Genomic DNA, 97784 nt, shown 5'->3' with positions numbered 1-97784 from the left:
TCTCTTCACCCGAAAGGCAATCCACAACAAACCGTAGCCGCTCGTCCATGATCCCAGTTTCTCGCCAAACCATCGCCGGTCCTCCCGGCGGACAAGAAAACTGTCACCCATGCTATCGGTCCATTCTGTTACCTATCTATCCGGTTCGGACACCGGGCACTTCTCCCCGTATAGCGACGGGGAGAAGGAGGCTGGCCGCAACGTTGGCGCCTTTCTTGTAACGATGGAGATTAGCGAAGCGGTCGATAACAGCTCCCTCTCCCCGTCACTATACGGGGAGAGGATGCCGGCAGGCAGGTGAGGGGCGGCGCAGACGTCCCCTCGTTATCCCTTACTGCTGACCTTCCACGGATCCTTCACCCTCGGCCACACCGGCCGTGTCAGCTTCCTGTAATCGGTCACCGCAGGATTGCTCGGATACGAACTCGGCGCCGAGACATAGATGATCTCGGCGCCGATCGGTTCGAAGCCGGCATAAAAGTGGTTGGTCGACTTGATCAGCAGCATGTCCTTGGCCAGCGGATCGACGCCGATGTTGGAGAAAATGTCCGGCTCGAAAGTCTGCGTGCGATTGGTGTTGAGGATCACGTCGACCTCGGTGCCTTCGATGCGCACCACCGCTGACGGTCCCAATGTCACGCGGCTCGGCCCGAAACTCTGCCAGCTTTCGCTGACAGCCTTCAGCACCTTGACGCGCGCGTCGATCGGCTCACCCGCTTGAGGCCCGGCCTTGCCGCCGAAACGCAGGTCTATGACAGCGCCCTCGCCGGCCGCCAGGCAGAAGGTCACCGCTATCGGATCCCAGATCGTCGCCACGCCAAGCTTGTCCAGGCCGCGCGCCAGCATCTGGCGCAGCACGAAGGTGCCGTCGCCGGGAACGCCGCCGCCGGGATTGTCCCAGACGTCGGCGATGACCACGGGCTTGCCGGGATTCCCGGCACGTACGGCCAGCGCCCGGTCGATGCCGTCGGCGGCATCAAGCATCGTCATCGCTGTCTTTTCGCGCATGGAATAGAGCTCGCGTCCGAGTTGTTCCGCCAGCGCGTCGCCCCTGGCCTTGTCATTGTCGGTGACGACGAGGATGCGCGTGCCCATTTCCGGCACGTCGGCGGCCATGAAGCCGTGGATGACGGAGACCGACAGAACGCCGTCCTTGCCGTGCAGCGCCTTGATGCGGTCGACGAAGGAGCGCATCGGCTCGCGGCTGGTCGGCAGCACCTGGATCATGCGGCAGTCGAAGGTCGAGATGACAGGCTTGATCTCGCCACGCGCCGCGGCAAGCCCGAGTTCGACGACGTGTTCGCCGCGCTCGTAGAAATCGGTGTGCGGGAATTCGAGGAAATAGGCCATGATGTCGGACGCCGCCACGCGCTTGGGCGTCAGATGGCTGTGCGGATCGAACTCGCAGGCGATCACCACGCCAGGCCCGACGATGCCGCGCACGCGCTCCAGCAGGTCGCCCTCGCAGTCGTCATAGCCTTGCGCCACCATGGCGCCATGCAGGCCCAGCATGACGGCATCGACCGGCAAGGCGGCCTTGAGCTGGCCAAGTATTTCGTCGCGCAGCGCCTCATAGGTCTGCCGCTGCACGAGACCGCCGGGCTCGGCCCAGGTCGCGGTGCCTTCGATCACGGTGAGACCTTCCGCGGCCGCGCGGCGGCGCAGCGCCACGATCGGCGAAGAGCACAGCGTCGGCGTTTCCGGATGCTTGCCTGGACCGGCATAGAAAGCCATCTCGAACGAGGCCCGGTCTGTCGGCACCGGCGAGAAGGTGTTGGTTTCCGTCGCCAGCGAGGCGGTGAAGATACGCATGAAAGCTCCGTGGACTTCTTGTTTTTTCGCAATTCCGCGCGGAAAACCGCTGGGAACTTTTCCTGAATTGCTGGAATGCTATTTGACCGCCCCGAGCGCCAGCCCCCGGACGAGATAACGCTGCAGCCAGATGAACAGAATCGCCACCGGCAAGGTGGCCAACAGCGTCGCCGCCATGACGTGATGCCATTCGATCGTGTAGCGGCCAGCGACCAGCGAGAACACCTGGATCGGCAGCGTGTAGCTCTCCTGGCTGCGCAGCATGGTCAGCGCCACGACGAACTCGTTCCAGGCGTTGATGAAGGTGAAGATCGCCGTCACCGCGATCGCCGGCAGGCAAAGCGGCAGGAACACTTTTCGCAAGGTCAGCCAGCGCCCGGCCCCTTCCATCCAGGCCGCCTCCTCGAGGTCACGCGGAATGGTGTCGAAATAGCTCTGCAGCATCCACACGGTGAAGGCGACGTTGAAGGCCATGTAGATGAAGCCGAGCGCTGTGGTCGATTCGACGAGCCCCCAGGCGGCCATCAGCCGGAACAGGCCGAGCACCAGCACGATCGGTGAAATCATCTGCGAGATCAGCAGGAACTGGCGGAAGGCGCCGTAGCCGGCGAAGCGGAAGCGCGACATCGCGTAAGCCGCGGGCACCGAGATCAAGATGGCGCCGACGGTAGCGATCACCGAGACGTAGAGCGAATTGGCCAGCGCCTGGCCGAAGCCGGTCGCCACCCACATGTCGGAAAAATTCGACCAGCGGAACTCGCTCGGCCACCAGGTGGGTGTCAGCACTTCGGTCCGAGGCTTCACCGCTGTCAGGAACATCACCGCGAAGGGAAAGATCGTCACCACGATCAAAGGCGCCAGCAGCAGCCACGCGATGGCGGTACGCTTCAGTTTGCTGCTCATGCGCGCTGCTCCCGCATGGCGAGGCGCACATAGATCATGGTGAAGACCAGCAATATGGCGAACATCACCAGCGACACCGCCGACGCCTCGCCCAGCTTGCCGATGCGGAAGGCGAGCTTGTAGAGGTGGGTCACCAGGATGTCGGTCGAATTGGCCGGCCCGCCCTGCGTCATCACCCAGATGATTGGGAACGAATTGAAGACGTAGATCGTGTTGAGCACGATGGCGATGTTGATGAACGGTTTCAGCAGCGGAAAGGTGATCTCGCGGAACTGCTGCAGCGGCGTTGCCCCCTCCAAGGCGGCCGCCTCGTAGAGATCATCCGGGATCGACGACAGGCCGCCGAGGAAGATCGTCGTGGTGAACGGCACCGTCACCAATATGCCGATCAGCACCTGCATCGGAAAGGCCGTGCCGGCCTGTGCCAGCCATTGGATGTTGTGGTCGATCAGGCCGAGCCCGATCAGCGCCGAATTCAGCATGCCGCTTTCGCCGCTCAGCGCCCAGCGCCAGACCACCGCCGTCATGGTCAACGACACCGCCCAGGGCAGCATGATGATGACGCGCGCAAGGCCACGGCCATAGAAATCGGTGTTGAGGATCATCGCCACCGGGATCGAGACCAGCAGCGCGCCGCCGACCACCAGCACCGTCCACAGCCCGGTACGCCAGAGGGCCGCGATGAAATCGGGATCGGCGGTGAGCGCGGCGAAATTGGTCAGGCCGCTGAACTCCCGCAACTGGCCAAACCGATTGACGTCGTGCGTCGCGATCTGGATCAGGTCCCAGACCGGCCAGAAAATGACCACCGCAGCCAGGAACAGGCTGGGCAGGGTCAGGAGATAGGGCAGGAAGCGATTTTGCATCGGCTGGTTTGTACCGCTTTGCGAGGCATCAGTAGCGCTGGTTGGCCAACAGACCTGTTCTTCCCAGGCGCCCGGTTTCGAACTCTTTCCCGCCGTCGGCGCCGCCCCTCACCTGCCTGCCGGCATCCTCTCCCCGTATAGTGACGGGGAGAGGGGGTGCTTTCGTCACCGCTTTCGCCAGTCACCAGCGTCCAAGAAGGGCGCCGAGATTGCGACCAGCCCTTTCTCCCCGTCACTATACGGGGAGAAATGCCCGGCAGGGCAATGAGGGGCGGCGCTGACATTGGAGAGCAGCCGAACACTTCTAGAAGTGTGGCGCGCCCCGCCTGAGTCGGGGGCGCGCCACGGGCGCAGGGAGATACGCCCTATTTCTTGAACACGGCCCTATTTCTTCAGCACCGCATTGGCCTTGACTGCCGCCTCCTTCAAGCCTGCCTCGGGGTCGCCGCCGAGATAGATCTTCTGCATGGCGTCCGAGGTGATCTGGGCGACTTCTTCCCAGCCCGGGATGATCGGCGCGAAACGGGCATCCGGCAGCAGCGCGGTAAAGGCGGCGAGATCGGCGTTGTTGACGTAATAGTCCATCTTGGCCTCTTCCTTGTTCACCGGGAGGAAGCCTTCGCCTTGCGTGAACTTGGCGCGCTGCTCCGTGGTGAACAGGAAGTCCATCAGCTTCCAGGCCTCATCCTTGTTCTCGGAGTTCTTGAACATGATCATGGAATCGGTGACGCCATAGGTGCCGCGCGCGCCGGTCGGCCCGGCCGGAATGGCGGCCACGCCGTATTTGAGGCTCGGCGCCTCATCCTTGATCTGGTTGGACAGGAAGGGCGCGGTGATCATCATGCCGACCTTGCCCTGCTTGAACAGGTTCTGCACGTCCTCACGGTTGTTGGAGGTGACGCCGGGCTCCGTCAGCCCCTCGTCGATCATCGACTTGTAGAGCTTGGCGGCTTCGAGCGCGCCCGGCGTGCCGAGGCCCGACGTGCCGTCCTTGTTGAGGATCTCGGTGCCCTGCGACCACATGGCGTAGTAGTAGTAGACGTCGGTCTCGATCTCCTTGCCCTGCAGGCCGAAACCGAAGGCACCCTGCGCCTTGATCTTGCGGGCATCCTCCTGCAGTTCGGTCCAGGTTGCCGGCGGCTTGGCGATGCCGGCCTTCTCGAACAGCTCCTTGTTGTAATACATGGCGCGCGCCGAAGCGGCGATCGGCAACCCATAGGTCTTGCCGCCCATGATCGAGGGCGACAGGAAGGTGTCGATGAAGCGGCCCTTGAATTCGGGCGTGATATAGCTGTCGAGCGGCTCGGCGACATCCTGCTGGACGAAGTCGATCAGCCAGCGCGTGCCGATGATGGAGAGATCAGCATTGGTGCCGGCGGTGATGTCGGTGGTCAGCTTCTGCAGGAGCACATCCCAGGGCACCACCTCGAACTTGACGGTGATCCCGGGATTCTTCGCCTCGAACTCTTTCTTGACCTCTTCGAAGTAGGGGCCGGTCTTGGCGCTGTATTCGGCGACGGTAACCCGCACTTCGCCAGCTTCTGCCTGCGCCGCGAAGGCCAGAATGCCCATTCCGGCCATCAGGCCGGCAGTCCATTTCGCAAGGTTCATCTGATCTCTCCCATTTGGTCCACGCTTTTGCGCTCCCTGTGCCGGTGCTGACACAAGATTTATGTGACTTTCCTACATTATCGATGAATTTGCCGCATGCAAGCGGATTATGATGTTGCTTAATTACATTCCATTCTTTAGCCTGCCGGCATCTGCCTGACCTGCCGGAGGAGCAAGCGCCGTGGTTTCGAGAGCCGAATTCGAAGGCAGGACGGTCGTCATCACCGGCGCCGGTGGCGGCCTTGGCTCCGCGATCGCCGCACTGCTGGCCGGCAGGGGCGCACGGGTGGTCGGCTGCGACCAGTCCGAGGAGGCGCTGGCGAGCCCGCACCTTGCCTCGCGTCATGTCTTCGATCTTCTCGACCGGGCCTCGGTCGAAGCCGCGGTCGCCGCAGTGCTCGAAAAGGACGGCGTCCCCGACATTGTGATCAACAATGCCGGCTGGACGCGCGCCGAGACGCTCGATGCGCTGACGGCGGACAGGATCGAGCATGAACTCGACCTCAACCTGACCGGCGTGATGATTTTCGCCGATCCCATTGCCAAGGCGATGGCCGCGCGCGGTTCGGGCAGCGTCGTCTTCATTTCGTCCGTCAACGCCATCGCGCATTTCGGCAACCCCGCCTATGCCGCTGCCAAGGCCGGCATCAACGCCTATGCCAAATCGATCGCCGTCGAGCTCGGCCGCAGCGGCGTGCGCGCCAATGTGGTCTGCCCCGGATCGATCCGCACCGCCGCCTGGGACCATCGCCTCGCCAAGAACCCCGACATAATCGGCAAGCTGCAGCGGCTCTATCCGCTCGGCCGCATCGTCAACGCCCCGGAAGTGGCCGAAGCGGTGGCTTTCCTTGCCTCCGACCGGGCCTCGGGCGTAACAGGCGTGGTGATGCCCGTGGACGCGGGATTGACCGCCGGCTGCCTGCCGTTCATCGACGACATATTGGGAGCGTGACCATGACCGACGTCGAGTTTCGCAACCTGTCGAAATCCTTCGGCCAGCACAAGATACTCGAGAACATCAGCCTCGACATCACGAGCGGCGAATTCGTGGTGCTGGTCGGTCCGTCCGGCTGCGGCAAGTCGACCTTGCTGCGCATGCTGGCGGGCCTGGAGACCATCAGTTCCGGCGACCTCTTGATCGGCGGCACACGCGCCAACGACCTGCCGCCACAGCAGCGCAACATCGCCATGGTGTTCCAGTCCTATGCGCTATTTCCTCACCTCAAGGCCTCGGACAATATCGGCTTCGGTCCGAAGATCCGGGGCGAGGACCGCACCGCCATCGACCAGAATGTCAAGAAGGCGTCCGGCGTCCTCAACCTGTTCTCCTACCTCGACCGTTATCCCCGCCAGCTCTCCGGCGGCCAGCGCCAGCGCGTCGCCATGGGCCGCGCCATCGTGCGTGAACCCTCCGTCTTCCTGTTCGATGAGCCGCTCAGCAATCTCGACGCGCAGCTGCGCGTGCAGATGCGCACCGAGATCAAGGCACTGCACCAGCGGCTGAAATCGACCATCGTCTACGTCACCCACGACCAGATCGAGGCCATGACCATGGCCGACCGCATCGTGGTGATGGATCGCGGCAGGATCCAGCAGGTCGGAGCGCCGCTGGAGCTCTATGACAGGCCGTCCAACAAGTTCGTCGCCGGCTTCCTCGGCTCGCCGTCGATGAGCTTTGTTTCCGGGGCGCTCAAGACGACGCCCGAGAGAACCTGGTTCGAGTCGACCGGCGGCGGACGGCTTGCGCTCGCCGGCAAACCGGTGCCGGCAGGCAGTGCCGTGGAGGCCGGCATCCGGCCCGAACATTTCATCGTCGGCGAGGCCACTGATGCCATGGCGCTCAAGGTTGATGTCGTCGAGCCGACCGGTTCCGAAACCCATGTCTACGGCACCATTGGCGCCGACACTGTGCGCGCCGTGTTCCGCGACCGGGTGCCGGTCCGGCCTGGCGACCTGCTGCCGGTCTCGGTCGCCCCCGGCAACATCCATCTGTTCGACACGGCGACGGGCCTGCCGCTGAGATGACGACGGAAACTCGAATATGAAGACGCCGGCCGACATCATCACGCGGCTGCAACTGATGTCGCAGGACGGCACCAAGTCGGATCGCCGGCTGGCAAGCCTCGTTCTGTCCGATCTCGACTTCGCCTCCAAGGCAGCAATCTCGGAAATTGCCGCGCGCGTCGGCGTCAGTGAGCCGACAGTCACCCGTTTCTGCCGCAACCTCGGCTGCGAGGGCCTGCGCGACTTCAAGTTCTATCTGGCGCAGGCCATTGCCATCGGCGGCCAGTATCTGTCGCCGGAGCCGCTGAGCCGCGATGCCCGCGAACAGCGCATCGCATCGGCCATCACCGAAGCCGCGATCGCCTCCATCCAGCGCGTCAGCGAAAACCTCGACATGACGACACTGGTCGACGTCGCCGCGCGCCTCGCGGCGTCAGGCAATGTTCTGTGCATCGGTTCGGGTGGCATTTCCTCGATGATGGCGACCGAGATGCAGAACCGGCTGTTCAGGCTGGGTCTGCCGGTCCTGGCGCAGATCGACGGCCAGTTGCAGCGCATGTACGCCGCCGTTGCCACGCCGGACACCACCGTCGTCGCCTTCTCGGTCTCCGGCTATGCGCGCTCGGTCATCGAGGCGGTGCAGGTCGCCCAGCAATATGGCGCCGCCACGGTGGCCGTCACTGCGCCCGACTCCGCGCTGGCCAAGGTCGCCGACACGGTCATCCACCTGCAGCCGCTCGAGGACGGCAACATCTACAAGCCGACATCGTCGCGCTACGCGCTGCTGGCGATCGTCGACATGATCGTCACATCGGTCGCCGAGACCCGCGGCCCGAAGGTGCTGGAGAACCTGCGCCGCATCAAGCAGAGCGTGAACACGCTGAAGGTCGACGATCCGCGTTTGCCGCTGGGGGATTGAACTTCAGGTAGAGGATAGACGGCAGAGCGCATCGACACTTCTTGCCAGCGCCGCCGGTTCGCCTGAAATGCGCAGCGTCTTGAGACGGGCCGTGCCGCCGGCAACGACCGAAACCGAAGATGCCGGCACGCCCAGCGCCTTGGCGACCAGCCTCTCCAGCGCTTGATTGGCGGCGCCATTTTCCGGCACGGCGCGGACCCGCGCCTCCAAATGGCTTCGTCCGTCCGCCGATGTTTCGACGCCTTCCAGCCGGTCCACGGAAGACTTCGGCGTCAGCCGGACGAACAGATCAACGCCGTTCTCGCGAATGCGGTACGGCGCGCTCATGCGATCGTCAGGCCAGCAACAGCGGCGCCACCGTGGTGAGAATGAACTGCCTGAGGAAGAACAGGATCAAAAGCAGGATGATCGGCGAGATGTCGATGCCGCCAAGGTCGGGCATGAAGCGGCGGATCGGCCGCAGCGCCGGCTCGGTCAACCTGTAGAGCATGTTGCCGATGCTGCCGACGAACTGATTGCGCGAGTTGACGACGTTGAAGGCATAGAGCCAGGAAAAGATCGCCGAAGCGATGATGACCCACCAATAGAGGTCGAGCGCCATGACGATGGTTTGAATGAGGGCGAGCATGCCGGTCTCCAATTGTTGCCGACATGTAGCCACTACGCGCCGAACCGGCAAGGGCAGGGTTCAGCCACGCGACCGGCGGGCGGGTTTTTGGTGAAGCGCCGCCTTGACAGGAAACCGCGTCGCCCGATAAATGCGCCATCCGCTGGACGGGGCTGTAGCTCAGCTGGGAGAGCGCGTCGTTCGCAATGACGAGGTCAGGAGTTCGATCCTCCTCAGCTCCACCAGCGGAATAATCGATTGTCCGCCTTTCCGGCGCGGTAACGCCCAAGCATCATCCTATACATCGCGATGCATCACCCGGCGTCAATGCCCCCAAAAATGGCCAGAAGCGACTTCGCCTTTCCAAGGTGAAATGGTTGTCAATTGGACTTATGGCGATGGCCGGTTTCCGATCGGCGCTATTTTTTTTGGAAGCCGCCCCATTAGACTGGCGTTCTCAAATCAGTTTTTCTGTGTGTTGTGACAAGGCGTTTCGGCGGGGGCGACCGAAGGCGCTATACGGATTCCGAGTCGAAATGAAGAAGCCGCCCGCGGAAGCAAAAAAGTGTCCATTCGCGACAATCTCGCTGCAAATCTCAGGCGGCTCTGCAAGGACCATGCTTCCGTCAGCGCGGTGTGCCGCGAACTGGGCATCAACCGCACGCAGTTCGAGCGTTACCTGCAGGGGCAGACCGTCCCCAACAAGGCCACCGCCAAGCTGATCTGCGACTACTTCCGAATCGACGAGGCCGAACTGTACCGGGACCCCGGCACCCCCGAGCCCACGGCTCCCGGCCTGCCGCCGATCTCCGAAAGCCTGTTCACCCAGATGATCCGCCCGCCCGCCCCGTCGATCGCGGGCGGCACCTATTTCACCTATTTTTCGATCCCGACCCGCGCCGACCTCCTGATGCGGTCGGTGACCTTCGTGCGTCGCGAGGCTGAACTGGTCACATTCCGCTGGGTCACCGGATGGTCGGAGCGCCGCGGCTCGACATGGGCGCGGGCGCGCGGCAACCATTATGGCGTGGCGATCTCGCGCCTCAACTGGATCTATTTCAGCGGCGTCAACCGCCGCCAGACAGGCGAGCCATCGCTGATCTCGGTGCAATGGGCGCCTATCTCCGAACCGGTGCTGAGAGGCAAGGCCATGCTTCTGACCGAAACCGGGCCGGCATTCGTGTCGGTCATCATGCGGCAGGACATGTCCAATATCCCGCCCAGGCATGCGATCCGCATGGCGCATGTCGTCAGGCTCGATGATCCCGGCGTCGATCAGCTCGTCGTCAGCCTTGCCCGGGACGGGCTGGATTAGCAACTTGCTTACGCTAAATAAGAACAAGAATATCCCGAAAAAGCGTATGCTAGCGATTGCCTACTCCATATCTGAGTAAAATCGATTTTTTTAGACTTTACAGCCAGGAAAGATATTTTAGATCATATTTGATTTACTACAATTTTAACAAATCATTAACTCTCCGGACCTTACCTTTCTACTCGCGGGTACGAACTTGGCCCGCATTCGGCGGGCTCGACCATCAATTGGCCGACTCGACATGTCCAGTGTAGCCCATACGCATTCCTAGAGTTCCATCCGATGACAGGAGCAGCAGGTGTCAAATCAGTCACTACGTCAGTCAGAGCTCGATAGTCTGCAATATATCGCGACGATGACCAACGAACTGGTGCAGATGGCCGAAGCAAGCCGTTTTCCCATGATCTCCTATCTGCTCGGCATGGCCTATGCCGAGGCCTTCGATGTCTTGCGCGGCGCACGCCCGGCCAGACATGCGCAGCTCAGCGGCAACCCGATGCATCCCAAGGCACACGCGAAAGACAACCACGCTCAACCAAGAACAGCGTAGCGCGACGGGGCGGCGCTAGTCCTGTAGACTGAACACGAATGGCGCCGTACGGATGACGCGCGAGCCGAGTTCCGGCGGCGGCGCCGGCACGGTGGCGCCCTGCAGCACCGCGAGCGCTGCGCGGTCGAGCTCGGCATCACCGGACGAACGCACGACCCGCGCCGACAGCACCCGGCCGGACGGGTCCATGGTGAAAGTCACATTCACATTGCCTTGCGCGCGACGGGATTTCGCGGCACTCGGGTAGCGCTTATGGCGATTGATCCACGCCGTCAGCCGCGATTCCCATTTGGCCGGGCTGACACCCGAAAACCCGGCCGCCGAACTCGGCGCCGCTGCCTTGGCGGCGGGCCTGGCTTCGGCGCTCGCGGCACTTGCCGTCTTCAGTGGTTCGGCCTTTTCCTTCTTCGGCCTTGGCTTGAGCTTGTCGGCAGGCCTTTTGACCTTGGCTTCGGCAGGCTTCTTGTCCTTGCGTCTTTCGGCCGGCTTTGACCGCGGCATCGGGACGACAACCTCCGGCGCGACCGCCTCGACAATATCGGGGACGACCTCGTCCAAGGGCGGCTGGACGACCGGTTCGACCTCTATCATCTCCATGGGTTCGTCCGGCGGCACCGTCTCCAGCTCGGCAGCAGGTTCGGCTTGCTCGACTACCTTGTCGGGCTCGGCGGTCTTCTCCGTCTCCTCGACCGGCTCGGTCTGGTCGGGAATCGCTACATCGAGCATCGCCGCCTGTTCGGGTGCCGCCGGCGTCATCATCATCGGCGCCATTTCGATCACCGGCGCCGGCGGCGGCCCGCTATCCGACGGTTCGACTGGACTGAAATTCTGCACAGCATAAGCGACGGCGACATGCGCCCCAAGCATCAGCACGGCCGCACATGCCCATAGGGCAAGGTCGCGCCAGCCGAAGCGCGACAGCCCCATCGTGGGCGAGGCGGCCGATCGTGTCATGGGGCAGCCGTTCCGCCTGGCACCGGTGCGGCGGCATCACCGGCGGGCGCCGCCTCCAGGCCGACCAGGGCGACCTTCAGATAGCCGGCGGCACGCAGCAGGTTCATCGTCTCCATCAGGTCGCCATAGGCCACCGCCTTGTCGGCGCGCAGGAAGATTCGCGTCTGCTTGTCGCCCTTGGTGCGGCTGTCGAGCGTGGCGGCAAAAGCCGGGCGCGGCACGGTGTCGTTGCCGATCGCGAGCGTGAGATCATCCTTCAATGTCAGGAAAATCGGCGTTTCTGGCCGCGGCGCCGGCATCGCGGTCGAGCCGGGCAGGTCGACATTGACATCCACCGTCGCCAGCGGCGCTGCGACCATGAAGATGATCAACAGCACCAGGATGACATCGATGAACGGCGTGACATTGATCTCGTGGCTCTCCTCGAGATCGTCGTCCATGGTCTGTCGAAGCCTGCTTCCCACGGCACCGCCCCCTCTACTCTGCCGCCAGCACCGCCGCGGGTGCTATCGCGCGGAAATCGAGGTCGCGGCTGACCAGCCGTTCGACGCCCGCCGAGGCGTCGGCCAGTGTCTGCCGGTAGCCGGCTATCGAGCGGGCAAAGACGTTGTAAATCACAACCGCCGGAATTGCCGCGACCAGCCCCATCGCGGTGGCCAGCAACGCCTCGGCGATGCTCGGCGCCACCACGGCGAGATTGGTGGTCTGCGCGTGCGAAATGCCGATGAAGGCGTTCATGATGCCCCAGACTGTGCCGAACAGGCCGACGAAAGGCGCCGTGGACCCGATCGTCGCCAGCAGGCCGGCGCCGCGCGACATGCGCCGCGACGCTGCCGCCTCGATGCGCGACAGGCGCGAGGCGACCCGTTCCTTCAGTCCCTCCCCGCCGACATGGTCGAGCGCGCCGGCCGAAAGCGCGGTCTCTTCCTCGGCGGCCCGCACCAGGAGCGCGCCGGGACCGCCACTGCGGTCGAGCGCCCGGCTCGCCTGCTTCAACGTCGCGGCATCGCCGATCGCGCGGACGGCATGGCGGACACGCAGCTTGCCGGCGAAAATTTCCAGCGACTTGGCCAGCCATATCGTCCAGGTGACGAGCGACGCGAACGCCAATCCGATCATCACCGCCTTCACGATGATGTCGGCGGCCATGAACATGCCCCATGGCGACAGGTCGTGCGGCAGGTTCAGCTCCATCGTCCCCGCAAGGCCCGTCCCCGCCGGCTGCGGCTGCGCAGGCATCGCTGGTACTTCAGCCGCCGGTGGGGCGGGTGCCGGTACAGCTGGAGCAGCTTGTGCCGCTTCTGCCGGCGCGGCAGGGGCCCCGACTACTGCTGCAGCGACGGCCGGTTGCTCCTGGGCCACCGCGCCGGTCGCCGCCAGGATCACCGATGCGACCAACGCCGCCAACAAACCATGTCTCGACACGAGCTTCTTCCTTGCTCTCACGGCGGCCAGAATGCGGTCTGGGTATCGGCTTCGGCCCCGGCCATGGCATTTCTCCAGCGCGGCCGCCGTTTTCCAATCCTGGTTACGGCAGGCAGGTGCCCGGGTTGACTATAAAACATGAACTTACTAGTCAACATTGAAGATGACAACGGCACTCAACAACTCTTGGGAATGTGCCGGTCAAAACCCTGAAGCGCCGTGACGGCTTGTTACCGATTATGGGCGATCCGCGCCGGCGATATCCACCGCACGATACCGGACTTCCGGTGTCGCGGCATCGATGCGAAGTCGCTAGAATGATCCGGCGGCAAGGAGCTCGGGATGATCAAGGCAATACCCTTCGACTACCCTTATGATGGCAGGCTGGTGGCCCAAAACACTGCGTTGATCGTCATCGACCTGCAACAGGATTTCCTGTCGACAACGGGCTATTTCGCCAGGAAGGGATATGACCCCTCGCCGCTGCGGGCGATCCTGCCCACGGTGAACCGCCTGATCGCGGCCGCGCGCAGGGCCGGGCTCACCATCGTCCACACCAGGCAGGGTTACCGCGCCGACATGGCCGACATGACGCCCTATGAGAAATGGCGCCGCAAGCGCGCCGGTCTCGACGGCACCGACGTCCTGCTGCGCTCGGGCGCGGGGTTCCAGATCGTTCCGGAGATCGATGTCGCACCGCACGACATCATCGTAGACAAGACCTGCAACAGCGCCTTCACCTATACGGATTTCGAGCTCGTGCTGCGCGCGCGAGGCATCACGCATCTGATGTTTTCCGGATGCACGACGGATGTCTGCGTTCACACCACGCTGCGCGAGGCCTGTGACCGCAATTTGCAGTGCCTGACCATTTCGGACGCCTGCGCCAGCGGTGATCAAAAGGCGCATGAAGCGGCGTTGCACATGGTGACGGTCGAGGACGGCGTCTTCGGCGTGCTGGCCGATTCGGACGCCGTCATCGATGGCCTGTCGCGGCTTGCCGGCAGACATCATGCAACAGAAGATTGACGGGCCTCAGCCCACTGCTCGCGTCTCCAGCCCAGCGCCAGGCGCATAAGCTCCGTGGTGGAATTCGTTAGCCTCCCGGCGCGCCAGGGAGTTGCGCAGCAACGCAATGGTTTCCCGGCCAGCCGTCGCGATCTCGTGTGGCGTGTCGACGCCGATGACCATGAACTCATCGATGCCGAGAGCCGCATAGGCAAGCAGCGACAGCGCGACCTGGGCCGGAGGCCCGGAGAGGTCGACCGTCTTTTGGCCGGCGACGGAAACACCTTGGTGGATCCTGACCGGAAGCGCGAAGCGCAGTTTGCCGGCGCGGCCATGTTCGGCCGCGGCGCGACGCGCCCGCTCCATCAATTGCCTGATATCGTCGATCGGACCCGGCGCCAGTTCGAAGACATCGGCATGCCGGCCTGCCACCTTCAGCGCAGTTCCGGATTGCCCGCCCATACGGATCACGAGGTCGGCGCCATGCGGACCCTTGCGCTCGATATAACCACCCTTGATGCTGTAGAACGCACCTTCGTGGTCGAAGGGCCGGTCGTTCGACCACAGCCGCTTCAACAGCACCAGATATTCGTCGATCCGCTGCCAGACGACGCCATGTCCGACCGGCCGTGTCTCGGCATCGTCGTCGTTCAACGGCTCGCTGATCATCCTGAGGGCCAGCCGTCCGCCGCTGCCCCTGTCGATGGACGCCAACTGGCGGGCAGCCACCGTCGGTTCGATCACGCCGGCCCAATGGGTGAGCACCACTTCCAGCGAAGCAGTGCGGTTGAGCACCTGGGCGGCAAGATCCATGTTGGTCAGCAGTCCGGCCGAATCGTCGACGACGATCTTCTGGAAACCGCCGTCCTCGATCAGCCCGAGTTTGGTCGCGGTCTCTGCGAAGTCATAGAAAAAGGGAACCGTCGCGTCGGCGGTCTTGCCGGGAACATGCGTGAATTCGATCGGCATTGTCATCTCCTCCATCACTGGAATCACTGATGCTGTGAAATGCGAATCCACAGGCGCGAAAGCGCTCCGGGATCCGGTTCATTCAACTCCGATTGCCTGACAACTGTGGGCAGCTACCCCTGCCGATCTGGTGCCTTAGGGAATAAGGCCCAGCACGACTGCCCCGGTGAACACGAACGCAAGGGCAAAGACGAGATAGGCGAAAGCGCCGGCATAGGCCGGGCGAAAGCCCTGGGCATTGGCCAGCCTCTGGCCGCTGCTGTCCGTCTGGGCGTTCTGGATATAGGACATATCGACCTCCGTCTCGCCGGTTAATCTATAAAACTTGTAGACTTTGTCGATTGCTATTTTCCGGTCATTGGCAGAATTATTTTCTCAGTGATCGCCAAAAATTGGTGTGAAATTGCTGTGGGGATCGATCTGAGCGATCGACTGACGCAGCATGGCGGCATCCCTAGCGATGCAGGAAGGTTCTTGCCTACCGCTCCTCTCGTCGAAACGGCTTCAGCAGCGCCGAGGGTGCCACCGCGTTGCGCGACATCACCGCCATGGCGACAATCGTAAAGATGAAGGGCAGCATCAGGAACGCCTCGTAAGGGATGTGCCCGAGCCCGCTCGCTTGCATGCGCAGCTGGAGCGCATCGACGAAGGCAAACAGCAGCGCCGCACCCGCCGAGCGCCACGGATCCCAGCGGCCGAACACGACCAGCGCGATTGCCACCCAGCCGCGTCCGGACACCACGCCGAAGGTGAAGGCGTTGAACTGCGCCATCGACAGGAAGGCGCCGGCGAGCCCCATCAGTGCACCGCCAAGGATGACGGCCTGGAAGCGCGTGGCAATGACGCTGACGCCGGCGGAATCGGCGGCACGCGGGTTCTCGCCGACCATGCGCACCGACAGGCCCCATGGCGTGCGGTAGAGCACGAAGGCAGCGAGCGGGATGGCCAGGATCGCCATGTAGACCAGCGCGAACTGGTTGAACACCGCCGGCCCGAGCACCGGAATATCGGACAGAACCGGGATCGGCAGCGTCTGAAAACCCTTGATGCTTGGCGGCACCGATTGCTGGCCGAAGATCAGCCGGTAGAGGAAATAGGCAAGCCCCGATGAGAACAGCGTCACGCCGATGCCGCAGACATGCTGGCTGAGGCCGAGCGCCACCGTGAACAGCGCATGCAGCGCGCCCATCAGCATGCCGGTCAGCACCGCCACCAGCACGCCAAGCCACAGGCTGCCACTGAGGCTGGTGGCGGTGAAGCCGGTCATGGCGCATAGCAGCATGATGCCTTCGATGCCGAGATTGAGCACGCCGGCCCGTTCGGAGAACATTTCGCCGAGCGTGGCAAAGGCCAGCGGCGTGGCGATGCGGATGATGGCGGCGAGAAAGCCGACCTGAAAAATCTGTTCCAGCACGGCGCTCATCGGGCGACCCCGACGCGGCGGATGCGATAGGCGGTGAACAGCAGCGCGACCAGCATGGCGAGCAGAGCCGTGCCCTGGATGACGTCGCTGAGGAACGCCGGCACGCCGGTCGCGCGCGACATGGCTTCCGCACCGGTCATCACGGCGGCAAGGAAGATCGCCGCCGGCACCACGCCGAGCGGGTTGAGCCGCGCCAGCATGGCGACGACGATGCCGGAATAGCCGTAGCCCGGCGAAATATCGCTCATCACCTGGAAATGCACGCCGCCGACCTCGCCGACACCGGCAAGGCCGGCCAGCGCGCCGGAAAGCAATGCCGTCGAGATCAGCACCCGCTCAACATGGATGCCGCCATATCTGGCGGCTTCCGGGTTTTCACCGGTGACGCGGATGCGGAAGCCAAGGGTCGTGCGCACGATCAGGAACCAGATCAAGGGTGCCGCGACCAGCGCCACGATGACGCCGAGATGCAGCCGCGTGCCTTCGATCAGCACCGGAAAGTTTGCCGAATCCTCGATCGGCGGCGAGATCGGGTAGCCGCTGAAGCTATCCTTCCACGGCCCTTCGATCAGCGCCATCAGCGCGTAGTAGATGACCGAGTTGAGGAGCAGCGAACTGACGACGTCATCGACCTTGAATTTGACCCGTAGCGCCGCGGGGACAAGCGCCACCGCCGCACCGGCAGCAGCACCGGCGATTGCCATGAGCAGCATGGCGAGTGGCCCCGGCATCGGGATCGCGCCGACGAAGCAACTGGCCACCGCGCCGGCCAGCAATTGCCCCTCGGCGCCGATGTTCCAGAACTTGGCCCGGAAGGCGACGGCGACCGCCAACCCGGTAAAGATCATCGGTGCCGCGCGCACCAGCGTTTCGGTGATGGCATAGCTGTCGCCGAGCGAAGCGGTGAACATGACGCCGTAGGATTCGAACACACCAGCCCCGGCCAGCGCGATCAGGCCGCTGCACAAGACAAGCGTCGCGACGATCGCCAGCAGCGGCAGTGCCAGGTTGAACCAGGCGGGTGTGAAGGTGCGGACTTCGAGGCGGAACATCAGCCGTGGCCCTCCGCGCCGGTCATCAGCAGGCCGAGCCGCGCAACACTCGCATCGGCGCTGTCGAGCGTGCCGGCGATGCGGCCCTCATACATCACCGCGATGCGGTCGCAGAGCACCATCAGTTCCTCCAGATCCTCGCCGATGACGACGATGCCGCAGCCCTTGGCGCGCATGTCGAGGAATTTCTCGTGGATGAAACGGGCCGCGCCAATGTCGAGGCCGCGCGTCGGCTGTGAGACGATCAGAACCTTTGGGTCAAAGGCAAGCTCGCGCGCCAGCAGCGCCTTCTGCAGATTGCCGCCGGACAGCGCGCCGGCCCGCGTCATCGGCCCGGGACATCTGATATCATAGGCCTTGATCTGCGCCTCGGCGAAAGCGCGGATCGCATCCGGCTTGAGCAGCCCCCTGGCGGAGAAAGCTGATGTGCCGATGCGCGGCAGCACCATCGAATCGGCGAGTGGCAGATTGGTGACCAGCCCCGTCGTCATGCGGTCTTCCGGGATGCGGCCAAGGCCCAGCGCCTGCACCTCGCGCGGCGAGAAGTGCACGACCTGTTTGCCGGCTATCGTCATTTGGCCGTTGTCGGGCGCGCGCACGCCCGAGATCACCTCCGCCAGCGCTCGCTGGCCATTGCCCGAGACTCCGGCAATGCCGAGAATCTCGCCAGCACGCACCACAAGCGACACATCGCGCAACGCGGTGCCCGAATGCCGTGAGGTCGAAATGCGGTCGAGGATCAGCACATCGGCGCCCGGTGTCGATGGCCCACGCGCCGGCGGCACGATTTCATGGCCGCACATCAATTGCGCCATTGCAGCCGACGTCGTGTTTGCCGGATCATCGACACGGCCGGCGACGCGGCCATGCCGCAGCACGGTGCAGCGATGCGTCAGCGCCCGCACCTCGTTGAGCTTGTGCGAGATGAAGATGATGCCGAGCCCCTGCGCCGCCATCGACCGCAACGCCGAAAACAGCCCGCCGACCTCGCTCGGCGCCAGCACCGCGGTCGGCTCGTCGAGGATCAGGAGCCTGGCGCCGCGAAACAGCGCCTTGACGATTTCGAGCCGTTGCTGCTCGCCCACCGACAGCGCGGAGACCGGCAGGTTGGGGTCGAGTGTCAGCCCATGCTGGCTGCTGATTTCGGCGAGCCGCACCAGCCCGCCGGCGCGATCGATCCGCCCCGCCTTGCCCGGAATGCCGATGAGCAGGTTTTCCAGCACGGTCAGCCGTGGCGCCAGATGAAAATGTTGATGCACCATGCCGATGCCGGCGGCCAGCGCATCCGCCGAACTGGTGATCCGCGCCGGCCGGCCCTGGATCAGGATCTCGCCGGCATCCGGCGCATAGGCGCCGAACAGCACGTTCATCAATGTGGTCTTGCCGGCGCCGTTCTCGCCGAGCAAACCGAGGATTTCTCCTGGCGCCACGCTGAGATCGACAGCCTCGTTCGCCTTGACGGCGCCGAAGCTCTTGGTGATGCCGCGCATTTCGATGAGTGGGGCGGGCAAGGGTGCTCCTGAATTTGCATTCCGAGGGCAGCGCGAGGCCCCCCTCTCTGCCCTGCCGGGCATCTCCCCCTCAAGGGGGGAGATTGATGGCACATCGGCCTTCGCCAATCTCCAGCGCTGTTAAGAAGGCGCTACCCGTGACACTGCCGATCTCCCCCCTTGAGGGGGAGATGCCCGGCAGGGCAGAGAGGGGCGCCTGGCGCCGACCTCTCTCAAGCAACAAAACCTAATCCGAAACCGGCGTATTCTCGTCGACATCCACCCGGAAATTGCCTTCCAGGATCTCGGCCTTCTTCTTCTCGACCAGATCCTTGACCTCGGCGGGCAAGGTCTTGTCGAACTTGTGGAAGGGCGCGAGATAGGAGCCGCCCTTGGCCATGCGCGAGAAATCGCCGTAGTCCTGCGCCGTGTAGACGCCGGCCTTGACCAGCTTGATCGCTTGCTCGACCGTCGGGTACATGTCCCAGACAGGGCCGGTGATGACCGTATCGGGGCCGAGGCTCGACTGGTCGGACATGTTGGAGATGGCGAGGATCTTCTTCTCGACCGCCGCCTCGATGACGCCGAAGCGTTCCGCATAGATGACGTCGACGCCGGCGTCGATCTGCGCCACCGCCGCTTCCTTGGCCTTGGGCGGATCGAAGAAGGAACCGATGAAGGCGACCTTCTTCTTGACGTTCGGATTGACCTCCTTGGCGCCGGCGAAGAAGGCATTGACCAGCCGGTTCACTTCCGGAATGCCCATCGCCGCCACCGCGCCGACCGTACCCGACTTCGACATCTTGCCGGCGATCATGCCGGAGAGATAAGCAGGCTCGTGGATCCAGTTGTCGAAGACGCCGAAATTGGGTTCGGCCGGCCCCGCGCCTGAGCCGAACAGAAATGCGGTCTTGGGGAACTGCTTGGCCGTGCGGCGCGATTCACGCTCGGCGGCGAAGGCGTCGCCCAGCACCAGCTGGTACCCGCCCTGCGCATATTCGCGCATGACGCGGCTGAAGTCGGCGGTCTGCACCTTCTCGGACCATTTGTATTCGATGCCGAGTTCCTTTTCGGCCTTCTGCAGCGCGACGTGGATCTGGTTGTCCCAGGGTTCCTCGATCGGCGTGGCGAAGATAGCGGCCACTTTCAGTTTCTTGCCCGCCGCGAAGGCCGCGCCAGGCAGCATCGCCGCGGCCAGGCCAAGCGCGCCCAGCTCCAGCACGTTGCGTCGCGACAGCCCTTCGCGCATCGAATGGGATTTGTTCTTCCGGTTTTCCATTGAAGTGCCCCTCTGTTCGACAGCCGTGTCGAGCCGGCCGTTCCAAAAATCAGACGGGGAACTATGGAACGGGTCTAGACTTTTGTCCACATGGTCAAATTTGAGAGCGGCCAATCGCTTCAGGTTGGCGCCGCCCCTCACCTGCCTGCCGGCATCCTCTCCCCGTATAGTGACGGGGAGAGGGGCCTGTCATTGCCGGTTTCGCCAATCACCGGCGTTCAAAGGAGGGCGCCGGCATTGCCGCCAGCTTCCTTCTCCCCGTCACTATACGGGGAGAAGTGCCCGGCAGGGCGATGAGGGGCGGCGCCAACCCTGGCAATTTGCAGTCTCCGATCAGGCCCGTTCGAGCGCGATGGCGATGCCCTGGCCGACGCCGATGCACATGGTGGCCAGCGCATAGCGGCCGCCGCGTTCCCGCAGCTCCAGCGCAGCCGTGCCGGAGATGCGGGCGCCCGACATGCCCAGGGGATGGCCGAGCGCGATGGCGCCGCCATTCGGATTGACGTGTTCGGCATCTTCCGCGATGCCGAGCTGGCGCAGCACGGCGATGCCTTGCGAGGCAAAGGCTTCGTTGAGTTCGATGACATCGAATTGTTTCGGCGTCAGGCCGAGCCGCGCGCAGAGCTTTTGCGTTGCCGGCGCCGGACCGATGCCCATGATGCGCGGCGCGACCCCGGCGGCGGCACCGCCAAGGATGCGCGCGATCGGCGTCAGCCCGTATTTCCTCACCGCTGCCTCGGAAGCAACGACCAGCGCCGCCGCGCCGTCATTGACGCCGGAGGCATTGCCCGCCGTCACCGTGCCGCCTTGCCGGAACGGCGTCGGCAGTTTGGCCAGCGCTTCGACCGTGGTGCCGGCGCGGGGATGCTCGTCCTTCGACACGACGACCGCATCGCCCTTGCGCTGCGGGATCGCCACCGGAGTGATCTCCTTCGCCAGCCGGCCATTGGCTTGTGCCGCGACCGCCTTGTCCTGGCTGCGAGCCGCGAAAGCGTCCTGGTCGGTGCGTGACACGGCGAAATCCTCGGCGACGTTCTCGCCGGTCTCCGGCATGGAATCGACGCCATACTGCTTCTTCATCAGCGGGTTGACGAAGCGCCAGCCGATGGTGGTGTCGTAGATCTCGGCATTGCGCGAAAAAGCAGCGTCGGCTTTCGGCATGACGAAGGGCGCCCGGCTCATCGATTCCACGCCGCCTGCAATCAGCAGTTCCGCCTCGCCGGCCTTGATGGCGCGCGCGGCGATGGTCAGCGCGTCCATGCCCGAGCCGCACAGCCGGTTGACGGTGGAGCCCGGAATCTCCTGCGGCAGGCCGGCCAGCAGCAGCGCCATGCGCGCCACGTTGCGGTTGTCCTCGCCGGCCTGGTTGGCGCAGCCATAGACGACGTCGTCCACCGCCTGCCAGTCGATCCCGGGATTGCGCTCAAGCAAAGCCTTCACCGGGATGGCGCCAAGGTCATCGGTACGTACCGAGGACAGCGAACCGCCGAAGCGGCCGATCGGCGTGCGGATATAGTCGCAAATATAGGCCTCGGCCATGTCAGGCAGCTTTCCCTTTTCCGGTCCCCTCATGCGCCGCCTTGGTGCGGGCCTGCAGGTCGCGCAATGTCTTGAGTTCGAGTTCGCTTGGCGCCGGCGTTTCGTCAAGCGCCTCGGCGAACTTAACCACCCAGCCACAGCTCTCCTGCACCTGCAGGCGGGTAACGCCGGGATGTAGGGACACGACCGTGAATTCCTTGCTCACCGGGTCCGGCTTCCAGATGGCCAGGTCGGTGATCAGCAAGGTCGGGCCAGCGGTATCGATGCCCAGCCGCCTGCGATGATCGCCGCCCTCGCCATGGCCGAATGAGGTGAAGAAGTCGATCTTTTCGACCATGCCGCGCTTGGTCTGCGCCATGGTGATGTAGATTTCCTTCGACGACGTCGCGATCTCCGGCGCGCCGCCGCCACCCGGCAGCCTGGTCTTGGGATGAAAATAGTCGCCGATGACCGTGGTGTTGATGTTGCCGAACTTGTCGAGTTGCGCCGCGCCGAGAAAGCCGATCGAAATGCGGCCGCCCTGCAACCAGTAGCGGAACATCTCCGGCACCGCGACGGTGGTGACCGCTGTCTCGCACAATTCGCCATCGCCGATCGACAGCGGCAGCACGTCGGGCGCCGTGCCGATCGTGCCGCTCTCATAGATCAGCGTGATGTCGGGCGCATGCGTCAGCCGCGCCACATTGCAGGCAGCGGACGGCGCGCCGATGCCGACGAAGCAGACGTCGTCGTTCCCCAGGGCCCGGCTGGCCGCGATCGTCATCATCTCGTTTGATGTAAAGCCCAAGGGGTTCTGGTTGTCGCTCATCCCGCTTTCCTCAGATGTTCGACGCGGCCCGCGAAATCGTCGGCGGTTCTTTCGATGACGTTGGCCTGCATCCACGCTTCGAATCTTTCCCGGTCGGCGGCGATCTCGTCCCATTCGAGATAGGCGGCATTGTCGCGCGCATAATAGCCGTGCGCATAGGACGGATGCGAACCGCCGGGCACGATCGAAATCGCCGCGATCGTCCAGCGCGGCAGCACGGTCAGGTTCGGATGCAAATCGTCGAAATTGTCGACCACCTCCTCGACCGTCACCACGGCGCGCCTGGCCGCCAGCACCGCCTCCTTCTGGATGCCGATAATGCCCTCGACCAGCACATTGCCTTTCTTGTCGGCCTTCTGCGCATGGATGAAAGTGACATCGGGCCGGATCGACGGCACCGCCGCCAGCACCTCGCCGGTGAACGGACAGGTGACCGATTTGATGTTCGGATTGACCGCGGCCAGCCCGGCGCCGCGATAGCCGCGGAACACCGCGCAAGGCAGGCCGGCCGCGCCCGCCTCATAGGCGTTGGCCATGCCGGCATGGCTGTGCTCCTCGACCTCGATCGACCGGGGAAAACCGTTCTCGATCGCATCGCGGGCGCGCCGCAGCAGGCCGACACCGGGATTGCCGACATAGGAGAAGACGATTTTCTTCGCCATGCCCATGCCGATCATCTGGTCGTAGATCAGATCGGGTGTCATGCGGATCAGGGTCAGGTCGCGAAACCCCTGGCGGATCGCCTCATGCGCGGCAGCTGTCGGGATCAGATGGGTGAAGCCTTCGAAGGCGACCGTGTCGCCATTTTTCAGGTTTTCCGCGACGGCCTGTCTGAGCGGCAGGAACTTCACCATCGCGGCGCCCTCACAATTAGCAAAAGTTCGCATTGCGAACAAAAGTATTATATGCGATACTTTCTAGCGCCTGCTCCGAGGCGGAGTCAATACTGGCTAAATCGCTTTTGTCAGAGGATGAGATGGACGAAGAGACCGTTTCCCGTGATCACGTTGGCTCGCTCGGGCGCGGACTTGCCGTCATGGAAATCCTGGCCCGGCATCCCGCGGGCATGACCCTGACCGAAATGGCCGAGGAAGCCGGCCTGACCCGCGCCGGCGCCCGTCGCTTCCTGCTGACCTTGGTCGCCACCGGCTACGCGACTCAATCCGGCCGTGTGTTCTCCCTGTCGCCGCGCCTGCTGACCGTCGCTCGCACCTGGCTCGGAGGCGCCTCGCTGTGGAGCTTCGCCGCGCCGATCATGCGTGCGGTGGCGGCGCAGTTGAACGAAGCTTGCTCGGCGGCGATCTTGTCGGGCGAGGATGTCGTCTATGTCGCCCGTATTCCTGGCCGCCGTATCCTGAGCGTCTCGCTCGACGTCGGCACCAGATTGCCCGCCTACTGCACCTCGATGGGCCGGATGCTGCTCGCCGGGCTGACGCCAGAGGAACTCGACGCATTTCTTAGCCACGCAGCCATCGAACGCCGGACGCCGAAGACGATTACCGACAGGTCATTGCTGGCGAACACCATCGGCAAGGCTGGAGCGGATGGCTTCGCCATCGTCGACGAGGAGTTGGAACTCGGCCTGCGCTCCATCGCCGTGCCGATCCGCGACAGGTCTGGACGCACGGTCGCGGCAATCAACGTCTCGACCCAGACGGCACGGTTTTCGGTCGCGGATATGGAACGGGAGATCCTGCCGGCGCTGCTGGATGCCAGGCAGCGTATCGAGGATTTTTTTGTGGTGTAAGAGGCCTTGCTAGCCTTCCGACGTCGGCGGGCCAGCGCCCCCCTCTGCCCTGCCGGGCATCTCCCCCACTTGGGGGGAGATCGGATGCTACGCCGGCTTTCGCCAAATTTAACATTTGCAAGGAAAAGGCGGGGCGCCAAAGCTGCCAATCTCCCCCCTCGTGGGGGAGATGTCCGGCAGGACAGAGGGGGGCGCGGTCCCGCCAGCCTCTGATCGTTAGCCCCTCAATGCTTCATCCGATCCCGCATCGCGTACCACAACATCCCCAGCACATAGAGTGGCCCGCGCAGCGCCGTGCCGCCCGGGAACGGCATCGGGGTCAGCGTCGAGAACAGGTCGAGCCGCGACGCATCGCCGGTGATCGCTTCGGCGAGCAGCTTGCCCGACAGTGTCGACAGGATGACGCCCTTGCCGGAATAGCCATGCGCGAAATAGACCTCGCCATAGTGCCCGACATGCGGCAGCCGCGACGTCGTCACCGACACCAGCCCGCCCCAGGCATGATCGATGCGGCATCCCTTGAGCTGCGGGAAGGTGCCTTCCATGTGCGGCCGCACGAAGCCGGCTATATCGGCCGGCGGTGACGGCGTGTAGCGCTCGCCGCCGCCGAACAACAGCCGCCCGTCCGCGGACATCCTGTAATAGTTGACGACGAAGCGCGTGTCGGACACCGCGACATTGGCGGGGATGACGTTGCGTTTGCCCTCCAGCGGCTCGGTGGCGACGATGTAGTTGCCGACCGGCATGATGCGGCTGTTGACGCGTGGCTCCAGCCCGTTGAGCAGCGCGTCTCCCGCCAGCACGACGTGTCTGGCCCGCACCGATCCCTTTGCCGTCGAAACCCGGATCGACGGCTTCCGCTCCAGTTTCACCGCCACCGAATTCTCGTGGATGGTGACGCCGGCCGCGACAGCCGCGCGGGCAAGCCCGAGCGTATAGTTGAGTGGGTGCATGTGGCCGCCGAGCGGCTCATACATCGCGCCGTGATATGGCGTGTCGACCTTGGCCCGCGCGTCCGCCGCCGAGAGTATCTCGACGTCGGGGAACTTCATCACGCTCTCGAGGCATTTGGCCTCTTCCTCCAAATCCCTGAGGTCGGAGCCATTGACCGCGCCGACCAGATGGCCGGTCAGCCTGAGGTCGCAGTCGATGGCATGGCGCTCGATGATGCCGAGCACCAGCCCGCGTGCTTCGAAGGCGAGGTCGAACAGCACTTTCGCCCGCTCGGGTCCGTAGAGCTTGACCAGACCCTTGGCGCCCTTGCGCAGGCCGGGGATCATCTGGCCGCCATTGCGGCCCGAGGCGCCCCAGCCGATCTTGCCGCCTTCGAGCAGCACCACTTTGAGGCCGCGCTCGGCGGCGTGAAGCGCGGCCGACAGGCCGGTGCAGCCACCGCCGACAACCACCAGGTCGGCTTCGACATCGCCCGCAAGCGCCGGATGGTCCGGCGCCGGATTGGCGGTCGCGACATAGTAGGATTTGCCGATACCGAGACCGGAATTGAAACCCGTTGAAGATGCCATGATCACACCTTCAGCAAAAGGTGGTCGCGTTCCCAGCTCGTCACCACGCTCTGGAACAGGTCGAGCTCGACGCTCTTGACGCGCAGATAGGTCTGGAAGAAGTCCTCGCCCAGCAATGCCCGCACCGGGTCGCACGCGGTGAAGCGGTCGAGCGCCTCCTCCATGGTCTTCGGCAGCGTGCTCTTGATCTTGTAGGCATTGCCCGACGCCTCGGCCGAGCGCGCCTGCTTCTGCTCGACACCGAGATAGCCGGCAAGCAGCGAACCGGCGATCGCCAGATAGGGATTGGAATCGGCACCCGGCAGCCGGTTCTCCACCCGCCGCGCCATGCGCCCGCCGGCCGGCACGCGCAGGCCGCAGGAGCGGTTGTCATGCGACCACTCGATGTTGGCCGGCGCGCTGTGGTTCGGCCTTATGCGGCGGAACGAGTTCACGTTCGGCGCGAACAGCGGCATGATTTCGGGAATGTACTTCTGCAGGCCGCCGATGAAATGGCCGAACATCCCGGTGTCGGCATCGTCGCTGCCGGCGAAAAGCGCGTTGCCGGCCTCGTCGACGACGGACATGTGCAGATGCATGGAACTGCCCGCCTGGGCCGCGATCGGCTTGGCCATGAAGGTCGCATGCATGCCGCATTGCTGCGCGGCCTGGCGCGTAAACCGCTTGAACAAAAGCACCTGGTCGGCCAGCGGCAGGGCGTCGCCATGCAGCAGATTGATTTCGAGCTGCGCCGTGCCCGATTCATGGATCAGCGTATCGAGCGGCAGTCCGGCTGCCGCTGAATAGTCATAGATACGCCGGATCACTGGCTCGAATTCTTCCAGCGCCGCCATGTCATAGGGATGCTGCACGCCCTCGGCGCGGCCATTGGCTCCGACCGGCGCGGTCAGCGGCTTGTCCGGATCGGGATTGGGCGCGGTAAGGTAGAATTCGAGCTCGGGTGCGACCACCGCGCGCCAGCCGCGCTGGCGATAGAGATCGAGCACGGCGCGCAGCACATGACGCGGCGAAGCCATCCACGGCCTGCCATCCATATGAAAGGCATCGGCAAAAACATAGGCCTTCCCCGTCCCGGCGCCCGGCGCCAGGCACAGCGTCGAGACATCGGGCACCATGCGCATGTCGGGGTCCGAATAGGCAAAACCCTCGTCGATCGAGCCGGAATAACGGCCGTCGATGCTGACCAGGAAGGCGCTGCTCGGCAGGTAGAGCGCGCGGTCTTCCAGCGCCTTGAGGAATTTGGCGGTCGGCAGCGCCTTGCCGCGCAGGACGCCGTTCATGTCGGGCACCAGGCACTCGATCTCGGTGATGCCGTGCTGCGTAAGCCAGGCCTTGGGGTCGTTGCCATTGAAGAGGTTTGCGGTATTCGTGTTCTTATCGAGCATTTCGTTCAAGTCCGTATCAGGGAGAGAATGGCTTGCGCGGCCACGTCCGTTCCGGGTTTCAGCGCCATCTCGGCTGCATTGTCCCTGAGGCGGGCGCGCATGGCGTCATCGGTCAGCAGGCCGAGAATGGCTCTCTCCAATCCCCCTTCGGTCCAGCCGTCACGGCCGATATGGTCGCCGACGCCGGTTTCGCCGGCGCGTTGCGCATTGTCGTGTCCGTCCCAGCAATAGGGCATGATCAGCGACGGCACGCCGAAGCGCAGCGCTTCGCAAAAGCTGTTGTTGCCGCCGTGGTGGATGAACAAGTCCGACTTCGCCACCACGGAGGGCTGCGGAAACCAGGCGTCGAGGTAGACATTGTCGGGCACCGCGCGGTAGGCATCGCGCAGGCCACCGACATTGACGATGAAGCGGGCCGGCAGCCGGTCGAATACGGCAAGCATGCGCTCGATCAGGCCGACATCCATTGCGCCGAGACTGCCGAAGCTGACATAGACCAGCGGCCCGCCATTGCGCGGGAAAACCGGCACCTCGAATGGCCCTTCCGACCGCACGCAGCCCTCGAGATAAACGAAGCGCTCGGGGTCGAGCGGCTCGGCGCGTTCGCGGCGCACGATCGCCGGCGTCAAGAGCAGATTGAGATCGGGTGAGGTTTCAAGAAACAGGCCCTTCGGCAGCGGTGCCAGGCCGCAATCGGCGCGAAAACGGTTGAAGCGGTCATGCGCCGGCGCAGAGGCTGCGAGATATCGCGCCTCGAACGCCGCGCGTTGCGGATCGTCGGCGGCAAGCCCCGACAGATAGGGCGGCACGGCGTTGTCCGGAAGTTCCGTCTCGGCGCAGGAAACGACGCGCACCCACGGGCAGCCGGCTGCCGCTATCGCCGGGAACATGATGACATTGTCGAGCACCACCGCGTCGGGCTTCAGCCGCGCCAGCAATTGGCGCAGCGGCGCCTCGGCATTGACCGCCGTGTCGACTATCGCCTGCCAGGTCGGCGCGACATAGGTTTCGAGCTGGTCGATCGGGCTCAGCCTGAAATGCGGCAGATGCCGGCGCACGAACGCCTGCCAGTAGCTCTGGCGCTCGCTGTCGCTCAGCGGCTCCTCGGTCGGCAGCTGGTATTCCTGGAAACCATAGTCGGCAAAGACGCCGGAGAAGCCGGCATGGCAGATGAACACCGGCCGCGCGCCCTTCGCGCGCAGCGCCTGCGCGATGCCGACGCAATTCAACGCCGCCCCGAAACTGGCCTCGGGAAACAGCGCGATGGTCGGGCTCGCTCTACGCGTCAATTAAATCCTCTTCATTCCGGCCGGCTGATCATGCCGAACAGCGCGGGAGCGCCGCGGCTGGCCGCCTGCGGCCGCTGGCTGCGGGAGAGCCGCAGGTGAATGCGCAGCAGATCGGCAGCAACCTCATACTGCCGGCTTTCAAGATGGTCGAGTATGTTCAGGTGTTCGCGCAACGATTGCTTCAGCCTGAAGACGTTGACGCCGGCATAGATGCCCGGAAGCCGCCGCAGCCTGAGGTGATCGGCCAGCGCGTCGGCGACGAAGCGGTTGGCGCTGCCTTCGGCGATCATGCCGTGGAAATCGATGTCGAGCCGCTGGAACTCGCGTGTATCGAACGCGGCGTCGGGCAGTGCCGATAGCGCCTCCATGCCCTGGCGCAACATCGCGGCGCGCGCGCCGTCGAGCCGGAAGCCGGGCGTCAGGATGGCGGCGGGCTCCAAAAGCAGCCGGAACTCGTAGCTCTCGCCTTGCGCCTCCGGGTCATCAGGGGCGCGCCGGAACAACCAGGACTGACCTGGTGCGCGATCGAGAAGATTCTCCTCCGTCAGTCTGTTCAGAGATTTTAGTACCGTCTTTCGCTCAGCGCTGTACCGCCGCATCAGCCCGGCGACGGTCACTGTCTGGTCCAGGCGCCGCGCCGAACGGTCGCGCAGGATGGCCTCGGCAAGCTCGTCTTCCTCGGCGGCGGGCAATTCGGCTGATATCGCCGGCTGCGCGGCGAGGTCGATCGCCAAGTGATATCCGGTGTCCGCCTCCCAGCGCACGACACCCTGCTCCGCGAGCAGGCTGAGCGCCGCCCGGACCGGAGTGCGCGAGACATTGCACAGCGAGGCGATCTGTTGCTCGGGCAGGCGTGCGCCGGGCGCGAAGCCACGCTGCCGCGCCACATCCAGGATGCGCTGGGCCAGATCGAGATGGTTGGTGCGAGGTCGTCGGGTTGCGGCTTGCATGACATTCTCGTGGAACGGACGTGACCTCGTTGATTTGACCCATCACCGGCGTGGACGCAATCGGCCAGATTCCGAGGCCGGTTGTCAAATTATGGATTGACGTACTTTTTTCTGCAATAGTACTGTCAGTGCAATCGGCGACAAAAGACCGAGGGAACAGGATCGATGCAGCGGCGCATGTCGCGCGGGTCCAGCACGAATTCGACGAACCAACCGGAATGGGAGCCTGCCATGACTGCTACCAGCCTGCGGCGCCGTGCGCTGAGAATGCCTTCGATCGCCCTCGGGCTTGCCGTGGCGCTGTCCGCGCCGGCGATGGCCGCCGACCTCGTCATTTCCAATTGGGACGGCTACATGGCGCCCGACGCCATGGCCGCCTTCAAGACCGCGACGGGCGTTTCCGGCGAAGTCGTGGTGCACGCCACCAATGAAGAGATCATGGGCAAGCTGATTGCCGCCGGCGGCAAGGGCTATGACGTGGTTTTCGTCTCCTCGCCCTTCGCCGAGGTTCTGAACAAGCTCGGCCTGACCGAGCCGATGGACCACGCCAAGATCCCCAATCTCGCCAACCTCTATCCCGAAGCGACCAAGCTGCCGCACGATGTCGGCAACACTTTCTCCGTGCCCTACACCTGGGGCACGACCGGCCTCTGCTACCGCTCGGACCTGGTCAAGACGGCGCCCACGAGCTGGAGCGACCTGCTGGCGCCGTCGGATGAGCTGAAGGGCAAGACCACCATGCTGGCGACTGATCGCTGGCTGCTCGCCGCCGGGCAGCTCGACAAGGGTTTCTCTGTCAACGAGACAGATCCGGCCAAGATGGCCGAGGTCAAGAACCTGCTGATCTCGGCCAAGAAAACCCTGCTCGCCTATGACGACACCACCTTCTATTCGAAACTGGTCTCCGGCGAGGCGCTGATGGTCCAAGCCTGGGACGGCTGGTGCAATTACGGCATCGCCGACAAGCCGGAGATCAAATACATCATTCCCAAGGAAGGTTCGGATCTCTGGGTCGACACGATGGTGGTGATGAAGGCCTCCGAGCACAAGGATGCCGCCTTCCAGTTCATCAACTTCATGCTCGATGCCAAGAACCACGCCTGGGCGGCCCAGAATATCGACTACAAGGTTCCGAACAAGCCGGCGATGGAAAGCCTGCCGGCCGATTTCCTGGCAAAATTCCCCAACATGGCGATGCCAGTGGCCGACCTCGTCAAGTTCGAGCAGCTGCGTGACGTCGGCGAAGCCCAGCGCGACTATTCCAAGATCGTCAGCGAGATCAAGGCCGCGCAGTAAGATCGATTGCTGGAATCACGCTTGCGTTCCTTCACGCCTCCCTTTGACCTGCCGGCCATCTCCCCCTCGAGCGGGGAGACCGGCTGGCTCGCGGGCCTTCGCCAATCTCCAGCGCAGCGCCCCCTCATCCGGCCGCTTCGCGGCCACCTTCTCCCCGGCGGGGAGAAGAGGAAAGCATCGGTGGGCGCGACCTCCTCTCCCCTCGGGGAGAGGTCGGATTGCCCCGAATTGCCCTTCGCAATTCGGTTGGCAATCCGGGTGAGGGGGCAACTGCCGAGACGCCATTTCGAGACCCTCGGCGGCGCCTCGTGAGATACGTCCCCTCCCGCTCCTCCCTGCTGATGGCGCCTGCGTTGGCCTGGCTCGCGGCCTTGATGGTTGTGCCGTGCGCGCTGGTGCTGGCACTCGCCTTCTTCCGGCGCGGCATCTATGGCGGCATCGACTACACCTTCACGCTGGAGAATTTCGGGCAGGTCTTCGACCCGCTCTATGCCGGCATTTTCCTGAACTCGGCGCGCATTGCCGGCACCGCCACGCTGATCGCGGTGGTGATCGGCTATGCCGCAGCCTATGCGATCGCGGCCGCCCCGCGCCGCTGGCAACCGGTCTTCCTGTTCTTCGCCGTGCTGCCGTTCTGGTCGAACTACCTGATCCGCACCTATGCCTGGATCGTGCTGCTTAACCGCGAAGGCCTGATCACGCAGCTCCTGCGCTGGGCGGGCTACACCGGTGAACCGCCCTCGATGCTCTACACCGAAGGCGCGGTCATCGCCGGCCTGGTCTACAACTATCTGCCCTTCGTCATCCTCGCCTGCTACGCGCCTTTGTCGCGGCTCAACCCGGAACTGGCCGAAGCCTCGCGCGATCTCGGCGCTTCGGCGATGACGACGTTTCGCCGTGTCATCCTGCCGCTGACCGTGCCCGGCATCGCCGCCGGCGCCGTCTTCGTCTTCGTGCTGTCGATCGGCAATTTCGTCACCCCGGCGCTGCTCGGGGGCGGCCGTTTCCAGATGATCGGCAACCTTGTCTACGACCAGTTCCTGACCGCCAATGACTGGCCTTTCGGTGCGGCCCTGGCGATGGCGCTGATCGCCATCATGCTGCTCGTGCTGATGGCGCAAGCGCTCGCCGCGGATCGCGCCTCCGGACGGGCGGCTGAGGTGAAAGCCGATGGCTGAGCGCAGCGCGACCCTTCCCTTCTCCCCGTCTACGGGGAGAAGGTGCCCCGAAGGGGCGGATGAGGGGCGGCGCCAACGCCTGCAAGGTTGGGCGCTGCCCCTCATCTGCCTGCCGGCACCTTCTCCCCGTGAACGGGGAGAAGGACGCTGTTTTGGGGGCCGGCGATGAACCACTCCCTGACCCGCGCTTTCAGCATGCGGACGATTCTCGTGCTCGTCTATGCCTTCCTCTATATCCCGATCGCCGTGCTGGTCGCGCTCTCCTTCAACGAGGGCGGACTGCCGACGGCGTGGTCCGGGTTTTCCCTGAAATGGTACGCCTCGCTGGCCGGCAATTCCGCCATCCTGTCCGCCGCCTTGAACACGCTGATCGTCGCACTGGTCTCCACCGCAATCGCCACCTTGCTCGGCACGCTGCTGGCGATCGGCGTCGAGATGCGCCGGCAATATGGCAAGGGGCTCGAGGCGCTGATCTTCGCGCCGATGATCATTCCCGACATCGTGCTGGCAATCGCGCTCCTGTCGTTCTTTTCGACGCTCAACCTCACCATGGGCCTGCACACCATCATTCTCGCCCATGTCGTGTTCAACCTCGCCTTCGTCTGCTCGGTGGTGCGTGCCCGGCTGAAGAGTTTCGACTGGTCGATCGTCGAGGCTTCCACCGATCTCGGCGCCTCCGCCATCACCACCTTCCGGCGGATCACCTTGCCGGTCATCGCGCCGGCCGTGATTGCCGGCGCACTGCTCGCCTTCACGCTCTCGGTCGACGAGTTCATCATCGCCTTCTTCACCGCAGGCGCGGGCCGCGCCTCGACCACGCTGCCGATGCAGATCTACGCCATGATCCGCTTCGGCATCACACCCGAGATCAACGCCCTGGCCACCATCGTCATGGCGGTCTCGGTCACCGCGCTGACCCTGTCGCAGCGGCTCAACCGGGGAATAACAGGCCAATGAGCGAACCGCGCACGCTGCTGGCCATCGATCGTGTGTCGAAGAATTTCGGCCGCGTCACCGCCGTCGATGGCATCTCGCTGGATATCCGCGAGAACGAGTTCTTCGCGCTGCTCGGTCCCTCGGGCTGCGGCAAGACTACGCTCCTGCGCATGCTGGCCGGCTTCGAGACGCCGAGCGACGGGCGCATCCTGCTCGACGGCAAGGACATCGCCAGGACGCCGCCCAACAAGCGGCCGGTCAATCTGATGTTCCAGTCCTACGCGCTGTTCCCGCATATGAGCGTGCGGGCCAATGTCTCCTATGGGCTGGAGATGGAGCGCTTGCCGGCTAAAGAAATCCGCGCGCGCGTCGACGCCATCCTGGCGACCACCGAACTCGTGCCCTTCGCCGACCGCAAGCCGGAGCAACTATCGGGCGGTCAGAAGCAGCGCGTGGCGCTCGCCCGCGCCCTGGTCAAGCGCCCGCGCTTGCTGCTGCTCGACGAGCCGCTCGGCGCGCTCGACAAGAAGCTGCGCGGCGCCATGCAGCTGGAATTGAAGCGCCTGCAGCACGAGGTCGGCATCACCTTCGTCATCGTCACCCATGATCAGGAGGAATCGCTGGTCATGGCCGACCGCATGGCGGTGCTGAAAGACGGCAAGCTGCTGCAATGCGACACGCCGCATGCGGTCTATGAGCATCCGGCTGAGCGTTTCGTCGCCGACTTCATCGGCGTGATGAATTTTATCCCGGGCAAGGTGTCAGCCGATGGCGTCGTGGCCGCGAATGGCGCGCGCATCGCCGGCAAGGTCCCCGCAGCGCTTTCGTCCGGGGCGGCTGCCGTCGCGTCGGTGCGGCCCGAACGCGTCCGGCTGTTCCCGTCAGCGGATACCGCGAACCGGACGACCGGAACGGTCGAGGTGCTGGCCTATCAGGGGCTCGACCTGCAGCTGCATGTCCGCACGCCGCTGTCGCCAAAACCGTTCCTAGTGCGTGTAACCGCCGACGCAGCCGACCGGCGGCCGGTCGCATCGGGCGACCAGGTCGAACTCGGCTGGGATGCCGCCGACGTCAGAATTTTCGCAGAGTGAAGGAGAAGCCTGATGGCGCAGAAGACGATCGCGTTTTTTCCCGAAGCCGCCTACGGCCCGGCGCTCAATTCCGTCGGCATCGCGCAAGCCGTGGAGGCGCGCGGACACAAAGCGGTGTTCCTGTCCGATCCGGGATTCGTCGATGTCTACAAGGGCTATGGCTTCGAGGCGCATCCGGTGAACCTTTCCGAACCGATGCCGCCCGAGCAGATGGCCAAGTTCTGGGAGGACTTCATCAACGGCCACATCCCCAACTTCCGCAAGTCGCCCTACGACCAGGTCGACAATTACGTCAAGGATTGCTGGACGGCGATCGTCGACAGCGCCAAGTGGGCGCAGAAGGACCTGCCGCGCGTGCTTTCCGCCATCAAGCCTGATGTGATCTGCGTCGACAACGTCATCCTGTTCCCGGCGATCAAGCAGTTCGGCAAGCCGTGGGTGCGCGTCATCTCCTGTTCCGAAAACGAGATCGAGGACGAGGGCATCCCACCGCATCTCTCCGGCTGCGGCGAAAACGACCATGCCGGACACCAGCGCTACCGCGATCACTTCAATGCCGTGATCAAGCCGATCCATGATGACTTCAACGCGTTCCTCGGCGCCAATGATGAGGCGCCCTATCCGATCGGCCAGTTCTTCGAGGCTTCGCCCTATTTGAACCTGCTGCTTTATCCCGAAGCCGCGAAATTCAAGCGCCGCCATCCGCTCGACCCGGCAAAATTCCAGTATTTGGAAGGCTGCGTGCGGCAGGAAAAGTCCTATCCCGTCCCGGCCTTCGCCAAAAACAACGACGGGCCGCTGCTCTACGTCTCCTTCGGCAGCCTGGGGGCCGGCGATGTCGACTTGCTGAAGCGGATCATCGCGACGCTGGGCAAGACCCGCTACCGCGCGCTGGTCAATGTCGGCGGCTACAGGGATCAGTACACCGACGTGCCCGGCAACGTCATCGTCGACAGCTGGTTCCCGCAGCCTTCGGTGATCCCGCAGGTCGATGCCGTGATCCACCATGGCGGCAACAACTCCTTCACCGAGTGCCTCTATTTCGGCAAGCCCGCGATCATCATGCCCTATGTCTGGGACGGCCACGACAACGCCACCCGGGTCCAGGAAACCGGCCATGGCTTCGGCATGCCGCGCTACGATTGGACGGACGCGGAGTTGATCGCGAAGATCGAAGCCTGCCTGACCGATCCGAAAATGAAGGCGAAGCTGGCGCAGACATCGGCACAGATGCATGTGCAGAATGGACCTGAGAAGGCTGCGGGTTTGCTGGAGGTGTTGCTGTGATTGCGATGTTTGACACGCCGAGCCAAGGCGCCCCCCTCTGGCCTGCCGGACATCTCCCCCACGAGGGGGGAGATTGGATGTCGCGACTGCCTTCGCCAATTTTCGACGTCGATGACGAAACGCCGAGGCCGAAGTTGCCGATCTCCCCCCTCGTGGGGGAGATGTCCGGCAGGACAGAGGGGGGCGCCGTAGAGCACGAGCTTCTCAGGCGGCGCGCAGGAGCATCAGCATGACTTCCTCCGCCCCGCACCTCCACCAGGCCTCGACCCGCACCGACCTCGTCGACTGGGGCGTCCAGCCCGATGCCCTGTCGGGCGTCTCCCACTCCACCGGCAAGCTCGTGCACAAGGGGCCGAACAACCAGCCGGAATCCGGCATCTGGGTGTGCACGCCGGGCCGCTGGCGGCTCTCGATTCCGCGCGACGAACTGTGCCACTTCGTCGCCGGCCGCGCGACCTACCGGTCGGATGTCGGCGAGGTGATAGAAATCTCCAGGGGAAGCGTGGTCATGTTTCCCGCCGGCTGGACGGGCGAATGCACCGTGCATGAGACCATGCGCAACGTCTACATGCTGGCCTGAGCAAGAATAAGCCGCAGAGGAGCAAGACATGCCGACACCGCATTGGCCTGAGGCCTCGACCGTGGAGCTGGAAGATTGGGGCGCGGGCGCCAACACGCTCGCCGGCGCGCCGCGGGCCTCAGGCACGATCCTCTCCAGGAATCCGGACGGGTCGAGTGAATGCGGCCTGTGGTCGTGCACGCCGGGCACCCGCAAGGTCAGCTTCGCCGCCGACGAGTTCTGCCATTTCCTGTCGGGGCGCGGCAGCTATGTCAGGGACGATGGCGAGGACATCCCGGTCGGAGCCGGCACGCTCGTCTTCTTTCCCGCCGGCTGGACCGGCATCTCCATCATCACGCAAACGCTGACCAAGGCCTTCATGTGCCGGTGAGCACTTACCAGGAAAATCCTATGACCACGCCGATCATGCAATCGCCGCTTGCCATCACGGACCTCGTCGACTGGGGCGTCATCCCGACAATGATCGAGGGGCAATCCCATACGTCGGGCAAGCTGCTCCACAAGGGGCCGGAAGGCCGTTCCGAATGCGGCCTCTGGGTCTGCACGCCAGGCAAGTGGCACTGCCACGTCACCCGCGACGAGTTCTGCCACTTCCTGGAGGGGCGCTGCACCTATGTGCATGAGTCCGGCGAGGTCATCGAGATCGAGCCGGACACGGCGGCCTTCTTCCCGCAGGACTGGAAAGGCGTCTGCACCGTCCATGAGACGATCAAGAAGGTCTACATGATCCGTTGAGCGGATCCGAGAGGATGTCCATGCATTTCTCCCCCGGCCGGCCGACTTTCTTCGTCAATCCGGACTACCGGCCAATGACCGGGGCGAAGAGCCCGGTGATCGATCCGGCGACGCTGGAAACCGTCGGTGCAATCGCGGCGGCCAGCGACGGCGAGATCGACACCGTCCTCACCGCCGCGACCAAGGCACAGCTTGCCTGGAAAAAGCTCGACGCCAAGAGCCGGGCAAGGCATCTGCACACCGTCGCCAACGCCATCGAGGCGGCGGACTTCACACGCTGCGCCGAACTGATGGTGCGCGAGATGGGCAAGCCCTATCCCGAAGCAATCGGCGAGATCGCCAATTGCGCGCCGATCTTCCGCTACTATGCCGAGATGGCGCGCGATGATGCCGGCAAGATCGCCGGCACGACGCAGGCCGGCTCGTTCCAGTATGCGCGCTATGAGCCCTATGGCGTCTCCGTCCACATCATGCCCTACAACTTCCCGATCCTGCTGATGTGCTGGACCGTTGCCGCCTCGCTCGCCGCCGGCAACGCCTGCGTCATCAAGCCGGCGGAAGCGACGACGCTCTCGACGCTGGACTACATGACCGTATTCCGGTCGCTGCCCGAGGGCCTCGTCTCCTGCTTGCCTGGTGGCGCGGCCACCGCGCAGGCACTGATCACTGCCGATCGCACCCATGCGGTCGCTTTCACCGGCTCGGTCGCGGCCGGCAAGGCGGTGGCCGTGGCCTGCGCGGAACGCATGAAGCCTTGCGTCATCGAGGCCGGCGGCAGCGATCCGCTGATCATCAGCCAGCACGCGCCGCTCGACGTGGCGGCGGCTGGCTCCGTCACAGCCGCCTTCCACCTCACAGGCCAGGTCTGCACGTCGGCCGAGCGATTCTTCGTCGTCGATTCGGTCCACGATCGCTTTGTCGAACTGTTTGCCGAGAAGACACGGGCGCTGCGCATCGGCAACGGCATGGACAGAACCGAGATCGGCCCGCTGGTCAGCGAGGCAGCACGGGCCAAGGTCATGCGGCTGGTCGACGATGCCATCTGCAACGGCGCCACGGCCATTACCGGCGGCCGCATCCCGCCGGAGCACAACACCGGCTGGTTCTACGAGCCGACCATCCTGACTGGCGTCACCCCAGACATGGCGATCGTGCGCGAGGAGTGTTTCGGCCCGGTCGCCGCCATCTGCCGGGTTAGGGATTTCGACGAGGCGATCCGGCTCGCCAATGACAGCCCGTTCGGGCTCGGCGCTTCGGTGTTCACGACGGATCTGGCCGAAGCGCATGAGGCGGCCGAACGGCTCGAGGCCGGCATGGTCTGGGTCAACAATCCGCTGATCGACAATGACGCCCTGCCCTTCGGCGGCTGGAAGGCTTCCGGCCTCGGCCGCGAACTCGGGCGCCAAGGGCTCGACGCCTTCCGCCGCTCGAAGATGGTCATCATCGACCACAGACCGGCCATCCAGAACTGGTGGTACCCCTATCCCGACAGCTGGTTTCGCGAGACCGGTGGCCGCAAACACGTATGAAGAATGGCGCGCGGCAACACCGCGCACCCATATTCCTAAGCCTCGATCGCTTCGACCAGGACGCGCGAGCAGGAAAAGCAATGCCGCCGGGCAAAGCCCAGCGGCATCTTCTTGGCTGGCTACCGCCTCTTCAGTGACGATTCGCTACGGCGTCGTTCCCGCTTGAAGCTTGGCCGCCATCTGGTCGATCTTGTCGGCAAGGACGCCTTGGGCCCAGGCCGTGACATCGGCGTCGACAGGCTTGTTTGCCATGTCCGCCAGCGCCGCGTCGAGCGCTGCCGGGTCGGTACCGACCGCCGCCGCGGCAGCCGCGGCCGCAGCCTGGTCGGCCGCTGCATTGTCGGCGTCGACCACCGCCTGCTGGGCGGTGATGTCAGCCTGCAGCGCCGCCGGCTGCTGTTCGGGTGGCAGGGCGTCCATCTCCGCCTGCGACAGCGACGCCAGCGCGTTCAGCTGTGCATTCAGTGCGTCCAACTGGGCCTGGGCGGCGGCGGCCGTGGCGGCGGCGGCAGCGGCCGCTGCTTGCGCATTCTTGGCCGTCGCCGATTGCGTCACGAAGGCCTGAATGCCGGCGAACTTCTTGCTCTTGGAATTCATGTAGGCGTTGATGTTGCGCTGCAGCGAGTTCAGCCGGCCGAGTTTGGCGTGAATGTTCTTGTCCTTCGGTACGGACGAGACTGTTGTGGTCGTATCGACCGTGGTGTCGGTGGTTGTGTCGGTTTCCGTCTTGGCTGCATGTCCCGGTGCCGACGACGACTTGCCATGCGAAGCACCGCTGTTGCCGTTGCTATTACCGTGGGTGCCGCCGTTGCCATTGCCACCGCCATTCCCGTTGCCGCCGCCGTTACCTCCGCCATTGCCATTGCCGCCATTGCCACCATTGCCGGCGAGCGCCGGAGACGCCAGAAGCGCCAATGCGGCCAGCGCCGCGAACAGAGTTTTCCGGTTTGTCATGTTAATCTCCTTGGGAATCGCCTACTCGCCCACCGCTGAACCATCTGGGTATGAGAAATCGCTAATTATACCCGGTAAACTTTAGACAAACTCGGTCGCAATCCGAGAGCGGACGCTGTTACCAAGCTGTAACGAGTTGAAAAGTCACAGAAATTGCCGCTCTGGTCCTGCCATGGCACTGAAGTCCCATGACAACCAGACCATAGTCCTGTGCCGTCCGACGCCACGCAAACCGCAGCAAAAAGGGGGCTGAAATGGGAAGGTCGATAGATGAAAGCGTCGGTGTCAGCCGATACTTTCGCCGCCATCGATCACCAGCGCCTGCCCGGTCATGAAGGACGAGCGGTCCGAGACGAGGAACAGGATCGCCTCGGCGATCTCTTCGGCCACGGCCCAGCGCCCCATCGGGATCTTGGTGCGGACATAGGTTTCGATCGCCTCGCGTCCGCCCATCTGGGCGATGAACGGTTCGTTGAAGGGCGTGTCGACCCAGCCCGGGCAGAGCGCGTTGACACGCACATTGTGCCGGGCATAGTCGAGCGACATCTGCCTGGTCATCGCCACCACGGCATGTTTCGATGTCGCGTAGGCGATCATCTCGCGGTCATAGAAGACACCCGAATTCGAAGCCGTGTTGAGGATGACGCCGCCGCCTTGCGCAATCATCGACGGCATGACGATCCTTGCCGCGAGAAACTGCGCCCGCACATTGACCCGCCACGAGGCGTCCATGCCGGCGGTCTCGACCTCGGTCAGCGTGCCGCCGACCTGGATGCCGGCATGATTGTGCAGGATGTCGATGCGCCCATGCTTCTCGAGCGTGCCGGTTATCAGCTGCTCGACAGCCACGTCCTCCCCGACATCGGTGGCGATGGCCTCGGCCCGGCCGCCCACTGCGCGGATGCCTGAGGCTGTTGCCTCGCCGGCGGCCGCATCCCGGTCGGCGATGACGACCACCGCACCTTCCCTGCCCATGATCATGGCGCCGGCACGCCCGATGCCGGATCCGGCGCCTGTCACCACGGCGATGCGGTCTTTGAGGATCATGGAGCAGCAGCTTTCAGTTGGATGGCTTGCGCTGGCGCAGCTGCCATTGGGCAAGCACCACGAGCAGGACGGAAGCGACGAGCACGATCGTCGCGATGGCGTTGATCTCCGGCGTCACCCCGCGCCGGATCGACGCGAACACATAGATCGGCAGCGTCGTCTGCGCGCCGGCGACGAAGAAGGCGACGATGAAATCGTCGAAGGAGAAGGTGAAGGCCAGCAGGAAGCCGGCGACCACCGCCGGCATGATCTGCGGCAGGACGATCGAGCGGAACGTCGTCAGCGGCGTCGCGTAGAGATCGCTCGAAGCCTCGACCAGATTGCGGTCGAGGCTGCCCAGACGCGTGCCGACGATCATCGTCACCAGCGCCATCGAGAACAGGCCATGCGCGGCGATGATCGAGCCGTAGCCGAGCGACAGGCGCGGTGGCTGGTCACCGGGCCAGACCGAGGCGAGGAACGGGTTGACGACGGCGAATAGCTGGACGAGCGCGACCAGCGTCGAGATGCCGATGACGACGCCGGGAACGACGATCGCCGCGCCAAGCAGCCCATCGAAGACGGCGCGGGTTCTGACGCCGACACGCGCCAGGCCAAGGGCTGCCGCGGTGCCGAACACCGCCGCCAGCAGGGCGCTGGTGGTGGCAATGAACAGGCTGTTCTTCAGCGCCTCGACCAGGAACGGGTTGGACAGCGCCTTGCCGTACCATTGCACCGAGAAGCCGGTGAACTCGCTGGCATGGTGGCCGGCGTTGAAGGAGAACAGCACGACCAGCACGATAGGCAGATAGAGGAACGCGAAGACGGCAATGACGAAGGCGCGCATCAGATGAGGTCCACCCGGCGGGCGCCCGCAACCCGGTTCGAAATGCGGTTGGCGACAATCAGCACCACCACCGAGACCAGCACCAGCGTGATTGCGATGGCCGATCCGAACGGCCAGTTGCGCGACTGCAGGAACAGGTCGACCAGCGCGTTGCCGATGAAGAACACCTTGCCGCCGCCGAGCAGCGTCGGGATCAGGTACTCGCCAAGCAGCAGGATCATGACCAGCGAAAAGCCGGTCATCACGCCCGGCAGCGACAGCTTCAGGGTCACACCAAGGAAGGTGGAGAGCGGGGTCGCGCCGAGATCGGCCGAAGCTTCCAGCAGCCTTCGGTCGAGCCGCTCGAGGCTGACATAGATCGGCAGGATCATCAGCGGCAGATAGCCGTAGACGATGCCGAGCAGGACGGCACCCGGCGTGTTGATCAGCCTGACATCCTCGATGCCTACGAAGGCGAGCAGCGCGGGGATGCCGCGTCCGCCCAGAATGTACATCCAGGCATAGGTGCGCATCAGCAGGCTCGTCCAGAACGGAATGACGACCAGCGCAAGCAGGATCAGCCGCCAGCGCTGCGGCGCCTGCAAGGCAAGATAATAGGCGACCGGATAGGCAACGAGCAGGCAGGCAAGCGCGCCCACCGGCGCCAGCACCATGGTGTTCCAGAACGCGGTCGCCCGCGCCGGAAGATTGGCGTATTGCGCCAGCGTGAAGGCCGCCTGGTATCCGCCCTCGGGGGCCCGCTCGCCGACGCTGAACACGGCTATGGCGATGAACGGCAGCACCAGGAACACCACCAGCCATACTGTCGCCGGCGCGAGCAGCAAGGCGGTCAGGAAATTATGCCGAAATCTGTTGCCGTGCATCGAAACCGTCCCGGTACCGGCGGACATGGGCCCGCCGGTCGTTTGTCTTTGTCCAGGCCAGTCTCAAGCCGATTTGAAGCGCGCCATCAGTTCGGCACGGCCCGGATCGGTCAGCGTTGCCGCCGCGCCGAATTCGAGCGGCGTCAGCAAGTCCGCCGCCGGATAGAGGATCGGATTGTCGAGCACTTCCTTGGGCAGCAGCTTGTTGACGCGCGCATCGGTGGAAGGAGCGCCGTTGGCGAGGTGCTCCTTCACCGCGACCTGCGGGTTCATCAGATAGTTGAGCAGCGCGTAGCCGGCGGGCTTGTTCGGCGCGTCCTTCGGGATGGCATAAAAATCGGTCCAGATCTCGCCGCCTTCCTTGCCAAGCACATAGGCGATCTCGGGAATGTCGCGATGCAGCTGCGCGCCGTCATTGGTCCAGCACATCGTCATCCACGCGTCGCCCGCGCGCATGCCCGGCTGGTAGTCGGACGAGACGGCGAACAGATGCGGCTTGACCTTGAGCAGCAGTTCCTCCGCCTTGGCGAGCTCGTCCTGCTTCAGCGAATTGAACGAATAGCCGTAATATTTCAGCGCGTTGCCGATGGTGGTGAGCTGGTAGTCATGCACCATGGTGCGGCCATCGCCCTCGGCCATGGCGGTGTCCCAGAACTCCTTCCAGCTCGTCATCGGCTTGGCGAGCTTCTTTGTGTTGACGGCAAAACCCGTCGTGCCCCAGTTCTTCGGCACGGCGTAAATAGTGCCATCGATGGTACCCTCGGAGGTGAAACGCGCATCTTCCTGGGTGCCATCGAAGTTCGGCAGCTTCGCCATCTCCAGCGGCTCGATGATGCCGAGCTTCTTGTAGGTCGAGATCGTATAATTGGTCGGCACGAACAGGCTCCAGCCCGAGGCGCCGGCCTGCAGCTTGGCCAGCATCTCCTCATTCGAGCCGAACACGTTGACCTCGACGGCGACGCCCGTGTCCTTCTTGAAGTTCTCGAAGGTCTGCGGGTCATGATAGTTCGGCCAGGTGGCGATCGACATGCGGTCGCCAAGGCTTTCGGCGGCGAAGGCCGGCGTCGGCATGATGCCGATCTCGCGCGCCATCACCGCCGTTGCGATGCCGAGGCCGGTGAGGCCAAGGAAGTCGCGGCGGCCGATCGAGCCGCGCTTCAAGCGCATCAGCTGGTCGACGAAATTCTCGGGGCTTATCGGCAGTCCGTCACGATATGATTTCGACATGTTTGTTTACCCTCTGGTTGGTCCCGTTGTTCTTGGTCTCCGGAAACGCGAGCGGCGTCCCGGTGGCAAAGCCGATGGCGACGGGTTCACCCGGCTTGAAGAGATTGCCTTGGCCGATCAAATGGTCGGCCTTGGCGAGTAATGTTCCGATGCCCTGGACCTCGATCGCGTATTCCGCCGTCGATCCCAGGAAAATCCGGTTGCGGACGACACCCTTGAGCGGGCCGCTTGCCGGAGCGCCGAGGCTGAGTGATTCAGGACGCAGGCTGACCGAGACGGTCTCGCCCTGTTGCAAGGCGGTGCGTTTGCGCGCCGCGATGATGGTGCCGTCCGCCAGCGCAACGTCCACCAGTTCGCCCGTATGCCCCGCGACCTTGCCGGCAAGCAGATTGGTCTTGCCGACGAAATCGGCCACGAACAGATCGGCCGGCTCGTCGTAGATCTCATTGGGCTGTCCAAGCTGGACGATGCGGCCGCCATTCATGACGCAGACGAAATCGCTCATCGACAGCGCTTCCTCCTGGTCGTGCGTCACCAGCACGAAGGTGATGCCGATCTCGCGCTGCAGGTTCTGCAGCTCGATCTGCATGTCGGTGCGCAGCTTCTTGTCGAGCGCCGCCAGTGGCTCGTCGAGCAACAGCACCGCCGGCTTGTTGACCAGCGCGCGCGCCAGCGCGACACGCTGCTGCTGGCCGCCGGACAGTTCGTGGATCTTGCGGCCGCCATAGCCGGCGAGCCGCACCATTTCGAGCGCTTCGCCGGCCCGCTGGCCGATCTCGCGCGACGACAGCCGTGGCCTTGCCTGGCGCAGGCCATAGGAAACATTGGCTTCGACGTCGAGATGCGGGAACAGCGCGTATTGCTGGAACACCATGTTGACCGGCCGCCGGTAGGGTGGCGTGCCGGCCATGTCCTGGCCGCGGATGAACACCTGGCCTTCGCTCGGCTGTTCGAAGCCGCCGATCATGCGCAGGCAGGTCGTCTTGCCGCAGCCAGACGGTCCAAGCAGCGCAACGAAGGCGGAGGGCGGCACGGCAAGGTCGATACCGCTGACCGCAGTCACCGCGCCATAGCGCTTGGCCACGCCGCGAAATTCGATGTCGGGCACTGCGGTCAAGGCTGCGGCTCCAGGACGATGCGATTTCAAGACGCTACCAGAGCCAATGGCAGCTAGTATATACCTCGCGGGTGGTATATCTGATCTATTTTCTCGTTTAAGGGGGTATTGATTGAGCACTTCCCGCAGCGACGAATACAGCCGGCTCGCCGCCCTTGTCGCGGCGACGCGGGAGACGAGCGGCGACCTGTTCGGCCACGCGATGGTCGATTGGCTGCGCCAGCATGTCGGCTTCGACCACTGCGTGATCTTCGGCTATCGTGGCGCCTCACGACCGCCATTGCTGTTCGAGACGTTCACACCGGCCGAAAGCCACGTCTTCGTCGCGCTCTACCAGGAGGGGCCTTACCTGCTCGACCCGTTCCATCACGCGGCGGTCGAGCGCAAGGAAGGGTTCTGGCGCATGCGGGAACTCGCGCCCGATCGTTTCTACGCCAGCGAATATTTTCGCTCCTACTACAGCCAGACCCGGTTGGCCGAGGAAGTCGGCTTCTTCGTGCCGCTGCCGGGCAAGGACGCGCTGGTGCTGTCGTTGATGCGGCTCAGTGCTTCCGGCCCGTTCGGCACCGCCGATGCCAGGCTGCTGCGCGACATGGCGCCCGCGGTGATCAGCTTCATCAGATCGCGCTGGCCTGCCCTCCCCGCCGACGAACCGGCCGTGACGAAGCAGGACGAGGAAATAGCCGCGGTCAACGAATTCGACCGCGCCCATATCTGGAAAAGCCTGTCACTGACGCCGCGCGAAAAGCACGTCGTCGACCTGGTGCTGCAGGGGCATTCGACGGAATCGATCGCCAGGGCCATGCGCATCGTGCCGGGAACCGTGAAGGTCCATCGCCGCAACATCTACCGCAAGCTCAAGATCAAGTCGCAGGCCGGCCTTTTCGCCCGCTTCGTCGAGATCATCGACGCGCGGATCCGATGATTCCGCTACCCGGATCAGGCTGTTGAGCCGGCTTCCCAAGAGCCGCTCTCAGCCATCCGCTTGAGCAAGGACGCCGGCTTGAAAACATCCTTGCCGGTCAGCTCCAGCCAATATTCGAGCCGCTCGATGATCTTGCCCGCGCCTACGAGACCGGCCCAGAACATCGGGCCGCCCTTGCCGATGGGAAAGCCGTAGCCATTGACCCAGACGACATCGATGTCGGAGGCGCGGGCTGCAATCCCTTCCTCCAGAATTTTCGCCCCCTCGTTGATCAGGGGATAGAGCGTGCGTTCGATGATCTCGTCGGCGGCTATCGTGCGTGGCGCGATGCCCTTCTCGGCGGCCTTGTCGCGGATCAGCGCCTCGACCTCGGGATCGGGTACCGGCGTGCGCGAACCGTTCTCGTAGAGATAGAAGCCACGGCCGGTCTTCTGGCCGAAACGGCCCTGCTCGCACAGCGTGTCGGCGATGACGGCCGTCAGCCCACGCGCCTTGCGGTTGCGCCAGCCGATGTCGAGGCCGGCCAGGTCGCCCATCTGGAACGGCCCCATCGGCCAGCCGAAATCGGTGAACGCCTTGTCGATCTGGCCGGGTGTCGCGCCCTCCAGCAGCAGCGCTTCCGATTCCGAGCCACGCGCGGCCAGCATGCGGTTGCCGACGAAGCCGTGGCAGACGCCGACGACGACGGCCACCTTGCCGATCCTGCGTGCCAGGTCGACCACGGTCGCCAGCGCATCCGACGCCGTCTTTTCGGCGCGCACGATCTCCAGCAGCTTCATGACGTTGGCCGGCGAGAAGAAATGCAGGCCGAGCACGTCCTGTGGTCGCGAGATCGAGGCGGCGATCTCGTCGATGTCGAGATAGGACGTGTTGGTGGCAAGGATGGCGCCTGGTTTCGCCACCGCGTCGAGCTTGCCGAAGATTTCCTTCTTGACCGCCATGTCCTCGAACGCCGCCTCGATGATCAGATCGCAATCGCCGAGATCGGCATGGTCGATCGAGCCTTTGAATTGACCGAGCCGCTGCTGCCTGGCGTCTTCGCTCAAGGACCCCCGCGAAACGGAGACGGCATAATTCTTCTCGATCGTCGCCAGCCCTCGCTGCAGCGCTTCCTGACTGGTTTCCAGCAAGGTGACGGGATAGCCGCCATTGGCGAAAGCCATGGCGATGCCGCCGCCCATCGTGCCGGCGCCGATGACGCCGACGCGGCTGATCCTGCGCTTGGGCGTATCCTTTCCGGGAAGCTTGGTCGCCTCGCGCTCGGCGAAGAACAGATGCCGTTGCGCGCGCGACTGGTCGCTGGCGACGAGTTTCACGAACAGCGCCCGCTCGGCCGCCAGCGCCTCGTCGAAGGGCAGCGTGACGGCATTGCGCACCGCCTGCGCACAGGCAACAGGCGCTTCGAGTCCCCGCGCTTTGCGGGCAAGATCCGCGGCCTCGGCATCGAAGGCGGCAAGGTCGGTTTCCCCCAGCCTCTCATCGCGTTCGCGCACCGGCGTGAACGGACCGCCCTTGCGGGCGATCTCGCGGGCGAAATTCACGGCATGCGTGGTCAGATCACCCTCGAAAACGGCATCGACCAGTCCGGCGCCATGCGCCTCTTGCGCGCCAATCGGGGTGCCGGAAACGATCATCCTCATCGCCTTTAAAGTGCCCACGAAACGAGGTAGCCGCACCGTGCCGCCGCCGCCGGGCAACAAGCCGAGCTTCACCTCGGGAAGGCCGAGCTTCGCGCCTTGATCGGCAACACGGAAATGGCAGCCGAGCGCCAGTTCCAGCCCGCCGCCGAGCGCGGTGCCGTGGATGGCGGCGACCGTCGGCTTGGCGATGGCTTCAAGCGTCGCCACGATGGCACGCAGGTCCGGCTGCTGCACCGGCTTGCCGAACTCGGTGATGTCGGCGCCGGCGACGAAGGTCCGACCGGCGCAGGCGATGACGATTGCCGAGACCGATGCGTCATCGCGCAGGGCGACCAGCGCCTGCAGCAGCGGCTCGCGGACGTGAAAACTCAGTGCGTTGACCGGCGGATTGTCGATGGTGACGATGGCGACCCCACCCTCGTTCGCGACACTGACAGAATTGGACAAGCGGAGGCCTCCCGAGACCGACTGAGATCGCGGACCGGTTTACTAGGCCGCGCCGCGAATGGGAACCGGATGTTGAACTGGTCCAATGGATGGCCCCACAGGCCGCGGTCGCGCCGTCGACGTTGCCGTCAGCGCACCGCCTTCTCGCCGCCCGCCGCCGTGATCACCCCTACGATGATCAGCCCGGTAAGCAGAAGCCGCACGCCGGCGCTGACGCCGAATGTGTTGAGCATGGTGAGCAGCAGCACCAGGAACAGCGCCGCGCCCCAGACGCCGGGCACATTGGCTTTGCCGCCGGCCACCGACGTGCCGCCGATGACGACGACCGCGATCGAAGCCAGCAAATATTCATTGCCGATATCGACATTGGCGCCGCGGAAATAGCCGGCGAGCAGCGCGCCGTCGATGCCGCCGAGCGCCCCCGACAGCGTGTAGGTGAGGAAGCGGATGCGGCCGACATTGACGCCGGCGAGCCAGGCGGCGCGGATGTTCTGGCCGATCGCCAGCACCGAGCGGCCATAGATCATGCGCTGCAAGGCGATGGCCGCGCCGATGGTGAACAGCACGGTGAGCATCGCCAGCACCGGAATGCCCAGCACCTGCCAGTTGGTGAAATCGGCGAAGCCCGGCGGCGGCTTGATCTGCAGCCCGCGCCCATAGCTGATGTCGACCGACTGGATGATGAAGCTCGCCGACAACGTGGCGATGATCGGCGGAATGCGCAGCGCCCAGATCAGCAGGTAGTTGATGGCGCCGATGGCGGCACCACAGGCGAGCGCCGCCAGCAATCCAACCACGATCATGGCATCGCTGCCGCCCATCACCTTCATGGCAACCGCGCTTGCCAGGCCGATATTGGCCGGCAGCGACAGGTCGACATTGCCGGGCCCGAGCGTGATGACGAACATCTGGCCGACGCCGACGATGACCGTGAACACGGCAAGCGAGAGCGCCGCCGTGACCATGCCGCCGGCGCCATAGCCGCCGGTGAAGGCGATCGTCGCCAGCCACACCAGCAGCGCACCGGCAAACGACCAGATCCAGGGTTTTGTGAGCAGCGTTTTCAGCGAAGCCATCGCTCACCTTTCCCTGCGGCTGATCAGCACCCGCGCCGCCAGCACGATGATCAGGATGGCGCCGTTGGCGGCCACCTGCCAGTCGGGCGGAATGTGCATGAAGGTGAGCAGCGGCGAGGCGGCCAGCGCCAGCGTCAGCGCGCCGATGACGGCGCCGATCGGCGAGACCCGGCCGCCGACGAACTCGCCGCCGCCGAGGATGACGCCGGCGATGGCCAGCAGCGTGTAGCCATTGCCGATATTGGCATCCGCCGAGGTGGTGATGCCGATCAGCGCCATGCCCGACAGCACGCCGAACAGGCCGGCCAGCGCAAACAGCACGATCTTGGTCTTGAGCAGCGACCAGCCGGCGCGCCGCAGTGCTGCCGGATTGCCGCCGGAGCCGCGCAGGATCACGCCGTAGGAGGTGCGCATCAGGCCGAAATGCACCACCGCCGCGATCAGCAGCGCGGCGATGATCGGGAACGGAATGAAGAGCGGCTTGAACGACATGATCGCCAGCAGCCAGTCCGGCGCCTTACCGCCGGGCTTTGGCAGGACGAGGATGGCCAGGCCCTGCCAGACGAAACTCATGCCCAGCGTCACCACGATGGAAGGCAGGTTGCGCAGATGGATCAGCGCGCCGAGCAGCGCATAGATGCCGATCGACCCGGCGAGGATGAGGACGCCGATGAGCGGCGCGTCCTTCAGCCATGTCGCCGTGACGCAGCCGACAAAACCGACAAAGGTGCCGATCGAGAGATCAAGCTCGTTGCCGGCTATCACGAACATCTGCGCGATCGTCGCCAGCGCGATCGGGATAGCCAGGTTCAGCATCAGGCTGAAGCCGAAATAGCTGATGGCGCGCGGGTTGAGCCAAGCGATCGCAAGCAACACCAACGCCAGCGACAGCGCCGGCAGCAGGCCGCGCAACAGCCGCGCCCGCGCCGCCGCGTTGCGCGCCGCCGATCCCTTGAAGCCATTGTCGATTGGCGTCGCCGTCATCTCAGGCCGCGTCGCCGAAGGAGGACTGGATGATCTTCTCTTCGGTCAGCTCGTCGCGCGTCAAATTGGCGACGATGCGGCCGTTCTTGAAGACATAGATTTGATCGCAATTGTCGAGCTCTTCGGTTTCGGTCGTGTACCAGAGGAAGGTGCGTCCGCGGCCAGCCTCCTCGCGCACGAGGTCGTAGACCTCCAGCTTGGTGCCGATGTCGACGCCGCGCATCGGATCGTCCATCAGCACGATTTCGGCATCGGAGCCCAGTGCGCGGGCAAACAGGGCCTTCTGCTGGTTGCCGCCCGACAGTGAAAAGATGTTGTTGTCCATGTCGGGCGTGCGGATGCCGATCTTCTTCTTCCAGGCATCGGCGAGTTCCGCCTCGCGTCGCGGCGAGATCAGCAAGCCGTTGCGCAGACGCGCCAGCGAGCGGATGCCGATATTCTGCGCAATCGACCATTGCGGGAAAATGCCGTCCGACTGGCGGTCGCCCGCCACCAGCGCCACCGGCGCCGTGACCTCGATGCCGGCTTTGGCGCGTGCGGTGGCACCAAAGATCCGCAGCAGCAAGTCGGTCTGTCCGTGACCGGCCAGCCCGGCAAGGCCGATGATCTCGCCGGCACGGGCGACAAGCTCCTTGCCGTCAGTCTGCCCGGCGGGCCGCGCCCGGACGCGCAGCGGGCTGGCGCCTGGCTTTGCGGCAGCGGCCTGCGCGGCGGTCTTCTGGCGCGCCTCAGCCCCGCCCATCACCGTCACCAGCCGGTCGCGGTCGAAGGCGCCAGCCGCGTCCGACGCCACCATCTTGCCGTCGCGCATCACCACGATCCGGTCGGCGTTGCGCAACACCTCGCCCAGCACGTGCGAGATCAGGATGCAGCTTTTCCCGCCGGCGACGAAGCGGCGCACGAAAGCCAGCAGCTGGCCTGCAGTGTGCGCGTCGAGCGAGGAGGTCGGCTCGTCGAGGATGACCAGGTCCAGCCGGTCCTGTGTCACCGTGAAGGCGCGCGCCACCTCGACCATCTGCCGCCGGCCGATCGAAAGATCGCCGACAATGTCCCAGGCCGAGATGCCATGGTCCGGGAATATCTCGTCGAGCTTGGCGGCGATCAGCTCGGCCGCCTTGCGCCGCCAGCCGAAGCCGGACAGCGAGGCATGGTTGATGCGGGTGTTTTCGGCGACGCTGAGATTGGGACACAGCGACAGCTCCTGGAACACGCAGCGTATGCCGAGCTGCTGCGCCCGCGAAACCGAGTAGTTCTCCTCGATGCCGCCATGCACGCCGATGGTGCCGCTGTCGGGCGTCAAGGTGCCGGCCACCATGTGCATCAGCGTCGATTTGCCGGCGCCATTATGGCCGACGAGGCCGACGCATTCGCCGGGTCCGACATGGAAATCCACCCCGCCCAGCGCTCTGACGGCGCCGAAATGCTTTTCGGCACCGTCAAGTCTGACGACGTCAAGAGTGGCGGCGCCGAACTGTTTTTCGGCGCCGCCCAGCCTGATGATGCCCGTGTTGCCTGCAGCCATGCTCAACGATATCCGTTCAGTGATGCGCTAGGCAACGCGGATGCGGCTTTCACTTGATGTTGGCTTTGATGGCCGCGATGGCATCTTCCTGGGTGTATTCGTGAGTGGCGACGCCACCCTCCTTGATCTTAGGCAGGGCCGCCTCGAAATCGTCCTGGGTGAAGGCGAGATACGGCACCAGCAAATCGTGCGGAATGTCCTTGCGGCCATCGAGCACCTGCTGCGCCACCCAGAAGGCGAGCGTCGACACGCCGGGCGCGATCGACGCCGACCAGGTCTTGTAGCCGTCCTTCTCCTTCTGTTCCTTCCACCACTTCAGCTCGTCCTGCCGGTTGCCCATGATGATGGTCGGGCGCGGCTTGTTGGCGGCGGCGAAGGCTTGCGCGGCGCCATAACCGTCGCCGCCCTGGTCGACGATGCCGACGATGTCGGGCAGCGACGGCAGGATGGTCGCGACCGCCTTCTGCGCCGTGGTCTGGTCCCAGTCGCCGGTCACCGAACCGACGATCTTGAATTCGGGATGGGCAGCGACCCCTTCCAGGATACCGGCATGGATGGCGTCGTCGATCGAGGTGCCGGCCAGCCCGCGGATTTCAAGCAGATTGCCGCCCTTGGGCTGGAACTTCGCCATCTGCTCGACTTCCTGCTTGCCCATGTCCTTGAAGTCGACGACGACGCGGTAGGCACATGGCTCGGTCACCGTGCCGTCGAAGGAAACGACGGTGATGCCGGCGTCGCAGGCCTGCTTGATGGCGCCGTTGAGCGCGTCCGGCGAAGCGGCGTTGATGACGATGGCGTCATAGCCCTGCAGGATCAGGTTCTGCACCTGGGCGGCCTGCGTCGGCACCTCCTTGTCGGCGGTGGTGAAGACATCGGCCGCGCCGACGATCTTGTCGTCGACCGCCTTCTTGGTGACGATGCCATAGCTGTCGAGCATGGCCTGGCGCCACGAATTGCCGGCGTAATTGTTGGAGAACGCGATCTTCTTGCCGCTGGTGTCGGCGAAAGCCGTACCGGCTGCGAGCACCGCCGCAAGCGTGCCGAGAACCAATAATTTCTTCATAGGATACTCCTCCCGAGAGTTGTTGATCAGTTGGCTGTCGATGAATTTTCGCGATTGCGATCCTGTTTTTTATCTATTGTCAGACAAAAGTGCAGAAGGCCGCCGAGCTGTCAACTGCAATCCGATGCGCGCCGGCGATCAACTTGCAGTGCGCTGATTGAAATGGTTTCGGTTGATGGCTAGGCATGCGGGCCAGGAGACCGAACAAGCATGGCAGTGACGCCGATTGTGCCGACGGGCGCACCGGGAATTCCCGCGCGCTGGACCTCTAGCGCCAAGAGCGGCGTCGGCGTGGCGCTTTCGCCGTCCAGTCGCGTCTGGTTCACCATCAGCCACGGCATCCTGAACGAAGTGTATTATCCGCGCGTCGACAGCGCCTGCACGCGCGACCTCGGCCTGATCGTCACCGGCAAGGATGGATATTTCTCCGAGGAGAAGCGCGATGCCGCGCACGGCATCGAGCCGTTCGGAGATGGCGTGCCCGCCTACAGGCTGGTCAACACGGCTGATGACGGCGCCTACCGGATCGAGAAGCGCATCGTGGCCGATCCGGCTCGTCCGACGTTGCTGCAGGAGATCACCTTCAGCCCGCTCAAGGGCTCCGCGGCCGACTACCGCGTCTACGCGCTTCTGGCGCCGCATCTGGTCAATGCCGGCATGGGCAACACCGCCTGGGTCGGCGAGCACCGGGGAAAGCCTGTCCTGTTTGCCTCGGGGCGCGGCACCTGCCTGGCGCTGGCCTCGTCGCTGCCCTGGCGGGACTGTTCGACCGGCTATGTCGGCTTCTCCGACGGCTGGCAGCAATTGAACCACACCGGCAAGCTTGATCCGGCTTGCCGGCGCGCCGAGGACGGCAATGTCGCGCTGACCGGCGAGATCGGCTTCACCGCCACGAAGACAAAAGCCGTGCTGGCGCTGGGTTTTGGCGCGACACCGGACGAGGCCGCCGAAAACGCCTTCGCCAGCCTGAAGCGTGGTTTTGAGCCGGCAGCGAGATCCTATGTCGAAAGATGGCACGAATGGCAGGCGGGGCTGCTGCCGCTGGACCGGACGCCCGGAGTGCCCGGGGTGAACAGCTACCGCGTCTCCACCGCGGTGCTGGCAACCCACCGGTCATTGGCCAAGCCGGGCGCGGCGGTGGCCAGCCTATCGATCCCGTGGGGATTCAACAAAGGCGATGATGATCTCGGCGGCTACCATCTGGTCTGGCCGCGCGACCTGGTCGAAACGGCGGGCGGCTTCCTCGCCGCCGGCGATGCCGCCTCGGCCCTTCGGATCCTGGAATACCTCCGCTCCATCCAGCAGCCTGACGGCCATTGGCCGCAGAATGCCTGGCTCGACGGATCGGCCTATTGGCCGGGCATCCAGATGGACGAATGCGCCTTTCCCTTGCTGCTGGCAGACGCCCTGCATCGCGCCGGCCATTTGCCGCAGGCGCGACTGAAGGCCTTCCTGCCCATGATCGAGCGCGGCGCTTCCTATGTCGTGCGCAACGGCCCTGTCACCGGCGAGGACCGCTGGGAAGAAGACGCCGGCTATAGCCCGTTCACCCTGGCCGTCGAGATCGCTGCACTGCTTGCCGGCGCGGACCTGCTCGACGCCTGCGGCCGGACGGCGGAGGCGGCCTATCTGCGCGAGACCGCGGACTGCTGGAACGATCAGGTCGAGCGCTGGACCTATGTCACCGGTACCGCCACCTGCAAGGTGGCCGGCGTCGCCGGCTACTACGTCCGCATCGCGCCGCCCGACAGCGCCGATGCCGGCTCGCCGAAGGACGGCTATGTGCCCATCAAGAACCGCCCGCCCGGCGACACGGAACGACCGGCCGAAGAAATCGTCAGCCCCGACGCCCTGGCGCTGGTGCGCTTTGGCCTGAGAGCCGCCGACGATCCGCGCATCGTCGATACAGCGAAGGTGATCGATGCGCAGTTGCGCTGCGAGCTGCCGCTAGGGCCGCTCTGGTACCGCTATAACAGTGACGGCTATGGCGAACACGAGGATGGCGCGCCCTTCGACGGCACCGGCCAGGGCCGGCCGTGGCCGTTGCTCGCCGGCGAACGGGCGCATTATGAGCTGGCGGCCGGCCGCAAGGACGAGGCGGCCAGCCTGCTCGATGCGCTGGAACGGTCGGCCGGACCCGGCGGCCTGCTGCCGGAACAGGTCTGGGATGGCGCCGATATTCCGGAGCGCGAGCTGCTGCATGGCAAACCATCGGGCAGCGCCATGCCGCTGGTCTGGGCGCACTCCGAGCATATCAAGCTGCTGCGTTCGCTGCGCGACGGCGCCGTCTTCGACATGCCGCCGCAAGGCGTGAAGCGCTACATCGAGAACAAGACCATATCGCCGTTCAGGCCATGGCGCTTCAACAACAAGATCCGCACGCTGCCGGCCGGCAAGGCGCTGCGTATTGAATTGATGGCAGCAGCCACTGTCCACTGGAGCACCGACGATTGGGCAACCGCGCATGACAGCCAGACGGTGGAAATCGCGTTCGGCATCCACCTTGTCGATCTGCCCACGGCCGGCCTCCCCGAGGGAAACACGCTCGTCTTCACTTTTTTCTGGCCCGGCACCGGCGATTGGGAGAATGTCGACTTCTCTGTCATATCTGGCGGGCAGGATAGCCAGTAGACCCTTCTCCAGGGATACCCGAGACTCTTCAGCAAACAGGGACGAAACCATGCAGATCGGAATGATGGGACTGGGCCGGATGGGCGCCAACATGGTGCGGCGTCTGATGCGCGACGACCACGAATGCGTCGTCTACGACATCAACCCGGCCAGCGTCGCGGCGCTGGTGAGCGACGGCGCGTCTGGAGCGGCCTCGATGGCGGAATTCGTCGGCAAGCTCACCAAGCCGCGCTGCGTGTGGCTGATGCTGCCGGCGGCGATCACCGGCAAGATCATCGACCAGGTCTCGGCGCTGATGGAGCCTGGCGACATCGTCATCGACGGCGGCAATTCCTATTATCACGACGCCGTCGACCAGGCCGCGAAACTCGCCACCAAGGGCATCCACCTTGTCGATGTCGGCACCAGCGGCGGTGTCTGGGGGCTGGAGCGTGGCTACTGCCTGATGATCGGCGGCCCCGACGTGGCGGTGCAGCATCTCGATTCGGTCTTTGCCACGCTGGCGCCTGGCGCCGATGCCGGCGCACCCACCCCGGACAAGACCGTCGGCACCGCACCCTTCGGTTACTTGCATTGCGGACCGAGTGGCGCCGGCCACTTCGTCAAGATGGTGCACAACGGCATCGAATATGGCGTCATGGCCGCCTATGCCGAAGGCATGAACATCCTGAAGTCGGCCAATGCGGGCAAGCGGCAACGAACGGCGGACGCCGAGACCAGCCCGTTGGAAAACCCGCAATACTACCAGTTCGACATCGATCTTCCGCAGGTGGCCGAGGTGTGGCGGCATGGCAGCGTCATCGGCTCCTGGCTGCTCGATCTCACCGCCGGCGCGTTGAAGAGCGATCCGGGCCTGGCGCAATTCGGCGGCCGGGTTTCGGATTCCGGCGAGGGCCGCTGGACGCTGAAGGCGGCGATCGACACCGGCGTGCCGGCGCCGGTCCTGTCCTCGGCCCTGTTCGACCGCTTCTCCTCGCAAGGCGAATCCGAATTCGCCGACAAGCTGTTGTCCGCCATGCGCTACGCCTTCGGCGGCCACATCGAAAAGCCGAAGGGCGGCAAGTGACGGCGACAGGGGAGACGCAGGCATGAGCCAGGAACGGTCCGACACGCTGGTGCTCTTCGGAGCGACCGGCGACCTCGCCCACAAGAAGATATTTCCAGCCCTCTACCAGATGGTCGCCAAGGGCACGCTCACCGAACCGGTGATCGGCGTCGCCTTCGACGCCTGGGATTTGAAGCAATTGCAGGACCGTGCCCGCGACGGCATCGTCAACGCGCTCGGCACGATCGACGAGAAGGTGTTCGCCAAGCTGGCGTCGCTGCTGCGCTATGTCAGCGGCGACTACCGCGATCCGGCCACTTTCGAGAAGCTGAAGACCGCACTCGGCAGCGCCCAGCGGCCGCTGCACTACATGGCGGTGCCGCCGACCATGTTCGAGACTGTCGTGCAAGGCCTGGAGCAATCCGGCACCGCGCACGGCGCCCGGCTGATGGTCGAAAAGCCCTTCGGCCACGATCTGCAGTCGGCCCGCTGGCTGAACCGTGTGCTGCATTTGGTGTTCGACGAACAGTCGATCTTCCGCATCGACCACTATCTCGGCAAGGAAGCGATCCAGAACCTGCTCTATTTCCGCTTCGCCAACGCTTTGCTCGAGCCGATCTGGAACCGCAATTACGTCGAGAGCGTCCAGATCACCATGGCCGAGGATTTCGGCGTCGAAGGGCGGGGGCGGTTCTACGACGATGTCGGCGCTATCCGCGACGTCATCGAGAACCATCTGCTCAACATCCTGCTGCTCTTGGCCATGGAGCCGCCGGTCGGCCGCTCGGCGGATGACTTGATCGACGAGAAGGTGCAGGTGCTGCGCGCCATCCGCACCCTGACCAAGAGCGATGTCGTGCGCGGCCAGTTCACCGGCTATCTCGCCGAGCCCGGCGTCGCGCCGAACTCGCCGGTCGAGACCTTCGCGGCGGTGCGTTTTTTCGTCGACACCTGGCGCTGGCAGGACGTGCCGTTCTTCATCCGCGCCGGCAAGAACATGCCCGTGCATGTCACCGAGGTGGTGGTGCGGCTGAAGCGGCCGCCGCTCGACGTCTTCGACCCGATCAAGCCCGCCGACCAGAATTATGTCCGTTTCCGCATCGACCCGCAGGTGATGATCGCCATCGGCGCCCAGCGCAAGGCGCCCGGCGACGACATGATCGGCGAGCAGGTGGAACTGACCGCGCTCGACGACTCGAAGGGCGACATGCCGCCCTATGAACGGCTGATCGGCGACGCCATGAACGGCAATGGCCAGCTCTTCACCCGTCAGGACGCGGCGGAACTGGCCTGGCGCATCGTCGGCCCGGTGCTCGGCGACACCACGCCGCCACATCTTTACGAGCCGAAGACATGGGGACCGGCGGACGCCATGGCCGGCTTCGGGCCGCCCAATGGCTGGATCGATCCGGTGGCATGAACGGAGGGGACAAGATGGCCAAGGCGGTGAAGCAGGCTGCGTCGGACACCGGGCAGGTTGTCCTTTCGGTCGACATTGGCGGCTCGCGCGTCAAGATCCTGACCAGCGACGGCGGCACCGAGCGCCGGACGGATTCCGGACCGGACCTGACGCCACGGCAAATGATCGACAAGGTGAAAAAGCTCGCCCAGGGCCTGTCCTATGACGTTATCTCCATGGGCTATCCAGGCCCGGTGCGCCACAACAAGCCGGTGCTTGACCCCATGAATCTCGGCAAGGGCTGGGCCGGCTTCGATTTCGCCGCGGAGTTCGGCAAGCCGGTCAAGGTGGTCAATGATGCGCTGATGCAGGCCATCGGCAGCTATGAGGGCGGGCGCATGCTGTTCCTCGGTCTCGGAACCGGCCTCGGCGCGGCGATGGTCTTCGACAATGTCGGTCAGCCGATGGAACTCGCCCATCTTCCCTACCGAAAAGGCCGGAGTTTCGAGGATTATGTCGGCGAACGCGGCCTGGAAAAACGCGGCAAGAAGAAGTGGCGCGGCTATGTCTTCGACGTCGTCAACCGGCTACGAGCCGCCCTGCAGCCAGACTATGTCGTCATCGGCGGCGGCAATGTCGACAAGCTCGACGAATTGCCCGCCCACTCGAGACGCGGTGACAACACACGCGCCTTCGAAGGCGGTTTTCGTCTATGGCGCGACAAGGCGCTGATCGTCTGATATTATTACAGTTTAGTATAGTCGTTCAAAATGACGTGTGATGCCGCGCCGATAGATTGCATTGCGCAGATTTGCCGACTAGGAGTTCGGCCCCACTACATCGCGTCGCGCGGGACGCACAAAGACGACTCACTTTAATTTTGCGCATCATCCTTTTTGAAAACGGCCCCATTTTCGAGGTCATGCGCCATGGATGGAGGAAATAGATTGACCGACGAAGACAGCCACGCCAGCAAGACCCTCGACCTTCTCGAACTGACCGCCCATATCGTATCGGCTTATGTCGAGAAGAATCGCCTGCCTGCGTCCGGCCTTCCCGAGCTGATCGCCAGCGTCAGCGCCTCGATCAGCGGGCTCGGTCAGCCGGTCGCTCCGGTGGCGGCACCGCTGGTCCCGGCCGTCAACCCGAAGAAGTCGGTGACGCCGGATTTCATCATCTGCCTCGAGGACGGCAAGAAATTCAAATCGCTGAAGCGTCACCTCGGCGTGCATTTCGGCCTGACGCCGGATGCCTACCGCGCCAAATGGGGCTTGCCGTCTGACTATCCGATGGTTGCTCCCAACTATGCGGCTTCGCGCTCCGAACTGGCGAAGTCGATCGGCCTCGGCCGCAAGGCCGTCGCCCCGGCGCCCGTCAAGGGCAAAGGCCGGAAGGCCAAGGTTTCGGCCTGAGCAATTCAGTCCTGAGCCAATATTTAGGACGACTGGAACGGAAGCCTGCCGGCGAAATCGCCTTGGCAGGCTTCATGTTTTTGTGGCTTGGATGAACCGGACAGGTGCTTTGAGGGGGAACTGCCATGAACTACAACAGGATGGTGATCGAGAAAGAAGCACCGGAGGAATACGGCTACGATCGTATCCGCTACAATCTTTCCGAAAGTTCGATCGCCGACCAGAAGCTCTCCGACATCGGCCTGTCGCTGCCCGACCTGACGCTTTTCTATGGCGAGCATCGTGGCGACAAGGACTTGCGCGCCCTGGTCGCGGCGCAGGATGCCGGCATCTCGCCCGATGATGTGCTGGTCACCGCCGGCGCCGCCGGCGCGCTGTTCATCATCTCGACATCGCTTCTGTCGGCCAGCGATCATCTCGTCGTCATCAGGCCCAACTACGCCACCAACATCGAAACGCCGCGGGCGATCGGCTGCGCCATCAGCTTCGTCGACCTCGCCTTCGACGAAGGCTTCGCCATTGATGTCGAGCGCGTCAGGGCGGCGATGCGGCCGAACACCAGGCTGATCAGCGTCACTTGCCCGCACAACCCGACCGGCACCATGATGAGCCGTGCCGAATTGGACGCACTGGTCGCGCTCGCCGAAGCCAGCGTCTGCCATCTGCTGGTCGATGAGACCTATCGCGACCTCTCCTATGGACGGCGCCTGCCCTCGGCGGCCTCGCTGAGCAACAAGGCGATCAGCGTCTCGTCACTGTCGAAAGCCTTCGGCATTCCCGGCATCCGCATCGGCTGGCTGGTCACCAGGGATGCTGCCCTCCAGGAAAAATTCCTCGCCGCCAAGGAGCAGATCGGCATCTGCGGCAGCGTCATCGACGAAGGCATCGCGCGCGGCATGCTGGCGCGCCGGGACGCGTTTCTGGGAAAGCTGCTGCCCGAAATGGCCGGGCGCCGCGATATCGTCCAGGCATGGATCGACCGCGAACCTTTAGTCGACTGGGTGCGCCCCGAGGGCGGAGTGGTCGGCTTCCCGCGCCTCAATGTCGAGCCCGGCTTCGACCTCGACCGGTTCTATGTCGGGCTGCTGGAAGACCACGGCACCTATGTCGGACCCGGCCATTGGTTCGAGATGGAAAAGCGCTTCTTCCGCGTCGGCTTCGGCTGGCCGACGGAGGCCGAGTTGAAAGGCGGATTGGACGCGATTTCGGCCGCGCTGCGGCAGTAACTTCCGCGTGGGCTGGACGGTGCGGACCGAAAGTCCCTTGATCCAGGTCTGAATTTGAAGCATATCCGCCCCGAACTTTTATCCAGTTCCATTGGTCGAACAGCGCCCATCCGGGAAGTGCCCCGCGAGCCGATGCCCACCGCAACGGGGCCTCTTTCCATGATACCAGAACAAACTTTGCCGGAGCAGCGTTACGCCGCGTTCCGGCACAAAGCCTTCCTCAGCTATTGGACGGCGCGCTTTCTCACCACCTTCGCGACCATGATCGTTTCCGTCGCCGTCGGCTGGCAGGTCTATGACCTGACGCGCGATCCGTTCGACCTCGGCATTGTCGGCATCGTCCAGTTCCTGCCATCGCTGCTTCTGGTGCTGGTGACAGGTGTCGTCGCCGACCGCTTCGGCCGCCGGCTGATCATGACCCTGGCGACATTGGTCGAAGGCGCCTGCGCGCTGGCTCTGCTGTTTCTGACCCTGCGCGGCCTTACGACCCCGCTGCCGATCTTCGCCGTACTGGTCATGTTCGGCATTGCCCGAGCCTTCTATGGGCCGGCTTCGTCCTCGCTGTTCGCCAATCTCGTGCCGCAGCGGGATTTCGCCAACGCCATCGCCTGGAACTCCTCCGCCTGGCAGACGGCGACGATTGTCGGCCCTGTCGCAGGCGGCTTGCTCTATGGCGTGTCGGCGGAGGTGGCCTATGCCACGGCGGCAGTCCTGATGCTCGCTGCCGCGTTGCTCATCTTCACCATCCCCAAGCCCGCGCAACAGACGGCCACGGACAAGCCGACAATGGAGACGCTGTTTGCCGGCTTCCGCTACATCTGGAGCGAGAAGATCGTGCTCGGCGCCATCTCGCTCGACCTCTTTGCCGTGCTTCTGTCCGGCGCATCGGCACTGCTGCCGGTCTATGCCCGCGATATTCTGCAACTCGGCCCCTGGGGCCTCGGCCTGCTGCGCTCGGCGCCGGGCATCGGTGCCATTTGCGTCGCCATCTGGCTTGCCGGCCATCCGATCCGCGATCACGCCGGCAAGATCATGCTGAGCTTCGTCGCGGCGTTCGGCGCCTGCACAGTGCTGTTCGGCCTGTCGACCCTTACCTGGCTGTCGATAGCGGCACTTGCCCTGCTCGGCGCCACCGACATGTTCAGCGTTTACATCAGGGAAACGCTGATCCAGCTGTGGACGCCCGACGCGGTGCGCGGCCGCGTCAACGCCGTCAACCAGGTCTTCGTCGGCGCCTCCAACGAGGTCGGCGAATTCCGCGCCGGCACCATGGCGGCACTGATCGGCACGGTTCCGGCGGTGGTGATCGGCGGCGTCGGCGCCGTCGCGGTTGCCGGCCTGTGGGCCTATCTGTTCCCGGCGCTGCGCAAGGTGAGGCACCTCAAGGGACGAAACTGAAGGCTTCATCGGTATCGGCGGGGCCGCGAATCTGTGCTAAGCCGCCGCCCAATCAACGAAAGGACGACACCTGTGAGCGAACCGACCGTGGCCGAGGCGACCGAAAATATCTATGCGTCGCTCCGGGCGGACAATGCCGACATCGACGCGCATATCGCGACGCTTAAGGCGGCGCTGACACGCGAGGGGATGAAACAGGCGATCTTCGATCCTGCCAAATTGGCGCAGAACAACCGCTCGGGCCGCAAGTTGATGCAGGCTTACTTTCGGCAGCGCGGCGTGAGCGTGAGGTTTTCGGAGTAGTTTCCACACTCCGAAAACCGATGGTCGGCCACATTGGCGGCCACTGGTCTGCCCTAACGCGCCGCCGGCCCGCCAAAAATCATCCGCAAGAACTCGTCGAGCCAGCGCTTCAGGTGCATGTCCCAGATCAGCCGGCCGCCGAGATGGTCGCGGCCGGGCTGGGCGCCGGGTAGCTCGAAACGATGGGCGCCGCGCACCACCCAGCGCTGCATCATCACCCTGGTGAGTTCGCCATGGAACTGGATGCCCCAGGCATTGTCGCGATAGCGGAAGGCCTGGTTGGGATAGGTCTCGTTCGTGGCCAGCAGCGTCGCGTCGCTCGGCAGCGAAAAGCCCTCGCGGTGGAACTGGTAGACCATTTCGGGCCAGTGCATCAGCTTCCTGCCGGCCTCGGTCCCCTTCAGCGGATACCAGCCGATCTCCACCAGCCCTTCGCCGTGGCCCTCGACCTTGCCGCCGAGATGATTGGCCAGCATTTGCGCGCCCAGGCAGATGCCGAGCAACGGCCGGTTTTCCCTGAGCGGGACTTCCAGCCAGTTGGTTTCGCGGCGGACGAACTCGTCCTCGTCATTGGCGCTCATTGGCCCGCCGAACACCACCGCGCCGGCATGGCCATCCAGCGTTTCCGGCAAGGCGTCACCGAGCGGCGGGCGGCGAATGTCGAGATCGAAGCCTTCTTCCAAGAGCATGTGGCCGACGCGTCCGGGGCTCGAATTCTCCTGATGCAGCACGATCAGGATCTTTGGCTTCGGGCTCGTTGCGCGCTGCATCGTTGGGCGAAATCCCGTCTATTCGTCGCTTGACGTCCCGCGCGCGCCTGGCGCATGCGCCGCGGCCTGGCGGCGCGCCTCGACCCGGTCGTGGCGCTCGACGCCGATCAGCTCGGCAACGCGCCACACCGTATTGTCCTCGAGCTCATGCAGCTCGCCATCGGCATAGACGATCTCCCACATCAGGCCGATGAAGGCCTTGCGCCCCTCCGCGTCGAGATGGCGCTTGAGCACGCTGGTGAAGGCATAGAGGTCGATCGCCTCGTTGTCGGCGCGCTCGCCGGCGGCGACGAGCGCTTCGAGTTCGGCACCACTGATCGAATAGCTCTGCGCCAGCAGCGCCTTGAAGCGCTCCCACTCGACATCCTGGCGCACGCCATCGGCATTCATCACATGGTAGAGCAGCGCCGAAGCCGCGACGCGCGGATCGTCCGCGCTGGTGTGGCTGGCCGAGCCGGCCGGTAAATCCCTGAGAAACGACAGAACGCGCTCGAACATCAATTCATTCCCAAACGGCCCGATGGCCAGGTCAAATCACCCGATGGCCAAAATCAAAACAGCCGGAACCGGCGTGGCGACTTTTCCGCCTCGTCGTCCGGATCGACGCCTGGATCGTCCGGCAGGCGCGCCAGTTCTTCCGCCGGCTCGACGGCCTCGGCATCGGCCGGCACCGCGGCAAAGGCGGCGGCCGTGACCGGGGTGACATGATCCTCGCGGCTTTCGGCGTCCTTGCCCGTTGCCTCGTTGCCCGGGGCGGCATGATCGATCACCTCGACCGGCTTTTCAGGCCTGCCCGTCGCCTCGATGGCTACCACCGGGGCATCCGGTTCAACATCGCGACTGTCGATCAGTTGGCCAAGGCGTTCCATCGGCGCGCGCCATTCGAAGGCGTCGAGCCGCCCGGTGACCGGCGAGACCGGCGCCCAGCGCTCGGAGACGATGCCGTCGGCGACCCAGGCCGGATCGCGCGGCGCCCGAACCGCCTTGGAGAGCAGCTGCCGTACTTTGCCCTGGTCGCCGGTCTCGGCCTCCTCAATGTCGGCCAGGAGCAGATAGGCGCCCTCGCGGCGGTCCATGCGGATCGCGGCTTCGGCCTCGCGGCGGGCGGTCGACAAATCCTGCGCGTCGAGCGCCGCACGCGCCACCGTCATCGACGATTCGGTGTGGTTCTTCTTCATCTCCTGCAGCTTCTTTGCCCGGTTGAGCCGATCAAGCACGGCGTCGCCAGGCCTAGCATGGGTGTAAAGCTCGGCAATTTCGGGATGCGGCTCGGCCTTCCATGCGGTCTCGAGGATCTTCGAGCCCTTGCGCACGTCGTTCTGTTTGAACAGCGCGGCGGCGGCGGCAACGGCGGCAGGCGCGAAGTCGGGGGCGAGTCTGTTGGCCTCGATCGCCGCTGTCCTGGCAGCCGCGGGATCGCTGTCGGCGAGCGATTGCGCCTTGGCGGTCAACAGCACGGCGCGGCGGCGGTTGGCGGCATCGCGCTCGATCTGCCGCGTCGACTTCTGCGCCTCGACCAGTTTCAGCGCACCGTCCCAATCGCCGCGCGCGGTCAGCTCCTCCAGCGTCGATTCGGCCGCCCATGCCAGTTGCGGCGCCACTGCGGCGGCGCGGCCGGCATAGTGCCGGGCGGCGTTGCGGTCGCCCAGGCGCTCGGCTTCCAGATAAAGCCCGCGCAGGCCAAGCAGCCGCATTTCCGGATCGTCGAGCATGCTCTCGAATTTTTGCCGCGCACCTTCATGGTCGCCTTCGAGCAGCGATGCCTGCGCTTCGAGCAGATGGATCAACGGCTCCTGGTCGGAGCGGATCAGCTTGGCGGCTTCCTTGGTCTTCTTGCGGGCCAGCGCCCCATCGCCGGCGCCGGCGGCGATCATGCCGGTCGACAGCGCCTGATAGCCACGGTCGCGGCGGCGCACGCGGAAATAGCGCGAAATTGTGTAGGGGCTGTTCCACAGCGACTTGATCAGCCACCAGACGATCATCACCGCCGCGACGACGGCGACGACGGCCACCGCCGCCACCATCAGGCTGACCTGGTACTGATAGCCGTTGAAGGTGACGACCATGTCGCCCGGCCGGTCGGCCAGCCAGGCAAAGCCCAGCCCGAGCGCGAAGACGACGATGAGGAAAGCGAGCAGGCGGATCATCGTGTTGCCCTCATGCCTTCATCGCGCCGGAGATCAGCGCGTCGACCTGGGTTTCGACCTCGATGCGCGCCTTCAGTTTGCCGGCAAAGTCGGCGCCCGCGGCCTTCGCGGCTTCCGGCAGCGTGTCATATTCGCTGAGCGCCTTGGCGTAGTCACCCTGAGTGACCGCAACCTCCATGCGCGCCACGGTTTCCGGCGCACCTTTACCTTCGACGGCCCCGATCGGCCGGATCTTGACCAGTGACTCGGCGCTCGACATCAAATTCTGCAGGAAGCCGGCATTCTGGTCGACCGGCGTGGCGGCGGCGACCATGGCATTGGCGGCGACGTCCATCTGCGAGGCGATCTCGGTGCGGGTCGGCACGCCCTTTTCGGCATAGGCACGCAAGGTCGCAAGCTGCGGCGCATCAGGCGAGATCGCGGCCAGCGTATCGAGTTCGGCCGAAAACGGCGCGCCACGGTCGAGCGCGGCCTTGAGCGCGGAAGCCGCGATGGCGATCGCGATCTTCGGCTGCGACGCCTGTGCGTCGACCTTCCCGGAAAGCTGCGACACCGATTGCTCGAGCGCGGCAAGCCGGCCTTCCTGCGCCTTCGCCGCCTCGCCCGTCGACTTCACCAGCGCATCGAGACCGGCCATTTTTTCGTTGAGTGGGCCGAGATCGACGGGCGCCGCGCTGCCGGCCTTGCCGAGAGCGGCGACGGCCGTTTCGATCTGCTTGACCTTGTCGCCAAGTGCGGCGAGCCCGGCATTGTCGCCGGCGCCGCCCTTTTCGACCGCCGATTTCAGCGCCGCGACATCGCTCTTGACCTGGTCGAGCGCCGACGACAGGCCGTCGACCTTGGCCGATGCACCATTGTTGTTGCCGGCTTCCCTCATGTCTGCGATTTCGCTCTTCAACGAGGCGATCTCGCCATTGACGCCGTCGAGCGAGGCACCGGGAGCGGAACCCGGCGCGCCGAGCAGGCCGGCAAATTGCAGGCCACCGGCGCCGACCAGCGCGATGACACCGCCGATGATGCCGGCGGCGATGCCGTTGAGGCCGCCCCGCTTCGGCTGCGCTGCCATCGGCTCGCTCCTTGAGTCGGTTTTTCCGGCAGCCGCATTGGCGTCGCCGGTCTTTGTGCTAGCGTCCTCGAAGCTGTAGTCGAACGCCCTGGCCTGGTTGGGAGGTGTATCCGAACCGGGGTAAGGCATTTCCGGCTCGGCGGCTTCGGCCTCGGCATGCGGCGGCGCCTCTGTGCCGGACCGCCCGGCGGCGGCGTCGCCATGCTCCCAGGGTTCGAGATCCGCCTGATCGGCATGCACCGGCTCTTCCGGGAGCGCTGGTCGCGAGGCGTTCGCGGATTCCTCGGCCCTCGCCTCGTCGGTCTGGACGGTAACCTTGGCGGCATCCTCGTCGACGATGCGTGAGACGGCGCCCGGATCGAGGTCGATGGTCACCGGCTCGCGGCGGCTTTTCGAGTGTCGCATCTTCGGCGTCTTGACCATGCATGGGCTCCGCAAATTCGCTTCGTCTCAACGCGCGGCGGCGCGTGATGGTTCTAAAAAGGGTCTAGCACATCACCAAGCGGTGAAAAGGGGCGGTGTGATGACGCGGGTCAGGGCCGTACCCGCAAAAGTGCCAGCAGCGCCTCCTCGTCGGGCCGTGCGGCGACACGGATTGCTTTGCCGGCGCTGTCGCCGAAGGCGGCGGCGATGCGCGCGGAAAGGACAAAAAAACGCGTCTTTTCAAAGGCTTTTTGCAGGGCGGGTCGTCTGGCCAGGACCTGCATCGCGGCAGCGGCGTTGGCCGAATAGAGCAGCACCACATCGACCGCTTGGCCTGATAGCAGCGGAAGGATCGCTTCGTCCGAATAGCTCACCGCAAGCGTGTCATAAGTCTCTACGGCATGGACCTGGACATACGCTGCTTCCAGCTTCTGTTCGAAGGCAGCAAACCGCACGCGCCCACAGAGATAGACGATCGTTTTGCCGGAAAAGGCGGTCGCCATGCCGTCGGCCAGCGCCTCGGCATCGCCAGGCCCCTCGCTGACCGACAGAAAACCGACTTTGCGCGCGGCCTCGGCGGTCCTCTTGCCGACAGCATGACAAGGCAGCCTGGAAAGCGCCGCTACCAGATCTCCAGAGGCATGGCGCACGGCATTGGCGCTGGTGATGGCGACGGCTGCGACATCGTCCGGAACCGCCTTGGCATCGACCGGCAGTGCCGTCGTCTCCGTCAATGGCAGGAGAAGAGGCTCAAAACCCATTTCTTTCAGCTTTCGCGCCGTGCGCGATGCACCGGGCTCCGGTCTGGTGACCAGGACGCGAAGCATTTTCAGAGCCAGCCGTCGAAGAACTTTTCGCCGGCCCTGGCGCGAACCGCCCGCGCGGCGTCAGCCCCTATTTCCGCCGCGTCCGTGGCCTCGCCTTCCAGCCGGACGTCATGCCACTCCGTGCCGTCGGGCGAGATGATCAGCCCGGCAAAGGACAGTTTCCCGCCCGACACCGTCGCATGGCCGGCGATCGGTGTGCGGCACGAGCCGTCGAGCGTGGCGAGAAACGCGCGTTCGCAGGCCAAGGCCTGGCCCGTCGGCACGTGATGGATCGCCGCAAGCATTGTCTCGATATCACGGTCGCCGACGCGCGTTTCGATGCCGATCGCGCCTTGTCCCGGCGCCGGCGGAAAATCCTCCAGCGGCATCAGGTCGGTAATCACGCCTTCGAGCCCGAGCCGCTTCAGCCCGGCATAGGCGAGAATGGTGCCCTCGGCGATGCCTTCATCCAGCTTGCGCAGCCTCGTCTGCACATTGCCGCGGAACATCACCACCTCGAAATCCGGCCGCATCCTACGGATCAGCGCCTGGCGACGGAGCGATGACGATCCGACCTTGGCGCCATGCGGCAGATCGGCGATCCGCCCGACCGCCTTGCCTATGAAAGCGTCGCGCGCGTCCTCGCGCGGCAGGAAAGTGGAAAGCTCTAATCCGCCCGGAAGCACCGTCGGCATGTCCTTCGACGAATGCACGGCGATGTCGATACGCCCGTCGAGCAGCGCTTCCTCGATTTCCTTGGTGAACAGGCCTTTGCCGCCGGCCTCCGACAGAGGCCGGTCCTGAATACGGTCGCCGCTGGTCGAGATGGGTACCACTTCAAACGCCTGCTCGGGAAGGTCATGCCCTTTCATCAGCCGCACACGCGTCTCATGCGCCTGGGCAAGCGCCAGCGGGCTGCCGCGCGTTCCGATTTTGCAGGTTCCGATTTTCAAAGTTTGCATGGCGCGCGGTCCGTGATAACCCCCGAGCGAAATCGAGGTCTTGCCGGCCTTTTCCTAATGGGGAATAGCCTCATAAACAATCTCTTGGGATAGCGACGAATTGATCCGCGTTCTGGGCATTGAGACGAGTTGCGACGAGACCGCCGCCAGCGTCGTGGCGCTGGAGGGCGATGCCGCGCCGAAAATCCTGTCCAATGTCGTGCTCTCCCAAATCGAGGAACATGCCGCCTTCGGCGGTGTCGTGCCCGAGATCGCCGCGCGCGCGCATGTCGAGGCGCTGGACGGCATCGTCGAGGCGGCGCTCGCCGATTCGGGCGTGGCGCTGGCCGATATCGACGCGATCGCCGCAACCGCCGGTCCAGGCCTCGTCGGCGGGCTGATCGTCGGCCTGATGACGGCCAAGGCGATCGCCGCCGCGGCGAACAAGCCGCTGATCGCCGTCAACCACCTCGAAGGCCACGCCTTGACGGCGCGGCTGACCGACGGGCTCGAATTCCCCTACCTGCTGCTGCTGGTCTCCGGCGGCCACACGCAGATCCTCGCCGTGCGCGGCGTCGGCGAGTATCAGCGCTGGGCCACCACCATCGACGACGCGCTCGGCGAAGCCTTCGACAAGACCGCCAAGATGCTCGGCCTGCCCTATCCCGGCGGTCCGAATGTCGAGAAGGCGGCGCTATCGGGCAACCCGTCGCGCTTTGCCTTCCCGCGGCCGATGAAGGGCTCGGCGCAGCCCGATTTTTCCTTTTCCGGCTTGAAGACCGCCGTGCGCCAGGCGGCAACCGCGATCGAGCCCCTGAGCGACCAGGATGTCGCCGACATCTGCGCGTCGTTCCAGGCGGCGGTCGCCGATGCATTGGCCGACCGCGTTTCTCGCGCCCTGGCACGCTTTCGCGAGACATTCCCTGGCACGAAAAGCCCGTCGCTGGTCGTCGCCGGCGGCGTCGCCGCCAACCGCGCCATCAAGGCGACGCTGGAACGGCTCTGCGCCGAGGCCGGCTTCACCTTCGTCGCGCCGCCGCTGAAATTGTGCACCGACAATGCCGCGATGATTGCCTGGGCCGGCATCGAGCGGCTGCGCGCAGGCATGGCGCAGGAGAACGGCTTCGATTTCGTGCCGCGCTCGCGCTGGCCCCTGGACAGCGTCTCGACGCCAATGGTCGGCTCCGGTCGGCGCGGAGCCAAGGCATGACAGATCGGGCCACGAAGAGCGCGGGCCGGGGCAAAAGTGGCTGGCGTGTCGCCGTGCTCGGCGGCGGCGCCTGGGGCACGGCGCTGGCGCTGGCCATGCTGCGCGCCGGCCATGCCGTGCGGCTGTTCGCGCGTGACCCTGAAACCGTGGCCTCGATCGGTCGAGGCGAGAACCCACGCTACCTGCCCGGCATCGCCATCGCGCCAGGCATCGAGGCAACGAGCGACATCGAGGCGGCGCTCACTGGCGCCGATTGCGTGCTGGCGGTGACGCCGGCGCAGGCGTTGCGCGCGACTCTGGCGGCCGCGAAGGATCATATGCCGGCCGGCATTCCGCTCGTGCTCTGCGCCAAGGGCATCGAGCGCGACACCGGCGCCTTGCTGTCGGCAATCGCCCTGGAAATCCTGCCGCGAAACCCGGTCGCCGCCTTGTCCGGGCCGAGCTTCGCCAGCGATGTCGCCCGCGGCCTGCCGACGGCGGTGGTGGTGGCCGCCGGCGACGAGGCGCTCGCCGCCGACCTTGCCGCCCGTTTCTCGGCGGAAAACCTGCGCTGCTATTCGAGCGACGACCTGATCGGCGTCGAGATCGGCGGCGCCTTGAAGAACGTCTTCGCCATCGCCGCCGGCGCCGTCACCGGGGCCGGGCTCGGCGCCAGCGCCCAGGCCGCCATGGTCACGCGCGGCTTCGTCGAGCTGCGCCGCATCGGTGCCGCCTTCGGCGCCAGGCCCGAGACCCTGATGGGGCTTTCCGGCCTCGGCGACCTGCTGCTCACCTGCTCGTCCACCCAATCGCGCAATTTCGCTTATGGGCTGGCGCTCGGGCAAGGCAAGGCGCTTTCCGGGCTGCCGCTGGCCGAGGGCGTGCCGACGGCGGCCATCGCCGCCCGCATCGCCGCCGAGCGCAACATCGATGCGCCGATCATCGCCGCCGTGGCCGCCATCCTGGACGGCACCATCACCATCGGCGAGGCCGTGACGGCCTTGATGACCCGGCCGCTGAAGACCGAGACCAACGATTGACGACCATCAGGAGAAAGACATGCTGTTTGCACTGATTTGCAAGGACAAGCCCGGAAGCCTGCAGGTGCGCGTTGATACGCGGCCCGCGCATGTCGCCTTTCTCGAGGCGCTGAATGGCGAGAAGAAGCTGGCCTTCGCCGGCCCGTTCCTCGATGCTGATGGCAAGCCGAACGGCACGCTCGCCGTGATCGAAGCGCCCGATATGGCCAGAGCGCAGGCGCTGTCGGCCGCCGACCCCTATGCCAAGGCAGGGCTGTTCGAGAGCGTCGAAATCCGCCCGTGGAACTGGGTCTTCAACAAGCCGGCGGCCGGCTAACCGGCAGGAGAACGAAAATGAACTACTGGCTGTTCAAATCCGAACCCTCGGTTTTCTCCTTCGAGGCGTTGAAGGCCAAGGGCAAGGCCGGCACCCAATGGGACGGCGTGCGCAACTACGCCGCCCGCAACAACATGAAGGCCATGCAGATCGGCGATCTCGGCTTCTTCTACCATTCCAACGAGGGGCTGAACGTGGTCGGCATCGCCGAGGTCTGCGCGCTGGCCCATCCCGACACCACATCGGATGATCCGCGCTGGGAGTGTGTCGACATCCGCGCCGTCAGGGACGTGCCGAACCCGCCGACGCTGGAAGACGTCAAGGCCAATCCAAAACTGGCCGAGATGGCGCTGGTGCGGCTCGGACGGCTTTCCGTGCAGCCGGTGACGCCGGCCGAATGGAAGGAAGTCTGCCGCATGGGCGGCCTGACGCCTGCGCCGTGACGGCGCTCACTCCCGACAGCGCCAGGCAGTTCATTCTCGACAACACGGCGCTGATGGCGCCGCCGCATGTACCGGAGATTCTTCTCCACCTCGCCGACGAAGCGCACGATCTTTGGCAGCGGACCGAGGACGAACTGGTCGAGATCGGCCTGCCGCCGCCCTTCTGGGCTTTTGCCTGGGCCGGCGGCCAGGGCCTCGCCCGCTATGTCATCGACCATCCCGCCATGGTGCGAGGCAAGCGCGTGCTCGACTTCGCCTCGGGTTCCGGCCTCGTCGCCATCGCCGCCGCGAAGGCCGGTGCGGCGGCCGTGACCGCCGCCGACATCGACCCGTTCTGCGCCACCGCGGTTCGTCTCAACAGCGAGGCCAATGGTGTGCCGATCGAATTCCTCGGCGCGGACTGTATCGGCACCGATGCGGGCTGGGACGTGGTCCTGGCTGGCGACGTCTTCTATGACAAACCCTTCGCCGACCGGCTGATGCCGTGGTTTTCGGCGCTCAAACGGCGTGGCGCCGACATACTGGTCGGCGATCCCGGCCGGTCCTACCTGCCGCGATCGGGGCTGGCGCCGCTTGGCGTCTATCAGGTGCCGGTGACACGGGCGCTCGAGGATGCCGAGGTCAAACGTACGACCGTGTGGCGACTGCTTGACGCCATCGCCGAACAGGCGTTTCCATAAACCGCATCTGGAGGGGGAAGCTCATGGATTTTTCAGCAGTGAACTGGATGGCGGTGGTCGCCGCCGCCGTCGTCGCATGGCTGTTCGGCGCCGCCTGGTACATGGCGTTGAGCAAGCCCTGGCTGAAGGCCGCCAAGCTCGATCCGGCGACGATGAAGAAATCGCCGCTGCCCTTCGTCATCTCCTTCATCGCGGAACTGATTATGGCGCTGGTCATGGCCCTGGTCGTCGGCGCGATGACGGGTGGTGAGCCGACCTGGCTGGCGGGGCTGATCTTCGGCTTCGTGCTTTGGCTGGGTTTCGTCGCCACGACGCTGTCGGTCAACCATCGCTACGAGAATTTCGGCTGGGACCTGACCCTCATCGATGGTGGCCATTGGCTCGGCGTGCTGCTGATCATCGGTGTGGTGATCGGCTGGTTCGGCGCCGTCGCGGCCTGAATGGAGCGCTAGTTTTGATGGCGGACGAAACCGGCTTTCCGCGCGACCTGGTGTTCAGCCGGATCTGTCATGTCAAGAATGGCTATGACGACCGGCGCCGGCATATCGTGCGCGAGTTCGAGCGGCGCGGCGTGCCGGTCACCTTCTACACCGACTGGGACCAGCCTGACATCACGCCCGATATCCGGGCCGAACTGGTCGCTCCAGACTTTACACACCCGGCGGCTGTCTCGCTGGCGCTGAAGCATGTCGGCATCTGGCGTGATTTCCTCGAAACCGACCAGCCCTATTGCCTGGTGTTCGAGGATGACGTCTTCCTCGCTCGCGACTTTGTCGCCAAGTTCCGGCAGGGGCTCGCCGAACTCGGCGATCCCAACCGCAAGGCCGTCATCTATCTCGGCAATGGAAGCAACTACTACACGCCGAGCTGGAAATTGCGCAAAGGCCAGAAGCTTTACCCGGCGCTCCATGCCCGCTGCGCCGATTCCTACCTGATCACCCGGCCGGTCGCCGAAGCCCGTTGCAACTGGATTGCGCAAAACAAGATATACACGGCCATCGACCACCAGATCGAACAGATGGACGAGAAGCTCGGTGTTGAAATGCTGTGGTTCGAGCGGCCGATCGTCGAGCAGGGCAGCGAGAACGGCGCTTTCCAAACGTCCGTCGCCGGCAAGAGACAGCCGCTTCTCTACAAGAAGCTGAAATGGAACGTGAAAAAGTACCGGCGCATGATCTTCGGCCACAACGCCCGGTCCTAAGGAAGGCCGAACCTCGCGAAGCCGCCTACAGCTTGTCCGCGCTGCGCGTCCTCGCCACCTCCTCCAGAATCCATTCGCGGAAGGCGACGATACGGGGATCCTCGGCTGTCGCCTGCGGATAGACAAGGAAATAGGCGAATTCCGGCGCAACCCTGATGCTGAGCTCGAAGGGCCGCACCAGCCGGCCCTCGGACAAGTCGTTTGCCACCATGGCGAAATCGGCGAGCGCGACGGCATTGCCGTCGAGCGCTGCCTGGACGGCATCCGTGGACGTGCCGAAGACGACGGTGCGGCTGTCGTCGAAATCGTTGATGCCGGCCGCCGCCATCCACATGCGCCAGTTCGGCCATGTCACGCCCTGGCGGGCCCATTCGATATGGGCAAGCGTGTGGTTGAACAGGTCGCGCGGCTCGCGCAGGGGCGGCCCGGATGCCAGGAGGCCCGGACTGCACACGGGAATGATGATGTTGTCGAACAGGCGATGCGCGCAGAGCCCCGGATATTTGCCGGCGCCGAAGCGGATGCCGACATCGACGTCGTCGAGATCGAAATCGCGCAAGCCATAGGCGATGTCGAACCTGAGTTCGATGCCCGGCCGCAGTTTGCGGAAATTCTCGACGCGCCGCATCAGCCATTTCGCCGCGAACTGGGCATCCAGCGTCACTTTCAGGAATTCGGTGCCGCGCGCCATCTTGCGCGCCCGCATCACCGCCCGGCCAAGCAGGTCGAGCGTGTCGGTCGCCGCCTCGTACAGCACCGCGCCCGCTTCCGTCAGTCGGATGGTGCGGCTGGTGCGGGTGAACAGCACGATGCCGAGCTGATCCTCGATTTCCTTGATCTGATGGCTGACGGCGGCGGGCGTCAGGCCGAGCTCGTCGGCGGCGCGGGTGAAATTGAGGTGCCGGGCCGCCGCCTCCAGCGTTCTTAGCGCCCGCGTTCCCGGCAACAGGGCCGCCATCAGCGCCCGGCCCGATCGAAGCGATCCATGAAGCCTCAATTCTCAAATAAAACTTGATGATGAGAAAAGAACTACTCGTTTCTCGTTTGTTTTTCAATCCGGCATGATTGCAGCATCAAAACACCATCAAACCGGATTTGATGTCCGGAGTATAGGAATCCCATCATGTCTCACATCGTTCTTCACCCTGCATACATCGCCCGGCCAAGCTGGCTGTCGGCTGCCCGTGATTGGCTGCGGCAGGCCAGGGTCGCGATCAATCTTGCCCACCAGGACGTCGAGGACCTGTCCGACCGCCAGTTGCGCGATATCGGCGCCGCCCGCAAGGACATCGCGAAGGCCATGGACCGTGAGACCGGCCGGCTGGGCCTTCTCGACATCGGCTGGCAGCGGAATAGGAAGAGGTAGGGAGTAGGGAGTAGGGAGTAGGGAGTAGGGAGTAGGGCAGATGATGGGGCCTGGGCGTGCCTGCTCCTACTGAAGACTTTCCCTATTCCCTATTCCCTATTCCCTATTCCCTATTCCTTACCTCACCACCCTCACCACCGTCCGGTCCGACAGCAGCGGCAAAAGCCGCGCCATCGTGCGCGCGGTCACCGCAACGCAACCTTCCGTCGGCGTAAAGCCGGGGCGCGCCAGGTGGAAGAAGATGGCGCTGCCGCGCCCGCGGCGGCGCGGCGCGATATTCCAGTCGAGCACCAGGCAGGCGTCATAGAGCCGGTCGTCGCGCCGCATGCGTTCGTGGCTGGCGCCATAGGGAATCCTGACCGGCCTGTTATAGTTGCGGTCGTCTGGTACCTCGCACCAGCCGAGATCCGGCCCGATCGGCGCCATAGCCAGCCGCGTCTTGCGGCCGGCGGCAAACTGATCCCCCCGAAAATAGCCCGCCAGGATGCGCATCGAAGCGAGCGGCGTGGCGCCGTCGCCTTCCCGCTTGCCGGACGAGATGCCGCCGCGCCCGAGCGCGCACGCAAACACCGTTTTGCCGGCCTGCAGCAGGCCTTGGCTTGGGTGGCCTGGCCTCGCCCGCACGGTCAGTACGGGCAGCCCTTTTGCCAAAATTGCGCCGGCTGCATTGCGATCGCGTTTTTTCTTGTATGATCGTGCCACGGAACAAATCACTGTGATCGGCTATTGTGCCGGCCAGCTTCCGCATAAATACGCAGCGGTCAACTGAATTCACTTTTCAAAACAACGGATTGATCCATGACCTCACGTACCATCCTGATCGTCGACGACGATGACGACCTGCGCGGCACATTGGTCGAGCAACTGTCCCTCTACGAGGAATTCGACGTGCTGCAGGAATCCACTGCGGCAAAAGGCGTCACCGCTGCGCGCGGCGGGCTCATCGATCTGCTCATCATGGATGTCGGCTTGCCCGACATGGATGGCAGGGAAGCGGTGAAGATCCTGCGCAAGGGCGGCTACAAGGCGCCCATCATCATGCTGACCGGCCACGACACCGATTCGGACACGATTCTGGGCCTCGAGGCCGGCGCCAACGACTATGTGACCAAGCCGTTCCGCTTCGCGGTGCTGCTTGCCCGTATCCGGGCGCAGTTGCGCCAGCACGAGCAGAGCGAGGACGCGACCTTCTCGGTCGGCCCCTACACCTTCAAGCCCAGCCAGAAACTGCTCATTGACCCGCGCGGCGGCAAGGTGCGGCTGACGGAAAAGGAGGCCTCGATCATCAAATATCTCTATCGCGCCGACCAGAAGGTGGTAACGCGTGACGTGCTGCTGGAGGAAGTGTGGGGATACAATTCCGGCGTCACCACGCACACGCTGGAAACCCATGTCTACCGTCTGCGCCAGAAGATCGAGCGTGATCCTTCCAATGCCGAAATTCTTGTGACAGAAAGCGGCGGCTACAAGCTGGTTCCTTAAACATTTCACTATCCAATGAGCGGTCTGGACGGGGCCGTTTTCGGGTACGATCCTGTTGGAGGGGGATTCAGGAAGCGTACCGCAGAGGAGGGGATTGGACTGACCGTTCGGGGACACAGCTAGATGGCGCTGGATGACGACATCCGCATCCTGTCCGCCGTGAGGCTTTTCGAGGGCTTCACGCAGGAACAGCTGCGCCTGCTCGCCTTCGGTGCCGAGACCACTTTGGTGCAGGCGGACCACAAGCTTTATCGCGAGGACGACGTGGCCGACTCGGCCTATGTCGTGGTCAGCGGGCTCATCGTGCTCTATCGCGAGCAAGACGGCGAGCGCATCCCGATTGGAAAAGTCGGCCCCGGCACGATGCTCAGCGAACTGGCGCTGATCGCCGACACCAACCGGCTGACCAGCGCCTCGGCCGAAATCGACTCGGAAGTGATAAGGCTGAGCCGCAAGATGTTCCGGCGCATCCTCGAGGAGTATCCGGAATTGGCGGTGAAACTGCACCAGCGCATCTCCGAGGAATTCCACGACATGATCCGCCGCATCGAGGAACTGGCCCCGCGCTTTTCGGGTTGAGGCACAACCAGCGGAACCACACTACATTCGTCGCGAAACCTACGTGGCACTAATCCAGATCAAACCTGGCGATGACCGGCACATGGTCCGAAGGCCGGTCCCAGCCACGTGCCTGCCGGAGGATCTCATAGCCGGCAAAATCAGGCACCAGGTTTGGCGACGACCAGACATGGTCGAGCCGTCGGCCGCGATTGGACGCCTCCCAATCCTGCGCACGATAGCTCCACCAGGTGTAGAGCTTCTGTTCCGATGGCACGTTGAGCCGCATCAGGTCGACCCAGCCGCCGGCCAGCCGCATCGCCTCGAAGTTTTGGGTCTCGACCGGCGTGTGGCTGACCACGTTGAGCAATTGCTTGTGCGACCAGACATCATGCTCCAGCGGCGCGATATTGAGGTCTCCGACCAGCACCGAGGCCGACACCTCGTCATGCTCGGCCCGGATGGCATTCATCTCGGCGACGAAATCGAGCTTGTGCCTGAACTTCCTGTTGATCTCGGGATCCGGTTCGTCGCCGCCCGCGGGAACGTAGAAATTGTGCAGCAGGATTGTCTTGCCGCCGGCCCGCACCGTCACCGACAGATGCCGGCTGTCCTCGATGTCGCAGAAGCGGCGCCTTTCGACGACCTCGATCGGCCGCCGCGCCACCGTCGCCACGCCGTGATAGCCCTTCTGGCCATGGAAGGCGATGTAGGGATAGCCGACCTTGCGAAAGGCTTTTTCGGGAAAGAGCTCGTCCGGGACCTTGGTTTCCTGCAGGCAAAGCACATCGGGCGCATACTCATCGAGCAGGCGTTCGATGATCGGCATGCGCAGGCGCACGGAGTTGATGTTCCAGGTCGCGATCGAAAAGGGCATGCGGAGGAGTCCGGCGAGAGATCGCCGAACTACTGCCAGCCGCACGCCGGAAAGACAAGCGAGGCGACGAAACCTACCTGGTTTTCGTGTTCAGCTCGCGATTGGCCGTATAGTCGATGGCGAAGGTGTCCGGCGCGAAACTGACGCCTTCCTTGGTGTTGAAGATCATCACCGTCGTGTCCTTGCCCTGCGCGTCGGTAATCGTCCACTGCCGCAGGTCGTAGGTTTTCGGGTCGAACATCATGGTGATTCGCGCATTGCCGAAAACCGACTTGTCGGAGAGCTGGATGGTGGTGAGGTCGTCCTCTTCCTTGACGCTCTTGACGCGGTCGCCGGAGAGGTCGATGCGGTCGTCGAGCAGCAGCTTCAGCGGCGTCTTTGATAGCGGATAAAGGTCCGACGTGTTCAGTTTCTTGTTGAGGATAGCAACTGATCTGCCGTCGGAAATCACCCGGAAATTCGAAGCTCCGTCATAATTGAAGCGGATCTTGCCCGGCCGTTCCAGGAAGAATTTGCCGCCGGTCTGCTCGCCTTTGGGGCCGAACTGGACGAATTCGCCGCTCATCGATTTGACCGCTGAGAAATGGTCGGCGATCTTTTGCGCCGCCGGAGGCGCGGCCGCCTGCGCCGAGGCCAGCAGCTCGAATCCGGGCACCACGTTGAGGGCGGCGGCACCGGCGAACACAAGACCGAGGCCAAGCAACTGGCGGCGTGTCGGGGCAAGATCGCTGAGCGCTGAAAGATCGTTTTTCATATCGGTCACTCTCGTTTGATTCCTGATTTGGTCGCTGTCGTGAACCCCCAGTTGGGCTGAAGTTTGGCGAGGCGATCGCTGCTCAATCGCTTGAACGCGCCAGCAGGTTCAAAGTTGCCGCGAACTCCCACCAGCTAGAATTTGTCGTCTTCGGTCGGCACCAGGATTTCGCGTTTTCCGGCATGGTTGGCCGGGCCGACAATGCCTTCCTTTTCCATCTTCTCGATGATCGAGGCGGCCCTGTTATAGCCGATGCCCAGACGCCGCTGGATGTAGCTGGTCGAGGCCTTGCCGTCGCGCAGCACCACCGAGACCGCTTGATCGTAGGGATCGTCGGAATCCTCGAAATTGCCACCGCTTCCGCCACCGGAACCGCCCTTTCCGGACGGCTCGTCGTCGTCCTCGCCGTCATCCTCGGTGATGGCGTCGAGATATTCCGGCACGCCCTGCAGCTTCAGGTGCCCGACGATCTTCTCGACCTCGTCATCGGAGACGAACGGCCCGTGCACGCGCTGGATGCGGCCGCCGCCGGCCATGTAGAGCATGTCGCCCATGCCAAGCAGCTGCTCGGCGCCCTGCTCGCCCAAAATGGTGCGACTGTCGATCTTCGACGTCACCTGGAAGGAGATGCGGGTCGGGAAATTGGCCTTGATGGTGCCGGTGATGACATCGACCGAGGGACGTTGCGTCGCCATGATGACATGGATGCCGGCGGCGCGCGCCATCTGCGCCAGGCGCTGGACGGCGCCTTCGATGTCCTTGCCGGCGACCATCATCAGGTCGGCCATTTCGTCGATGATGACAACGATATAGGGCATCGGCTCGAGATCGAGATTCTCGGTCTCGTAGATCGCCTCGCCGGTCTGGCGGTCGAAGCCGGTCTGTACGGTGCGCGAGATCTTTTCGCCCTTCTTCTCGGCCTGTTGGACGCGGGCGTTGAAACCGTCAATGTTGCGCACGCCGACCTTGGACATCTTGCGGTAGCGGTCCTCCATCTCGCGCACGGTCCATTTCAGCGCCACCACGGCCTTCTTCGGATCGGTCACGACCGGCGTCAAAAGATGCGGAATGCCGTCATAGACGGAGAGTTCGAGCATCTTCGGATCGATCATGATCAGCCGGCATTCCTGCGGCGTGAGCCGGTAGAGCAGCGACAGGATCATCGTGTTGATGGCGACCGACTTGCCCGAACCGGTGGTGCCGGCGACCAGCACGTGCGGCATCTTGGCGATGTCGACGATGACGGCCTCGCCGTTGATGGTCTTGCCCAGCGCCAACGCCAGCTTGGCCTTGGTCGTCTCGAAATCGCGGCTGGCCATGATCTCCCTGAGATAAACCGTCTCGCGCTTGGCGTTTGGCAGCTCGATGCCGATGGCGTTGCGGCCGGGTACGACGGCGACGCGGCAGGCGATCGCGCTCATCGAGCGGGCGATGTCGTCGGAGAGGCCGATGACGCGCGACGACTTGATGCCCGGCGCGGGTTCGAGCTCATAAAGGGTGACGACCGGACCCGGGCGAACGGCGATGATCTCGCCCTTGACGCCGAAATCCTCCAGCACGCCTTCGAGCAGGCGCGCGTTCTGTTCCAGCGCGTCCTTGGAAAGACTTGGGTCGCGCGCGACGTTCTTGGGTTCGGACAGGAAATGCAGCGACGGCATTTCGAACGTGTCCGAACCGATCAGCGAGGTCTGCGCCTCGCGCTGGACGCGGGCGCCAGGCACGGGTCGCGCCGCCGGCGCCTCGACCCGGGTGGCGGCATCGGAACGGAATTGCTGGACCTTGGCAGTGGGGGCACGCCGCTGGGCGACGGGCTCGTCGTCGAAATCCATGTCCTCGTCGTCGCGGCCGAAGACATCGTCGTCGGCCGGATCAACGGAGACGCCGCGGTCGTTCACCATGGCGGCGAAGAATTCCGGTTCGACACGGGCGCGACCGTCCTGGCTCATGCGGGATTCGGCGAACTCGGCCGACTCGACCCGTTCGGCGGCACGTCGCCAAGCACTGGCGCGTGGCTCCATCTCCGGCTCGAACTCATCGCGCTCCTGCCTGCGGCGCACCGCGCGGCGATGCATCCACGCGCGCAACGACAGCCACCAATGGGTGATGGCGCCGAGCGCCAATATGCCCTCGTCACCCTCGTCCTCGTCATTGTCGAAGAGAAGCTCGTCCTCGCGCGGGTCCGCCGCGGCCGGTTCTTCCATCACGGCGAAGCCGTTCTTGCGCCCGATCAGCGCCGCGCCATAGGCGAACAGCCAGAGCGCCGGTGCAGCCAGCAATATGGCGAGCACGCTGGCGACCAGTCCGGTCGGATAGCCGCCGATGAGGACGCCGGGAATCTTGAGCACCATGTCGCCGAAGACGCCGCCGAGGCCGGTAGGCAGCGGCCAGGTCTTGGGCGGAACCACGCAGCCCGCGATCGCGGCGGCGAGCAGCGCAAAACCGAACCAGAACAGCCCGCGCTTGGGCAGCCGGTCGACGCCGCGCGCCGAAAACAGCAGATAGCCCCAGACGACGGCCGGAACCAGCGCGGCAACCGCGGCAAGGCCGAAGAACTGCATCGCAAGGTCGGAGAAGACCGCGCCGGCATAGCCCATGGCGTTGGTGACGGTGTTGGCGGTGGCGTGCGAGAAGCTCGGGTCGGCGACGTTCCAGGTCGCGAGGCTTGCGACGGCGAAGGCGGTGAACGCGAACAGGCCGGCGCCGACCAGCCGGCCGACCTGGCGCCGCGCGAATGCCTGGATGCCGCCCCCGGTATCGGTCAGCGCAAGCGGTGCTGAAGCCCCTGAACGCATGCTCTTCCCCGTCTTGATTGCCTGGCCCGAGCGCATGACGCACTCCGGCAGATTCGGATGCCAGACTAGGCGTGGGAAGGTTAAGGGCGCATTAACTATAAGGCTGCGGCGATCGTCCTTTCGACATCGACACCTCCAGCGCTCGCGTCACATGAAAATGGCGGGCGCTTCGGCCCGCCATCCATTGGTCGGGTCGGCCGTGCGTTTACTTGTTGGCGCCGCCGAGCATCTTCACATTGGCGCAGAACTCGGCGTGCGGCTTGCTCATCGCCGCGTCCTGGCATTCCTTCATCATGGCGTCCTGCTTCTCCTTCGGCATGGCCATGAAAGCTGCCTTGAATTCCTCCATCGGCTTCATGGTTTTCATGCTGGAATCGGTGAAGAACGGCGCCATGTTGTCCGGCTCGTCCAGTGCGCCGGCAAATGCAAAGCCGCTGACCATGGAAAGCGCGAGTGCCCCGAGGCAGATATCCTTGAGGTTCATGAGCAAATTCCTTCCCTATGTTTCGAAACACGAGCGTCAGAACGACGGGCGCCTCCACAGTTCGGAGACAGGGCGGTCGATGTTTCCTCGAAAATCTCCTTCACGCGAACGTGATTGCGCGAAGTTGATCTCCACCAGAAAGAAGAATTGCCAAAAAAGAGGCCCGGAGCGATCCGGGCCTCAAGGCGTGAGTCCCTTTCGAGGACGTCACGACGGGATGCTTTTCAAAGCAATTCCAGGAAAAGTGCTTTTGCGGTTTTCCGTCCGGAATTGCGTAAAAACAAAGAACTCGAGCAATTCCAGGAAAAGTGCTTTCGCGGTTTTCCGTCCGGAATTGCGTAAAAACAAAGAACTCCAGCAATTCCAGGAAAAGTGCCTTTGCGATTTTCCGGAAGTGCCTGGAGGTACGGGGCCGGCGGGAGGAGGGTTCCGCCGGCCCCGTGGCAAGGATGCCTTACGGCACCACTTCGCCATGCTGGGAAATGTCGAGGCCTTCGACCTCTTCCTGGGTCGTGGGACGCAGGCCGACCAGCGCCTTGACGACGTAGAGGATGACGAAGGTGGCAACCGCCGTCCAAATAATGGTGACGGCGACACCGTAGATCTGCTTGCCGAGCGAAGCGCCCGACGAGAGGCTGTTGATCGCCGGGTCGGCGAGCACGCCGGTCAGCAAGGCGCCGATCACGCCGCCGACGCCATGCACGCCGAAGGCATCGAGCGAGTCGTCATAGCCGAACATGTGCTTCACCTTGACCGCCGAGAGGTAGCAGACGACGCCGGCGACGATGCCGACGATGAAGGCGCCGGTCGGATTGACGAAACCGGAAGCCGGCGTCACCGCGACGAGGCCGGCCACGGCGCCCGAGATGATGCCGAGCACGGAAGGCTTCTTGGCGATGATCCATTCGGCGAACATCCAGGCCAGAGCCGCGGCGGCTGTGGCGACCTGGGTGTTGAGCATGGCGGCACCGGCAAGGCCGTCGGCCGCCAGTTCCGAACCGGCGTTGAAGCCGAACCAGCCGACCCACAGCAGCGATGCGCCGATGACCGAATAGACAAGGTTGTGCGGTGCCATGTTGGTGGTGCCATAGCCTTCGCGCTTGCCGAGCACCAGCGCGCAGACGAGGCCCGCCACACCGGCATTGATGTGGACGACCGTGCCGCCGGCGAAGTCGAGAACGCCAGCCGTACCGAGGAAACCGCCACCCCAGACCCAATGCGCGATCGGCACGTAGACGACCAGCAGCCACAGCGCCATGAAGATCAGCAGTGCCGAGAACTTGAAGCGTTCGGCGAAGGCGCCGGCAATCAGCGCCGGCGTGATGATGGCGAAGGTCATCTGGAACATCGAGAAGACGAATTCAGGGATGTTGGCCACACCCGGCAGCCACAGGCTCGCGGTGGTGATGCCGTGGTGGAAGAATTTCGAGGTGCCGCCGAGATAGGCATTCATGCCGCCGCCGTCGGAGAAGGCCAGCGAATAGCCGAACATGAACCACAGCACCGTCACCAGGCAGGTGATGGCGAAGCTCTGCATGATGGTGGCAAGCACGTTCTTCTTGCGCACCATGCCGCCGTAGAACAGCGCCAGGCCCGGGATGGTCATCATCAGCACCAGCGCCGTCGAGGTCAGCATCCAGGCGGTGTTGCCGGTATCGAGCACCGGGGTCGGAGCGGCAGCCGGCGCGGCAGCCGCCGCAGCGGGTGCGGCTTCCTGCGCGAAGGCGGCGACGCTGCCCAACGCTGCGAGAGCGAGCGAGCCCAGCAGGGCCGCCCGTCCCGTCGTCTTCAAGGTGGAAGGAATATTCATTGAACTCTCCATTGGAATACGTGTTCGCCGCTCAGAGTGCGTCGGTGTCTGTTTCGCCGGTGCGGATGCGCACCGCCTGGTCGATGCCGAAAACGAAGATCTTGCCGTCGCCGATCTGACCGGTCTTGGCTGCGGCGGTGATGGCTTCGACGGCCTTGTCGACCATGTCGGCCGCGACCGCGACTTCGATCTTGATCTTCGGCAGGAAGGAGACCGCGTATTCCGCCCCGCGATAGATTTCCGTATGTCCCTTCTGACGCCCGTAGCCTTTGACTTCGGTGACGGTCAGGCCCTGGATGCCGACGGCGGTGAGCGCCTCGCGCACCTCGTCCAGCTTGAACGGCTTGATGATTGCCATCACGATTTTCATAAGGTTTCACCCTTTGCTGTTGCGGTCCCCCGCGTTTGCACACCTTCACCGATCCCGAGGAGCCGGAGAGTGCCCCCAAGGATTCAAGCTCCGTGCCAAGTGCCGAAGCAGGGTATTAACCTGTTGTAAACAAAGGGAATGGAGTGGCCGGAACCGGCAGGTGCTGGCGCCTGCGGTGCATCATATGCTCAAAAATTATGCAATTTTTCGAAATTGCCTATTTTGCCGGCTTTGGGAGTGACCCCGAAAAGGCGAGGCTGGGTTTCGGAAAAGATCATGCTCAAACAAAGACCCGCAAAGTGCTCAACGCTTGAGCCGGATCAGGCCTTCCTGTGCCATCGAGGCAATCAGCGTGCCGTCACGGGCATAGAGCGTGCCGCGGCTGAAACCGCGCGATCCCGAGCTCGAGGGACTGTCCTGTGCATAGAGCAGCCAGCCATCGAGCGAATGCGGCCGGTGGAACCACATCGAATGGTCGAGGCTGGCGGCCTGGATGTCGGGATCGAACAGGCCGCGCCCATGCGCGAAGGTCGAGGTGTCGAGCAACGTCATGTCGGAAAGATAGGCGAGCAGCACCGACTGCAGCGCGCGGTCGTCGGGGACGGGACCGGCAAGGCGGATCCAGACATTCTGCCGGGGCGGCAGCTTGTCGCGGCTTTCATAGTGCTGGAGATTGACGGGTCTCAGTTCCAGCGGCCGCTCGCGCGCCCAGAAACGGCGCACCGCTTCCGGCACCCGGTCGGCAGTTTCGAGCAGCTGGCGCTGCGTCTTCAGCCCTTCCGGCGGCGGCACGTCGTCGGGCAGCGCGAACTGATGCTCGAGCCCTTTCTCGTCGACCTGGAACGAAGCCTCCAGCGAAAAGATCGCCTGTCCGTGCTGGATCGCCAGCACGCGCCGCGTGGTGAAGGAACCGCCGTCGCGGATGCGGTCGACCTCGTAGATGATCGGCACCTTGATGTCGCCCGGGCGCATGAAATAGCCGTGCAGCGAATGCACGAAACGGTCCTGCTCCACCGTGCGCTGCGCCGCCACCAGCGCCTGGGCGATGGTCTGGCCGCCGAACACGCGCTGCCACTCCACCTGGGGGCTGCGACCACGATACAGATTGTGTTCCAGCCTCTCGAGGTCGAGAATGCGCAGAAGCTCGTCGATCGCCGCCGTCATGTTTTGTGACCTCGCCGCAAAATTGCTATGGCGGTTTCCGACAGGAAGAACGAGCCGTCAAGGGCGCGAGCCCCCGGGCGGCGCGCAAAGGGTCGCCGAGAGAAGGAGCCAGGACAATGGAAGGCAAGGCCGACGCCAAGACCAGATCCGGGCTCGATGTTCTCGTCGCCGGTGCCGGCTATGTCGGCCTGGCCGCCGCCGTCTCGCTGAAGCAGGCACGGCCGGGCCTCGCCGTGGCGCTGGTCGATGCGGCGCCCGCCGGATCCTGGCAAAGGGATGGCCGCGCCTCGGCCATCGCCGCGGCCGCGTGCCGCATGCTCGACCAGCTCGGCGTCTGGGCCGAAATCGCGCCGAGGGCGCAAGCGATCACCGAGATGATCATCACCGACTCACGCAGCGCCGATCCGGTGCGCCCGGTTTTCCTGACCTTCGGCGGCGAGGTGGCGCCGGGCGAACCCTTCGCGCACATGGTCGCCAACCGGGCGTTGAACGGCGCCTTGCGGGCCAAAGCCGAAAAGCTCGGCATCGACATCATCGAAGGCGTGGCGGTGCAAGGTTTTGAGACCAATGGCGCCGGCATCACGGTGCACCTGGCCGACGGCGCCACGTTGACGGCGCGGCTGCTGGTTGCCGCCGACGGTGTCAATTCGAAACTGCGCGACATGGCCGGCATCAAGACGGTCAAGTGGGAATACGGCCAGTCCGGCATCGTCTGCACCGTCGCTCACGAGCGGCCGCACAATGGTCGCGCCGAAGAGCATTTCCTGCCCGCCGGCCCCTTCGCCACTCTGCCGCTGAAACCCGACGAGGACGGCACCAACCGTTCGTCGATCGTCTGGGTCGAACGGGCGGAAGACGCCAAGACGCTCGTGGAAGGCGACGATCTCGTCTTCGAGCATGAACTCGAACAGCGCTTCGGCCTCAAGTTGGGAGAAATCCGCGTCGCCGACAAGCCGCGCGCCTGGCCGCTCGGCCTCACCATCGCGCGCGCCTTCGTCGCGCCGCGCATCGCACTTGCCGGCGACGCCGCGCACGGCATCCATCCGATTGCCGGCCAGGGCCTCAATCTCGGCTTCAAGGATGTAGCCGCACTTGCCGAGGTGATCGTCGAGGCCGACCGGCTCGGCCAGGACATCGGCGCGCTCGACGTGCTGGAACGCTACCAGCAATGGCGCCGTTTCGACACGGTGCAGATGGGCGTCACGACGGATGTGCTGAACCGGCTGTTTTCCAACGACATCACCCCGCTGCGCACCGTCCGCGACATCGGCCTCGGCCTCGTCGAACGCATGCCACGGCTGAAGGAGTTCTTCATCCGCCAGGCATCGGGCCTTTCCGCCGGCACGCCAAGGCTGCTGAAGGGCGAGGCGATCTGAACCTGCCCAGCTTCGTCATCAATCACCAAGGTCTGCGAACTGCCGATGGACCCAAGGGTCCTAGTTCACTTCAAAACCGAGCTTCTGGCGCAGTCGCAGCATGCGCTGGTCCGGTATCTTCAGGCTCCGCTCTCCGCCCTGAGCAACCCGGTTCAGCATCTGCAGCAGATCGTCCCGTTCGCTCGGGTCGAGGCGCTCGCGCAAGAAGGGTGCTAGCTTGTCGATGACAATGGTGGTGTCGTCTATTTGCGAGGCAGCCCACTTGGCATAGACAACCGCCTCGTCGGTCTTCTTCTGGCCGGCCGCGATCTGCGAAATCACCTCGCGAATGACGGCCTCGCGCTGCGGCAGAACCGGGCCATCCTCCGAAACCATCGCGGTGATCAGCGTCGCGGCGGCCACAACCGGATCGTCGATCGCCGTCAGCGGCGAGAGCGCGGCCTGCTTGCGCAGTTTCTTGCGCCTGATGTTGCCTTGCACGCGCCCGACGACGTCGGCGACCTCGCGCGCGGCGTCGTTCATCGCCTTCATCCGGTACCACCAGAACGCCGCCGCGCCGAGCACGCCAAGGACAGCAATCAGGAAAGGCATGTCCAAATCCCCCGAAAATCCCGGCGACGATAGGAGAACCGTCGCGTTGCTTCAACACGCAAGAGTTGCCTCTAACGAAGAAAAAACAATTCGTGGCTGGTGAAGCTTAGGCGGGTAAACAAGCCGGTTCGCGCCATCGAAGCCGGGGGCCGCCTATGACCCCGGTATGTCGTAGACGGCCCGAACCTCGATCGTGCCGATTTCGGCCAGCGGAATGCCGGCGGCAATGTCCAGCGCCTCGTCGAGATTTTCGGCCTCGACCATGACGAAGCCAAGCAACTGCTCCTTGGTTTCGGCGAAGGGCCCATCGATGATCAACCGCTTGCCCGTGCGACGGCGCACGGTCTTGGCTGTCGTCACCGACTGCAGTGCCTGCGCGACGATCAGCTTGCCTTGTTGATCCAATGACCTGTCATAGGCCAGCGAGTCGGCGTCGAGTTTGGCCGACCTTTCGGCGGTAAGTGCATAAAGGTCTTTTTCCTCGCCATAGACCAGGCAGACATATTTCATTTCAAGTTCCCTTCCTGTGACAAACCATAGGATGCGGCGACAACCATGTCAGCCTTGCTGGCGACCGCGGCCGCATGATCGAGAAGGCATGCCGCGACCACAATGATGGCAACAGCGGCCAGCAACCTGCCGAAGCCGGACGCCGGCGGGTCCAGCCAGAAGTCTTCCTCTCGCTCAGGCCTGCGGCCCGGCCTCTTCCACAGCGCGAAAAACAGATTGTCCATGTGAGCCTCCATCCGGCCACAACCTCGGTGGCCGCCCGCAGGACGGTCGGCCCGGATGGAAGCCGACATTTTTGCATGGATATTTTTCCCGGAAGAAGAAGGAGCCGTCATCGTGCCGTGGTGCAAACAGCGCAGTGGTCTTCGCGCACGCCCGCGCTATAGTTGGCCTGACACTGGCTCACCCAGGACAAGTTCACGACAACCCAGGAGGACTCCATGGACCGCACCGCAAACGCCGTCTGGAAAGGCAATCTGAAAGAAGGCAAGGGCACGCTCGACACGCAGAGCGGAACCCTGAAGGGTACGCCCTATTCGTTCAAGGCGCGCTTCGAGGACGAAAGCGGCAAGTCCGGCACCAATCCGGAAGAGTTGATCGCCGCCGCCCATGCCGGCTGCTACGCCATGCAGCTTTCGCACTTCCTGGCCGAGAATGGCACGCCGGCCGCCGAGCTCGACGCCAAGGCGGTGGTGACGCTGGTCCCCGGCACTGGCATTACCGGCAGCGCGATCACGCTGGTCGGCAAGGTGCCCGGCATCGATGCGGCGAAGTTCAAGGAACTGGCCGAGAAGGCCAAGGCCGAATGCCCGGTCTCGAAGGCGCTCGGCGCGATCAAGGTTTCGCTCGACGCCAGGCTTGGCTGAGATTGCGGCATCCCGTGTGAAATCCGGCGCGCATGGTCGCGCCGGGCACGTTAATCAGAGAAGAGGGCTAAGCGCCCAGCGCATCGAGCCGCGCGCGCAGTGCCGCGACTTCCTGCTCCAGCGCCTCCAACCGCGCTTCCAGGTCGGAGGCAGGCATCGCCGTCACACTCCGTTGCGCCGATAGCGCTGCGACGTCCACCGGGCCGGCGAGCAGATGCACATAGCGGTCCTCGCGCTGGCCCGGCCCGCGCGGAATTTCCTGCACCAACGGCGGCCGGCGGCCGATCAGCATGTCGAGTTCTCCGCGCAGATCCTCGATCGACGAAAACCGTGCCATGCGCTCGGCTCGCGCCAGCAGTTCATGCGCCGTCTGCGGTCCGCGCAGCAAGAGCAGGCCAAGCAAGGCGGTCTGCGGCGTGGTCAGCGAAAAGCGCTGCGCCATCTGGTGCTCGTAGCGCTCGACGCGCGAGCCGAACATCTGCCGCACCAGCCCTTTCTGCTCAAGCAGCTTCAGCGCCCGGTGCACCTCTGTCTGTTCCAGCGCCATGACAGGCTCGCGCGCCGTCTTCTGGTTGGCCGCGGCAAGTGCCGCATTGAGCGTCAGCGGATAGACGTCCGGCGTCAGCTCCTTCTTCTCGATCAGGCAGCCAAGCACGCGCGCTTCGACGGGAGAGAGGATGGGAAGGTCAGTCATTGGGCTGCTATCCTTTCTGACGCTCGCGGGACAGCGCCCCTCTCTGTCCTGCCGGACATCTCCCCCCATGGGGGATCGGCAGCTTCGCCGACGGCGCCCGATCTTTCAACCTTGAGATTGGCCAAAGCCAGGATGACGGCCAATCTCCCCATCCGTGGGGGAGATGTCCGGCAGGACAAAGGGGGGCGCGAAGGATCGCTGCGTTGGAGATTGCCGCAAGCGAAGGCCTAAACCCGTCTCTCCACCATCATCTTCTTGATCTCGGCGATCGCCTTGGCGGGGTTCAGCCCCTTCGGGCAGGTCTGCGCGCAGTTCATGATGGTGTGGCAGCGGTAGAGCCGGAACGGGTCTTCGAGATTGTCGAGCCGTTCGCCCTTGGCCTCGTCGCGGCTGTCGATCAGCCAGCGATAGGCCTGCAGCAGCGTCGCCGGGCCGAGATAGCGGTCGCCGTTCCACCAGTAGCTCGGGCAGGACGTCGAGCAGCAGGCACACAGGATGCACTCGTAAAGCCCGTCGAGCTTCTCGCGGTCCTTATGGCTCTGCAGCCATTCCTTGGCTGGCGTCGGCGACACCGTCTTCAGCCACGGCTCGATCGAGGCGTGCTGGGCATAGAAATTGGTGAGGTCCGGCACCAGGTCCTTGACCACCTGCATATGCGGCAGCGGGTAGACCTTGACGGCGCCGGAAATGTCGTCACAGCCCTTGGTGCAGGCGAGCGTGTTCGAGCCGTCGATGTTCATGGCGCAGGAGCCGCAAATGCCTTCGCGGCAGGAGCGGCGCAAGGCCAGCGTCGGGTCGATCTTGTTCTTGATGTAGAGCAGCGCGTCGAGCACCATCGGCCCGCAATCGTCCATGTCGACGAAATAGGTGTCCATGCGCGGGTTCTCGTCATCATCCGGCGACCAGCGGTAGATGCGGTATTCGCGCAGGTTGGTCGCGCCTTCCGGCTTCGGCCAGGTCTTGCCCTGCTGGACCTTGGAATTCTTGGGAAGCGTGAGTTCGACCATTACCTCAGGTCCTTTCGGATGACGAGCTTCAGCCCGGACCAGATTTCATTCACGGCGGCGACCTTGACGTCGACAAGGTCGAGCTTGAGCGCTTCAGCGCGGACAACGCCCTCGGTGACGTCGGTGACCACCTTCGAGGCTTTCTTTGGCCAGGACACCCAGACCATGCCATCGCGCTTGATCGCCGCTTCGACGGTGCCGAGGCGATCCTCGATCTCGGCGCGCTGTCTGGTGAAGGCGTGGACGGCATCGTATTTCAGGGTTGCGCCCGAAATGTCGGACCATTCGGCCAGCCGGTCGACCTCGGCGAAATCAACGGCCCCTGTGAGGCTCTCGAGCTCCCTCGGCAGCGCGATGAAGGCGGCAATCATGCCGTCCTTCAGGCCGAGCTTGGCCGGAAGGGGCGTACCGGAATATCCCGCCGCCGTAGCCATTGTCAGTACACGCGCGCCTTCGGCGCGATCTTGGCGAGACTGATGCCGCCGTCCTTTTCGGCCACCAGCGGCTCGGTGTGCACCGGCCGGTAGGTCAGCGTGACATTGCCGTCCTCGCTCAGATGGGCAAGCGTGTGCTTGCGCCAGTTGGCATCGTCACGGGCGGAAAAATCTTCCCGCGCATGCGCGCCGCGGCTCTCCTTGCGCGCTTCGGCGCCATAGACGGTGGTGATGGCGTTGGCCATCAGGTTTTCCAGCTCCAGCGTCTCGACCAGGTCCGAATTCCAGATCATCGAGCGGTCGGTGACCTTGATGTCCTTGAGCTCGCCCCAGATCTCGGAAACGCGCTTGCAGCCTTTTTCGAGCGATTCCTGCGTGCGGAACACCGCAGCGTCCTCCTGCATGGCGCGTTGCATCTTCTCGCGCAGCACCGCCGTCGGCGTTGAGCCGTTGGCATGACGCAGCCTGTCGAAGCGGTCCATGATCTTCTCGACCGAGGCCGCGTTGGGCGAAGGGATGGGCGAATTGCGGTCGATCACCTCGCCGGCGCGGATGGCCGCGGCACGGCCGAAGACGACCAGATCGATCAGCGAATTCGAGCCCAGCCGGTTGGCGCCGTGCACGGATGCGCAGGCGGCCTCGCCGACCGCCATCAGGCCGGGCGAGACCCGGTCTGGATTTTCGGCGGTCGGGTTGAGCACCTCGCCCCAGTAATTGGTCGGCACGCCGCCCATATTGTAATGCACCGTCGGCAGCACCGGGATCGGCTCCTTGGTCAGGTCGACGCCGGCGAAGATCTTGGCCGATTCCGAGATGCCCGGCAGCCGCTCATGCAGCACGGCCGGGTCGAGATGGTCGAGGTGCAGGAAGATGTGATCTTTCTTCGGCCCGACGCCGCGGCCTTCGCGGATCTCCATCGTCATGCAGCGTGAGACCACGTCGCGCGAGGCAAGGTCCTTGGCCGACGGCGCATAGCGCTCCATGAAGCGCTCACCCTCGGAATTGACGAGATAGCCGCCCTCGCCGCGCGCGCCTTCGGTGATCAGGCAGCCGGCGCCGTAGATGCCGGTCGGATGGAACTGCACGAACTCCATGTCCTGCAGCGCAAGCCCCGCGCGCGCCGCCATGCCGCCGCCGTCGCCGGTGCAGGTATGCGCCGAAGTGGCGGAGAAATAGGCGCGGCCATAGCCGCCGGTCGCCAGCACCACCATCTTGGCGGAGAAACGGTGGATGGTGCCGTCGTCGAGGTTCCAGGCCACCACGCCGGTGCAGGTGCCGTCCGGCTCCGTGATCAGGTCGAGCGCGAAATATTCGATGAAGAACTGCGCGTTGTTCTTCAGCGACTGGCCGTAGAGCGTGTGCAGCATGGCATGACCGGTACGGTCGGCGGCCGCGCAGGTGCGCTGCACCGGCGGCCCTTCGCCGAAATTCATCATCATGCCGCCGAAGGGCCGCTGGTAGATCTTGCCCTCTTCCGTGCGCGAGAACGGCACGCCGTAGTGCTCGAGCTCGTAGACTGCCGCAGGCGCCTCGCGCACCATGTATTCCTGCGCGTCGATGTCGCCCAGCCAGTCCGACCCCTTGACGGTGTCGAAGAGGTGCCACTGCCAGTTGTCCGGACCCATATTGGCGAGCGAGGCGGCGATGCCGCCTTGCGCGGCGACCGTATGCGAGCGCGTCGGGAACACTTTGGTGATGCAGGCCGTGCGCAGGCCCTGTTCGGCCATGCCGAGCGTGGCGCGCAGGCCAGCGCCTCCGGCGCCGACGATGACCACGTCGAACTTGTGGTCGACAAAGGTGTAGCCTGCCGTGTTGGCTGATTTCGTGTCCTGGGCCAAGACTTCAGCCTCCGAATGCCAGTTTGAGCAGGGCGAAGAGCGAAGCGACGCCGACCGCTATCGAAAAGAAGGTGTTGAGTGCGATCAGCGCGAGCTTCATGCCCTCGCCATGCAGATAGTCCTCGATGATCACCTGCATGCCGAGCCGCATATGATAGAGCCCAGAGATGAGCATCAGCGCCAGCACCAGGGCCACGAAGGGATTGGCGAGCGTCGCGCGCACTTCCGCGTAGCCATGGCCGTTGAGCGCGATGAGGAAGCCGACGAAGAACAGCGTCAGCGGGATGTTGGCGATCGCCGTGAGGCGCTGGCGCCAGAAATGCCCGGTGCCTTCGCGGGCCGAGCCCAGGCCGCGAACCTTGCCGAGCGGCGTACGCATGTCGGTCTTTCCGGTGCTCATGGTCAGGCTCCCCGCGCCATATAGCCGGCGATCCAGATCAGGAGTGTGAGCAGGACCGAGCCGGCAAGCGTCGCCCAGGCGATCTTCGAGGCCGTGGGTTTTTCCAGGCCGGCGCCGGTGTCCCAGACCAGATGGCGGACACCACCCAGCATGTGATGCATCAGCGCCCAGGTGTAGCCGAACAGGATGAGCCGGCCGAGCCAGGTGCCGAAAGCCCAGTTCACCCAGTCGAACGTGGCTTGCGAACTCGCCGCCGCCATCAGCCAGACGGCGACCAGCAGCGTGCCGAAATAGAGCGCGCCACCCGTGATGCGATGGATGATCGACATCGTCATGGTGATCGGCGGCCGGTAGACCGTCAGGTGCGGCGAAAGCGGCCTTTCGCGTCTGGCTTGGGTGGCTGGTGATTTGCTCATGGCTGCCCCAGTTCGGCGTCTCCCGCCTCAGGTGGAAATGCGGCATTGCCGCTTCCGGTTGCGACTTCGGACAGCCGGTTTCTAATGCTCTTTTTGCACCGCGTCAAAGCCAGAAAACCGTTTCGAAAACGTAATTTAGTCTGACTAAAAGGCCGGATGCGGCTTCAATCGATTAGCGGCCGGACACCCGAAGCCGGCTCGATATCGCTGCAGTGCAGCATGTCTGGCCCGGGGCGCTGCCGTGTCGGGATTTGCGTCAGCGGGTGCAGGTCTGCGGCGTCGACCCTCTCTTCATCACCAGCGCCTCGCGTCCGTCGATCACGATTGCGTCATGCGTCACCGCCTGGTAGCGGCTGCTCTGGTTGGCCGGCGACGCCGCGAACTCCTCGGTGGCGCCTTCCTGCCCCACCACACGCAGCGACGTGCCGAGATTCTGGATGGTGATCATGCCGCCATTGCCGCATCTATAGGTGGCCGCGCCGGTGGTGAAGCGTGGCGCCGTGAGGTCCGTGGTGATCTTGGTCGCCGGCGGCGCGGGCTGTTGCTGGGCGGGGGCGGCAGGCGCCACCACGGGTGTCACCGTGCTCGCTGCCTTGGGCGCGCCGTCTTGCGGCACACAGGCACCGGCCGCGAGAAGCAGCGCAATAACGAACGACTCCCGAACCGTTCGGCCAAATATCATGTGCTGCCCCTCTCATGCCCGGGCACGCTAGCCACGCGGCGCGCCAAGATCAAGTTCACCCGGGATTCCAGCGGGCCACGCCGGCCGGCTGTGGATATCGGCGGCAACTCGAACGCGACGCCTATAAATTAACCATGTTCATTAAGAAACGGCCACGGAACCGCTCCTCCCCTTAACAAAGGTTAAGAAAGGGTTAATTTCCGATTCGGACCAGATCGGGGCGCGATCTCTCTCGCGCCGACAAAGGGAGAGCGACATGCGTTCCAAATCAGTGCGGGCCAAATCAGTGCGGACAAGCCTCGCGGCCGTCACGCTGACGGCACTTGCGGTTGCGGTGGCCGCGCCGGCCGAGGCCGGCTTGCGCCACCATGACCGCGTCTACGCCGATTCGTTCGGCAATCTCGTCATCGACAGCGCCGCCGGCTACAAGCGCATCATCGTCGGCGAAGGCAAGCTGGCCAAGCAGCTGTCCGACTACACCAGCGCCGGCCAGCCCAAGGTGATCTACCAGAACGAATCCGACGACATATCGGGCGACGGCGACTGCTATCGCCCGCCGGTGTTCGTCAAGGGCCGCTCCTATATGTACGGCCTTTCCGATGGCGAGATGCCGCAGCTCAGCCCCTGCCGCTGAAACGGGCCTGGCCGATTTTTACCACGGCCAGCCCATCGGCCGGCCCGGTGGAGACACGCACGCAGTCGCGCCCGGCATTCTTTGCCAGATAGAGCGCTTCATCCGCACGCCGCATCAGGTCGGAGAAACCCTCGCCGATGTGAAGCTCGGCAATGCCGAAGCTCGACGTGCAGCGGCTGTCGGCCGGCAGCCCGCTGATGGGCAACGCGCCGAATGCGTGGCGGGTGCCTTCCGCGAACAGCCGGGCGGTTGCAAGATTGGCGCCTGACAGGATAACGGCAAACTCCTCGCCACCGATGCGGCCAACCACGTGATGGCTCTCGGCCGCTTCTCGCAGCAGGCCGGCGAAGGTCTCGATCACCCGATCGCCGGAGGCATGGCCGAAACTGTCGTTGATGGTCTTGAAATGATCGAGATCGGCAATGACCATCGCCACCGGCATGCCCAAACGCGTGGCGTCGTGCACGGCCAGCTCCGCTCGGCGCGTGAAGCCGCCACGGTTGAGCAGGCCCGACAGCGTGTCCATCTCTGACTTCGATGTCACTTCGGCGAGTATGTCGCGGACCAGGATGGCCAGAATGAGAAGCGCCAGCGCCAGCCCGAAGACCGTGCCGAGCGACTGCGACACCAGCGCGTAGCTGCTTTGCAGATAGGCCTGCGGATTGGCGCCCCAGCCGCCCAGCGCATGCGCGATGAAAGGCTTTGAGGCAAACTGCAGGCCGCTGGCGGCAAGCACCGCCATCAGGATCAGATCGAGCCGGCCACGGCTTTGCCGCGACGACCAGACGATGCCAAGGCCGACGAACTGCATGACTGCGTAGGGAAGCTGGTAGGCCATCATGCGAGTGAGCGACTGGCGCGGCAGATCCTGCACGAAATAGACCGCGAAGGTGGCGGCGGCCAGGAAGAACAGCATCGGCGTCCATGGCGGCGCCACGCCATATTTTCGCGCAAGCCCGCCATTGAAGGCAATGGTGGCGCCAAGGAAGACGGCGAAGGCGGCAGCCACCGGAAGCCGCGCGTCGCTGAAGGCGGGAATGCTGAATTCGATGGCAAAGTAGGCCATGCCCAGGACATAGCCTGACGCCAGCCAGCGCGCCGGGGCGCGGCCGGCATCATGGAACGAGACCGCCATGAAGGATGCCGCCAGCAGGCCGGCAACCGACAGGTTGATCAACAGGATGAAGTTGGCGCCGTTCATAGATCCTCAAACCCCCGCCGACAGCTAAACATCGACGGGCGAAAAAGACGTTAACGCGAAGCGCGGAGGTGGTGGTCAGCAGGCCTTGACCGGCTCCGGCACGAACACCGTCTCCGGTCGCTCGTAGGAAAGGCGCACGCTGTCGCGACCGTTTTTCTTGGCCTTGTAAAGCGCCTCGTCGGCCCGGCGCATCAAGGGTTCCAGCGTCTCGTCGCCGCTGCGGGCCGCCACGCCGAAGCTGGCGGTGACCTTGGTGCCGGCGGGAAGCCCGTCGACGCCGCCGGCCGAATAGACCGTGCGCACCGCTTCGGCGAACAGCCGCGCGGCGGCGAGATCGGTCAGCGGCAGGAGCACGGCGAACTCCTCCCCGCCGATACGGCCCGCGGCACCTCGTGCTCCCGTGGCCGAGCGCAGTTTGGCGGCGAAGTCCGCGATCACCCGGTCGCCGGCGGCGTGCCCGTGCACGTCGTTGAGGGCCTTGAAATGGTCGAGGTCGGCCAGCACCAGCGCCACCGGGAATTTGGCCACGGCGCAACGCTGCAGCAGCATGGCCGCGCGCTCCCCGAAACCTCGGCGGTTGAGCAGCCCCGAAAGCGGATCGGTATGGGTTTCCGTCTTGAGTGCCTTCATCACGTCGAGCGCGGCGGCGGTGAAGAGGCAAAGCGCAATCAGCAGCGACAGCAGCGCGTGCGACAACAGCGCCGTCGTCCAATAGGACGAGCCGTAGAAGCCGTCATAACTGGCGAAGGGCCCGTGCGCGATGACCACCACCAGGGTGCGCACGAAGAAGTTGACGCTGGACAGCAGCGACAACACGAACAGGATCATTTCTGTCGGGCCATTGTTGCGCACCGGGCGCAGTTCGGCGGCGACGAGCAGGCTGACGCCACCGAAACCGAAATTCATCGCCAGGATGCGCCAGGTGAGATCCGGCGTGACGAACAGGAACCACGCGAAGGCCGCAAGGCCGCCGCCCGCCAGAACGGCGATTCCCACTGCGGGCACCTTCCTGCCATAGCGGGCGATGATGGCGCCGGACAGGCAGCAGGCGGCGATGGAGAAGCAGATGTTCGACACCAGCTTGGTCAGCACCACGCCAATGGGCAAGGTGAAATACTGGAACAGGAATCCCGGCGCCGAGACGCAGTAGCTGAGCGCCAGCACCGCCAGGTAGGGACGATGGCGCTGATAGAACCACAGGACGAGGAACGCCGCGCCGAGCGCCAGCGCGATCGTCGGATTGAGCAGCGCTATCAATAGGCCAGTGTCCAAAGGACCGTGACTTCCCTTCGTTTGACGTCGGGGAAGACCATAGGGGGCAAGCCCAAACAAGCGGTTAAGCGAAGGCGCATATGCGGCCGCGTGAATGAAGAAAGGCCCCGGACAGCGACGCGGTCCGGGGCCTGGAATGCGCTCGGGATCGGACGGCCTACTTCCAGTCGCGGATGTCGACGAAGTGGCCGGCGATCGCCGCCGCCGCCGCCATCGCCGGCGACACCAGATGGGTGCGGCCCTTGAAGCCCTGCCGGCCCTCGAAATTGCGGTTCGAGGTCGAGGCGCAGCGTTCATGCGGCTTCAGCCGGTCGTCGTTCATGGCAAGGCACATCGAGCAGCCCGGCTCGCGCCAGTCGAACCCGGCGGCGCGGAAGATCTTGTCGAGACCCTCGGCTTCCGCCTGCTCCTTGACCAGGCCGGAGCCCGGCACGATCATGGCATCGACATGCGGGCTGACCGTCTTGCCTTCGACCACCTTGGCGACGGCGCGCAGATCCTCGATGCGGCCATTGGTGCAGGAGCCGATGAAGACGCGGTCGAGCGTGATGTCGGTGATTTTCGTCCCCGGCGTCAGGCCCATATAGTCGAGCGCGCGCAGCTTGGAGGTGCGCTTGTTCTCGTCTGGAATGTCTTCCGGGTTGGGCACGATGCCTTGCACGGAGACGACGTCCTCGGGCGAGGAACCCCAGGAGACGATCGGCGGCAGCTTGGCCGCGTCGAGCACGATCACCTTGTCGAAATGCGCGCCTTCGTCGGTCCGCAGCGTCTTCCAGTATTCGAGCGCCGCGTCCCAGGCAGCGCCCTTGGGCGCGCGCGGCTTGTCCTTGACATAGGCGAAGGTGGTCTCGTCCGCCGCGATCAGGCCGGCGCGCGCACCGCCCTCGATCGACATGTTGCAGATCGTCATGCGGCCTTCCATCGACAGCGCACGGATCGCCTCGCCGGCATATTCGATGACATAGCCGGTGCCGCCGGCGGTGCCGATCTCGCCGATGATGGCGAGGATGATGTCCTTGGCGGTGACGCCTTCGGGCAGCACGCCATCGACGCGCACCAGCATGTTCTTGGCCTTGCGCTGGATCAGCGTCTGCGTCGCCAGCACATGCTCGACCTCGGACGTGCCGATGCCATGCGCCAGCGCGCCGAAAGCACCATGGGTGGAGGTGTGGCTGTCGCCGCAGACGATGGTCATGCCGGGCAGCGTAAAGCCCTGCTCGGGGCCGATGATGTGGACGATGCCCTGGCGGATATCGTTCTCCGAATAATACTCGACGCCGAAATCCCTGGCGTTCTTGGCCAGCGCCTCGACCTGGATGCGGCTTTCCTCGTTCTTGATGCCGAACTTGCGCTCGGGCGAAGTCGAGACATTGTGATCGACCACGGCCAGCGTCTTTTCCGGATGGCGAACTTTTCGGCCGCTCATGCGCAGCCCTTCGAAGGCCTGCGGGCTGGTCACTTCATGGACGAGGTGGCGGTCGATATAGAGCAGGCAGGTGCCGTCGTCCTGGCGGTCGACGACATGGTCGTCGAAAATCTTGTCGTAGAGGGTGCGCGGTGCGCTCATGTGCGTAAATCCGTCGATATGAGAATGGGAAAGAGCTGATGCCGCAAACCCGCGGCCGGCCGTCAGGATCAGCGAAGTCGGCTGGTCAGGGCGCCGGACACGCGCGCGGAAAAGCGCGACGGCAGGCGTTTTCTGTCCTGCAGCACGAATCCCTTGTAAGCCGGATCGCCAAAAAGCTCTTCCATGGCCGGGTAGATAGCAATGTTTTGGCTTTTCGGCAATTGCGGCGTGGGTCAGCGCTTCTTCCTTCTCCCCTTGTGGGAGAAGGTGTCGCCGCAGGCGACGGATGAGGGGTGTTCCAGCGGAGTGAGACGCTGGCGTTCCCCTGGAACACCCCTTGTGTGTTTGGAATCGTGCATTGTTGAGGTGCCACGGACCAGGTGCTTGCCTGATCCGTGGCGGCGGTCGAGAGCCCGTCACCCCTCAGGTGGCTTAAACCGTGGATGAGCTGG

The 97784-nt window shown here is 64.4% G+C and carries 99 protein-coding genes and 1 tRNA gene; 39 read left to right on the top strand and 61 right to left on the bottom strand.

The features are described from left to right. Positions 1 to 324 precede the first annotated feature (324 nt). The 4 genes from EN804_RS30960 to EN804_RS30940 form a co-directional block, all read right to left on the bottom strand. Positions 325 to 1812, bottom strand: a complete 1488-nt coding sequence (locus EN804_RS30960) for a M81 family metallopeptidase (RefSeq protein ID WP_135922013.1) — start codon at positions 1810 to 1812, stop codon at positions 325 to 327. Positions 1813 to 1890: 78 nt separating this feature from the next. Further along, entirely contained in the window at positions 1891 to 2715 is an 825-nt protein-coding gene (locus EN804_RS30955) for a carbohydrate ABC transporter permease (protein WP_127277072.1), read from the bottom strand. Then, entirely contained in the window at positions 2712 to 3581 is an 870-nt protein-coding gene (locus EN804_RS30950) for a sugar ABC transporter permease (protein ID WP_127277074.1), read from the bottom strand. The genes EN804_RS30955 and EN804_RS30950 overlap by 4 nt, the downstream gene beginning before the upstream one ends. 384 nt (positions 3582 to 3965) lie before the next feature. Beyond that, complete coding sequence (locus tag EN804_RS30940) at positions 3966 to 5192, bottom strand: sugar ABC transporter substrate-binding protein (protein ID WP_135922012.1); 1227 nt, start codon at positions 5190 to 5192, stop codon at positions 3966 to 3968. Between the two features lie 181 nt (positions 5193 to 5373). On the opposite strand from EN804_RS30940, the gene EN804_RS30935 reads away from it, so the two are divergent. The 3 genes from EN804_RS30935 to EN804_RS30925 are packed head-to-tail and all read left to right on the top strand — an operon-like array spanning position 5374 to position 8115. After that, positions 5374 to 6144, top strand: a complete 771-nt coding sequence (locus EN804_RS30935) for an SDR family oxidoreductase (protein ID WP_135922011.1) — start codon at positions 5374 to 5376, stop codon at positions 6142 to 6144. 2 nt (positions 6145 to 6146) lie between these two features. Further along, positions 6147 to 7217, top strand: a complete 1071-nt coding sequence (ugpC, locus tag EN804_RS30930; protein ID WP_135922010.1) for a sn-glycerol-3-phosphate ABC transporter ATP-binding protein UgpC — start codon at positions 6147 to 6149, stop codon at positions 7215 to 7217. Between the two features lie 16 nt (positions 7218 to 7233). Next, a complete protein-coding gene (locus EN804_RS30925; protein ID WP_127277082.1) occupies positions 7234 to 8115 on the top strand; it encodes a MurR/RpiR family transcriptional regulator in 882 nt (293 codons plus the stop codon). Positions 8116 to 8118: 3 nt separating this feature from the next. Here the strand turns inward: EN804_RS30925 and EN804_RS30920 are convergent, their stop codons facing one another. Both EN804_RS30920 and EN804_RS30915 read right to left on the bottom strand, forming a co-directional pair. Next, a complete protein-coding gene (locus EN804_RS30920; RefSeq protein ID WP_135922009.1) occupies positions 8119 to 8442 on the bottom strand; it encodes a DUF167 domain-containing protein in 324 nt (107 codons plus the stop codon). A 7-nt stretch (positions 8443 to 8449) separates the two neighbouring features. Continuing rightward, positions 8450 to 8743: a YggT family protein gene (locus EN804_RS30915; RefSeq protein WP_015315112.1), complete on the bottom strand. Its 294-nt coding sequence runs from the start codon at positions 8741 to 8743 to the stop codon at positions 8450 to 8452. Positions 8744 to 8891: 148 nt separating this feature from the next. Here EN804_RS30915 and EN804_RS30910 point away from each other — a divergent pair. From EN804_RS30910 to EN804_RS30900, 3 genes are all read left to right on the top strand, one after another. Further along, positions 8892 to 8967 (top strand) — tRNA-Ala (locus EN804_RS30910). A gap of 320 nt (positions 8968 to 9287) precedes the next feature. Continuing rightward, positions 9288 to 10037 (top strand): helix-turn-helix transcriptional regulator, encoded by a 750-nt coding sequence (locus EN804_RS30905; protein WP_127277086.1) that lies wholly within the window; start codon positions 9288 to 9290, stop codon positions 10035 to 10037. Positions 10038 to 10335: 298 nt separating this feature from the next. Further along, the gene (locus tag EN804_RS30900) at positions 10336 to 10587 is read left to right on the top strand and encodes a hypothetical protein (RefSeq protein WP_127277088.1); all 252 of its coding nucleotides are present in this window, start codon (positions 10336 to 10338) and stop codon (positions 10585 to 10587) included. Between the two features lie 15 nt (positions 10588 to 10602). Here the strand turns inward: EN804_RS30900 and EN804_RS30895 are convergent, their stop codons facing one another. Genes EN804_RS30895 through exbB form a run of 3 tightly spaced genes read right to left on the bottom strand, consistent with a single transcriptional unit; the run spans position 10603 to position 12966 of the window. Further along, the gene (locus EN804_RS30895) at positions 10603 to 11541 is read right to left on the bottom strand and encodes an energy transducer TonB (RefSeq protein ID WP_127872885.1); all 939 of its coding nucleotides are present in this window, start codon (positions 11539 to 11541) and stop codon (positions 10603 to 10605) included. Beyond that, complete coding sequence (exbD, locus tag EN804_RS30890) at positions 11538 to 12005, bottom strand: TonB system transport protein ExbD (protein WP_127872884.1); 468 nt, start codon at positions 12003 to 12005, stop codon at positions 11538 to 11540. The genes EN804_RS30895 and exbD overlap by 4 nt, the downstream gene beginning before the upstream one ends. Positions 12006 to 12018: 13 nt before the next feature. Beyond that, complete coding sequence (exbB, locus tag EN804_RS30885; RefSeq protein WP_135922008.1) at positions 12019 to 12966, bottom strand: tonB-system energizer ExbB; 948 nt, start codon at positions 12964 to 12966, stop codon at positions 12019 to 12021. Between the two features lie 342 nt (positions 12967 to 13308). Here exbB and EN804_RS30880 point away from each other — a divergent pair, with 342 nt between their 5' ends. Beyond that, on the top strand, positions 13309 to 13995 hold the full coding sequence (locus tag EN804_RS30880) for an isochorismatase family cysteine hydrolase (RefSeq protein ID WP_127872882.1): 687 nt from the start codon (positions 13309 to 13311) through the stop codon (positions 13993 to 13995). A 6-nt stretch (positions 13996 to 14001) separates the two neighbouring features. On the opposite strand, the gene EN804_RS30875 is transcribed toward EN804_RS30880, so the two are convergent. The 9 genes from EN804_RS30875 to EN804_RS30825 form a co-directional block, all read right to left on the bottom strand. Further along, positions 14002 to 14943, bottom strand: a complete 942-nt coding sequence (locus EN804_RS30875; protein ID WP_127279724.1) for an LLM class flavin-dependent oxidoreductase — start codon at positions 14941 to 14943, stop codon at positions 14002 to 14004. 135 nt (positions 14944 to 15078) lie between these two features. Beyond that, entirely contained in the window at positions 15079 to 15234 is a 156-nt protein-coding gene (locus EN804_RS30870) for a hypothetical protein (RefSeq protein ID WP_127279725.1), read from the bottom strand. Between the two features lie 187 nt (positions 15235 to 15421). Beyond that, a complete protein-coding gene (locus EN804_RS30865) occupies positions 15422 to 16366 on the bottom strand; it encodes an ABC transporter permease (RefSeq protein ID WP_135863337.1) in 945 nt (314 codons plus the stop codon). Beyond that, a complete protein-coding gene (locus EN804_RS30860) occupies positions 16363 to 17418 on the bottom strand; it encodes an ABC transporter permease (RefSeq protein WP_135922007.1) in 1056 nt (351 codons plus the stop codon). Before EN804_RS30860 ends, EN804_RS30865 begins: the two co-directional genes overlap by 4 nt. Continuing rightward, complete coding sequence (locus EN804_RS30855) at positions 17418 to 18929, bottom strand: ABC transporter ATP-binding protein (RefSeq protein ID WP_135922006.1); 1512 nt, start codon at positions 18927 to 18929, stop codon at positions 17418 to 17420. Before EN804_RS30855 ends, EN804_RS30860 begins: the two co-directional genes overlap by 1 nt. A 226-nt stretch (positions 18930 to 19155) precedes the next feature. After that, on the bottom strand, positions 19156 to 20187 hold the full coding sequence (locus tag EN804_RS30845) for a BMP family protein (protein ID WP_135922005.1): 1032 nt from the start codon (positions 20185 to 20187) through the stop codon (positions 19156 to 19158). Between the two features lie 333 nt (positions 20188 to 20520). Further along, positions 20521 to 21726 carry a 3-oxoadipyl-CoA thiolase gene (gene pcaF, locus EN804_RS30835; protein ID WP_135922004.1) on the bottom strand — a complete coding sequence of 402 codons (1206 nt, stop codon included), beginning with the start codon at positions 21724 to 21726 and terminating at the stop codon, positions 20521 to 20523. A 1-nt stretch (position 21727) separates the two neighbouring features. Next, positions 21728 to 22534, bottom strand: coding sequence for a CoA-transferase subunit beta (locus tag EN804_RS30830; RefSeq protein WP_135922003.1), 807 nt, complete (start codon positions 22532 to 22534; stop codon positions 21728 to 21730). After that, entirely contained in the window at positions 22531 to 23388 is an 858-nt protein-coding gene (locus EN804_RS30825) for a CoA transferase subunit A (protein ID WP_135922002.1), read from the bottom strand. Before EN804_RS30825 ends, EN804_RS30830 begins: the two co-directional genes overlap by 4 nt. A gap of 122 nt (positions 23389 to 23510) precedes the next feature. Here EN804_RS30825 and EN804_RS30820 point away from each other — a divergent pair, with 122 nt between their 5' ends. Next, entirely contained in the window at positions 23511 to 24281 is a 771-nt protein-coding gene (locus EN804_RS30820) for an IclR family transcriptional regulator C-terminal domain-containing protein (RefSeq protein ID WP_135922001.1), read from the top strand. A 224-nt stretch (positions 24282 to 24505) separates the two neighbouring features. Here the strand turns inward: EN804_RS30820 and EN804_RS30815 are convergent, their stop codons facing one another. The 4 genes from EN804_RS30815 to EN804_RS30800 are packed head-to-tail and all read right to left on the bottom strand — an operon-like array spanning position 24506 to position 29428. After that, complete coding sequence (locus tag EN804_RS30815; protein ID WP_189524594.1) at positions 24506 to 25804, bottom strand: FAD-binding oxidoreductase; 1299 nt, start codon at positions 25802 to 25804, stop codon at positions 24506 to 24508. 2 nt (positions 25805 to 25806) lie between these two features. After that, positions 25807 to 27189, bottom strand: a complete 1383-nt coding sequence (locus EN804_RS30810; RefSeq protein ID WP_135922000.1) for a glutamine synthetase family protein — start codon at positions 27187 to 27189, stop codon at positions 25807 to 25809. A gap of 5 nt (positions 27190 to 27194) precedes the next feature. Then, the gene (locus EN804_RS30805) at positions 27195 to 28478 is read right to left on the bottom strand and encodes a glycosyltransferase (protein ID WP_135921999.1); all 1284 of its coding nucleotides are present in this window, start codon (positions 28476 to 28478) and stop codon (positions 27195 to 27197) included. A gap of 11 nt (positions 28479 to 28489) precedes the next feature. After that, entirely contained in the window at positions 28490 to 29428 is a 939-nt protein-coding gene (locus tag EN804_RS30800; protein ID WP_135883236.1) for a GntR family transcriptional regulator, read from the bottom strand. Between the two features lie 231 nt (positions 29429 to 29659). Between EN804_RS30800 and EN804_RS30795 the strand changes: the two genes are divergently transcribed. The 9 genes from EN804_RS30795 (at position 29660) to EN804_RS30750 (ending at position 38060) form a co-directional block, all read left to right on the top strand. Next, positions 29660 to 30724, top strand: a complete 1065-nt coding sequence (locus EN804_RS30795) for a spermidine/putrescine ABC transporter substrate-binding protein (RefSeq protein ID WP_135883235.1) — start codon at positions 29660 to 29662, stop codon at positions 30722 to 30724. Positions 30725 to 31065: 341 nt separating this feature from the next. Further along, positions 31066 to 31902, top strand: a complete 837-nt coding sequence (locus tag EN804_RS30790) for an ABC transporter permease (RefSeq protein WP_135922017.1) — start codon at positions 31066 to 31068, stop codon at positions 31900 to 31902. 165 nt (positions 31903 to 32067) lie between these two features. Continuing rightward, positions 32068 to 32859, top strand: coding sequence for an ABC transporter permease (locus EN804_RS30785; protein ID WP_135921998.1), 792 nt, complete (start codon positions 32068 to 32070; stop codon positions 32857 to 32859). Further along, positions 32856 to 33929, top strand: a complete 1074-nt coding sequence (locus EN804_RS30780) for an ABC transporter ATP-binding protein (protein ID WP_135921997.1) — start codon at positions 32856 to 32858, stop codon at positions 33927 to 33929. The genes EN804_RS30785 and EN804_RS30780 overlap by 4 nt, the downstream gene beginning before the upstream one ends. A gap of 12 nt (positions 33930 to 33941) precedes the next feature. Continuing rightward, the gene (locus tag EN804_RS30775) at positions 33942 to 35216 is read left to right on the top strand and encodes a glycosyltransferase (protein ID WP_135883232.1); all 1275 of its coding nucleotides are present in this window, start codon (positions 33942 to 33944) and stop codon (positions 35214 to 35216) included. Between the two features lie 229 nt (positions 35217 to 35445). Beyond that, positions 35446 to 35796 (top strand): cupin domain-containing protein, encoded by a 351-nt coding sequence (locus tag EN804_RS30765; protein WP_127872867.1) that lies wholly within the window; start codon positions 35446 to 35448, stop codon positions 35794 to 35796. Positions 35797 to 35824: 28 nt separating this feature from the next. Then, the gene (locus EN804_RS30760) at positions 35825 to 36166 is read left to right on the top strand and encodes a cupin domain-containing protein (RefSeq protein ID WP_135883231.1); all 342 of its coding nucleotides are present in this window, start codon (positions 35825 to 35827) and stop codon (positions 36164 to 36166) included. Between the two features lie 20 nt (positions 36167 to 36186). Continuing rightward, complete coding sequence (locus tag EN804_RS30755) at positions 36187 to 36531, top strand: cupin domain-containing protein (RefSeq protein ID WP_095202811.1); 345 nt, start codon at positions 36187 to 36189, stop codon at positions 36529 to 36531. A 20-nt stretch (positions 36532 to 36551) separates the two neighbouring features. After that, positions 36552 to 38060: an aldehyde dehydrogenase family protein gene (locus EN804_RS30750; RefSeq protein ID WP_135922016.1), complete on the top strand. Its 1509-nt coding sequence runs from the start codon at positions 36552 to 36554 to the stop codon at positions 38058 to 38060. Between the two features lie 144 nt (positions 38061 to 38204). Here EN804_RS30750 and EN804_RS30745 read toward each other — a convergent pair whose 3' ends face one another. From EN804_RS30745 to EN804_RS30720, 6 genes are all read right to left on the bottom strand, one after another. After that, positions 38205 to 39014, bottom strand: a complete 810-nt coding sequence (locus EN804_RS30745) for a hypothetical protein (protein WP_135921996.1) — start codon at positions 39012 to 39014, stop codon at positions 38205 to 38207. A 285-nt stretch (positions 39015 to 39299) separates the two neighbouring features. Beyond that, a complete protein-coding gene (locus EN804_RS30740) occupies positions 39300 to 40061 on the bottom strand; it encodes a glucose 1-dehydrogenase (protein ID WP_127872864.1) in 762 nt (253 codons plus the stop codon). Between the two features lie 13 nt (positions 40062 to 40074). Further along, entirely contained in the window at positions 40075 to 40887 is an 813-nt protein-coding gene (locus EN804_RS30735) for an ABC transporter permease (RefSeq protein WP_135863378.1), read from the bottom strand. After that, positions 40887 to 41750, bottom strand: a complete 864-nt coding sequence (locus tag EN804_RS30730) for an ABC transporter permease (RefSeq protein ID WP_135863380.1) — start codon at positions 41748 to 41750, stop codon at positions 40887 to 40889. The genes EN804_RS30735 and EN804_RS30730 overlap by 1 nt, the downstream gene beginning before the upstream one ends. 63 nt (positions 41751 to 41813) lie before the next feature. Beyond that, positions 41814 to 42977 (bottom strand): spermidine/putrescine ABC transporter substrate-binding protein, encoded by a 1164-nt coding sequence (locus tag EN804_RS30725; RefSeq protein ID WP_127280014.1) that lies wholly within the window; start codon positions 42975 to 42977, stop codon positions 41814 to 41816. Continuing rightward, positions 42958 to 44094 (bottom strand): ABC transporter ATP-binding protein, encoded by a 1137-nt coding sequence (locus tag EN804_RS30720; RefSeq protein ID WP_127280015.1) that lies wholly within the window; start codon positions 44092 to 44094, stop codon positions 42958 to 42960. Before EN804_RS30720 ends, EN804_RS30725 begins: the two co-directional genes overlap by 20 nt. A gap of 112 nt (positions 44095 to 44206) precedes the next feature. On the opposite strand from EN804_RS30720, the gene EN804_RS30715 reads away from it, so the two are divergent. Continuing rightward, positions 44207 to 45019 (top strand): LuxR C-terminal-related transcriptional regulator, encoded by an 813-nt coding sequence (locus tag EN804_RS30715; protein ID WP_127280016.1) that lies wholly within the window; start codon positions 44207 to 44209, stop codon positions 45017 to 45019. A 14-nt stretch (positions 45020 to 45033) separates the two neighbouring features. Here EN804_RS30715 and EN804_RS30710 read toward each other — a convergent pair whose 3' ends face one another. The 5 genes from EN804_RS30710 to EN804_RS30690 form a co-directional block, all read right to left on the bottom strand. After that, on the bottom strand, positions 45034 to 47106 hold the full coding sequence (locus EN804_RS30710; protein WP_135921995.1) for a 3-hydroxyacyl-CoA dehydrogenase NAD-binding domain-containing protein: 2073 nt from the start codon (positions 47104 to 47106) through the stop codon (positions 45034 to 45036). Between the two features lie 128 nt (positions 47107 to 47234). Continuing rightward, complete coding sequence (locus EN804_RS30705; protein WP_135863386.1) at positions 47235 to 48182, bottom strand: ABC transporter permease; 948 nt, start codon at positions 48180 to 48182, stop codon at positions 47235 to 47237. Positions 48183 to 48185: 3 nt separating this feature from the next. Then, a complete protein-coding gene (locus EN804_RS30700; protein WP_127280401.1) occupies positions 48186 to 49166 on the bottom strand; it encodes an ABC transporter permease in 981 nt (326 codons plus the stop codon). 1 nt (position 49167) lies between these two features. Beyond that, positions 49168 to 50688: a sugar ABC transporter ATP-binding protein gene (locus EN804_RS30695; protein WP_246693509.1), complete on the bottom strand. Its 1521-nt coding sequence runs from the start codon at positions 50686 to 50688 to the stop codon at positions 49168 to 49170. A 49-nt stretch (positions 50689 to 50737) separates the two neighbouring features. Beyond that, positions 50738 to 51751, bottom strand: a complete 1014-nt coding sequence (locus tag EN804_RS30690; RefSeq protein ID WP_127280402.1) for an ABC transporter substrate-binding protein — start codon at positions 51749 to 51751, stop codon at positions 50738 to 50740. Between the two features lie 210 nt (positions 51752 to 51961). On the opposite strand from EN804_RS30690, the gene EN804_RS30685 reads away from it, so the two are divergent. The 8 genes from EN804_RS30685 (at position 51962) to EN804_RS30650 (ending at position 61165) form a co-directional block, all read left to right on the top strand. Continuing rightward, positions 51962 to 54382 (top strand): glucan 1,4-alpha-glucosidase, encoded by a 2421-nt coding sequence (locus tag EN804_RS30685; protein ID WP_135921994.1) that lies wholly within the window; start codon positions 51962 to 51964, stop codon positions 54380 to 54382. A 49-nt stretch (positions 54383 to 54431) separates the two neighbouring features. Further along, positions 54432 to 55448 (top strand): phosphogluconate dehydrogenase (NAD(+)-dependent, decarboxylating), encoded by a 1017-nt coding sequence (gene gnd, locus EN804_RS30680; RefSeq protein ID WP_127277935.1) that lies wholly within the window; start codon positions 54432 to 54434, stop codon positions 55446 to 55448. Between the two features lie 22 nt (positions 55449 to 55470). Further along, a complete protein-coding gene (zwf, locus tag EN804_RS30675) occupies positions 55471 to 56847 on the top strand; it encodes a glucose-6-phosphate dehydrogenase (protein WP_127277934.1) in 1377 nt (458 codons plus the stop codon). A 14-nt stretch (positions 56848 to 56861) separates the two neighbouring features. Next, positions 56862 to 57566, top strand: a complete 705-nt coding sequence (locus EN804_RS30670; RefSeq protein ID WP_127277933.1) for an ROK family protein — start codon at positions 56862 to 56864, stop codon at positions 57564 to 57566. A 207-nt stretch (positions 57567 to 57773) separates the two neighbouring features. Beyond that, the gene (locus EN804_RS30665; RefSeq protein ID WP_127277932.1) at positions 57774 to 58238 is read left to right on the top strand and encodes a MucR family transcriptional regulator; all 465 of its coding nucleotides are present in this window, start codon (positions 57774 to 57776) and stop codon (positions 58236 to 58238) included. A gap of 125 nt (positions 58239 to 58363) precedes the next feature. Continuing rightward, entirely contained in the window at positions 58364 to 59464 is a 1101-nt protein-coding gene (locus tag EN804_RS30660) for an aminotransferase class I/II-fold pyridoxal phosphate-dependent enzyme (protein WP_135921993.1), read from the top strand. 159 nt (positions 59465 to 59623) lie between these two features. Further along, positions 59624 to 60862: an MFS transporter gene (locus tag EN804_RS30655; RefSeq protein ID WP_127872852.1), complete on the top strand. Its 1239-nt coding sequence runs from the start codon at positions 59624 to 59626 to the stop codon at positions 60860 to 60862. 72 nt (positions 60863 to 60934) lie between these two features. Then, on the top strand, positions 60935 to 61165 hold the full coding sequence (locus tag EN804_RS30650) for a hypothetical protein (RefSeq protein WP_135921992.1): 231 nt from the start codon (positions 60935 to 60937) through the stop codon (positions 61163 to 61165). A gap of 53 nt (positions 61166 to 61218) precedes the next feature. Here the strand turns inward: EN804_RS30650 and EN804_RS30645 are convergent, their stop codons facing one another. The 6 genes from EN804_RS30645 to hemC all read right to left on the bottom strand — a co-directional run bounded on the left by EN804_RS30645 (position 61219) and on the right by hemC (position 67339). Continuing rightward, entirely contained in the window at positions 61219 to 61935 is a 717-nt protein-coding gene (locus EN804_RS30645; RefSeq protein ID WP_127277928.1) for a glutamine amidotransferase, read from the bottom strand. Positions 61936 to 61953: 18 nt separating this feature from the next. After that, positions 61954 to 62433, bottom strand: a complete 480-nt coding sequence (locus EN804_RS30640; protein WP_135921991.1) for a TerB family tellurite resistance protein — start codon at positions 62431 to 62433, stop codon at positions 61954 to 61956. 53 nt (positions 62434 to 62486) lie between these two features. Next, positions 62487 to 64082 (bottom strand): heme biosynthesis protein HemY, encoded by a 1596-nt coding sequence (locus tag EN804_RS30635; RefSeq protein WP_127277926.1) that lies wholly within the window; start codon positions 64080 to 64082, stop codon positions 62487 to 62489. 10 nt (positions 64083 to 64092) lie between these two features. Beyond that, entirely contained in the window at positions 64093 to 65571 is a 1479-nt protein-coding gene (locus tag EN804_RS30630; protein WP_135921990.1) for a COG4223 family protein, read from the bottom strand. A gap of 110 nt (positions 65572 to 65681) precedes the next feature. Continuing rightward, a complete protein-coding gene (locus EN804_RS30625) occupies positions 65682 to 66398 on the bottom strand; it encodes a uroporphyrinogen-III synthase (RefSeq protein ID WP_135921989.1) in 717 nt (238 codons plus the stop codon). A gap of 2 nt (positions 66399 to 66400) precedes the next feature. After that, a complete protein-coding gene (hemC, locus tag EN804_RS30620; protein ID WP_135921988.1) occupies positions 66401 to 67339 on the bottom strand; it encodes a hydroxymethylbilane synthase in 939 nt (312 codons plus the stop codon). A gap of 103 nt (positions 67340 to 67442) precedes the next feature. On the opposite strand from hemC, the gene tsaD reads away from it, so the two are divergent. Genes tsaD through EN804_RS30585 form a run of 7 tightly spaced genes read left to right on the top strand, consistent with a single transcriptional unit; the run spans position 67443 to position 72187 of the window. Then, positions 67443 to 68528, top strand: coding sequence for a tRNA (adenosine(37)-N6)-threonylcarbamoyltransferase complex transferase subunit TsaD (gene tsaD, locus EN804_RS30615; protein ID WP_189343598.1), 1086 nt, complete (start codon positions 67443 to 67445; stop codon positions 68526 to 68528). Further along, positions 68525 to 69547: an NAD(P)H-dependent glycerol-3-phosphate dehydrogenase gene (locus EN804_RS30610; protein WP_127872846.1), complete on the top strand. Its 1023-nt coding sequence runs from the start codon at positions 68525 to 68527 to the stop codon at positions 69545 to 69547. The genes tsaD and EN804_RS30610 overlap by 4 nt, the downstream gene beginning before the upstream one ends. Positions 69548 to 69566: 19 nt before the next feature. Beyond that, positions 69567 to 69863 (top strand): YciI-like protein, encoded by a 297-nt coding sequence (locus EN804_RS30605; RefSeq protein WP_135921987.1) that lies wholly within the window; start codon positions 69567 to 69569, stop codon positions 69861 to 69863. Positions 69864 to 69880: 17 nt separating this feature from the next. Then, positions 69881 to 70306: an EVE domain-containing protein gene (locus EN804_RS30600; protein ID WP_127278254.1), complete on the top strand. Its 426-nt coding sequence runs from the start codon at positions 69881 to 69883 to the stop codon at positions 70304 to 70306. Then, entirely contained in the window at positions 70261 to 70986 is a 726-nt protein-coding gene (locus EN804_RS30595) for a methyltransferase (protein ID WP_189524134.1), read from the top strand. Before EN804_RS30600 ends, EN804_RS30595 begins: the two co-directional genes overlap by 46 nt. A 23-nt stretch (positions 70987 to 71009) precedes the next feature. Continuing rightward, a complete protein-coding gene (locus EN804_RS30590) occupies positions 71010 to 71426 on the top strand; it encodes a DUF1761 domain-containing protein (RefSeq protein WP_127278256.1) in 417 nt (138 codons plus the stop codon). Between the two features lie 17 nt (positions 71427 to 71443). Beyond that, positions 71444 to 72187, top strand: coding sequence for a glycosyltransferase family 25 protein (locus tag EN804_RS30585; RefSeq protein WP_127278257.1), 744 nt, complete (start codon positions 71444 to 71446; stop codon positions 72185 to 72187). A 25-nt stretch (positions 72188 to 72212) separates the two neighbouring features. Here the strand turns inward: EN804_RS30585 and gcvA are convergent, their stop codons facing one another. Then, positions 72213 to 73145 (bottom strand): transcriptional regulator GcvA, encoded by a 933-nt coding sequence (gcvA, locus tag EN804_RS30580; RefSeq protein WP_135863394.1) that lies wholly within the window; start codon positions 73143 to 73145, stop codon positions 72213 to 72215. A 165-nt stretch (positions 73146 to 73310) separates the two neighbouring features. Between gcvA and EN804_RS30575 the strand changes: the two genes are divergently transcribed. Continuing rightward, the gene (locus tag EN804_RS30575; RefSeq protein ID WP_127278259.1) at positions 73311 to 73553 is read left to right on the top strand and encodes a hypothetical protein; all 243 of its coding nucleotides are present in this window, start codon (positions 73311 to 73313) and stop codon (positions 73551 to 73553) included. Positions 73554 to 73670: 117 nt separating this feature from the next. Here EN804_RS30575 and EN804_RS30570 read toward each other — a convergent pair whose 3' ends face one another. Beyond that, the gene (locus EN804_RS30570) at positions 73671 to 74207 is read right to left on the bottom strand and encodes a L,D-transpeptidase (RefSeq protein ID WP_167531445.1); all 537 of its coding nucleotides are present in this window, start codon (positions 74205 to 74207) and stop codon (positions 73671 to 73673) included. A 144-nt stretch (positions 74208 to 74351) separates the two neighbouring features. On the opposite strand from EN804_RS30570, the gene EN804_RS30565 reads away from it, so the two are divergent. Together EN804_RS30565 and EN804_RS30560 are read left to right on the top strand one after the other, a co-directional pair. Further along, positions 74352 to 75035 (top strand): response regulator transcription factor, encoded by a 684-nt coding sequence (locus EN804_RS30565; protein WP_027145512.1) that lies wholly within the window; start codon positions 74352 to 74354, stop codon positions 75033 to 75035. A gap of 123 nt (positions 75036 to 75158) precedes the next feature. Continuing rightward, positions 75159 to 75614, top strand: a complete 456-nt coding sequence (locus tag EN804_RS30560) for a cyclic nucleotide-binding domain-containing protein (protein ID WP_127278261.1) — start codon at positions 75159 to 75161, stop codon at positions 75612 to 75614. A 49-nt stretch (positions 75615 to 75663) separates the two neighbouring features. Here the strand turns inward: EN804_RS30560 and EN804_RS30555 are convergent, their stop codons facing one another. The 7 genes from EN804_RS30555 to tesB form a co-directional block, all read right to left on the bottom strand. After that, positions 75664 to 76470 carry an exodeoxyribonuclease III gene (locus EN804_RS30555; RefSeq protein ID WP_135883213.1) on the bottom strand — a complete coding sequence of 269 codons (807 nt, stop codon included), beginning with the start codon at positions 76468 to 76470 and terminating at the stop codon, positions 75664 to 75666. Positions 76471 to 76543: 73 nt separating this feature from the next. Further along, positions 76544 to 77224, bottom strand: coding sequence for an outer membrane lipoprotein carrier protein LolA (locus EN804_RS30550; RefSeq protein ID WP_135922014.1), 681 nt, complete (start codon positions 77222 to 77224; stop codon positions 76544 to 76546). A gap of 134 nt (positions 77225 to 77358) precedes the next feature. Continuing rightward, complete coding sequence (locus EN804_RS30545; protein WP_127872839.1) at positions 77359 to 80016, bottom strand: DNA translocase FtsK; 2658 nt, start codon at positions 80014 to 80016, stop codon at positions 77359 to 77361. 205 nt (positions 80017 to 80221) lie between these two features. Next, positions 80222 to 80500 carry a hypothetical protein gene (locus EN804_RS30540; RefSeq protein ID WP_127280025.1) on the bottom strand — a complete coding sequence of 93 codons (279 nt, stop codon included), beginning with the start codon at positions 80498 to 80500 and terminating at the stop codon, positions 80222 to 80224. Between the two features lie 454 nt (positions 80501 to 80954). Further along, positions 80955 to 82310 (bottom strand): ammonium transporter, encoded by a 1356-nt coding sequence (locus EN804_RS30535; protein WP_127280024.1) that lies wholly within the window; start codon positions 82308 to 82310, stop codon positions 80955 to 80957. Between the two features lie 31 nt (positions 82311 to 82341). Continuing rightward, on the bottom strand, positions 82342 to 82680 hold the full coding sequence (locus tag EN804_RS30530; RefSeq protein ID WP_127280023.1) for a P-II family nitrogen regulator: 339 nt from the start codon (positions 82678 to 82680) through the stop codon (positions 82342 to 82344). A gap of 303 nt (positions 82681 to 82983) precedes the next feature. Further along, positions 82984 to 83844, bottom strand: a complete 861-nt coding sequence (tesB, locus tag EN804_RS30525; protein ID WP_135921986.1) for an acyl-CoA thioesterase II — start codon at positions 83842 to 83844, stop codon at positions 82984 to 82986. A 116-nt stretch (positions 83845 to 83960) separates the two neighbouring features. Between tesB and EN804_RS30520 the strand changes: the two genes are divergently transcribed. Next, positions 83961 to 85220 carry a ubiquinone biosynthesis hydroxylase gene (locus EN804_RS30520; RefSeq protein ID WP_135921985.1) on the top strand — a complete coding sequence of 420 codons (1260 nt, stop codon included), beginning with the start codon at positions 83961 to 83963 and terminating at the stop codon, positions 85218 to 85220. 60 nt (positions 85221 to 85280) lie between these two features. Here the strand turns inward: EN804_RS30520 and EN804_RS30515 are convergent, their stop codons facing one another. The 3 genes from EN804_RS30515 to EN804_RS30505 form a co-directional block, all read right to left on the bottom strand. Beyond that, entirely contained in the window at positions 85281 to 85811 is a 531-nt protein-coding gene (locus EN804_RS30515) for a hypothetical protein (RefSeq protein WP_135921984.1), read from the bottom strand. A 153-nt stretch (positions 85812 to 85964) separates the two neighbouring features. Beyond that, positions 85965 to 86321: a YciI family protein gene (locus tag EN804_RS30510; RefSeq protein WP_127276761.1), complete on the bottom strand. Its 357-nt coding sequence runs from the start codon at positions 86319 to 86321 to the stop codon at positions 85965 to 85967. Beyond that, positions 86318 to 86545, bottom strand: coding sequence for a hypothetical protein (locus tag EN804_RS30505; RefSeq protein WP_135921983.1), 228 nt, complete (start codon positions 86543 to 86545; stop codon positions 86318 to 86320). The genes EN804_RS30510 and EN804_RS30505 overlap by 4 nt, the downstream gene beginning before the upstream one ends. 216 nt (positions 86546 to 86761) lie before the next feature. Here EN804_RS30505 and EN804_RS30500 point away from each other — a divergent pair, with 216 nt between their 5' ends. Continuing rightward, entirely contained in the window at positions 86762 to 87187 is a 426-nt protein-coding gene (locus EN804_RS30500) for an OsmC family protein (protein WP_059189445.1), read from the top strand. A gap of 67 nt (positions 87188 to 87254) precedes the next feature. On the opposite strand, the gene EN804_RS30495 is transcribed toward EN804_RS30500, so the two are convergent. The 7 genes from EN804_RS30495 to EN804_RS30460 all read right to left on the bottom strand — a co-directional run bounded on the left by EN804_RS30495 (position 87255) and on the right by EN804_RS30460 (position 92658). Beyond that, on the bottom strand, positions 87255 to 87881 hold the full coding sequence (locus tag EN804_RS30495) for a DUF480 domain-containing protein (protein ID WP_127276769.1): 627 nt from the start codon (positions 87879 to 87881) through the stop codon (positions 87255 to 87257). A 227-nt stretch (positions 87882 to 88108) separates the two neighbouring features. Then, complete coding sequence (locus EN804_RS30485; protein ID WP_135921982.1) at positions 88109 to 88888, bottom strand: succinate dehydrogenase iron-sulfur subunit; 780 nt, start codon at positions 88886 to 88888, stop codon at positions 88109 to 88111. Next, positions 88888 to 89322 carry a DUF3052 domain-containing protein gene (locus tag EN804_RS30480; protein WP_135863405.1) on the bottom strand — a complete coding sequence of 145 codons (435 nt, stop codon included), beginning with the start codon at positions 89320 to 89322 and terminating at the stop codon, positions 88888 to 88890. The genes EN804_RS30485 and EN804_RS30480 overlap by 1 nt, the downstream gene beginning before the upstream one ends. Positions 89323 to 89324: 2 nt before the next feature. After that, positions 89325 to 91160, bottom strand: a complete 1836-nt coding sequence (gene sdhA / locus EN804_RS30475; RefSeq protein ID WP_135863409.1) for a succinate dehydrogenase flavoprotein subunit — start codon at positions 91158 to 91160, stop codon at positions 89325 to 89327. Positions 91161 to 91164: 4 nt separating this feature from the next. Then, a complete protein-coding gene (sdhD, locus tag EN804_RS30470; RefSeq protein ID WP_135921981.1) occupies positions 91165 to 91560 on the bottom strand; it encodes a succinate dehydrogenase, hydrophobic membrane anchor protein in 396 nt (131 codons plus the stop codon). Between the two features lie 2 nt (positions 91561 to 91562). Beyond that, positions 91563 to 91976: a succinate dehydrogenase, cytochrome b556 subunit gene (gene sdhC / locus EN804_RS30465; RefSeq protein ID WP_135921980.1), complete on the bottom strand. Its 414-nt coding sequence runs from the start codon at positions 91974 to 91976 to the stop codon at positions 91563 to 91565. A 256-nt stretch (positions 91977 to 92232) separates the two neighbouring features. Then, the gene (locus tag EN804_RS30460; RefSeq protein WP_135921979.1) at positions 92233 to 92658 is read right to left on the bottom strand and encodes a hypothetical protein; all 426 of its coding nucleotides are present in this window, start codon (positions 92656 to 92658) and stop codon (positions 92233 to 92235) included. Between the two features lie 271 nt (positions 92659 to 92929). Here EN804_RS30460 and EN804_RS30455 point away from each other — a divergent pair, with 271 nt between their 5' ends. Continuing rightward, on the top strand, positions 92930 to 93292 hold the full coding sequence (locus EN804_RS30455) for a hypothetical protein (protein ID WP_127872906.1): 363 nt from the start codon (positions 92930 to 92932) through the stop codon (positions 93290 to 93292). Here the strand turns inward: EN804_RS30455 and EN804_RS30450 are convergent. From EN804_RS30450 to leuC, 3 genes are all read right to left on the bottom strand, one after another. Further along, entirely contained in the window at positions 93276 to 94493 is a 1218-nt protein-coding gene (locus EN804_RS30450; RefSeq protein ID WP_135921978.1) for a GGDEF domain-containing protein, read from the bottom strand. The two genes, EN804_RS30455 and EN804_RS30450, sit on opposite strands and share 17 nt — an antisense overlap. A gap of 75 nt (positions 94494 to 94568) precedes the next feature. Then, on the bottom strand, positions 94569 to 95765 hold the full coding sequence (locus tag EN804_RS30445; RefSeq protein ID WP_135883207.1) for a GGDEF domain-containing protein: 1197 nt from the start codon (positions 95763 to 95765) through the stop codon (positions 94569 to 94571). 157 nt (positions 95766 to 95922) lie between these two features. After that, a complete protein-coding gene (gene leuC, locus EN804_RS30440) occupies positions 95923 to 97332 on the bottom strand; it encodes a 3-isopropylmalate dehydratase large subunit (RefSeq protein WP_135863418.1) in 1410 nt (469 codons plus the stop codon). Between the last annotated feature and the right edge of the window lie 452 nt (positions 97333 to 97784).

Origin of the sequence: Mesorhizobium sp. M8A.F.Ca.ET.161.01.1.1, from assembly GCF_004792105.1 — a bacterium.
GTDB lineage: Bacteria > Pseudomonadota > Alphaproteobacteria > Rhizobiales > Rhizobiaceae > Mesorhizobium.
This window is presented reverse-complemented; position numbering and strand designations above follow the sequence as displayed.

Coding starts and splice junctions, on each gene's coding strand:
- EN804_RS30515 (WP_135921984.1), bottom strand. CDS start 85,811: ATGCCTTTCCTGATTGCTGTCCTTGGCGTGCTCGGCGCGGCGGCGTTC.
- EN804_RS30590 (WP_127278256.1), top strand. CDS start 71,010: ATGGATTTTTCAGCAGTGAACTGGATGGCGGTGGTCGCCGCCGCCGTC.
- EN804_RS30915 (WP_015315112.1), bottom strand. CDS start 8,743: ATGCTCGCCCTCATTCAAACCATCGTCATGGCGCTCGACCTCTATTGG.
- EN804_RS30880 (WP_127872882.1), top strand. CDS start 13,309: ATGATCAAGGCAATACCCTTCGACTACCCTTATGATGGCAGGCTGGTG.
- EN804_RS30760 (WP_135883231.1), top strand. CDS start 35,825: ATGCCGACACCGCATTGGCCTGAGGCCTCGACCGTGGAGCTGGAAGAT.
- EN804_RS30595 (WP_189524134.1), top strand. CDS start 70,261: ATGGAAGGAAGTCTGCCGCATGGGCGGCCTGACGCCTGCGCCGTGACG.
- EN804_RS30575 (WP_127278259.1), top strand. CDS start 73,311: ATGTCTCACATCGTTCTTCACCCTGCATACATCGCCCGGCCAAGCTGG.
- EN804_RS30825 (WP_135922002.1), bottom strand. CDS start 23,388: ATGGTGAAGTTCCTGCCGCTCAGACAGGCCGTCGCGGAAAACCTGAAA.
- EN804_RS30520 (WP_135921985.1), top strand. CDS start 83,961: ATGGAAGGCAAGGCCGACGCCAAGACCAGATCCGGGCTCGATGTTCTC.
- EN804_RS30605 (WP_135921987.1), top strand. CDS start 69,567: ATGCTGTTTGCACTGATTTGCAAGGACAAGCCCGGAAGCCTGCAGGTG.
- EN804_RS30750 (WP_135922016.1), top strand. CDS start 36,552: ATGCATTTCTCCCCCGGCCGGCCGACTTTCTTCGTCAATCCGGACTAC.
- EN804_RS30530 (WP_127280023.1), bottom strand. CDS start 82,680: ATGAAAATCGTGATGGCAATCATCAAGCCGTTCAAGCTGGACGAGGTG.
- EN804_RS30645 (WP_127277928.1), bottom strand. CDS start 61,935: ATGCAGCGCGCAACGAGCCCGAAGCCAAAGATCCTGATCGTGCTGCAT.
- EN804_RS30960 (WP_135922013.1), bottom strand. CDS start 1,812: ATGCGTATCTTCACCGCCTCGCTGGCGACGGAAACCAACACCTTCTCG.
- gcvA (WP_135863394.1), bottom strand. CDS start 73,145: ATGGCGGCCCTGTTGCCGGGAACGCGGGCGCTAAGAACGCTGGAGGCG.
- EN804_RS30870 (WP_127279725.1), bottom strand. CDS start 15,234: ATGTCCTATATCCAGAACGCCCAGACGGACAGCAGCGGCCAGAGGCTG.
- EN804_RS30955 (WP_127277072.1), bottom strand. CDS start 2,715: ATGAGCAGCAAACTGAAGCGTACCGCCATCGCGTGGCTGCTGCTGGCG.
- EN804_RS30670 (WP_127277933.1), top strand. CDS start 56,862: ATGGCCAAGGCGGTGAAGCAGGCTGCGTCGGACACCGGGCAGGTTGTC.
- EN804_RS30500 (WP_059189445.1), top strand. CDS start 86,762: ATGGACCGCACCGCAAACGCCGTCTGGAAAGGCAATCTGAAAGAAGGC.
- EN804_RS30555 (WP_135883213.1), bottom strand. CDS start 76,470: ATGCCCTTTTCGATCGCGACCTGGAACATCAACTCCGTGCGCCTGCGC.
- EN804_RS30875 (WP_127279724.1), bottom strand. CDS start 14,943: ATGCCGATCGAATTCACGCATGTTCCCGGCAAGACCGCCGACGCGACG.
- EN804_RS30755 (WP_095202811.1), top strand. CDS start 36,187: ATGACCACGCCGATCATGCAATCGCCGCTTGCCATCACGGACCTCGTC.
- EN804_RS30815 (WP_189524594.1), bottom strand. CDS start 25,804: ATGGCATCTTCAACGGGTTTCAATTCCGGTCTCGGTATCGGCAAATCC.
- tesB (WP_135921986.1), bottom strand. CDS start 83,844: ATGACGGCGGCGATCGACGAGCTTCTGCGCATTCTCGACCTCGAGAGG.
- EN804_RS30540 (WP_127280025.1), bottom strand. CDS start 80,500: ATGAACCTCAAGGATATCTGCCTCGGGGCACTCGCGCTTTCCATGGTC.
- EN804_RS30460 (WP_135921979.1), bottom strand. CDS start 92,658: ATGATATTTGGCCGAACGGTTCGGGAGTCGTTCGTTATTGCGCTGCTT.
- EN804_RS30730 (WP_135863380.1), bottom strand. CDS start 41,750: ATGCACGGCAACAGATTTCGGCATAATTTCCTGACCGCCTTGCTGCTC.
- EN804_RS30505 (WP_135921983.1), bottom strand. CDS start 86,545: ATGGACAATCTGTTTTTCGCGCTGTGGAAGAGGCCGGGCCGCAGGCCT.
- EN804_RS30450 (WP_135921978.1), bottom strand. CDS start 94,493: ATGAACGGCGCCAACTTCATCCTGTTGATCAACCTGTCGGTTGCCGGC.
- EN804_RS30495 (WP_127276769.1), bottom strand. CDS start 87,881: ATGACTGACCTTCCCATCCTCTCTCCCGTCGAAGCGCGCGTGCTTGGC.
- EN804_RS30820 (WP_135922001.1), top strand. CDS start 23,511: ATGGACGAAGAGACCGTTTCCCGTGATCACGTTGGCTCGCTCGGGCGC.
- EN804_RS30865 (WP_135863337.1), bottom strand. CDS start 16,366: ATGAGCGCCGTGCTGGAACAGATTTTTCAGGTCGGCTTTCTCGCCGCC.
- EN804_RS30775 (WP_135883232.1), top strand. CDS start 33,942: ATGGCGCAGAAGACGATCGCGTTTTTTCCCGAAGCCGCCTACGGCCCG.
- EN804_RS30920 (WP_135922009.1), bottom strand. CDS start 8,442: ATGAGCGCGCCGTACCGCATTCGCGAGAACGGCGTTGATCTGTTCGTC.
- EN804_RS30735 (WP_135863378.1), bottom strand. CDS start 40,887: ATGCGCGCCTTCGTCATTGCCGTCTTCGCGTTCCTCTATCTGCCTATC.
- EN804_RS30845 (WP_135922005.1), bottom strand. CDS start 20,187: ATGGAAAACCGGAAGAACAAATCCCATTCGATGCGCGAAGGGCTGTCG.
- EN804_RS30895 (WP_127872885.1), bottom strand. CDS start 11,541: ATGACACGATCGGCCGCCTCGCCCACGATGGGGCTGTCGCGCTTCGGC.
- EN804_RS30485 (WP_135921982.1), bottom strand. CDS start 88,888: ATGGTCGAACTCACGCTTCCCAAGAATTCCAAGGTCCAGCAGGGCAAG.
- ugpC (WP_135922010.1), top strand. CDS start 6,147: ATGACCGACGTCGAGTTTCGCAACCTGTCGAAATCCTTCGGCCAGCAC.
- EN804_RS30545 (WP_127872839.1), bottom strand. CDS start 80,016: ATGCGTTCAGGGGCTTCAGCACCGCTTGCGCTGACCGATACCGGGGGC.
- gnd (WP_127277935.1), top strand. CDS start 54,432: ATGCAGATCGGAATGATGGGACTGGGCCGGATGGGCGCCAACATGGTG.
- EN804_RS30695 (WP_246693509.1), bottom strand. CDS start 50,688: ATGGCTGCAGGCAACACGGGCATCATCAGGCTGGGCGGCGCCGAAAAA.
- EN804_RS30565 (WP_027145512.1), top strand. CDS start 74,352: ATGACCTCACGTACCATCCTGATCGTCGACGACGATGACGACCTGCGC.
- EN804_RS30635 (WP_127277926.1), bottom strand. CDS start 64,082: ATGATCCGCCTGCTCGCTTTCCTCATCGTCGTCTTCGCGCTCGGGCTG.
- EN804_RS30535 (WP_127280024.1), bottom strand. CDS start 82,310: ATGAATATTCCTTCCACCTTGAAGACGACGGGACGGGCGGCCCTGCTG.
- EN804_RS30600 (WP_127278254.1), top strand. CDS start 69,881: ATGAACTACTGGCTGTTCAAATCCGAACCCTCGGTTTTCTCCTTCGAG.
- EN804_RS30630 (WP_135921990.1), bottom strand. CDS start 65,571: ATGGTCAAGACGCCGAAGATGCGACACTCGAAAAGCCGCCGCGAGCCG.
- EN804_RS30560 (WP_127278261.1), top strand. CDS start 75,159: ATGGCGCTGGATGACGACATCCGCATCCTGTCCGCCGTGAGGCTTTTC.
- zwf (WP_127277934.1), top strand. CDS start 55,471: ATGAGCCAGGAACGGTCCGACACGCTGGTGCTCTTCGGAGCGACCGGC.
- EN804_RS30925 (WP_127277082.1), top strand. CDS start 7,234: ATGAAGACGCCGGCCGACATCATCACGCGGCTGCAACTGATGTCGCAG.
- leuC (WP_135863418.1), bottom strand. CDS start 97,332: ATGAGCGCACCGCGCACCCTCTACGACAAGATTTTCGACGACCATGTC.
- EN804_RS30690 (WP_127280402.1), bottom strand. CDS start 51,751: ATGAAGAAATTATTGGTTCTCGGCACGCTTGCGGCGGTGCTCGCAGCC.
- sdhC (WP_135921980.1), bottom strand. CDS start 91,976: ATGAGCAAATCACCAGCCACCCAAGCCAGACGCGAAAGGCCGCTTTCG.
- EN804_RS30765 (WP_127872867.1), top strand. CDS start 35,446: ATGACTTCCTCCGCCCCGCACCTCCACCAGGCCTCGACCCGCACCGAC.
- sdhD (WP_135921981.1), bottom strand. CDS start 91,560: ATGAGCACCGGAAAGACCGACATGCGTACGCCGCTCGGCAAGGTTCGC.
- EN804_RS30625 (WP_135921989.1), bottom strand. CDS start 66,398: ATGCTTCGCGTCCTGGTCACCAGACCGGAGCCCGGTGCATCGCGCACG.
- EN804_RS30950 (WP_127277074.1), bottom strand. CDS start 3,581: ATGCAAAATCGCTTCCTGCCCTATCTCCTGACCCTGCCCAGCCTGTTC.
- EN804_RS30705 (WP_135863386.1), bottom strand. CDS start 48,182: ATGGCTTCGCTGAAAACGCTGCTCACAAAACCCTGGATCTGGTCGTTT.
- EN804_RS30610 (WP_127872846.1), top strand. CDS start 68,525: ATGACAGATCGGGCCACGAAGAGCGCGGGCCGGGGCAAAAGTGGCTGG.
- EN804_RS30940 (WP_135922012.1), bottom strand. CDS start 5,192: ATGAACCTTGCGAAATGGACTGCCGGCCTGATGGCCGGAATGGGCATT.
- EN804_RS30640 (WP_135921991.1), bottom strand. CDS start 62,433: ATGTTCGAGCGCGTTCTGTCGTTTCTCAGGGATTTACCGGCCGGCTCG.
- EN804_RS30745 (WP_135921996.1), bottom strand. CDS start 39,014: ATGACAAACCGGAAAACTCTGTTCGCGGCGCTGGCCGCATTGGCGCTT.
- EN804_RS30740 (WP_127872864.1), bottom strand. CDS start 40,061: ATGATCCTCAAAGACCGCATCGCCGTGGTGACAGGCGCCGGATCCGGC.
- EN804_RS30785 (WP_135921998.1), top strand. CDS start 32,068: ATGAACCACTCCCTGACCCGCGCTTTCAGCATGCGGACGATTCTCGTG.
- EN804_RS30660 (WP_135921993.1), top strand. CDS start 58,364: ATGAACTACAACAGGATGGTGATCGAGAAAGAAGCACCGGAGGAATAC.
- EN804_RS30480 (WP_135863405.1), bottom strand. CDS start 89,322: ATGGCTACGGCGGCGGGATATTCCGGTACGCCCCTTCCGGCCAAGCTC.
- EN804_RS30810 (WP_135922000.1), bottom strand. CDS start 27,189: ATGCTCGATAAGAACACGAATACCGCAAACCTCTTCAATGGCAACGAC.
- EN804_RS30725 (WP_127280014.1), bottom strand. CDS start 42,977: ATGTCGAAATCATATCGTGACGGACTGCCGATAAGCCCCGAGAATTTC.
- EN804_RS30550 (WP_135922014.1), bottom strand. CDS start 77,224: ATGAAAAACGATCTTTCAGCGCTCAGCGATCTTGCCCCGACACGCCGC.
- EN804_RS30510 (WP_127276761.1), bottom strand. CDS start 86,321: ATGAAATATGTCTGCCTGGTCTATGGCGAGGAAAAAGACCTTTATGCA.
- EN804_RS30655 (WP_127872852.1), top strand. CDS start 59,624: ATGATACCAGAACAAACTTTGCCGGAGCAGCGTTACGCCGCGTTCCGG.
- EN804_RS30780 (WP_135921997.1), top strand. CDS start 32,856: ATGAGCGAACCGCGCACGCTGCTGGCCATCGATCGTGTGTCGAAGAAT.
- EN804_RS30790 (WP_135922017.1), top strand. CDS start 31,066: ATGGCGCCTGCGTTGGCCTGGCTCGCGGCCTTGATGGTTGTGCCGTGC.
- EN804_RS30685 (WP_135921994.1), top strand. CDS start 51,962: ATGGCAGTGACGCCGATTGTGCCGACGGGCGCACCGGGAATTCCCGCG.
- EN804_RS30700 (WP_127280401.1), bottom strand. CDS start 49,166: ATGACGGCGACGCCAATCGACAATGGCTTCAAGGGATCGGCGGCGCGC.
- EN804_RS30585 (WP_127278257.1), top strand. CDS start 71,444: ATGGCGGACGAAACCGGCTTTCCGCGCGACCTGGTGTTCAGCCGGATC.
- pcaF (WP_135922004.1), bottom strand. CDS start 21,726: ATGGCCGAGGCCTATATTTGCGACTATATCCGCACGCCGATCGGCCGC.
- EN804_RS30860 (WP_135922007.1), bottom strand. CDS start 17,418: ATGTTCCGCCTCGAAGTCCGCACCTTCACACCCGCCTGGTTCAACCTG.
- EN804_RS30830 (WP_135922003.1), bottom strand. CDS start 22,534: ATGAGCGACAACCAGAACCCCTTGGGCTTTACATCAAACGAGATGATG.
- EN804_RS30795 (WP_135883235.1), top strand. CDS start 29,660: ATGACTGCTACCAGCCTGCGGCGCCGTGCGCTGAGAATGCCTTCGATC.
- hemC (WP_135921988.1), bottom strand. CDS start 67,339: ATGCAAACTTTGAAAATCGGAACCTGCAAAATCGGAACGCGCGGCAGC.
- EN804_RS30800 (WP_135883236.1), bottom strand. CDS start 29,428: ATGCAAGCCGCAACCCGACGACCTCGCACCAACCATCTCGATCTGGCC.